A 115,343-nucleotide genomic window follows, 5' to 3' on the forward strand; every position below is an offset into this window, starting at 1 on the left:
TAATCCTAGTTCATCAGCATATTTAATTGGTAGGTCAGTGATGATTGTTTCCGGGGCATCGTGGGCAAGGTGGTAGGCAGTTGCAACATCATTGATGGCCGTAATGTTGTTTCCATAAAAGGTCGATTCAATCGTTGTCCGTAATTGTGAGAAGATTGGATTCGTTTTGCGAATAGTACTTTCATTGTACTGACCAACTGTACTCATAAGATCACTCCTGTTCTTGTATCCGTTTTCACAATTGTAGCACAATCTTCTTTTTATCGGTGTATTTTACATCGTGACTGGTTTAGCTTGGTTGGCTATGGCATAATGATGAATAAACTGGAGGCGGCTTAAAATGAATGAAACAATCACTTGGCGAATCATGTTTTATACGGCGACTTTTACGCGGAAGCAAGTCGAAACATTTGTGGCCGATTTGAAAAAGGAAACTAACTTTGGTGGCTACTCGATTGATCAAGTTACTTTTGATCGTGCGACCAGCGATTTACTTTATATAACTTTTCAATTTGAAGCCCAACAAAAATTGGATGATCCGTTAATTCATAAAATGGTAAAATATTTGTATGCGCGAGCGGTACACCCAGGGCATCTTGACACAAAACAATATTACCAAATTGTTAATCAGTCTAGCCAGAAATTAGGCATTGATTATTTCGCTTCTGGTGATAGACAGATGGATATTACGTTCTGGGGTACGGAGTAAATTAACTTATCCAGTTATCTTTTTATAAGATCATCCGCAAATGATTTAGTAATTTGGTGGCTGCTATTTTTAGGTGATAAAATGTTAGATGATTTTTTGGCAGGACGTTCAACCGTTGAAATTGCTCGTGATTTGTTGGGTAAAAAGATTTGTTATCAAACACCACAGGGAATAATTTCAGGTTATATTGTGGAAGATGAGGCTTACCTTGGTCAATGTGACCGTGCGGCTCACGCGTTTGGTGGGCACCGTTCGAAGAAGAACGAGGCCCTCTATTGGCCGGCGGGAACGATCTATATTTACACAATTTACGGACAGTTTTTATTGAATATCATTACGCAAAAGAAGGGAAACCCCCAAGGAATCTTAATTCGTGGGGTGGAACCGGATGCCGGTGTTGCGCAAATGCAACTGAACCGACATTGGCCGAAGCACTTGTACGATTTAACTAATGGACCGGGAAAATTAATGAGTGCGTTTGGCATTCAAAATTTGAACTTGAACTTAAATAATTATGTTAGTTCGCCGTTAACACTTGATGTAACGCACTATAAAAGGCCATTAGCGATTGCGGAAACGGGCCGCATTGGAATTAATGATAAGGGAGAGTGGCAAACGGCGCCATTGCGTTTTTATGTTGCGCACAATCCCTTTGTTTCGAGGATTACTAAGCGTGAAATGAATTTAGAAAATAATGGGTGGCAAAAATGAAAAAAGTAACCTTATTGGATGAATTGGCGGAGCAAGTGGCCGCTTTTGATGATGCAAACGCAACATTGGTTTTAAACTGGGATCAACAGCATCACGTTTTTGAAATTACGATTGATTTAATCGCACAGAACAAAGTGGCACAGACTATTTTAGATGCCACGGGAGTCAGTTCAACCGATAAAAAAATTGAGTTTGAAGATCAACTATTAATTTATGATACTAAGCGTTTAGATGGTGCGGCCTACCAAACTGATTATTTAGCAATGATTCCCTTTACTGGGAAGCAAGGGTTGGCCAAACAACAAGTTACGGCCATTTTTACTTACTTAGAAGAAGTCGTTGATAATGGGCTAAGTGATTTAATGACTTTCTTAAACGATGATGCGGTGCCGACATTTCAACTAAAGTGGGATAATGTGGCCTATCAGGCCCAAGTTGCGGCCAATGGTACAATTCAAGCTAGCGATTACTTACCATACCCGCGTTTTTAGATTAGATAGGGGAAAAGATAATGAAGTGGACAGAAGTAACAGTTAAGACCAGTAATGAAGCTGTTGAGGCCGTCGCCAATATTTTAATGGAGGCTGGCGCAACTGGCGTTCAAATAAATAATGCGGCCGATTTCAAACCAATCAGTGTTGGCAAGCACGGCGAGATTTTTGATCCAGCAAAATTACCACATATTCAGTCTGGTGCAGAGGTATCGGCCTATTATCCAGAGACCATTTTTTTGCCAGAATTATTACCCACTATCAAACAGCGTGTGCAGCAGTTACGCCAATATGGACTTGACGCCGGTGCGGGGACCTTAACCACTAGTGCCGTTGATGAGGGTGATTGGGCAACTGCTTGGAAAAAATATTATCATCCGGTTCGGGTGACGCGCTACTTAACGGTTGTACCGAGTTGGGAGAAATATCAGCCCCAACAGGCTCAGGAACAGGTTATTCGGCTAGATCCAGGGATGGCCTTTGGAACTGGAACCCACCCAACAACTAAGTTGACGCTGGAGGCACTTGAAGATAAGGTCCGCGGCGGTGAAACAATGCTTGATGTCGGTACTGGCTCAGGTGTTTTAAGTATTGCGGCCAAATTATTAGGGGTTAAGCAAGTCTTTGCCTACGATTTAGATGAGGTTGCCGTTACTTCCGCTAAAAGTAATTTGGCATTAAACCCAATTGCGGCGGATATTCAGGTAACTGCGAATGATTTATTACAGGGAATTAAACAAAAGGCAGATTTAATTGTGGCTAATATTTTGGCTGAAATCATTGTTCCACTGATTCCACAAGTTAAACCACTTTTAAGGGCCAACGGTTATTTTATTGTGTCCGGTATTATTGTGGACAAGGTAGCGATGATCCGGGAGGCAATGACTGCTAATGGTTTTATTGTTCGGCAACAGCGTAATGAAGGTGATTGGTTTGCTTTAATTGTTCAATTACAGGAGGATGACGCTTAATGCAACGGTATTTTATGACGGCTGACACGCCTCAATTAGGGCAAACGTTCACTTTGGATAGTGAGGCGGCTCATCACGTTATCCGTGTTATGCGAATGGTAGTTGGGGATAAAATTGAAGTTGTTTTTAATGAACAGGTTGCCTTTCAGGCCAAAATCAAGTTCGTTGATGGCAAACAAGTTACTGTGCAATTAGAGAAATCCTTGGTGAGTCAAAGTGAGCTACCTTGTACAGTAACAATTGTTTGCGGGGTTTCTAAAAAGGACAAGGCCGAATGGATTGTTCAAAAGGGAACCGAGATGGGCGCTAGTCAGTTTGTTTTTTTCATGAGCCAGTACGGGGTTGCAAAATGGGATGAAAAAAAACAACCTAAAAAGCAGGAACGGTTGGCCAAAATTGCTTTGGAAGCGGCACGACAATCACACCGCCTAAGTGTTCCCGAAGTGGTGATTTTACCTAATTTAAAGGCGGTTACGTTGTTAGCGAAAGATACAGGTATTGTTGCATACGAAGAGGCGGCCAAGCAAGGCGAAACGGCTCAATTGGTCAAGCAAGTTCAGCAAATGAAGACGGGACAACATTTAGTCGCCGTTTTTGGTCCTGAAGGTGGTTTGGCACCTGCAGAAGTCGCTTTGTTAGAAAATGCGGCGTTTGTTCCAGTTGGTTTGGGGCCTAGAATACTCCGTGCGGAAACAGCCCCGCTTTATTTATTGGCCGCTTTATCCGTTATTTGGGAATTACAGTAATAAATGGTAAAATCTACAGTATTATCTGAATATTAGAAAGTGGTTGAAGGCGGTTAGATTCTGCGCTGTAAATTAAGCGTTATTAGGGAGTGTTGGTCGGACCAAGGTAGATTTGGAGCCGAATCACGGTTAAGAGCACTAATAATCTCCCTGTTGCAGACGTTGGCCATTCGGGTCCTACTAATAAGTTGGTGCCTAGTAAGCGCAAGAATCCGCCTTTAAGACACATCTAAACTAATTTGGTTGCAGAATACTACAAAAAGATGGATTCAGATATTTTTACACTAAAGCGATCAGGTGAATACTAGTAAAAGTAACTTCTAATAAACATCCTAGTCAGAAAATCCAATGAATTGCGAGGCGCTATTTTGACAAAAATAAAACAAATTTTATTAATGCCAGTCACTAGTTACTTTTTAATTAGTTTATTGTTAACTTTTATTTTGCCACTAATTTCACGAGCACTACACATTAGTTCCGTGATTCGAATTGGGTGGGGATTTATAATTGTTAATGGGATTGCGGCCATTTTATTTGGTCTTCAAGTTGCTCGAAAAAAACGGCCAGCTTGGTTAATTTTGATTTTTCCATTTTTATTTACACTTGCAGTTTATTTTTTATACGGAAAATATGCTTATTGGTTCGCCCTAATTTATCTATGCCTTAGCTATTTGAGTTATGGGTTAAAAAAGCCAATCTCAGTTGCAAAATGACTGACCTTAGGTATAATTTAGGTGATTACTGAAAATATTGAGCACGTTGCGTTTTCACGTTATCGTGCTATTTTTGTATCAAAGTAAAAGGGGTGTGGCGGCTATGCCAAAAGATAAAGAATACTCTGCCGATGATATTATGGCGTTGGTTAAGACCTATATGAACTCAGAGCATGTCGCTTTCGTTAAACGGGCGCTTGATTTTGCTACCTACGTCCATCAAGAACAATTTCGGCAGTCCGGGGAGCCTTATATTATCCACCCAATTCAGGTTGCGGCCATTTTGGCTGAACTTGAGATGGATCCGGCAACCGTTGCCTCTGGGTTTTTACATGATGTTGTTGAGGACACAAACGTTACACTAGGCGATATTAAAGAGTTATTTGGTACTGATGTTGCTATTATTGTTGATGGTGTAACAAAATTAAGCAAAATCCAGTACGTTGCTCATAAAGATGCCTTAGCGGAAAATCACCGTAAAATGATTTTAGCGATGGCCAAAGATTTACGGGTAGTCATGGTTAAGTTAGCCGATCGGTTGCATAATATGCGAACATTACAGCATTTACGACCGGATAAACAGCGGCGCATTGCTAATGAGACGTTAGAGATATACGCACCTTTGGCCGATCGTTTAGGGATTAGTCAATTTAAGTGGGAATTAGAAGATATTTCATTGCGTTACCTTAATCCACAACAGTATTACCGAATTGTCCATTTGATGAATTCTAAGCGAACACAGCGGCAGGCCTACATCAACGAGGCTATCACGGAAATCAAGTCATCAATGACTGAGTTCAGTATCAAATACCAAATTTATGGACGGCCAAAACACATTTATTCGATCTATAAAAAAATGCGTGATAAGCACAAACAATTTGAAGAAATTTATGACTTACAGGCAATCCGGGTTATTGTTGATTCGATTAAAGATTGTTATGCCGTTTTAGGTGCCATTCACACTAAATGGAAGCCAATGCCTGGTCGCTTTAAGGACTATATTGCAATGCCTAAGGCCAATATGTACCAATCCATTCATACGACCGTTATTGGGCCTAAAGGTAAGCCGTTGGAAATTCAAATTCGAACAGAAGAAATGCACCAAGTTGCCGAATATGGTGTTGCAGCGCATTGGGCCTATAAAGAAGGCAAACAAGACGAAGTTAAATATGATTCAAATGGTAAGCGCATCGATATGTTCCGGGAGATTTTAGAGCTTGGGGATGAAACTTCTGATGCTGCCGATTTTATGGAGAGTGTTAAGGGTGACATTTTCTCTGACCGGGTTTATGTATTTACACCTAAGGGCGATGTTTACGAACTATCTAAGGGTTCTGGCCCGTTAGATTTTGCCTATACCATTCATACAGAAGTAGGTAATAAAACGATTGGCGCAAAGGTAAACGGCAAAATTGTGCCACTTAATTACCAACTTAAAAATGGGGATATTGTTGATATCTTAACTTCGCCTAATTCTACGCCCAGTCGTGATTGGATTAATTTAGTTAACACCAGTAAGGCCAGAAATAAGATTAAACGCTTTTTCAAACAAGCAGATAAGTCCGAAAATGTTGAAAAGGGCCGGGATATGCTGGAAAAGCAATTGGCCGAAATGGATTTTTTGCCAAAGGATTTCTTAAATCGCGAGACACTTGGTCAAATCCTAGATCGATTTAATTTTAGTACGGAAGAGGAGCTGCTGGCTGCTGTTGGTTATGGTGAACTTTCGCCGTTGGCGGTCAGTAACCGTTTAACTGAAAAGGCGCGTAAGGCACGGGAAAAAGTAGCTCAGGATCAGCAGGCCAAAGCTGTTTTGAATTCGGATGCCAAACCGACCAATCAACAGGCCAAGACTAAAACTAAAGAACAACCCCTAAAAATTAAGCATGAAGGTGGTGTTGTTATTCAAGGGGTCGATAATTTATTGGTTCACTTGAGTAAGTGCTGTAATCCCGTTCCTGGTGATCCAATTGTGGGGTACGTGACCAAGGGACGTGGCGTTTCGATTCACCGAACCGACTGTCCTAATGTGCAAAATGCCCAAGATGCTGAAAATCGTTTAATTGAGGTTGAGTGGGAAGATACGGGGGCCAAGGGTGTTAGTTATGATACTAATTTGGAAATTTATGGCTATAATCGTTCAGGCCTGCTCAACGATGTTTTACAGAATTTAAATTCACAAACTAAAAACCTAACCTCAGTTAGTGGCAAGGTTGACCATGATAACATGGCAACCATCCACGTGACCGTTGCGATTACAAATTTGGCACATCTAACCCGGCTGATTGATAGCATCAAAAATATTCCTGATGTTTATAGTGTTAGACGGGCCAGCGAATAAGAGTAGTGATGAAACAAATGGTGGTACTCTTAAAAAATCACGCTTAATTAATAAAGAACACCAAACAATTTAGTTTTGGGGTATCCGCAATAAAATAGGATTTAAACAGAGCTTTTTTAAAAGTGATCCGCAAACGTAACTGATTTCCTCGTCAGAATTTGGTACGATGAAGGAGTGCCTTTGAAATAGCTCTTTTTTTAGTGGCTCAAATTTAAGAAACTTACCAGGGGGAATTTTTAATGCGTGTCGTTTTACAGCGCGTTCGTTCGGCACAGGTGACAATTGAACGGCAAGTCGTTGGGGCCATCAAACGTGGTTATTTAGTGTTGGTTGCTTTTTCCGATGCAGATCAGCAGGCCGATTTAGATTATTTAGTTCATAAAATTATTAAATTACGTGTTTTTGAAGATGAGCAGGGTAAAATGAATTGCTCACTAGAACAAGTTGGCGGCGCGATCTTGTCGGTTTCGCAGTTTACGCTTTATGCGGATACCAAAAAGGGTAACCGGCCGAGCTTTCAAGGTGCTGGTGATCCAGCGCGTTCAAAGATGTTATACCGGAAATTTAATCAAGCCTTAGCCCAATCGGTTCCCGTTGAAACGGGAGAGTTTGGTGCTGATATGCAGGTCGAATTGGTTAATGATGGCCCGGTGACTATTTTATTTGATACTGAGAATAAATGAACTGGCAGTGGTTAAAGTGTGTTTTTAACTCATCCGGCGTAAAATGTTTCTGCAAGAACGTATTTCTAAAAACGATTTTCTAGTGTTCTTTTAAATATTTAAAAAAAGCGCTTAATTAGTTAATTTTACCGTTAGTCAATTAAAAAGATATTTACAGAAAATTTAAAAAACGTTATGCTAGTTCTAGACTTTTGAAGGAGTGGTTTAACTGATGTTAGATTCTGTCATTTGGGACTTTGATGGTACTTTATACGATACATACCCAATTATTTTAAAATCATTACAAAAAACACTTCAGGAATTTAATATTCAGGTTGAAGATGGCGAACTTTATCGTCTGATTAAAGTTCGTTCGGTTCACTATGCAATTCAACATTTTAGCGAATTAAAGGGTTTGTCTAATGAACAGGTCAAGGCGCGGTATCATGAAATTGAGGAAGACCGGCAGCTTGAGCCAAAGCCACTTAAGGGTGCACTGGAAACTTGTCAGGCAGTGATCGATAAAGGTGGCCGCAATTTTTTGTTAACACACCGTGATCGCGGAGCAATTCGTTTTCTTGAACATGACGGCTTGGCTGAATTATTCACTGATTTTGTTACCAGTGATCAACACTTTAAGCGTAAGCCGGACCCAGAGTCATTAATATATTTAATTAGTCGTTATCAATTAAAGGCGGCAAATACGATTATGGTTGGTGATCGGCCATTAGATGTTGAGGCCGGCTTAAATGCTGGCGTTAAAGCCTGCTTTTATGATATTGATGCTTTTCATGGCGTCAGTAACGCAACAATTACAATTGATCAATTGACTGATTTGATACCTTACATTGGTTAAACGGTTAATTAAGACTACAAATTGGCAAAAGGGATATGTTATAATCACCTAGGTTTATTGCATGAATCTGGAGGCAGACTTTTGAATGAAGTAGATGAAGAAAATCAAGGTTGGCTAGTAGTTTTTAAGATTGCGTTGCCACTTTGTTTAAGCTATATTCCGATCGGGTTAGCGTGTGGTATTTTACTACATTCTTCCGGTTTCAATATTCTTTTGACTGGGCTTGTTTCAATTCTTGTTTTTTCAGGAGGTGCCCAGTTTTTAATCGCCTCAATGTTGGCGATTCACGCACCTTTATTACAAGTACTTCTAATGTTACTTTTTCTGGAACTTCGCTATGCCTTACTTTCGGCTAGTTTATCGCCCTTTATGAAAAAAGAATCACTGGGATTTTTAGTGTACTTTGCAAGTTCAATGAATGATGAAAATTATGCGATTAATTACCTTAAGTTTGCAACTGATAAGAATTGGAATGGGCATAAGGCAGTAATGGTTAATCATTACTCAATGCTTTTTTGGACCGTTAGTAATATGATTGGCTCGACAATTGGTAATTTAATCCACTTTGACGTTAATATTGTTAATTTTACTTTAACTGCACTATTTGGTTACATGATGGTTATGCAAGTTAAAAACTGGCTATCGATTGGTGTCGCTGCTTTATCAGGGATGTTATCGGTTTGGTTGATGATTGTCCTTAAAAGTACAATGGGCTTGGTAATTGCCACCCTAATTGCTTCTTTTGTTGGTTTTCTGATTGAACATAGTTTAGAGGGGCATAAGCACGCCTTCTTATTGCGTGGACTGCATCTTCACCGAAGAAAGGGTCAATTTACGGATGTAAAGGAGACGAGCGACAACCATGAGGACTAACGGTGACTATTTATTACTGATTATTTTAGCGGCGATTGTTGCTTTTATTCCGCGAGTTGTACCATTACTTTACTTTACCAAGCGTAAAATTCCGGCCTGGTTTGATGAATGGATGAAGTACATTCCAGTCGCCTTGTTTACTGCTTTAATAGCAAAAGATGTGTTTGTTACTTCTACATACACGTTTAACGTTAATAGTGCCGCGGAGGTTATTTCAACCTTGTTGGTTTTTTTGATTGCGGCACGAACAAAATCAATGGGGATCACGGTAATTGCCGGACTGATCTCAATTCTAATTTTTTCGTACGTTTTGTAGTAGGACTGCAAAATTATGATATTTTGGTTGTGAAGCATTAATTCTAATACAATCTAGCAAAAGAGGCCCGGACAAAAGTCCTAGCCTCTTTTTGATTCTGAACATTACTTTAGAACGTGAACTAAGACTTGTGTCCCACTCCAATTCTTTGTAAGCAGTAAATAACTGACCGACTTCAAAAATAATTTAATTCAAGTTATGATTGCCTCATCAAATAATTGGTGAAGTGATTTTTATTGGATAAACCGGATATTGTTCAAATTAAAATGGATCATTCTGGTTCTCAATCGCGATCTACTATGGCAACAAAAGCCCTGCAAATTAGAGTTGATGCTAATAAATCGGTCGTAGTTTACAATCGAATTAACAACTATATTTTAGAGGCAGTTTTAAAGGCGGTGTTCGCTGGTGATAATTGATCAACGACAGATTCAACAGGTCTTTTTAGTTTGTGGAAAAACCGATTTACGTCGGGGAATCGATGGTTTAGCTGGTGTTATCCAAGATCAATTTGATTTAGATCCATACAATCGCGCCTTATATTTATTCTGTGGAACCAGAAAAGACCGTTTTAAGGCCTTATTTTGGGACGGTGATGGTTTTTTATTACTTTATAAGCGGATCGAAAACGGTCGACTTCAATGGCCGACTGATCAGAATGCACTCCGTAAATTAAATTCTAAACAGTTGACACGATTACTCAGTGGTTGGTCATTAGACGCGACAATTCATCAAACATGTCCGCCTGGACATGAAAGAAGAAAAAATAACTATCCAAATTAGTGTAAGACATGGTAAACTCAATTCAACAAATACGGATTGAGTGGATAAAGCTAATGACACCCGAAGAAGAAATTATAGCGCTACGTAAGCAAGTCGCGGAACTAACTGAAATGGTTGCCTACTTGACTAAAAAAATTTACGGTCAAAAATCAGAACAAATTGATCCTAACCAACTGTCACTACTAGAAGGTAATGACGGTGTTTTTATCACGCCAGAGCAACCTGGCCAACAAAGCGACGCAGATCAAGTACCGGCAAAGAAAAAGCGCAAAAAGACACGGCAAGAAACTCTAAGTCGTGATTTACCAGTAAGAGAAACTGTTATTGATCTACCAACGCAACAATGTGCCTATGGGCACGAGTTGACACCGGTTGGGAAAAAGTTTGTTCGTGAAGAGGTGCATTTCATTCCGGCCAAACTTTATCGAGAACATATTTATACGCAAACCTATAAGTGTTCTGAATGTGAGCTTGAAGCTGGCAGCGCTCATTTGGTGCAAGCCCAAACGCCAGTCGCTTTAATTCCGCATAGTCTCGCCTCGGCTTCGTTAGTCGCGGAGATCATTCATAAAAAGTTTCTATTGGCAACACCACTATACCGACAGTTAGCAGATTGGCAGCGCTTGGGTATTGCGTTATCAGAGGCAACAATCTCAAACTGGATTATCAAAACGAGTCAGTTGGTCGAACCAATTTATAATTTATTACAGCAGCGACTCAGCAACCAACGTTATTTACAGGGTGACGAAACACCGATGCAGGTGTTACGTGAGCCTGGTAAAACAGCAGCCGCTAAATCATATATGTGGGTGGCTAGAACAGTAAAACAAAGTCCGCAGCAAATCATTTTTTATGCTTATGGCAGTACGCGTTCAGGAACCTTTGCGCAAAAGTTATATCGGAACTTTACCGGCATCCTGCAGTGTGATGGCTATACCGGCTATAATCTGTTAGAAAATAGTGTTACGCGTATCGGTTGTTGGGCGCATGTGCGCCGTAAGTTTTACGATGCCACCCAAGCTAATGGTAAGCCAATTAGCAGTGTTCCCTTAGCGCTAATTGACGAGATGTTTGCCTTGGAGCGTCAATGGCAACATTTTTCGCCCCGGGTACGTCGTCGAAGACGCCGTAGTAAAGTGCGTAAATTATTGAAGCGATTCTGGCAGTGGATCGATTCGGCCGACGTATTACCTAAATCACGTTTGGGTAAAGCCGTCACTTACGCGATCGATCAACGATCTACACTAGAGCGGCTAGTCAACGTTGGTATCATGGACTGGAGTAATAATGCGGCGGAGCGCAATATGAAGAGCCTGGTGATTGGTCGAAAGAACTGGCTCTTCAGTACCAGCCAAGCAGGCGCAAGATCAACGGCTATTTGGTTAACTTTAGTGGAAAGTGCTAAAGCTAACGGGCTTGATCCGCGAGGCTATATCACCTATTTATTAAAAACAATGCCCCAACACCCTAGTTTCACCGATTTGGCCCAGCTAGAGGGTTATTTACCATGGAATTATTCTGGGGCAAGACATCAAGATAGAAATAAAGCGTCAAATGAATAGAAGCCAGAAATAGTGGCGTAATGTAAAAGACAAACCGATTTCTCAATTTCGAGAAGCCGGTTTGCCTTTTTTAAACGGTCGATTATTTACTGCTTACGATTCTTTGAACTCATTTATTGCTTGAAATAATGACTGAGGCCTTGATAAACATCTGTTGCTACTTGTTTTTGATAGGCCTTTTCTTGAATTTCACGATAATCATGTTTGTTATTAATGTAGCCTAGCTCTAACAAGACGGCAGGGCGGGTATTATCCCGTAAGACTAGAAAATTACCAAAATCGGTGCCACGGTTGTTAAGTGGTAGTTGTTTTAATTGTTGATCAAGTGCCTTAGCAAGGGCCAAATCCTTTTTCTTTTTGTAGTAGTAAGTTGTTGTACCGCTACCAGTATTTGCAGTCTCGCTAGAATCAAAGTGAATACTGATAAAAGCATCAGCGTGCACCCGTTTAGCAATTGCTGGTCGTGGGGATAGGCCGACGTACTTATCTTTGTTTCGGGTTAAGATAACGCGGGCCCCGGCCGATCTTAGCCGAGCCGCAATCGCCTTAGCGGTGGCCAACGTAAATGTTTTTTCATAAGTCTTTTTTAACGAGATAGCACCAGAGTCACGGCCACCATGCCCGGGATCGAGAACAATCGTTGCCTCGGATAGATTTGTTGCATTGTTAGGAGTTGTGCTATTAAGATTGACTAGCCAATTTGCGATGTAACCCGTTTGTCCTGCTGCTGTTTTGACCTTGTACCAATCGCCATCCGTGGCAATATAGGTTAAATTAGCCTGTTTTTTAAGGGTTGCTATGATCTGGTGGTTAATTGCCGGGCCAGTCCGTAACTTTGCTTGATCAGAGCGAACGGTCATCGTTTTGATTGTTGGATCGACAGTTTGGGTTTGCTGGTTGTTGTTTTGTTGGGTGATGGTGTGACTTGGTAACCAAGCAACCGTATTTTTAAAAATGATCTGGGACCAAGCACCTTGTTGGTAAATAATCGTGACGGGAGTATTGGCTGTCATCGTACCTAATATTTGACTAGAACTATCGGGGTGTTCACGGGCATAGATCGTTTCATTCATTGTGCCTTTTTGATTGGCAGCCGAACTCACTTCACTGTTATTAACCAACCAGCTTGCTACCCAACCAATTTTGTCACTTGCTAGGCGAACCTGGTACCAACCGTTTTTAGTTGTTATAATATGAATCTTGGCACCGTGTTTTAATTGAGTCATGGTGTCATAGGCCAAACCCGGTCCCATCCGGACGTTCACGCGGCTTGCCTGAACGGTTATCGTTTTACTTGCAGCGGTTACCGATTGATTAACCAGTAAAATTAAGGTGACACAGGCTAATAGTAGAATTATGCAGTGTACGAATCGTCTTAGCATTCTTGTGTCACCTTCCGAATTGATTTATAGCCATTATAACAAATAAACACGATAATGGGTTATGACTTAAATTTACTGGCAACAAATACTGAAAACAAACTTGACTTTCAAAACAATATTCGGTAACGTAAAAACTGAATTATAAAGGCCAATGAGGAAGATAAATTCGTTCAGAACTTTTTACAGAAAAGTGGGTTTGCTGAAAGCCACTAAAAGTTAGCACTAATTTGACACTTCTTAGGTTAGACGTCAGTCTCGCGACCCAGCGATATGGGGTAAGTTATATTTAAGGTGGTACCGTGCTAATTCAGCACCCTTGTCAAAGCGACAGGGGTGTTTTTTCGTTTCCACCAGGAAAAGATGCCTGAATGTCGTTAAGTGCGCACAGTGAGCATTATATCGAGTTTGAGTGTTACGTGGAGAATAGACTCAGGCGTGGTGGCTTAGCTGTAGTTAGGCACGTGAACCTAAACCTTTGGTGCACGTTATAGAGTAATGCTCGGAATAGTAGAGGGTTAGAACTTTTGTCCCAGCCGCAAAATTTCCGGGCTAAATAGTTTAACTAGTTCACGCCAAACGCTAGAAGAATAATGAGTTAGCGGATCCGTACGCAATAAAGTGAAAATAATAAGGAGGAATTCGAAAAAATGGCATACCAACGACCAAAGGGAACCGCCGATATTTTACCAGGCGAGTCTGAAAAATGGCAGTACGTTGAACAAACAGCGCGGGATGTTTTTAAGGCTTACCAATTTAAAGAAATTCGAACGCCAATGTTTGAAAATTTTGATGTTTTTTCCCGTTCCGTAGGCGATACTTCAGATATTGTCACAAAAGAAATGTATGATTTCTTCGATAAAGGTGATCGTCACATTGTTTTACGACCAGAGGGAACAGCAGGTGTTGTTCGGGCTTACGTTGAAAATAAGCTTTACGGACCTGAACATCAAAAGCCGGTTAAGGTTTACTATATGGGACCAATGTTCCGTTATGAACGGCCCCAATCTGGACGTATGCGTGAATTTCACCAACTTGGTGTAGAAGCTTTTGGGAGTGAAAGCCCGGCCATTGATGTTGAAACAATTGCCATGGCGCTACAATTATTGAAACAATTTGGTTTGAAGGATTTAAAGCTAGTGATCAATACGTTAGGGGATTTGGAAACTAGACAAGCATACCGCCAGGCATTAATTGACTTTTTAGAACCACATTTTGCCGAACTTAGTGCTGATTCCAAAGAACGTTTGCACAAAAACCCACTACGCGTTTTAGACAGCAAGGATAAGCATGATCAAGAAATTGTCAAGGACGCCCCATCTATTTTGGATTACCTTGATGAGACTTCAACTGCTCACTTTACTACTGTTAAGCAAATGCTGGAGTCACTTGGCATTGACTATGAAATTGATGCAAATATGGTGCGCGGGCTTGATTATTATAACCACACAATCTTTGAAATTATGTCGAATTCTAAGGCCTTTGGCGGTAATTACATGACAGTTTGTGCAGGCGGTCGCTACAATGGTCTAGTGAGTGAATTAGGTGGCCCTGATGCTCCAGGGTTTGGCTTTGGCCTGGGAGTTGAACGGCTGCTGCTAATTATGGCGGCTGATGAGGTACCGTTACCAGTTGATGACCAATTGGATGTTTACTTGGTTGGAATTGGTGCTGCTGCTGCTCCGGCGACCTTAAAATTAATTCAGGCAATTCGTGGAGCAGGTTTCTCTGCTGAACGTGATTATTTAGACCGTAAACCTAAGGCCCAGTTTAAAACGGCCAACCGCTTAAATGCCAAAGTCGTTATTACGGTTGGTGACAGCGAATTAGCGGCTAAGGCTGCCAACTTAAAAAATATGGCAACGGGGGAAGAAACCACCGTTCCATTTACAGAAATTGAATCAGATTTTAAAGCTATTTTTAAGACCGCAGTTAAATAAGAGGAGTGAATTGGTAGTGGATAAACGAACAACGTACGCTGGTTTAGTTGATGAGGCCTTTGTTGGCCAGGAAGTTACTTTGATGGGTTGGGTTCAAAAACGCCGTAATCTCGGTAATTTGATTTTTATTGATTTGCGTGATCGCGAAGGTATCGTGCAGTTAGTCTATAGTCAGGAATTCGATCATGATGCGTGGGCAGTAGCTGATAGTATGCGCTCTGAATACGTTATTGAGGCCAAGGGCAAGGTTGTTAAACGTGCTGACGACGCAATCAATCCTTCTATGAAGACGGGGAAGGTTGAAGTCGAAATTCATGACACAGAAATTCTGAATAAGGCTAAAACGCCACCATTTTATATTGAGGATAATATTAATGTTTCGGCCGATTTACGTTTGCAATACCGGTACCTTGATTTACGGCGACCAGAAATGCAGAAGGGTTTACGGATCCGGAATAGTATCACTAAGGCGGCTCATCGTTATTTAGATAATAATGGTTTCTTAGATATTGAAACACCTGATTTAACTAAATCAACACCTGAGGGGGCCCGGGATTATTTGGTACCTTCACGTGTTTATCCTGGTCATTTTTACGCTTTACCACAGTCGCCGCAATTATTTAAACAGTTATTAATGGGTGCCGGTTTTGATCGTTATTATCAATTGGCCCGTTGTTTCCGGGATGAGGATTTACGTGGTGATCGGCAACCAGAATTTACGCAAATTGATATGGAGACTAGCTTTTTAAGTGCGGAAGAGATTCAAAGTTTAACTGAGGGTTTGCTGAAGGAAGTTATGCAAGAAACCAAAGGTATTGAGATTAAAACACCAATTCCACGGATTACTTGGAACGAGGCCCAGGCTCGCTTTGGTTCAGACAAACCGGATATGCGTTTTGGAATGGAATTACAAGATTTATCGGATTTAATGAAGGATACTGATTTTAAGGTTTTCAGTAACGCAATCGCAGCTGGCGGTCAGGTTAAAGCAATTTGCGTCCCTGGTGCGGCTGAAAAATATTCACGTAAGGATATTGATAAGATTCAAGATTACGTTAAGCGTTTTGGTGCTCAGGGATTGGCTTGGTTGAAAGTAACCGAAGATAGCTACAGCGGCCCAATTGCAAAATTCTTTAAAGAACAAGCAACTGAAATTAATGAACGGCTGGGTGCTAAAACAGGGGACCTAATTCTATTTGCGGCCGATCGTAAAAAAGTTGTTGCCGATACATTGGGTTATTTGCGAACCTTCTTTGCCCATGAGCTTGATCTAATTGATGAATCGAAGTACGCCTTTATCTGGGTGGTTGATTGGCCACTGTTTGAATATGATGAAGGAATTCACCGTTGGACGGCCGCACATCATCCATTCACAATGCCTAACGAAGAAGATATTCATTATTTAAACGAGGGTGAGGATCCGCATCAGGCCCACGCCCAGAGCTATGATATTGTCTTAAATGGCTATGAACTTGGTGGTGGTTCAATTCGTATTCATAACCGCGATCTTCAAGAAAAGATGTTGCGTGCATTGAACTTTACTAAAGAACAAGCACAAGAACGCTTTGGTTTCTTGCTGAATGCCTTAGAATACGGTTTTCCACCACATGGCGGCCTAGCTATTGGCTTAGATCGTTTCGCAATGTTACTGTCAGGCCGTGATAATATTCGCGACGTCATTGCCTTTCCTAAGAATTCTAAGGCCGGGGATCCGTTGACCAACGCGCCGGGCAAGGTTTCGACGAAGCAATTATTAGATCTTGATCTTAGTGTTTACGATCAAAATAAAGAATAAAAAAGCTGATAGTTTAGTGCGTATTTAAAAAATAGAATCTATTCTCAAAATCTATGTTTACATTAAGTTAGTCAGGTAAATACTTTTGTTAGTATTCTCCCGACTAACCTGGTGTAAAAGTATTTGAAAAAGCAGGCCCTTGCGATTGCCATAGTTGAATGGTCATCGTATGAAGCATCAAGATTATTAGCGTATTTGGCCGCAATTCGGATTTCGGTTTATTTTAGTCCGATCGACAACGCTAGTAAGGTTTAGAATCTGGGCGCTTTTCCAAACACTTCTTAGATCGAGTTAAAAATAAGGACAGTCCACAATTAGCCTTAAAAAGGGTGTTGGGGGCTGTTTTTCTTGTCTATTACTATATGCTTATTTATGGCATTAGTTGTTGTTTCGTAAGCAGTAAATAATCGACCGTTTAAAAAAGGCAAACCGGCTTCTCGAAATTGAGAAATCGGTTTGTCTTTTACATTACGCCACTATTTCTGGCTTCTATTCATTTGACGCTTTATTTCTATCTTGATGTCTTGCCCCAGAATAATTCCATGGTAAATAACCCTCTAGCTGGGCCAAATCGGTGAAACTAGGGTGTTGGGGCATTGTTTTTAATAAATAGGTGATATAGCCTCGCGGATCAAGCCCGTTAGCTTTAGCACTTTCCACTAAAGTTAACCAAATAGCCGTTGATCTTGCGCCTGCTTGGCTGGTACTGAAGAGCCAGTTCTTTCGACCAATCACCAGGCTCTTCATATTGCGCTCCGCCGCATTATTACTCCAGTCCATGATACCAACGTTGACTAGCCGCTCTAGTGTAGATCGTTGATCGATCGCGTAAGTGACGGCTTTACCCAAACGTGATTTAGGTAATACGTCGGCCGAATCGATCCACTGCCAGAATCGCTTCAATAATTTACGCACTTTACTACGGCGTCTTCGACGACGTACCCGGGGCGAAAAATGTTGCCATTGACGCTCCAAGGCAAACATCTCGTCAATTAGCGCTAAGGGAACACTGCTAATTGGCTTACCATTAGCTTGGGTGGCATCGTAAAACTTACGGCGCACATGCGCCCAACAACCGATACGCGTAACACTATTTTCTAACAGATTATAGCCGGTATAGCCATCACACTGCAGGATGCCGGTAAAGTTCCGATATAACTTTTGCGCAAAGGTTCCTGAACGCGTACTGCCATAAGCATAAAAAATGATTTGCTGCGGACTTTGTTTTACTGTTCTAGCCACCCACATATATGATTTAGCGGCTGCTGTTTTACCAGGCTCACGTAACACCTGCATCGGTGTTTCGTCACCCTGTAAATAACGTTGGTTGCTGAGTCGCTGCTGTAATAAATTATAAATTGGTTCGACCAACTGACTCGTTTTGATAATCCAGTTTGAGATTGTTGCCTCTGATAACGCAATACCCAAGCGCTGCCAATCTGCTAACTGTCGGTATAGTGGTGTTGCCAATAGAAACTTTTTATGAATGATCTCCGCGACTAACGAAGCCGAGGCGAGACTATGCGGAATTAAAGCGACTGGCGTTTGGGCTTGCACCAAATGAGCGCTGCCAGCTTCAAGCTCACATTCAGAACACTTATAGGTTTGCGTATAAATATGTTCTCGATAAAGTTTGGCCGGAATGAAATGCACCTCTTCACGAACAAACTTTTTCCCAACCGGTGTCAACTCGTGCCCATAGGCACATTGTTGCGTTGGTAGATCAATAACAGTTTCTCTTACTGGTAAATCACGACTTAGAGTTTCTTGCCGTGTCTTTTTGCGCTTTTTCTTTGCCGGTACTTGATCTGCGTCGCTTTGTTGGCCAGGTTGCTCTGGCGTGATAAAAACACCGTCATTACCTTCTAGTAGTGACAGTTGGTTAGGATCAATTTGTTCTGATTTTTGACCGTAAATTTTTTTAGTCAAGTAGGCAACCATTTCAGTTAGTTCCGCGACTTGCTTACGTAGCGCTATAATTTCTTCTTCGGGTGTCATTAGCTTTATCCACTCAATCCGTATTTGTTGAATTGAGTTTACCATGTCTTACACTAATTTGGATAGTTATTTTTTCTTCTTTCATGTCCAGGCGGACATGTTTGATGAATTGTCGCGTCTAATGACCAACCACTGAGTAATCGTGTCAACTGTTTAGAATTTAATTTACGGAGTGCATTCTGATCAGTCGGCCATTGAAGTCGACCGTTTTCGATCCGCTTATAAAGTAATAAAAAACCATCACCGTCCCAAAATAAGGCCTTAAAACGGTCTTTTCTGGTTCCACAGAATAAATATAAGGCGCGATTGTATGGATCTAAATCAAATTGATCTTGGATAACACCAGCTAAACCATCGATTCCCCGACGTAAATCGGTTTTTCCACAAACTAAAAAGACCTGTTGAATCTGTCGTTGATCAATTATCACCAGCGAACACCGCCTTTAAAACTGCCTCTAAAATATAGTTGTTAATTCGATTGTAAACTACGACCGATTTATTAGCATCAACTCTAATTTGCAGGGCTTTTGTTGCCATAGTAGATCGCGATTGAGAACCAGAATGATCCATTTTAATTTGAACAATATCCGGTTTATCCAATAAAAATCACCTCACCAATTATTTGATGAGGCAATCATAACTTGAATTAAATTATTTTTGAAGTCGGTCAGTTATTTACTGCTTACGTTGTTTCCTTGTTAAAGTGAAATTAAAACTAAAGGAGGCACAACGTGATGAAAAAGACTGGCTGGATCATAATTATTATTTTACTTGTAGTCGTTATTGGTGGTGGTATTTATATGTATAATGGGGATCAGGCAAAACAAAATAAGATTGAGCAAATGCAAAAAGATAATAGTAGTCTCCAGAAAAGAATTGACCAGGATGAAGTTGAAAAACGTGAGCTGGAAAAGAATCAACCGGACGCGAGAAGAAACGCTTCTTCGGAAAAATCTGGTTCGGTTTCTGGTTCGGAGAATGCAGCAACACAATCTTCTGAATCAAGTAGTAGCGCATCATCCACTTCACAAACTACCGATAATTCAGTTAATAGTTCAACACCGGCCGAAAGTGAAAGCTCAAAATAATGGCAGAAAAAGTTGAAACTCACAACGGACGCGATGAAGTGGGTTAAATTATTTAATTATTAAAAGAGTAAGCTTCCGGCCAAACGGTTAGCTTACCCTTTTTGGATACCAGACCTTCAGGTAATCAAGTTGGCGTAGTTCATCTAATAAACAAATTGCGTGCAACTTAATTATAAATAAGTATAATTACGTAATGAAGGGAATGATCAGAATGGCTAAGAATAATGAAAATGATGATTTAAAAAAGCGTCTAACGCCACTACAGTATGATGTAACGCAACATGCTGCAACTGAGCGACCTTTTACTGGTAAGTACGATCAATTTGATGAAGTGGGGATCTACGTCGATGTTGTTAGCGGAGAACCTTTATTTAGTTCATTAGATAAATATGATGCTGGCTGTGGTTGGCCATCTTTTACAAAACCAATCAACGCCGCACAGCTCAACCAAAATATCGACTCTTCGCACGGGATGCTTCGTTCTGAAGTTCGGAGTAAAGAAGCCAAATCACATTTGGGCCATGTTTTTCCTGATGGACCACAGGCTGAAGGTGGGTTGCGTTATTGTATTAATTCGGCGGCACTACGTTTTATTCCGGTGGCGCACTTAGATCAGGCCGGTTATTCGAAATATAAGAATCTTTTCACGAAGGGGGACGCTTAAATGAGTGAAGAGACAGCAATTTTTGCTGGTGGGTGTTTCTGGTGTATGGTGAAGCCTTTTGATACGCAGCCTGGAATTAAAAAAGTCGTCTCTGGTTATACAGGTGGTGATGTTGCTAATCCAACTTACGAACAAGTTATTAGTCACACGACAGGCCACACTGAGGCCGTTAAAGTTACGTTTGACCCAGCCGTGATCTCTTACAAACAACTGGTACAGATATATTGGCAGGTAACTGATCCAACCGATGCAATGGGACAGTTCCAGGATCGTGGTGCTAGCTATCGGCCTGTAATCTTTGTAAAAAATGAACAGCAAAAAAAGATCGCCGAAGAATCGCGAAATAAATTAGAAAATAGTGGTAAATTTACCCAACCAATTGTCACTAAAATTGAGTCAGCCAAACCATTTTATCCGGCCGAAGAGGCACACCAAGATTTTTATAAAAAAGATCCATTGCGCTATCGAATTGAAGAAATGGGTGGCCGGGAAAAATTTATTAAAAAGCACTGGTAGGGAAGGTAAACAAATGAAGCGGGATTGTACCCACTGATACCGCTAAAATTAGGTTTATAAAATCTAAAAAGTTGGCGTTATAGATGTAGTTCACATCAATCCTTGGTTTGTAAAGTAAATCGGCCTAAGCGTGTAGTCGGTGATTAATCTACTTTTGAAAAAGGCCGCACTTTAAATGAGGATTCAGCGTATTTTGTTCAAGCTGGTAAGTGAGTATGTTATAATTCAGTCATTCTAAAACAAAGAGGCTAACTAACGATATAATGGATGATTTACAGCGTATTCTAAAAAAACATCAATATGCCGCACGGGCATCGACAGCTTTTATCTACTCAATTTGTGTTTCAGTAGCAATGAATTTCTTCTGGCAACCAGGTAAGATTTATGCTTCCGGAATTACGGGTTTTGCTCAATTACTGGCAACGCTCTCTAAACGTGTTTTACCATTTTCATTATCAGTACCACTCTTGCTGTTTTTGCTTAATTTACCACTATTTGTGTTAGCTTGGCGCCAAATTGGCCGACGTTTTACTATTTTTACCGTTATGGCGGTTGTTTTTTCAAGTATCATGATGAAGCTGGTTCCGATTACGGAATTAACTTTTGATCCAATTATTTGCGCCATTTTTGGTGGTGCAGTAAATGGTTTTGGTACTGGTCTGGCGTTGAAAAATGGAATTTCAACTGGTGGTTTAGATATCATTGGGTTGGTGTTACGTAAAAAAACTGGTCGGAGTATTGGGACCATTAATATTACTTTCAATGCGTTTATTATTTTAGCGGCCGGTTTTATTTTCGGTTGGCCGTACGCATTTTATAGTGCATTAAGTATTTTCGTTAACGGTAAGGTAATGGATATGGTTTATACACGGCAGCAAAAAATGCAAGTTATGATTGTGACCGATAAACCAAAGCGGGTGATTGATCACATTCAAAATCGCATGCGCCGTGGTATTACCATTGTGCATGATGCTGAAGGTGCTTACCAACATGACGAAAAAACCATTTTATTTACCGTTATTTCCCGTTATGAAATGCATGATCTGGAGGTTGCGATGCGTGAATCTGATCCTAGGGCCTTTGTCAGTATTTCAGATTCCGTTAAAATTTTAGGGCACTTTTACGAACCAACAGTTTAATCACTAGGTGTCAGAAAAGTGATCAGTTTCTGCGCTGAGCGTAAAAACCTGAATTATAGGCTAAGATCATTAAAAAATATGAATAAAATAAGGGCTGGGACGAAAACGTTCCAGTCCTTATTATTTTCGGATATTGCTCTAGAACGTGCGGCAAAAGTCTGGGTTTACGTGCCTAACTACAGCTAATTCAATAACCATAGTACGGTTATTGGATTAGCTTACGTTACGCAGTGAACCCAAAACCGACTTTTACCGCACTCCGTATTAGGTGTACCGCAAGGATAGTTTAAACAGGTAATTTAATTTGTTTAGGCCAAAAATGACTTAAGAGCAAACCGACCAGAAAACCAATTATTGCCGGTAGAAGCCAATCAAGACCAATACTGAAAAGTGGCAGGTAGTGCTGGGCTAAGTTTAAGCAGGCCTGGCTAACCGTTAATTGACGTAGGCTTGCCGGTGCAACGTTAAGTCCGTCAATAATAGCCACTAGGAAAGTGAAGCTTGTTGTTGTCAGGTAAACGATTTGGCGATGGTGAAATAGTGGCGACAGTATTCCCAGCAGCATTAAAGTCACAGCCAAGGGATAAATGAAATATAGAACCGGAGTTGAGTAAGCAATAATTTTGGTTAACCCCACGTTAGCAAATAGACAGGCTAGACTACTGGCCAAACTGATCCAAACAAGATAGCTTACTTCAGGAAACAAACGGTGAAATGATTCACCAAACGCTGATATTAAACCAATGGCTGTTTTTAAACAGGCAATGATTACAATTAAGGCCAAAAGTGTGCTGCCAAGGCCACCAAAATAATAATTGGCAATTTGTGCCAGCGCAATGCCCCCATTTGCAGATGGCTTAAAGTGGCCAGCACTCATTGTTCCCATTATTGCTAATAAAGCATAAATGATTGCCATTAGGCTCATGCTGATTAACCCAGCGCGAACCGTATCCCGGGCAATGGCGGTGGGCCTTGTAACCCCTAGCCCAATAATAGTATCCGTAACGACAACGCCAAAGGCCAGTGCCGCTAATGCATCCATTGTATTATAGCCGGCAGTGAAACCAGTAAAAAAGGCGTGATTTTGGTAGCCTGCCAACGCTGGTACTTGGGAGATACTGCTTAATGGTTTGATTAAAGCAATCAGCAAAAGGCTACCGAGTAAGATGAGGAAAATTGGATTTAGGTATTTACCAATAATCTCAATCAACTTAGATGGTTTTCGTGCAAACCACCAGGCCAACAAGAAAAAGCCAAGTGAGAAAATCACGAGTAACCATTGGTGCTGCCCCGTGAATGGGACCATGCCAATCTGAAAAGACGTTGTTGCGAGCCGTGGTAACGCAAAAAAGGGTCCGATTGTTAGGTAGAGCAAAATGGTAAACAAGTAGGCGTAGGGCCGACTGATTCGGTTAGCAAGTTCAAAGCTACCGCGACTACGGGTCAGGCCCAGAGCAACCACACCAAGCAGCGGTAAACCGACCCCAGTTAAAAGGAACCCAAGAATAGCCGGCCCAACATTCTGACCACTGTGTTGACCAAGAAAAACGGGAAAAATTAGGTTACCGGCACCAAAGAATAAACCAAAAAGTAATGAACCAACGTACAGGGATTGCTGGCGATTGAGACGTCTCATAATTAATGGTCCTCCCGATCGGTCTTAAAATCCAATAAGAAGCCTTGTGCCTGGATGATTGCTGCCAAATCCGCTCGGTTACCTAATTCTTGGCTGATACTCTGGGCAATGTGTTGTTGATAATTTGTGGTTCGCGGTGTTTGCCGGCGATTTTGGTAATAGGCTTGAACTTGTTGGTTGTAGTTAGTAAGTGCAACTGGTTTACGGGGGTAGTGGTTCGTAAAGTGAACCGCCCGTTCAGGTAAACGTGGTTTCTCACTAGGATCTTGTTCAGGATAACCGAGAGCCAAACCCAATAATGGAAAGGTTAATGGTGGCAGTTCTAGTAATTGAATCATTTGCTGCGCATCGTTTAAAACACTGCCTAAAATAACACTGCCGATGCCGATACTTTCTGCGGCAACAACCAAGGATTGTGTCACTAGAACAGTATCAAAGACCGCCGCCAAAAATTTATCGGTACTGTGTAATAACTTATCTGGTTCATGTTCGGCCAAAGCCAGTTGCTGATTTCGTTGTTGATCAGCAATCATGATTAGTAGGTGTCCATTGTTGGCAACGTAATCCTGACCAGAAATCGCTGCAATGGCCCGTTTCTTTGCTGAATCAGTAACGCTGATGATTGAATAGTTCTGACAAAAATTACTTGTTGCTGTGTGTTGGGCAGTGGCGATTAATTTTTCAATAATATCTGTGGCTATTGGTTGTGGTTTAAATTGACGAATTGTTTTATGATGAGTGAGTAATGCCAGTGTTGTGTTTAAGTCAGACATGTTGAACTTCCTTTCTAAAACTCGGACTAAAAACAGTACTAGGCTAACTTTACAGGAATTTATTTGAAATGAAAAGAAGCGGGGTAAAAAATGACATTAATTGGGTCCCACGTTAGTATGCACGGTAAAGATATGTTCCTTGGCTCGGCCAAAGAAGCGGCCAGTTATCATGCAACTACCTTTAGTATTTATACGGGTGCACCACAAAACACACGGCGCAAACCGATTGCTGAGTTGAACATTGTGGCCGGCAAGGCTTACATGCAAGAACATGGATTGCAAAGCATGGTAATTCACGCACCTTACATTATTAATTTGGCAAACACTAAAAAATTAGATCATTTTAGTTTTGCGGTGGATTTTTTGCAAAAAGAAGTTGTTCGGGCGGAAGCCATTGGTGCTAAGCAAATTGTGTTACACCCAGGTTCCCACGTTGGAGCAGGTTCTGCGGCAGGAATTGCCAATATTGTCAAAGGACTAAATGAGGTGTTACGGAGTGATCAAACAACTCAGATCGCTTTAGAAACGATGGCCGGTAAGGGCACTGAAGTTGGCCGAACGTTTGAAGAGCTTGCCGAAATTATTACGGGAGTTACCTTGAACGATAAATTAAGTGTTTGTTTTGATACTTGTCATACAAGTGATGCCGGTTACGCCATTAAAACTGATTTTGATGGTGTTATGACTAAATTTGATCACGTAATTGGTTTAGACCGCCTAAAGGTGATTCATTTAAATGATTCAAAAAATCCGCAAGGCAGTCATAAAGACCGGCATGCGGATATTGGTTTAGGCTACATTGGTTTCGAGCGGCTTAATCAAATTGTTCATGATGAGCGTTTTAACACTGTTCCCAAAATTATGGAGACACCGTGGGTTAAAGGGGAAGGTAAGGATAAATTTGCCCCATATGGTTACGAGATTGCAATGTTTGAACGGCAGCAATTTAACCCTAATTTAGAGGCCGATATTTTGGCGCAAAGGCCATTTTAATATTATGGTTTGGGGCTACCGTAATTATCTAAGTCTAAGTGTTCCAAAATGAGTGTTGCCGTTTCTTCAATTGACCGGTGGGCGGTGTTAACGACGTAGCAACCGATTTTTTGGTACAGCTGACTTGCATAATTGAGTTCTTCAGTAATCTGTTTTGTATCAGAGTACGCCGTATTGGGGTTAAGCCCGTAAGCAATCATTCGTTCACGGCGGAAATTATTGAGGACGGCAATATCCGTTGTTAGGCCAATGATCTTCTTAGGATCAACTTTCCAAAGTTGTCCGGGAATGTGTGCCGAGGGGACGAGTGGTAAATTAGCGACTTTTAAATTACGGTTAGCTAAAAATAAAGATAGTGGGGTTTTCGATGTTCGCGAAACACCTAGTAGAACGATGTCAGCTTCTAAGAAACCCTGTGGGTCCTTGCCATCATCGTACATAACGGCAAACTCCATAGCAGAAATTCGGTCAAAATAACGATCATTAAGCCGATGAATGGCCCCAGCTTCACCCCGCGGCTGTTCACCAGAACGTTTAACAATTTCGGACATAATTGGATTTAATAAATCATAGCAAACTAACTTATTTTCTTTGGCAAATTGATTAATTTTATGGGAGAGACCTGCAGTAACTAATGTGTGAATAATGATTGGTTGTTTTTCCCTTGCCTGTTTCAAAACAACATCAAGCCGTTCTTCAGTTTTAGTGAAGGGAAAACGAAAGTAAACGGGTGAAACGTCCGTAAACTGGGCCAATGCGGCCTTGGCAATATTAAGGGCGGTTTCACCAACGGAATCAGAAATAATAAAAAATTTGATTTCTTGTTTTGCGACCATTTAAAAGACTCCTTTAAAATTAAAAAATTTATTTGTGTATCGGTAAATAAGCCATTTCTTATTGTAATTGCTTTCATCATAGCATAATTATCCGGTCCAAGGCGACGAAAAAAGATAAATTTAATCACGACAATTGTGTCCAGTTATTGACGTGGTACGATTACATCTGTATAATAAAAGCCGAATCAGTTTTTGAAGGAGAAATCTTGCAAGACGATTCCATTCTTGAGCTCGGAGGGAGGGATATCATATGGCAAAGACAGTCGTTCGCAAAAACGAATCTCTTGATGATGCTCTTCGGCGTTTCCGACGCACTGTGTCCAAAAATGGTACATTGCAAGAATACCGTAAACGTGAATTTTACGAAAAGCCAAGTGTTAAACGGAAATTAAAATCAGAAGCAGCAAGAAAGCGTAAGAAATTCTAACACTTTTTTGGTGTGAATGAAGGAAATGATCATCAGATGGCTCTGATTGATACGTTAAATGCAGACTTAAAGACGGCAATGAAAGCGCGGGACAAAGAGACATTAGCCACTGTTCGGATGTTAAAAGCTGCCGTTGTTAATGAGCAAGTTAAGCTAGGGCACGATTTAAACGATCAAGAAGGATTGGCTATTTTAGCGACAGAACTTAAGCAACGAAAAGAATCGTTGACTGAGTTTAAAAAGGCTAATCGTGAAGATTTAGTCACGCCGTTATTACAAGAAATCAAGATTGTGGAACGTTACTTACCACAACCGTTATCCGAAGATGAAGTTAGTCAACTTGTCCAACAAGTAATTGAACAAGTTGGTGCAACTTCAACTAAGGATTTTGGTAAAGTGATGAAAGTTTTGATGCCACAAGTTAAAGGTCGCGCGGATGGCGCTGTTGTAAACAAGCTAGTTAAAGCTGCTTTAACAAAATAAGAAAAAAGGTTGTGCTTAGGCACAGCCTTTTTTCTTTGTTCATTTGCAGTTGTGGTGCTTTTCCGGCCGCTTTGTGCTATCATTTTTATTGTTAAAGAATACACTAAAGGGAGTCTCTTATTTGACTGAAGGACAAGTAACGAAAATATTTCGCGTCACCAACCCGGATGAGGCTGTCAGTTTAATGGGCACACAGGATAAATTTTTAAAGATCCTAGAAGAAGGGCTGCACGTCACGTTGGCTGCTTTTGGTAATGAAATTAAAATTACCGGCACTTCCAGTGATGCAAGTAAAACTTATGCAGTTTTGGCTAATCTTCTACAATTATATACACAAGGAATTAAAATCAGTAGCGCTGATGTAGTCAGTGCAATGAAGATGGCCCAGCGGGATACATTGGAGCACTTTCAAGAGCTGTATAAAACCGAATTAATTAAGGACCGGCGGGGTAAACCAATTCGCGTGAAGAACTTTGGTCAACGGCAATACGTTACGACAGTTCGCCAAAATGATATCACTTTTGGTGTTGGGCCGGCCGGGACGGGCAAAACTTTTTTGGCCGTTGTCATGGCGGTTGCGGCGTTAAAAAATGGAGAAGTAGAAAAAATTATTTTAACGCGCCCGGCCGTTGAAGCGGGAGAGAGCCTAGGCTTTTTACCTGGTGATTTAAAGGAAAAGGTCGATCCGTATTTGCGGCCAATTTATGATGCTTTGTATGAAGTTTTAGGTGCCGAACATACGACACGCTTAATGGATCGCGGGGTTATTGAAATTGCACCACTGGCCTATATGCGTGGTCGAACGTTGGACAATGCTTTTGTTATTTTAGATGAAGCACAAAATACAACAACAGCACAAATGAAAATGTTCTTAACTCGCCTTGGGTTTGGTTCTAAAATGATTGTTAATGGTGATATTACGCAAATTGATTTACCACGCAATGCTAACAGTGGTTTGGTGCAAGCGCAGCATGTTTTAAAGGGGATTAGTCATATTGCATTTGTTGAATTCTCGGCAAACGATGTGGTTCGGCACCCAGTTGTGGCTAGTATCATTGAGGCTTATGAACGCCAGGAAAAAGTGCCAAAAAATTAATACTAGGTCATTAATCTTTGATGGAGGAATTACTAAGTGGATTTAGAAATTTATGATAATACAAAGGCTGTAACGCAAGCACACTTGGAATTAATTAAAAAGATTACCGAGTTTGCCGGTAACTACATGAAGTTACCTGAAGATACAGAAATGTCAGTAACATTAATGCATAATGATGAGATTCATCAAATCAATAAAGAATACCGTGATACTGATCGCGCCACGGATGTCATTAGTTTTGCGATTGAAGAGGATCCTGATGATCAGGATGTTATTATTTTGGATCCGGAGATGCAAATTCCCCGTAATATTGGTGATTTGATGATTTCGGTAGATAAGGTTGCTGAACAGGCAAATGATTATGGGCATTCTTTTGAACGTGAATTAGGCTACACGGTCGTACATGGCTTTCTTCATTTGAACGGCTATGATCACATGCGCTCGGCCGAAGATGAAAAAGTAATGTTTGCCCTGCAGCGTAAAATTTTGGATGCTTATGGGCTTAAAAGATAAGCGGCAAGTTGAAAAAAACCATAACTTTTGGCAGAGTTTACACCATGCATTAACGGGTATTTATCAAGTATTTATTGAAGAGCGCAACATGCGTTTTCATTTTGGCACGAGTATTTTGGTGTTGGGACTTGGTTTTTTATTTAAGTTGCATCGTTTTGAGTGGCTATGGCTATTACTTGCAATTTTTTTAGTGATGCTAAGTGAGTTAGTCAATACAGTGGTTGAAAATTTGGTTGATTTATTAACGCAACATCACTATGAATTAGCGGCCAAAAATGCAAAGGATATGGCGGCAACGGCTGTTTTATTGGCGGCCTGTTTTGCAATTATTATTGGAATTATTATTTTTATGCCCCATTTATGGCCGCTAATTAACTAGCAGGTTTTTAGAACCAAATAAGGAGGATACATTGTGAGTGAACAGGCAGATTTTCATTCTGGCTTTGTCGCGATTGTTGGACGGCCTAATGTTGGTAAATCAACTTTTTTGAACCGGGTTGTCGGCGAAAAGGTTGCGATTATGTCAAATAAGGCACAAACAACTCGTAATAAAATTCAGGGAATATATACAACTAAAACGGCCCAGATTGTTTTTATTGATACACCAGGAATTCATAAACCAGATAATAAATTAGATGAGTTTATGCTTAGTTCGGCAACTTCTTCACTTAATGAAGTGGATGCCGTCCTATTTATGGTCAGTGCCAAAGATAAAAAGGGTCCTGGTGACACGTTTATCATCGATCAATTAAAACGGGTGAAGCAGCCTGTGTACTTAATTGTTAACAAAATCGATACAGTTCACCCGAATGATTTGGCACCGTTTGTTGAAAGCTACCAAAAAGACATGGCGTTCAAGCAAGTATTTCCAATTTCAGCACTGCAAGGCAACAATGTGACTGAATTATTGACGGAACTTGAACGTGAATTACCGGTGGGACCGCAATATTATCCAGATGATCAGATTACCGATCATCCAGAATATTTTGTTGTTTCTGAACTAATTCGTGAGAAAATTTTAGAATTAACCCGTGAAGAAGTCCCTCATTCAGTTGCAGTTCAAGTTGAGAAAATGCGGCATAATGATAACGAAAAGATGAAAATTGACGCAACCATTGTTGTTGAGCGCCCCGGTCAAAAGGGAATCATTATTGGTCAAGGCGGCAAAATGTTGAAGGAAATTGGTACGCGCGCAAGAAGAGATATTGAACGTTTACTAGGTGAAAAGGTCTATTTACAATTATGGGTTAAGGTTGACAAGGGTTGGCGCGATAATCAGCAGTATCTAGATGAATTAGGTTACCGTAAGAAAGACTATTAAGCAGTGAGATAATGAACTTAGGCCGTGTTTGAAGGTCAAGCTTTGAAGGAGGGGTGCGTGTGGCACAGCGACAAATAACTGACTTTAATGGTTTAGTGATGTTTCGCCGGGATTACCGGGAACGTGATATGTTGGTTAAGTTTTTTACTGATCAATTTGGTAAAAAAATGTTTTTTATTCGTGGCGCACGCAAACGCGGTTTTAAATTGGCGGCTGCATTACTACCCTTTACGCAAGGAACTTACGTTGGAAATATTCACGAAGAAGGGTTGTCATTTATTAACGCGGCTAAAGAGTACCATCAATTTCAAAGCATCTCGACTGATATTGGTTTAAATGCGTACGCAACCTACATCTTAAATTTGATTGATGTTGCTTTTACGGATAACCAACCGTTACCGCGCTGGTACCAACAGGCCGTTTTATCGGTGCAACTGATCGACGATGGATTTGATCCAGAGATTATCACGAACATTAATGAAATTCAGTTGTTGGCGGCGTTTGGAGTGGCACCTTACTTAGAAAGCTGTGTCATTTGTCACCGAAGTGATCTTCCCTTAGACTATTCTGAAAGTTATGGCGGCCTGTTGTGTCAGAAGCACTTCCATTTGGATCCTTATCGCTTTCATGCAAGTGCGCGGGCAATTTATTTGCTGCGCCAGTTTTCGGTGCTTAATTTAAGTAAGTTGACGTCAATTTCGGTGAAGCAAGCTACTAAGGATGAATTGCGGCGAATAATTGACCGCATTTATAGTGATACAGTAGGTCTATCATTAAAAAGTAAACATTTTATTGATGATATGAAAAATTGGGATCACCTGTTGAAACCATAATTGACAAGTTAAATGAAAATCGGTAGAATTTAGTTTAGATGAACGATGACGGAAAGAAACAGGTAATGATTTATCAGCGAATTCGGAAATAGTGCAAGCCGAACTAAATTATGACTGCGGGGCATTCCTGAGTGATTAGGTTAATATTAAAGTGTTAGTGAATAAATCACTAGAACTAGGGTGGAACCGCGAGTAATCGTCCCTATTCCCTATGTAGATTGTTAATCTGCATAGGGGCTTTTTTATTTAAATTCGTAGAGAAGCTTATCAGTATAACTTATTCAAAACAAGTCGCTTGGCTCAAGCGTTACTTTTATTAGTGGTGTTTTGGCTTTAAATGTGAAGGGAGTTTCACTTATGGATCAAAAATTAAATATTCAAGATATGATTTTGACTTTACAGCGTTATTGGAGTAAGCAAGGTTGCATGCTCATGGAGGCCTACGACACTGAAAAAGGTGCCGGGACGATGAGTCCGTATACTTTTTTACGGGCAATCGGACCTGAACCATGGAATGCAGCTTACGTTGAACCTTCAAGACGGCCGGCTGATGGACGGTATGGTGAAAATCCTAATCGGTTGTACCAGCATCACCAATTTCAAGTTGTCATGAAGCCCTCCCCAGCAAATATTCAAGAACTTTACCTGGATAGTTTGCGGGCGTTAGGCATTGATCCTTTGGCCCACGATATTCGGTTTGTTGAGGATAACTGGGAGAATCCATCAATGGGCTGTGCCGGTGTTGGTTGGGAAGTTTGGCTGGATGGGATGGAAGTCTCACAATTCACTTATTTCCAGGTTGTTGGCGGCCTAAACGTTAGGCCAGTTACCTCAGAGATTACATACGGAATTGAACGATTAGCTTCTTATATTCAGGACGTTAATTCTGTTTTTGATCTTGAATGGGGCGATGGTGTCAAATATGGTGATATCTTTAAGGAACCTGAGTTTGAACATTCAAAATATTCTTTTGAAGAAAGCAATCAAGATATGTTGCTGCAATTATTTGATATGTACGAAAATGAAGCAAAAAAACAGATTGATAACGGCTTAGTTCATCCTGCTTATGATTATATTTTAAAGTGTAGTCATACTTTTAACTTGTTGGATGCACGTGGCGCGGTCAGTGTTACGGAGCGTGCTGGCTATCTTTCACGGATTCGAAATATGGCCCGGGCAGTTGCACGAGCATTCGTGGCTGAACGTGAGAAGCTCGGTTTCCCATTGCTAAAACAAGATACTGAAAAAAAGGAGGAGAACTAAAATGACACATACATTTTTAATGGAAATTGGGTTGGAAGAAATGCCAGCACATGTTGTTACGCCTAGTCGGCAACAATTGGTTAAGCGAACGCAAGAATTTTTACAACAAAATCGTTTGAGTTACGGCAAGGTCTCTTCATTTTCTACTCCGCGACGTTTGACGGTAATGGTGGAAGAACTCGCCGCTAAGCAGACTGATGTTAAAAGGGAAGTCCGCGGACCGGCTAAGAAAATTGCTCAGGATGCGGATGGTAATTGGACTAAAGCAGCTCAAGGTTTCGTTCGGGGTCAAAAAATGACGACGGATGATATTATTTTTAAAGAACAAAAGGGCGAAGAGTACGTTTTTTTGGATAAATTTATTCCCGGAGAACCTGCTAAAGAAGTTCTAACGGGTATGAAAGACGTTATCACAGCCATGACTTTCTCAACCAATATGCATTGGGGCGATCATGATTTTGAATATATTCGGCCAATTCACTGGATTGTTGCACTATTAGATCAAGTTATTGTCCCATTCCAGGTTTTAGATATTAAATCTGGTCGGAAAACGCAGGGCCACCGTTTCTTAGGTAAGGCGATTGAATTGCACCAGGCAAGTGATTACTTGACGGTTTTAGAAGGCCAATTTGTTATTGCTGATCCAGCCAAACGACAAGCAATGATTGAGGCGCAAATTCAAAAATTAGTTAAGGCCAATAAATGGACGGTTGAACTTGATCCTGACTTACTAGAAGAAGTGGTTAATTTAGTTGAATATCCAACCGCGTTTAGTGGCACTTTTGCGGCTAAATATTTGAATATGCCAGATGAAGTTTTGATTACATCCATGAAAGATCACCAACGTTATTTCTACGTTCGTGATCAGGCGGGTAAGTTATTGCCAAACTTTATTTCTGTTCGGAATGGGAATGCCGAACACCTAGATAATGTGATTAGTGGGAATGAGAAAGTTTTAGCGGCTCGTTTGGAAGATGCTGAATTTTTCTACACTGAAGATCAAAAACAAACAATCGCGGATTATGTTGCGCGTTTGAAATCAGTTTCTTTCCACGACAAGATTGGAACGATGTACGAAAAAATGCAGCGCGTTCAATTAATTGCCCAGGCCTTAGGTGAGAAAGTTGGTTTAACTGCGGATGAGCTAACTGATTTGCAGCGTGCTAGTGAGATTTATAAATTTGATTTAGTTACCGGAATGGTTGGCGAATTTCCTGAGTTGCAAGGTGTGATGGGCGAGAAATACGCCTTATTGCAAGGTGAACGGCCTGCCGTTGCTCAAGCAATTCGTGAACATTATTTACCAATCTCTGCTGATGGAGTCTTACCCGAAAGCAAGGTAGGAGCCGTCTTAGCACTGGCCGATAAATTTGATAGTATTTCTAGCTTCTTCGCGGTTGGCATGATTCCAAATGGTTCCAATGATCCTTACGCTTTAAGACGACAAGCATTTGGTATTGTGCGGATTCTTCATGATCGACAGTGGCATTTGAGTGTGACTAATTTCGAACAACAAATGGCGCAGTTACTGGAGAAACATCAAGTGACCTTTAATCTAGATTACGGTAAAAATATTCAACCGATTAAGCAATTTATGGATGATCGGATGCGACAGTGGTTCGGTAATCATCAAGTTAATTATGACATTGTTGATGCAGTACTGGGTGGTCACAATAATGATTTGATGGCGATGTTTGATGCCGCGCAGGTACTTGGTGAACAACGCCAGGACACGAACTTTAAAGAATCGATTGAAGCGTTGACCCGTGTGTTACGCTTGGCAGATAAGGCCAATTTCGGTGATCAAGAGACCTTGAGCGTTGATCCAGCACTTTTTGAAAATGACGCTGAAAAGAATTTGTATGAAGCCGTTAAAAAGGTTCAAGAAGCGACACCAAAACATTCGGTTGCCGAGAATTTTGTTGCACTTCGTGATCTGCGCCCACTAATTGAGGCCTATTTTGAGGCAACAATGGTAATGGTCGATGACGAAAAAATTCGCAAAAATCGACTGACGCAATTAGCCATCTTAGCGCGTTTAATTTTTACAGTTGCTAATCTAAATGAATTAATTGTTAAATAGGTCGTTAAGTTGAATTTGTAAACGAGGCCCCTTAGCAAGTACCATTGGGTAGCTAGCAGCGTGGTCTTGATAATGTGTTAGTTATTAATCGAAATTTTATGGAGCAAATTAGTTGTTGCTAGTGACCGGTTGTGCTATCATAAATAATGTATTTTTGCGCTTGATAATCCAGTAGAAGTCGCACTTTTTCCAGAAGAGTGCGACTTTTAAAGCTTTTAAAGTGTTTGTGAGGTGAGGGTTTGGCCGGTAGAATTCCAGAAGAAGTGGTTGAAGAAGTTCGTACTTCCGTTAATATTACCGATATTGTCGGGCAGTATGTCCAATTAAAAAAGTCTGGGAAAAACTTATTTGGTCTTTGCCCATTTCACGAAGAGCGGACACCATCTTTTTCAGTAACGGAAGATAAGCAAATATTTCATTGCTTTAGTTGTGGTCGTGGTGGTAACGTTTTTAAGTTCATTATGGAGATTGAGAATTTAGATTTTCCCGCTGCAGTAACTAAGGTTGCTGAACTGGGGAACGTCTCAGTTGATTTAAGTACCTATCAAGCAAAGCCGCAGCGACCAGTTGATCCTAAACGGGAAAAGTTGTTTGCACTGTACAGTGACGCAACGGTGTTATACCACCACATTTTGGTGAATACAGACACTGGTGAGGCGGCATTAGCGTACGCAACACAGCGTAATTTAAATACAACGTTGTTAGATACTTTCCAAATTGGATTTGCTCCGCAGCAACGCGATTTACTAATAACCTTCTTTAAAGAAAAACAAACCGATTTTCAATTATTACGGCAATCAGGGCTTTTTATCGAAAATGATGATGGAACCCTACGTGATCGTTTTGTTGGTCGGTTGATGTTTCCAATTCGTGATGAGCAAGGGCGAGTCATTGCCTTCTCAGGTCGAATTTTACAAGTGGCTGAGAATCAGCCAAAGTATTTAAATAGTCCCGAAACTGATTTATTTAATAAGCGCGATGTTTTGTTCAATTTTGACTTGGCTAAAAGTGAGATTCGAAAGGCTAAGCGGGTTATTTTATTTGAAGGTTTTATGGACGTTATTGCCGCTTTTCAGGCTGGAGTTAAAAATGGTGTCGCTTCAATGGGAACAAGTTTAACCAATGAACAGCTTTATCACTTGCGCCGGGCAACCGATCAATTGGTTGTGTGCTACGATGGTGATGCACCAGGCATGAAGGCAACTAACCGAGTTATTGAGTTATTAAAAGACGATCAACGATTTAATTTGAGTATTGTGACGTTACCCGAGCAGCTTGATCCTGACGAGTACGTTAAAAAATATGGTAGTGAGCAGTTTCAAAATGAAGTCACTAATTCTTTAGAAACGGCGCCGGCTTTTCGATTGCATTTTTTAAAGCAAAATCGGAATTTAGATAATGAACAAGATAAGATTGCTTACATTAATGATGCATTACAAGAGTTGGTTTTGGTCCCTTCAGCAGTTGAACGGGATGTTTACTTGAATCAACTTAGTGAAGAGCTACACGTTTCTTACACGGCGTTAGTTCAGCAGCTACAGCAGTTATTAAAAAAAACCACGGCTGAGCATGATCGTGTACGGGCACAGCAACAACCAAAAAAAGAAGTGGTGCCCGTTTACCAGCAACAGGTGCATAAGTTAGATCGTGTTGAGTTGGCCGAACGTGAATTATTAAGGCTGTACTTCCATGATCCAACTGTGCGAATGCGACTGCGTAACCGAACAAATTTTAGTTTTATTCACGATAATTATCAGTTATTGTACACTTTTGGTGAAGGTTATTTTGAAAAACATGATTCATTTTTAATTGCAGAATTTATGGATTATTTGCCCAGCTCGGATGATCGTTTGCAACGATTAGTTAGCGCGGTTGAGCAAATGGCCGTACCACCAACTACTAGCGATGAGCAAGTAACGGACTATCTAATTGCGATGCGCCGTTCAGTTTTTGAAAAACAATTGCAAAAAGCGCAGAATGATTTGCGTGATGCGGCGCGAACTGGTGACGACAAACAGGCGGTACAATTATTACAACGGATTATTGATTTAAAGCGTCAGATACAAGAGGTAGCAACACAACAAATGATATAGGAGGCCGATCGAATGGCAAATAAAACTGTAAAAAGTGACGATAAAAAGTATACGGCCGCAGTTAAAGCAATAATTAAAGAATTTAAGCCTAAAAAACAGGTTACTGAGGATGCTTTAACCGACAAGATCGTAACACCTTTTCACCTTGATGCTGATGCGATTGATAAGCTTTTTCTGAAAATAGAAGACCAAGGTATTAGCGTTGTCGATGAAAAAGGTGAGCCTTCCGTACGAAGTTTGAAGAAAGAAAAAAACGTTAAGAAAAAAGACCTACAAAATATGTCTGCACCGGCCGGTGTTAAAATTAATGACCCAGTTCGGATGTATTTAAAGGAAATTGGTCGTGTATCATTGCTAACGGCCGATGAAGAAGTTGCCTTGGCACTTAAAATCGAACAAGGTGATGAAGAGGCCAAACAGCGGCTTGCCGAGGCCAATTTAAGGTTGGTTGTTTCAATTGCTAAACGTTATGTTGGGCGTGGTATGCAATTTCTTGATTTAATTCAAGAAGGTAATATGGGCCTAATGAAAGCAGTTGAAAAGTTTGATTACCGTAAGGGCTTTAAGTTTTCCACCTACGCCACCTGGTGGATTCGGCAGGCAATTACCCGTGCGATCGCTGATCAGGCACGGACAATCCGGATTCCAGTGCATATGGTTGAAACGATTAATAAGTTAATTCGAATTCAACGACAACTTTTGCAGGACTTAGGTCGCGAACCCACACCAGAAGAAATTGGTGCTGAGATGGATATGCCAACGGAGAAGGTTAGAGAAATCTTAAAGATCGCCCAAGAACCAGTTTCGTTGGAAACACCAATTGGTGAAGAGGATGATTCCCATTTAGGTGATTTCATTGAAGATCAAGACGCCACTAGTCCGGCCGATCACGCTGCTTATGAATTATTAAAAGAGCAATTAGAGAGCGTTTTGGACACCTTGACTGACCGTGAAGAGAATGTGTTGCGTTTACGGTTTGGACTTGATGATGGTCGAACCCGGACGCTTGAAGAGGTTGGTAAGGTCTTCGGCGTTACGCGGGAACGAATTCGGCAGATTGAAGCAAAGGCGTTACGAAAATTACGTCACCCAAGTCGTTCAAAACAGCTAAAAGATTTTTTGGAATAACTTTAATTTAAAGCGTGATTCAAAAAAGGCACGTTTGAAAAGACGTCAGGTGCGAACACGTTTAGACTAATTTTATAGCGGCTGTTGTAACAATAATTTCCGGATAGTCTTTAGTAATAAATAATAGGACCAAGACAAAATTCATTTTTGTCTTGGTCCTATTTGTGTCGCAAACATGTCACACTAAATTGGTCAAGTAAATGATAAGTACTAGTAAAAGTATTTTCCTGACTACTATAGTGTAAACGTGGTCGGAAAAGCAGATTCAATTAATTTTCGTTTACAAGTGCTTATTGCTTGGTACAATGAATTTAGAAACTTTTAAAGGTGAGGATGAAAAACGTGAATAAAGTACATTTAAGCAAGCGACTAACAGCAGTTGCCGATTTTGTACCAGAAAATGGGCGGGTAGCCGATATTGGTTCGGATCACGCTTTGGTGCCGCTTAGTTTAGTTGCTAGTGGGAAGATCACTTTTGCGATTGCCGGGGAGGTTATTGCGGGTCCATTTCATCGTGCCCAAAATGCGATTGCGGCGGCAGGTTTAACACTTAACATTCAGACACGCTTAGCAGATGGACTGGCCGCCATTCAAACGACGGATCAAATTGATACCGTTGTGATCGCTGGAATGGGCGGTCAACTGATTAGTGATATTTTAACTCGCGGTGAAAAAGCATTAAAAACGGTTAAAACGCTAATTTTAGAGGCCAACATTCAGGAAGCTTTGGTTCGCGAATGGTTAATGCAGCATAATTACCAAATTGTTGCGGAGACAATTTTGGCCGAAGACAATCATATTTATGAAGTTATTAAGGCAACTAAGGTTACCGTTGCACCAAACTATACGCAACAACAACTGATTTTTGGACCGTTATTAATGCAACAACAAGCGGCCGTTTTTAAACAAAAATGGCAACACCGTGCTTTAACGAATCAACGAATTATTGCCAATTTAAAAGCGAATGCACATTCTGACAAATCAGCGAAACTGCGATCATTAGAACTTGAGAACCAACAGATTAAGGAGGTTTTAGCATGAGTCTTTTAGTTCAAGATTTTATTAATCGATTTGAGCGTTTTGCACCGCAATACTTGGCGGAACCTGGTGATCCAACTGGTATGCAGCTTGGATCAACGAAGCAGCCGATTCATCGAGTAATGGTTACTTTAGATGTTCGACCAGAAGTGGTTCAAGAAGCAATTGAACGACGAGTTGATTTTATTTTTGCACATCATCCAGTTATCTTTCACCCGGTCCAAAATTTAATTACCGATAATCCCCAAAATGCGATGTACGCCGAATTATTGGCGCACCATATTGCGGTGTACGCGGCACATACCAACCTTGATTCTGCTAATGGTGGGATGAACGATTGGTTGGCCGAACGATTACAATTACAGCAAGTTAGCTTGTTACAGCCTAGTTATCAACGGAAAATGAAAAAACTAGCAGTTTTTGTCCCACAAAAACAAGCAACTATATTGCGCCAAGCCTTGGTTCAGGCCGGAGCCGGTCAAATTGGTAATTATCACGGGGCCAGTTATAGCTTGGCCGGTACAGGTCGGTTTACGCCTGAACAGGGCGCCCAACCGGCAATTGGTCATGTTGGTCAAGAAGAGACAGTTGCTGAGGAAAAAATCGAGGTTATTTTTCCAGAGACGTTAACCCAGCAGGTATTGGCAGCAATGTACCGGGTGCATCCCTATGAGGAACCGGCGTATGATTTATATACGTTGGATAATCCAGGTGAGCAGTTTGGTATTGGTCGAATTGGCGAATTGGCGCAACCAATGACGGTACAGGCCTATGCTCAACAGGTTCGGCAAGCATTTGACCTAACTGGCCTACGTTTAGTCACACCTGATCCTGCTAAACTAATTAAGCGGGTGGCAGTTATTGGTGGTGACGGTGGCAAATTTTATCCGGCCGTTTTAAAACAGCAGGCGGATGTCTTCGTCACAGGGGACGTTTATTACCACACGGCCCATGATATGTTGGCTGCCGGTTTATCCGTCATTGATCCAGGGCATCATATTGAAAGTATCGTGAAGGAAAAGGCAGTTCCACTATTCCAAGGTTGGGCCAAGGAAGAAAAGTGGGCCGACGTTAGTTTCTTTGCTTCTAAGTTGAATACTGATCCGTTTAGATTTATTTCTATGTAAATTTAGGGAACGGCGCCTAGGTTCTGCTCCGCAATTGAGGATTATTACTGGTTGCACTAACGATGTCGATTGGACTAGTAGGCTAAAGCCCGGTAAGTTCATGTCGCATGTGTTCCATACGCTACGCCAGCGCCGGAATGGAACCTAACTAAATTTATTCACGTGTCATTCAGTGGTCCAGCGGCATAAGTATTATTTTTAATAGCGATATAATTTAATTTAACTATGAGCGCTACACGCCACTAGACTAAATTTGAGTGGAAAAATGGTTTTAAATCGAAATAAAGGGGACCTTTAAAATGGCAATTTATGAAGACTTAGTACCACGTTTTTTACGTTACGTTAAAAGCAACACCCGTTCGGATCCGGATTCCAATACAATTCCGTCAACGCCTAGGCTGACGGCTTTTGCGAAAAAATTAGCCGAAGAAATGCGAGTAATTGGCTTAAAGAATGTTCATTATTTAGACAAGAATGGTTACGTTGTTGGGACCTTACCAAGTAATCAAGAAAAAAAGGTACCAGTGATTGGTTTTATGGGGCATATGGATACCGCGGAGTTTAATTCAGAAAATATTAATCCCCAGCTTGTGTCTAATTATGACGGTCAATCGACAATTAAACTTGATCAGGCTGGTAAGTTCACTTTGAATTTGACTGATTTTCCATTTTTGGCCAATTATAAAGGTCACGATTTGATTACAACCGATGGCTCAACTTTATTAGGTGGTGATGACAAGGCTGGGGTTGCTGAGATTATGACAGCAATGGCTTATTTAGTTAAGTACCCAGAAATTAAACACGGTGAAATTCGGGTTGGTTTTAGTCCCGACGAAGAAATTGGCACTGGGGCAGATCATTTTGACGTTGCTGATTTTAATGCCACCTTTGCCTACACTGTTGATGGCGGATCTGAAGGCCAGCTGGAATACGAAACGTTTAATGCCGCGGAGATGAAAGTTCATATTCAGGGTAAAAATGTTCATACAGCCACTGCCAATGGTGTTATGGTTAATGCTTTACAACTAGCCACTGATTTTCAAAATGGCCTTCCCCAAAAAGAAGTGCCTGAAAAAACCAGTGGGACGGCGGGCTTTTTTCATTTGTATCAATTAAAAGGAACTGTCGAAGAGGCCGACATGACTTACATTATTCGTGATTTTGAGCGTTCTGGTTTGCAGGCGCGTAAGGAAGTGGCACACAAAGTTGCTGCAACAATTAATGCACGTTTTCCTGAGGAGCGGATTAGCTTAACTATTTTTGATCAATACTATAATATGCGTGAAGTCCTAGAAAAAGATATGCGCAGTGTTGAGTTGGCCAAAAAGGCAATGGAAGAAGTTGGTGTGAAACCATTGATTGACCCTGTCCGTGGTGGTACCGATGGTTCGAAGATTTCCTTCATGGGTTTACCAACCCCTAATTTATTTGCCGGTCCAGAAAATATGCACGGTCGCTATGAGTTTGTTTCTGAACAGGTAATGGCAAGGGCCACGGATGTTATTTTGCAAATCATTAAATTAAATAGCCAGTAGCCGAATGGCACCAGGCAAATTAGTTGTCACGAATGTATGTTCGCGTTAAACTGTAGTTGTTGAGAAAAGTAGTTTTAATCGGCAGGAAATCTCTGCCGATTTTTTGACACTAAATTTTAAAATTTAACTTTGAAAATATTTAGTTTAGGAGTTGATCAAATGAATCCAGAAAAAATGACCCAAGCAGTTCAAGATGCAATTGCGGAAGCACAAAAAATTACGGTAACCCGGCACCAACAGGAAATTGATATTCCCCAGCTTTTTAAGTTTTTAATACAACCACAACAGTTAGGCCGAAAAATTTACGAAAAGGCTGGTCTTGAAATACCAACTTTAGAGGCTGAAATCGATCGTTTGTTAGACGCGATTCCAACTGTTGAAGGTAATGTGGCCTATGGGCAGAACATGAGCCAAAATCTCTATCGATTGCTACAGGCTGCGGATAAGATCAGCCAAGATTTTGGGGACGAATACGTGGCAACCGAAAGCATTCTTTTGGCGCTGATGACTTTGAAGGATCATTCACTGACTCAATATTTAATTAAATCAGGTTTAACGACTACTAAATTAAAGGCGGTAATTACTGAGATGCGCGGTGGTGATCGAGTGACTTCGAAAAATCAGGAAGAACAATATCAGGCTTTAGAAAAATACGGAACTGATTTAGTGAAGGCAGTTCGGACTGGTGATCAAGATCCGATTATTGGTCGTGATGAAGAAATTCGTGATGTTATTCGGATTTTGTCGCGGAAAACAAAAAACAATCCCGTTTTAATTGGTGAACCTGGTGTTGGGAAAACGGCAATTGTTGAAGGTTTGGCTCAACGGATTGTTAATAAAGACGTTCCAGATAATTTGAAGGATAAAACTATTTTTAGTCTGGATATGGGATCGTTGATTGCTGGTGCAAAGTACCGGGGGGAATTTGAAGAACGGTTGAAAGGTGTTTTGAAGGCCGTTCGTAAAAGTGAAGGTCAAATTATTTTATTCATTGACGAAATTCATAACATCGTGGGCGCTGGTAAGACTGAAGGCAGTATGGATGCTGGTAACTTGCTAAAGCCAATGTTGGCCCGGGGGGAATTACACTTGATCGGGGCAACGACGCTAGATGAATACCGGCAGTATATGGAAAAAGATAAAGCACTAGAACGGCGTTTCCAACGGATTGTCATACAGGAACCAACAGTTCAGGATACAATTAGTATTTTACGTGGTTTAAAGGAGCGGTTTGAGATTTATCATGGCGTTCGTATTCACGATAACGCTTTGGTTGCCGCAGCAACACTTTCTGATCGCTACATTACGGATCGATTTTTACCCGATAAAGCGATTGATTTGGTTGATGAAGCTAGCGCCAATATTAACGTGGAAATGAATTCAATGCCGACTGAGCTCGATCAGGTCACGCGGCGTTTAATGCAGATGGAGATTGAAGAGGCAGCTCTAAAAAAAGAAACGGATTCAGTTTCGAAAAAGCGGTTGGCCGAATTACAATCAGAGCTAAGTAATTTGCGTGAAGAAGCCAATAGCATGAAAATGCGGTGGGAATCAGAAAAAGAGGATATTTCTAAAGTTAACAAAAAGAAATCTGAAATTGATCAGGCTAAGCGCCAGTTAAAAGATGCGCAGTCTAGTTATGATTTAGAGACGGCGGCGCGCCTGCAACACGGCACAATTCCTGAGCTGGAAAAAGAGTTGGCCACAATGGAAAAGCAGGATCGGCCTGAAAATTGGATGGTTCAAGAATCCGTTACGGAAAACGAAATTGCGGACGTTGTCAGCCGGGAAACTGGCATTCCAGTGGCTAAATTAGTTCAGGGCGAACGAACTAAATTACTGAAGCTTGGTGAAAGCTTGCATAAGCGTGTGGTTGGCCAAAATGAGGCCGTTGACGCTGTCACTGATGCCGTATTGCGGTCTCGTGCTGGATTGCAGGATCCTAATCGGCCACTAGGTTCTTTCTTATTCCTAGGCCCAACTGGTGTTGGTAAAACAGAATTGGCCAAGGCCCTTGCCGAGAATTTATTTGACTCGGAGGATCATATGGTACGAATCGATATGAGCGAGTATATGGAAAAGGAATCGGTTTCACGGTTAGTTGGCGCCGCACCAGGCTATGTTGGGTATGAAGAAGGCGGTCAATTAACCGAGGCCGTTCGGCGGAATCCGTATTCAATTGTCCTATTAGACGAAGTCGAAAAAGCCCATCCAGATGTTTTTAATATTTTATTACAAGTATTGGATGATGGTCGCTTAACGGATGGCCAAGGCCGAACGGTTGATTTTAAAAATACAATTATTATTATGACGTCTAATCTAGGATCCGAAATTTTACTAAATGGTGTAAATGAGCAAGGTGAAATCACTAAATCCAGTCAAGAACAAGTTCGGCAACTTATTCAAACCCACTTTAAGCCTGAATTTTTAAACCGAATTGACGACATTATTATGTTCACACCGTTAAGCCTTAACGATATTCAGGCGATTGTGGTTAAATTACTGGCACAGCTTTCGCAACGTGTGGCTGATCAGGAAATTAACCTAATCATCACGGATAGTGCTAAAAAATGGCTTGCGCAACAGGGATATGACCCAGCTTTTGGTGCCCGACCACTGCGACGCTTTATTACGCGTGAGGTGGAAACACCGCTGGCTAAGGAAATTATTTCCGGTCGGGTAGCGCCGCACACAACTGTCAAAATTAATTTACTCGATAATCATTTAGTCTTTGAAAATCAAGTTGCGGATAAAACGGTGAGCACGAAATAAAGGTGACTAATCAGTTAATATTTAGCAAATTTTTAAAAAGGTCAACAAAAAAAGACTGGTTTTAACCAGTCTTTTTTTGTTGATTACTATGATTTGTTTGTTTATCAGACATTAATCCAGGTAAGAACATGAGGATAATTGCAAAGATAATCGAGACAACTGCCAATGAGCCAACGCTATAAGGCCGACTGGTGACCGCTGAGCCAATGTAACCAATTAATTGTCCTAAAATTAGCGCCCAAATCAGTACAATAATCTGTTTCATAGCGCACCTTCTTTCGATACAGATGTATTTTAGCATACTCTTTTTGAAAGCAAAAGAACTATTTGTGTCACTAGAGTTTGTTATAATCAATTATGAAGGGATGTGGCAAGTTGGCTTTTGTACAATTACAAGTGATGAGTTCGTATAGTTTACTGGAAAGTCCCACGACAATCAAAGGGCTCGTGGCGGCTGCGAAAGAACGTGGTTATTCAGCACTGGCGCTAACTGACCAGCAAGTACTTTATGCAAGTGTTGATTTCTATAAAGCTTGTATTGCGGCCAAGATCAAACCAATTCTAGGTTTGAAGTTGTTAGTTAGTGGGTTGTTAGATTCTGAAAATCAATACCCATTAGTGATCTTGGCCAAAGATAAAGTCGGCTACCAGCATTTGTTAAAACTATCAACGGCCGTTATGACGACCGAAAAGCCACTAACATTGGCGGATATTGGCCATTTGTTAAGCCATGTTTTTGTAATTACACCTGCCTATACCAGTGAATTGGCCACGTTGGCGGCACATGATTTAGAGCAGGCCCAAACGTATTTAACTAAACTTGCAAAAATAACGTCCGATCTGCGAATTGGCATTAGTTTACAAAAACAAGGAATTGCGCTAAAGGAGCCTTTAAAACAATTAAGTGATACCACACAGATTCCGTTAGTTGCCTTAGAGGATGTGCGCTATCTAGAACCGGATGATGCCTTTAGTACAACAATTTTGCGCTCAATTAAGGCGGGAACAACTCTGAATGCTGAGCAACAGGTGACTGCGGCCCAAGATGGTGAAAATTTTTTGGCACCAGCAACGCAAGTCTTTGAACGTTACCAGGCCAACAACTTGGCGCCAGCAGCTTTAGAAACGGAGAAGATTGCTCAGGCCTGTCAGGTCAAGCTCACTTTTCATGAGCCATTGTTGCCTAAATATCCAGTACCTACTCATGAAACAGCCGCCGACTACTTGCGGCAAATGGCAACGACTGGTTTAAAAGGACGTTTTGCTGATAAAGTTATTCCACCAGCTTACCAAACCAGGTTGGATCATGAGTTAAAAGTAATTAACGAAATGGGATTTAACGATTATTTCTTGATTATTTGGGATGTTATGCACTATGCCCACCAGGTAAATATTATGACTGGGCCTGGGCGAGGCTCGGCCGCTGGAGCATTAGTTTCCTACGCGCTGGCTATTACGGAAGTTGATCCATTAAAATATAATTTACTGTTTGAACGCTTCTTGAATCAAGAGCGGCATAACATGCCGGATATTGATTTGGATATTCCGGATAACCGCCGGGAGGATCTTTTGCAGTACGTCCATCAGAAATACGGTCACACCCACATGGCCCAGATCATCACTTTTGGCACACTTGCGGCCAAACAGGCATTGCGCGATGTTGGTCGTGTTCTTGGGTTAACGCAGTTTGAAATGGCCGATTGGTCAAAGGCCGTTCCAAACATTTTACACATTAATCTAACGGATGCCTACAAGCAATCGTTGCGGTTACGCAATTTAGTTAGCGATAGCAAACGAAATCAATTAGTATACAAAACGGCGCTCCGGTTAGAGGGATTGCCCCGGCATTATTCCACACATGCGGCAGGAATTGTGCTGGCTGACCAAGATTTAACCGATTATTTACCCTTACAAACGGGTAGTGAAGGTATTTTACTAACGCAATTGCCAATGGGGAACGTTGAAGAACTTGGTTTATTGAAAATGGATTTTCTAGGTCTGCGAAATCTCAGTATTTTGGCGAATACCTTGCAATTAGTGAAGCAGCAAACGGGTGAAAGTTTACCAATCAATCAAATCCCACTAAATGATCCGGAGACTTTAAACCTTTTTCAAGCGGGGGATACAAATGGTGTCTTTCAATTTGAATCAAGTGGCATCAAGAATGTCCTCCGGGAATTAAAACCAACTAGCTTTGAAGATATTGTTGCGGTTAACGCCTTGTATCGTCCCGGGCCAATGGAAAACATTGCAACTTTTATAAAGCGAAAGCACGCCAACACTAAGCCAGAGTTTCCAAATGAAACGATTGCCGGTATTTTAGGACCTACGTACGGCATTTTAGTTTATCAGGAACAAGTCATGCAGGTTGCGGCGGCGATGGGTGGTTTTAGTTTAGGCGAGGCTGATATTTTACGCCGGGCAATGAGCAAGAAGAAAAAGGCCGTTATTGACGAAAAGAAAGCCGAATTTATTAGTGGGGCCCTTAAAAAGGGTTACCAGAAACAAGCAGCGGCTCAAATGTATGAGTACATTGAACGTTTTGCTAATTATGGATTTAATCGTTCCCATGCGGTTGCTTACAGTATGATAGCTTTTCAACTGGCCTATTTAAAGACTCATTATCCAGCCGCCTTTTTCGCCGCTTTATTAAATTCAGCAATTAATAACCCAACTAAAACTAAAAGTTACTTGCAAGAGGCCAAACTGCGTAGAATTAAAATTTTGCCGCCCGACATTAACCAAAGTCAGCTCTATTATCGCCTCAAGCAGCAGGCAATCTTGTTCGGTTTACTTTGTATAAAGGGTTTAAGGCGGGAATTTGTATTGCAAATTTTAGCAAACCGAAAAAAACAAGGCCAGTTTAAATCGTTACAAGATTTCTTACAACGCATTGATGCCAAGTGGTTAAAAATGGATTATTTGGCACCGTTAGTCTATACCGAGGCCTTTACGCAATTTAATGCCAATCGGGCGGAATTAATGCAGGCGCTACCGGAATTAATTGAGGCGCTAAATTTAAGTGGTGCAAACGTTTCATTATTTGAAACGCTGGCGCCTAAGAAAAAAGCAGTACCAGATTTGAGCTTGGCCGAGAAACTTGAGGTTGAAGATCGTTATTTAGGGGCGTATTTATCTGGTCATCCAGTGGAGAAATACACTAACCTGTTAACCAAGCAGCCAATTGACCAAGTTAGCGCTTTAGTTGTCGGGAAGCGGAGTAGCGTGTTACTCTTTGTTAAGAAAATAAAGGTAATTCGGACCAAACGCGGAGAACAGATGGCTTTTCTCAGTACAAGTGATGCTACCGCTGATTTGGACGTCACTGTGTTTCCCCGAGTTTACCGGCAAATCAGTCAATGGTTGGCCAACGATCAAGTGTTATTGGTCCAGGGGAAGGTAGCAAATGATCGCGGTGAGCTTCAATTATTGGCTGAACAGATTCAATTGGCCGATAATTTGCTTCCAAAGAAAACGACGCAAACGCTTTTTTTGCGAGTAACTGAGCAAGCGGCGGCCAAATTGGAGTTACCACAAAGATTAAAAAAATCTAATGGACCAATTCCAGTTGTTCTGTTTGATCCCACCACTAAAAATAAAATATTATTGCACCGCGATTATTGGGTGACGCTTACAACTGCACTAACTCAAGATTTGCAAAAATTGCTTGGTAAAGCCAACGTTGCAGTGACAAATCAAGAGCTTTCTCATAATAAAAGTTAAATTGGATTTCTTGTGAAAAAAAGCGAGAATAAGCAGACATGTTTTCAGAAAAGTGTTAGAATATTGTTTGGGTTTGAGTGCAGAAGAGCTGCGCTTTAACAAATTATTAAAAATGCCTGAGGTGAAGAAATGAAACGCATTGGGATTTTGACAAGTGGTGGCGATGCGCCGGGTATGAACGCGGCAATTCGTGCAGTCACTCGAAAAGCTATCCATGAAGGACTAGAAGTATACGGAATTAACTACGGTTACGCTGGACTTGTTGCGGGTGATATCTTTAAGATGGACGAAGCAACTGTTGGTGATATCATTCAACGTGGTGGGACATTCTTGTATTCTGCTAGATACCCTGAATTTGCTCAAGAAGAAGGGCAATTGAAGGGGATTGAACAATTAAACAAGTTTGGAATTGAAGCATTAGTTGTTATTGGTGGTGATGGTTCTTATCATGGTGCTTTACGTTTGACTGAGCACGGTTATAATGCCATCGGTTTACCAGGAACAATTGATAATGATATTCCTTACACTGATTTCACAATTGGTTTTGACACGTCAGTTAATACCGTTTTGGAATCAATTGACCGCATTCGTGATACTGCAACCAGTCATGAACGAACTTTTGTTATTGAAGTTATGGGTCGTGGCGCTGGTGATATCGCACTTTGGTCTGGTGTTGCTGGTGGTGCTGAAGCAATTATCATTCCTGAAAAGGAATTCGATATGAAGCAAGTTGCCAACAAGATTCGTGCCGGCCGTAATCGTGGTAAGAAGCACACCTTGATTGTTTTAGCTGAAGGTGTAATGCACGCTGATGAATTTGCTGAAGAACTTGGTAAATTCGGTGACTTCCACACACGGGTTACGGTTTTAGGACACGTTCAACGTGGTGGTTCACCAACTGCCCGTGATCGTGTTATGGCTTCACAAATGGGCTCTTACGCTGTTGAATTATTAATGCAAGGTAAGGGCGGTTTGGCCATTGGTATTGAAAATAACAAGGTCGTTTCACACGATATCTTAGACTTATTTGATGCCAAACACCATTCAGAGATATCTTTGTATGATTTAAACAATGATATTTCTTATTAGTTTTTAAAGAGTATTTTGAAAATTATTTTCGGCGACTATTTTGTAGCAAAAGTGGGTTAAACGTCAGAATCTTGTGTTTGGCAATTTAGGCCAATGCTCAGAATTTAAGCGCCTTTTGAGATGCTCTTAGTTCTACTATTAATTCTGTTAAAACTGGCGTAAAGCCATTTTATAAAAAATGTAAAGGGAGAGATTCTACCTATGAAGAAAACCAAGATCGTAAGTACACTTGGTCCTGCTAGTAACGATGAAGCAACAATTCAAAAACTAATTGAATCTGGTGCTAATGTATTCCGTTTCAACTTCTCACATGGTGATCATGAAGAACATGCTGCACGTATGCAAATGGCCTTAGATGCCGAAAAGGCTACGGGCAAAATGGTTGCTTTCATGCTTGATACTAAGGGTGCGGAAATTCGTACCACAGTTGAAAAAGAAGGCAAAATCGAATTTAAGACTGGCGATGTAGCCCGTATCTCAATGGATGATTCACTTGAAGGCACCCACGAAAAGATTGCCGTTACTTACCCTGGCCTTTTTGATGACGTTCATATTGGCGGCCATGTACTGTTCGATGATGGCTTAATCGATATGAAGATTACCGAAAAAGATGACGCACATAAAGAACTGATTACAGAAGTTCAAAATGATGGTCTCTTAGGCTCCCGTAAAGGTGTTAACGCTCCTGGCGTTGCCATCCATTTACCAGGTATTACTGAAAAAGATGCTAGTGATATTCGTTTTGGTTTAGACCATGATATTGACTACATTGCTGCTAGTTTCGTTCGTAAGGCACAAGATGTTCTTGATATTCGCGAATTATTAGAAGAAAAGCACATGGAACACGTTCAAATCTTCCCTAAGATCGAATCTCAAGAAGGTATCGATAATATGGATGAAATTTTGAAGGTTTCTGATGGCTTGATGGTTGCTCGTGGTGATATGGGTGTTGAAATTCCTGTTGAAAACGTTCCGATTATTCAAAAACGTTTGATCAAGAAGTGCAATGCTATTGGTAAACCAGTTATCACTGCAACGCAGATGTTAGATTCAATGCAAGAAAACCCTCGTCCTACTCGTGCTGAAGCTACTGACGTTGCCAATGCCATCTTTGATGGTACTGACGCAACAATGCTTTCAGGCGAAAGCGCTAATGGTAAGTACCCAGTAGAATCTGTTGCTACAATGGCACGGATCGCTGAACGTGCTGAAAAAGCCATGGTCGATGCTGATTCATTTGCTTTGAAGGAATTCGGTAAGACTGATGTTACTGAAGCCATTGGTCAATCTGTTGCTCATACTGCACGGAACCTTGGTATCCGTACAATTGTTGCGGCTACAGAATCAGGCTTCACAGCTCGTATGATTTCTAAGTACCGGCCAAAATCTGATATCTTAGCAATCACATTTGACGAACGTACTCGTCGTGGCTTAGCAATCAACTGGGGCGTTTTTCCAATTGTTGCTGAAAAACCAGCATCAACTGATGATATGTTCACGTTAGCTTCTCAAAAAGCCCAAGACCTTGGTTTTGCTAAGGAAGGCGATTTGATCTTAATCACTGCTGGTGTACCAGTTGGTGAACGTGGCACAACAAATGTCATGAAGATTCAGTTAATTGGTTCTAAACTTGTTGAAGGCCAAGGTGTTGGCGACCAAACTGTTATTGGTAAGGCTGTTATCGCATCTAACGCTCAAGAAGCTAACCAAAAAGCTGTTGAAGGCGGCGTCCTCATCGTTAAGACAACAGATAAAGATTACTTACCAGCAATCGAAAAATCTAGTGCCTTAGTTGTTGAAGCAGGCGGCTTAACAAGTCATGCTGCAGTTGTTGGTATCGCAATGGGAATTCCTGTTGTTGTTGGTGCCAAGGACGCAACTAGTCTTGTATCTGATGATGAAGTTATTACGGTTGATTCTCGTCGTGGGATTGTTTATCGCGGTGCTTCAAACGCAATGTAATCAATTAGTTACTCTAAAATCCACCATGCGTTTGCATGATGGGTTTTTTTAGTGTTTACTATAAGAAGTGTTGCCAGTATTACAAAAAGGCAGTAACCCCTAGTTGCCAATAATGTTGCTGGGCTGAATGGCAATGGATTATTTGGTGAATAAAAAGTCTCTTTTTAGGCCCATTAATACTGGGTAAAGTAGGAAATACTGTTAAAAAAGGTTAGAATTATTCTGTAAGAAGTAGAATTCAACTAAATATAAAGGAGAATCCAATGGAAAGCTGGTTATTTTTAGGCGTTATTTTATTAATTGCCTATTTGGCAAAAAACCAATCATTATTAATTGCGTCGGCAATTGTCTTGGTAATTAAATTAATACCGCACACGCAAAAACTATTAACAACGATTCAAGCAAAAGGAATTAATTGGGGTGTTACAATTATTTCGGTGGCCATTTTAGTTCCCATTGCTACTGGTCAAATTGGTTATAAGGATCTAATTAATGCGTTTAAATCGCCAGTTGGATATGTTGCCGTGTTCTGTGGTGTTTTAGTGGCCATATTGTCAGGTAAGGGTGTCGGACTATTGGCCCAAAGTCCTGAAATTACGGTTGCCCTTGTTTTTGGTACAATTATGGGAGTTGTTTTTTTTCGAGGTATTGCTGCTGGACCAGTTATTGCCTCCGGAATGACGTACGTTATTCTGCAATTGTTACATGTTAGTCCAATTTTAAAGTGAGGTGTTTTTGAATGGAAACAACAGATTATATGGGCCAAATTATTTCGGTTACGGTAACCGATGAAAATGAACAGGATTATTTTGCACAAAAAGACGGTGTCACTTTTCGAATTGAAAAAAGTGAATTTGATAAACCCCACCAAGTTACGGATGCCATTACGGGGTTTGCCTACGAAAATGAAGAACATGAACTACAGTTAACCACTAAATTGCCAATGGTTAAAATCGGACACTACGCTTGGGCGACAGTTGTTGCCTCAAGACGTGATCTGGGTGTCTTTGTTGATATTGGTTTACCAAATAAGGATATTGTCGTTTCTAGCGATTTATTACCAACGATTCACCATTTATGGCCAGCAAAGGGTGATCAACTCTTGGTCAGTCTTATTGTGGATAAGAAGGGCCGGCTTTGGGGGCAATTAGCCGATGAAGATATTTTTCAAGAAATGGCTAAGAAAGCAACGCAGCAACAAAATAATTCTGATGTGCAAGGGATCATTTATCGTTTGAAAATTGTGGGTAGTTTCTTACTGACAGATGAGAAATACATTGGTTTTATTCACCCTAGTGAACGTGATGCTGAGCCACGGATTGGTCAAAAACTAAAGGCAAGAGTAATTGGTGTTCGACCAGATGGCGTTTTAAATCTTTCTTTGCGCCCGCGTGCTTACGAGGCTATTAGTGATGATTCGGCGATGATTTTGGCTGTACTCAAACATCAGCCAGGTAACGTTATGGCCTATACGGATAAGAGTGATCCGGAAGCAATTCGTGAATTCTTTGGTATTAGTAAGGGGCAGTTTAAGCGTGCACTGGGCCATTTAATGAAGCTACATTTAGTGGAACAGGCTGACGGTAAAACCCATCTTTTAGGCGATCCTGATCAACCGGATCATGCTTAAAGCTTTTACGTTCACGAAGTAATAGTTGGCTGGTTAGTGTCAGTGGCATTAAATTGGCTATGTTGTAAAATTTGATTTATTCCAATCTGTTCGGCATCGTTGTGTATTAGAATCTGGGCAACTTTTAGACTAATTGCAATTGGCCCTAAATTATTATAGAATTTAGTCATTGGTACGCAATCGGATGAGGGGCGTTTAGATGGTTGATGATAAATACGTCAAAAAAATCAAACAGCAGCTACATGCGGCGGGATTTAAATTAACCCCACAGCGTGAAGCAACAGTTGTCTCATTGCTTGCGAATGAGGCAGGTCATTTGAGTGCTGAAGAAATTTATTTACGAGTTAAGCAAACAACTCCTGATATTGGCCTAGCAACCGTTTATCGAACGTTGGATATTTTAAGTGAACTACGAATTGTTAATAAAGTAAGTTTTACGGATGGTTTAGTTCGTTATGATTTGCGGCGTGAAGGTGCCCAGCAGCATTTTCATCATCACTTATTATGTGTCCAGTGTGGCAAGATTGAAGAAATTCATGAGGACTTATTAGCCGATGTTGAGCAGGTTGTCGCTTCACGGTATCATTTTCAAGTTACGGACCATAAGCTTACTTTTCAGGGTCTGTGTGCGGACTGTCAACGTAAAAATAAGAACCAGATGGCGAAGGATTAAATTGGTTGAGTGGAATAAATTAGTTTAGTAGTGGGTATTATTACTAACTTTTTAATTTCGCTCTCTTTTTATAGGGGTCTAGGAGAAATTAATGGATGAATTAATAGCTGATTTTAAACATTACCTAATAGTAGAAAAAGGACTGGCACCTAACACTGTTTCTAGTTATTGTCGTGATTTAGAGCGCTTTATGGCTTATTTAAAGGCTCAGAAATTAACCAGTTTTGATCAAGACCATTTTGTCATCTTAAATTTTTTAAGTGAACTAAACAATGAAAATTTAGCAACAAATAGCATTATTCGGATGGTCTCAAGTCTACGTAAATTTTACCGTTTTTTACTTGAAACGGCGCAAATGACAACTGACCCAATGCTTCAAATTGATTCGCCTAAAAGACAACAACATTTGCCCCAGGTATTATCGCAAAATGAGGTTGTCAGTTTGTTGAAGGCACCGGATACAACCACGGCCATTGGTATTCGTGATCGTGCAATTTTGGAAGTGATGTACGCAACTGGATTGCGGGTTAGCGAACTAACCCACTTAAAGATGAGTGAACTACATTTAAGTTTGGGCTTAATTCAAACCATTGGTAAGGGTGATAAAGAACGAATTATTCCGATTGGTGATGTTGCCATTGATTGGATTCAACGATATCTGGAAACGGCTCGGCCGCAGTTTTTAAAGTCTGGTCAGCGTAGTGATACGCTATTTGTTAATCACTATGGTCGACCGTTCACCCGCCAAGGTATTTGGAAAAATTTGAAGGGCCTAGTTAAAAAAACGGGAATAAAAAAAGATGTTACGCCGCATACGTTAAGACACTCATTTGCAACGCACCTATTGGAAAATGGTGCTGACCTACGAGTTGTTCAGGAATTATTGGGCCACGCAGACATTTCAACGACGCAAATTTATACCCACGTTAGTCAAAAGCGGATCCGTGAGGTTTATAATAAGTATCATCCGCGGGCCTGAAGGCGAATTGTATTTCATTTTTTTGTGTGTTATGGTTATTAGTACTTATAGTTAAGCAGGTTTTAACCTTGGAGGTTTATAGTGCTGTTTAAATACAAAACAGATTACGAAAAAATTGCAATGGGCTTACTGTCTTTTATTCCTGATTTGGATGAAGTGAGTCATTTAAAGGAAGAACTAACTTGGTACCAAACTGAGGCCAGCCGGCAGTTATACCTGTGGAAGAATGCAAGTGGTGATTTTGCCGGGGTTATTGGTATCGAATTGAATAAAGATTACGTTATCATACGCCACCTTGCACTAAGTCCTTCTGACCGCAACGAAGGAAATAGTTTTGCGATGTTGACAGAGTTGGCTGAATTATACCCGGACAATAAATTAATGGGAACCATTAGTACATCGCCGTTAATTGCAAAGTGGGAACAGACACACTAAAGGATGATTGATTTGGCCTTAACCGTAAAATTACCGGAGTTTGAAGGTCCTTTAGATCTATTACTTCATTTAATTAAGAAATCAGAAATGAATATTTACGACATTCCAATCGTCGCCATTACTTCCCAATACTTGGAGTATTTGCACCATATGCAAGCCTCAAGGTTAGAAGTGGCCGGCGATTATTTTGTGATGGCGGCAACTTTAATGCGCATTAAAAGTCAAACCTTACTGCCACGGGAGCCAACTGTTGAATTAACTGAAGATGAGGATATCTCGATTGATCCACGGGATGAATTGGTTAATCAACTGCTTGTTTACCAAACCTACAAAAAAGCCGCAACTGATTTGCAACAAAAGGAACTGGTCCGTAAGACACATTTTAGTAAGGCACCTAGCTTAACTGCCAGTGCCGAACCTTTACCAATGCCGAAGAAACATTTGCGGATAGATGAGGTCACGGCGGCGCTAGTCAATTTACTGCAAGGTAAAGTTGTTAAGCCGGTTTCGGTACGCAATGTGGTTCGGGAAACGATTACAATTAAGGATAAAGTTCGAGCAATCATAAAACAATTACAGCAAAATAAACGCGGCATAGTGGATTTTGATGATTTGTTAAATAATTCAAGTGTCGAAGAGACAGTAACCACTTTTATGTCGGTTTTAGAACTAATGAAAAATGGTCAAGTGTCCTGTTATCAGGAAGCTGTTTTGACACCAATTACGGTTGCTTTAAAGGAGTCAAAAGCATGAATTTAACGGCAACTTTAGAAAGTTTACTCTTTGTTGCCGGTGACGAGGGTATTACGCTGGATCAGCTGGACGAATTACTAACTGAAGGGCGCACAACAATTATGCGCGCCCTTCAACAGTTTGAGAGTGATCTAAAAGCGGATCATCACCGGGGACTGACACTTTTTCAGTTTGGCGATCACTATAAATTAGTGACTAAAAAGGCTTACGCCGAAATTATTAAGCACTACTACGAAATACCACTAACGACTAATCTTAGTCAGGCCTCATTAGAAACCTTGGCAATTATTGCCTATAAACAACCGATTACACGGGTTGAAATTGATGAAATTCGTGGTGTTCAAAGTAGCGGTGCACTGCAACGCTTGTCCTTACGGCGACTAATCGAAGAAAAAGGCCGTAAAAATGCGCCTGGACGACCAATTTTATACGTAACTAGTCCTTTTTTTCTTGATTATTTTGGGCTAAAGCAATTGAATGAACTACCGCCTTTGACGCAAGAAAAAGCGACGACTACTGAATTAGAAACGGCAGATACAGCTGATCTATTTAAGGCCTTTGAGGCGCAATTAAAAGATAAGGAAGAAAAATAATGGAAAGATTACAAAAGGTTATTGCAGCAGCAGGAGTTGCTTCCCGGCGAAAGGCCGAGACCTTAATTAGTGACGGTCGAGTTACCGTTAATGGTGAAACGGTCACGGAAATGGGAGTTAAAGTTAGTGATCGGGATCAGATTGAGGTTAATGGTGTTCCGTTAGAACAAGAAAAAAAGCGTTATTTCTTATTTTATAAACCCCGGCAGGTTATCTCGGCGGCCAGTGATGATAAAAAGCGGAAAACGGTTGTTGATTTCTTTCCTGAAGTTAATGAACGAATTTACCCGATTGGTCGTTTGGACTACAACACATCAGGGTTGATTATTTTAACTAACGATGGTGAATTAGCTAATTTACTAACGCACCCGCGCTACCAAATTGAAAAATCCTACATCGCTAAAGTAACGGGGATTCCCACTAGTGAGGCCCAGAAAACGTTACGGACAGGCGTTCGTTTAGAAAAACGACGCACGGCTGCCGCTAAGATTAAGTTACTTTCCAGTGATAAGGTACACCGAACTGCCCAAATCAGTGTCACAATTCATGAAGGAATGAACCATGAAGTTCGTGACATGTTAACGGCAGTTGGTTATCCAGTTGAAAAGTTACGGCGGGAAAGGTACGCTTTTTTAACTGCTGATGGTTTAGTCTCTGGTGACTCACGACCACTTCAGGCTCAGGAAGTAGCGGCTCTTAAAAAGTTGGCCAGAACTGGTAAAATTCATTAGCCGGGACACATTTGCCGAAGTCAGACGACGATATGTTAAAATTAAGGGAGTAGGCCAAAAATCGGCTTTGGGTTTACTGTGTAACGTAAGTTAGTTCATAACCGTACTATGGTTATTAAAGTAGGCATGTGAACCCAGACTTTTGGCCCACGTTCTAGAATAATGTTCAGAAACAATAAGAGGCCAGGACTTTTGTCCCAGCCTCTCTTTTATTTTTTAGGCACGAGTGCGTATTGAGCGTAATTAAGGTCTTACGGCATATAAATACATATAATTAATAATTAGAATTACTTAAGGCACACTTCTTTTTATATTTTAAAGCTACTTTAGTAAATTTGTTTTATATTAAATGGAATATTTTGGCGGATAATTGCGTGTGTTGGGCAGTTTTGGTATGCCTTTTTGAAATTTGCTAACTGGTCAGCAGCAATTGGTGTTTTTCCTAAATTGTTGTCGGGCTTAAAGTAGGCAATACCGTTAGTTTGGTAGTCAAAAAGTTGGGGTGCATTGATCTGGCATAGGCCACAGGCAATACACTGTTCTTGCTGAACTTTACTGTACATAAATTTGGCCTCCAAGAAGGGATTCTCATGGAACAAGAAGATTATTTATTACTATTATTTGATCGGGTACAGTGGCGGCGATCGCGAGCAATTTTAAATTTACTCAAGGGAAAACGGACAGTGTCCAATTTATACGCCGGATTGACCTATCAGTTACTTCCATTATACCAGCTTATGCCTCACTTAAATGATGTGAATTTTAAGCGTGGCCTTGACCGATTAAAACAACGTGGCCAATTGGAGATGGAAGAAAAACGTTACCGGTTAACTGAAGCCGGTTTAAAATCACAGCAGACCTTTATGTTGGCGCATTTTGTTCCCCAGTGGTTCAATGGATTTAAGCAACCTAATTTGCAGCATTTTATGGCGCGATTATTTTTGGCCACGCAAGTAACGTCCGAGTATACCCGTCATAATGCACGTTACTATCCGCTTGAAGTATCCGAAGTTGATCAGCAGGCCGTAAAAGTGTGGTTTACCCAGCATAAATCACCGCAATTAGGTCATGCCTTATTAAGGGAATGGCAGCAATTTTTGCAACAGTTACCCCAGCATGATGCCGATATTTACAGTCAATTTTTAGTTGGCTACAAAATTACGCGGTTTGCGTTGCCCCAAGTTGCACAATTATTTAAACTAATGCCACTTGAGGTTGCACTGTATCAAATTGATATTACGGCCCATTTAATTAATTTACTGCAAAAGACACCGGTGGATTTTCCATTACTGGCCGCGCTTTGGCAACCGCTCGCACAAGGTGTGCTTAGTCAGAGTAGCGCATTGACTTATCGTCTGGCACTTCAGGGCACTGACCTAACTAAAATTGCGCAAATGCGGCGTTTAAGGCCGGGTACAATTACTGAACATTTATTAGAGGCCGCTATCTTAACACCAAATTTTCCTTATAAAACTTATCTAACAGCGACGCAACGGCAAAAATTAGCAACGGCCTTTTCTGGAACAGTTATTGATGACTGGCAATATGATCTAGTAGCGGCGCAAGATATTTCATTTTTTACATTTCGTTTATACCAAATTGAATGGAGGAGAAGCCATGAATACGGCGGAATTGACAAAAATATTAACTAAACGATTTGGTTATACAACTTTTAAACCAGGCCAATTAGACGTTATTCAGGCGGTTTTAGCAGGTCAGGATACGTTTGCGGTTTTGCCTACTGGGACTGGTAAATCGCTCTGTTATCAATTACCAGGTTATGCGACCAGCGGAAGTGTTGTTATCGTTTCACCATTATTATCCCTGATGCAAGATCAAGTAGCACGGCTACACTATTTAGGTGAAAAAAAAGTAGTGGCCTTGACTTCAGACCTAACGATAATGGATAAAAATGGCGTATTACAACAGCTACAGCAGTACCGGTTTATCTTTTTATCACCAGAAATGGCTAATCAACCGCGTGTTCGCACTGCGTTAGGCCGGCTAGAAATTTCACTGCTAGCTATTGATGAGGCACATTGTATTTCACAGTGGGGGACGGATTTTCGGCCGGATTATCTTGAATTGGCCTCTTTGCGTGAGCAGTTACAACCGCGTGCAACGTTGGCCATGACAGCCACGGCCACTAAACGTGTACAGGCCGATATTCTAGTCAAACTAGGTTTAACGGCGGCCACAACGAAAAAAGTTATTTATACTGTTGACCGACCTAATATTTATTTAGACGTTCAACAATACGCAAATGAATCCGAAAAAGAGCGGGCCTTGATTCAATTCTGTCGGCAACTAAAAAAACCAGGAATTGTTTATTTTTCTAGCAAACAAAAGTCTGAAGAAATGGCCGATAAAATTCAAAAAGAAACGGGTATAAGAACTAGCTTTTATCATGGAGACCTACCTAGTCAAGATCGCTACGCCATTCAGCAACAATTTATGCAAGGCGACCTAGCAATTATTTGTGCAACTACCGCCTTTGGAATGGGGATCAATAAGGCCAACATTCGATTTGTTTTGCATTATCATTTAGCCTCTAATCTAGAAAGCTATTTACAAGAAACAGGTCGAGCAGGTCGCGATGGGCAACAAAGTATTGCCATTTTACTGTTTCAACCTAGCGATATCCGAATTCAAGCCAATTTAATGGCGAGTGGTATTCCGGATAAGGGGCTCATTAATCAATATTTTAAGAATCCAAATAATTTTAAAGCAATGCACTTTCCTGAGATCGATTTGCTCCGCTTCTATCAACAGCATGGTTATTCTGCTTCGGCCATTCAGCAACTTTTACAAAAACGGCAAGAGGAAAAACGTTTGGCGTTAGGTGGTATGCTAAGTTACATCACAACGCCAAATTGTAAACGACAGTTTATTTTAACTTATTTTGCGGACCATAAATCAATCACTTGTGATAACGATTGTTGTTGCCATAATCAAATGACCGATTACCTTGAACAATTGAATTTGATCACAAAAAAGGAAGAACAAAAAGAGAGCGTTGCCTATGCCGATTGGCAAAGCCGCCTAAAGCAACTTTTCTTTACGGAATATTAAAGAATTTGAAAGTGGTTTATGTTACAATAATTCCTAGAAGTTCGACCTAAGAATATGATTGGTCCGCTAACGAAACCAGGTATTGTTAATGGTATTTCGTGAATGAGGGGGAGCGTCAATGAATAAGAATGAGGAACCAAATAAAAAAACTGCTGCTCATGAAGAACGTCCTTGGGCCAAGCAGTTTGACAATACCCGTGATGATCGGGGCAACGTCTCGCGTGCTGCAACTCGAAAAAAAGACCGGGGTAACGCAACTTTTGTGACAATCCTGACGATTGCTTTGTTAGCTTTAGCTGCACTACCTATTGGGGCTTGGATGATTTTTCAAAATCAGATGAATAAGCCAGCGACACCACATAACACGACTGCAATTGTGAGCTCTTCTAAGAAAAAGGTAGCTACTAGCAAAAAAACGCAGTCAAAAAAAAATGCACAGGCAAGCAGTCGTAAGAAAGTAACGACAAGTAATGCGCAAAAGACAAGTTCGGTTGCCACAACAGAAACAAGTACTGCACAGGCGGCCTCTTCTTCTGAACAAGTGGCCGCTGCGAGTTCTAGTAGTTCAAGCGAGGCGTCGTCCAGCAGTAGTGCCGCTTCTGCTAGTAGCAGCAGTGGCAGTTACGTGACCGTTGCGGCTGGCCAAGGTGTTTACCGGGTAGCGGCTAATAATGGTTTAAGTGTTCAAGAACTCTTGAAATTAAATGGGTTAACTAGTGCAGCCACAATTAAGCCAGGTCAGCAATTACGGGTTAAATAAAATATTAAAAGTTAACTACTGAGGTCTGTGGCTGACCTCAATTTTTTTGTGGAAAAAGGGGTTTTGATTAATGGCAGTGGGTTTACAGATCGCAATTGATGGTCCGGCATCGGCTGGGAAAAGCACAGTAGCAAAATTGGTTGCTAAACAATTACATTATACTTACTGTGATACAGGTGCGATGTATCGTTCAATTACTTGGGCGGCGATGCAACATGGTTTAAGGCTAACTGATGAAGTAGCGGTTGTTGCTTTATTGGATAAAAGTACGATTCGCTTTGAGCCGGGAGAGGTTGAGCAGCGGGTTTTCTTTAATGAAACCGAGGTTACAGCGGCCATTCGGCAACCTGATGTGACCAATAATGTTTCAACGATTGCCGCATTAGGTGGCGTCCGGCAGAAGTTAGTTCAGCTACAACATCAAATTGCGGCGGTGGGAAATATTGTGATGGATGGTCGCGATATTGGAACGGCCGTGTTACCTAACGCTGAAGTTAAGATTTTCTTAGTTGCCAGTGTTTCCGAACGGGCTACAAGACGGTATAAAGAAAATTTAACGAAGGGGATTAATACACCCCTTGCCGTTTTAAAGCAAGAAATTGAATTGCGGGATAAAAAGGATTCTACGCGTAAAATTTCCCCGTTAGTTCAAGCAAAAGATGCGGTGTTAGTTGATACAACGTCATTAAATATTGATCAAGTTGTTGCGCGGATTATTAGAATTGTCCAAGAAAAAGAGAAAGATCATAATAAATAATAGCTTTTCCTAGCATTTCGTCTGCTTTTACTATAAAATAGACACTGTAGTTTCAAGCTGTTTAAGGAGGATTTTTGGCATGAGTGAAAATAATAATACAAATGAAAATAAAAATGCCATGGCGGATGCTTTAAATAGCGTCCACGATGTGAAGATCGGTGACATTGTGAAAGGTGAAGTACTCGCAATTGACGATGATAAGCAATTAATCGTTGGTATTCAGGGTACTGGGGTTGAAGGCGTTGTTCCACTTAAGGAATTGGCCAGTCAACCAGTTGATGACATTAAGGATATTGCCAAAGTTGGTGATGTACTTGATTTAGTCGTTATTTCAACTATTGGTAAGGATAAAGAGAATGGTAGTTATCTCCTTTCTAAACGTCGGTTAGAAGCACGTAAGGTCTGGGCCGATATTCAGAAGGAATTTGAAGCTGGCAATACGCTTACCGCAACCGTTACCGAAGTTGTTAAGGGTGGCTTGGTAGTTGACGCTGGTGTTCGTGGTTTTATCCCAGCATCGATGATTTCTGACCATTTTGTTGATGACTTGTCACAATACAAAGGTCAAGAATTAGAACTTAAGATTATCGAAATCGAACCAAGCGAGAATCGTTTGATTTTATCGCACCGTGCGATTGTTGAAGCTCAAAAGGCTGAACAACGCGAAAAGATTTTAGCAACAATTAAGGCCGGCGATACTGTCGAAGGTACTGTTGCTCGTTTGACTAATTTTGGTGCCTTTGTAGATCTTGGTGGTATTGATGGATTAGTTCACGTTTCTGAAATTTCTTATGAACGTGTTGCTAAGCCTTCCGATGTTCTTAAAGTAGGTCAACAGCTTAAAGTTAAGGTATTAGCAGTTGACCCTGAAAAGAACCGGATTTCACTTTCACTGAAAGCTTTACTTCCTGAACCTTGGGATGGTATTGAGGATAAGGCACCAGCTGGTACCGTCCTTGAAGGTACGGTTAAACGATTAACAACTTTTGGTGCCTTTGTTGAAGTATTCCCTGGTGTTGAAGGTTTAGTTCATATTTCTCAGATTTCACATGAACATATTGCAACACCGAATGAAGTACTTTCTGAAGGCGAGACAATCAAGGTTAAAGTCTTAGAAGTTAAACCTGAGGCGCACCGTTTAGCACTTTCGATTAAGGCTTTAACACCAAAACCAAATACTGATGATAAAACAAATACGGCTTCACCTGCAGAAACCAGCAATTATCAAAGTAATGATGATGAAGGTGGCTTCACATTAGGCGATCTTATTGGCAATGAATTAAAAAAGAGTACGTCTAATAACGATGATGATAAGAACTAAATCAGTTTTATAACAATTTGGAGATTGGCCCAATACCAATCTCTTTTTTGTTTGAAGTTGTGAATTTTAAATGAAAGTGAGGGATTGTAATGACAAAACCTGTAGTAGCAATTGTAGGTCGGCCTAATGTCGGTAAATCAACTGTATTTAACCGAATTGCTGGCGAACGAATTTCCATTGTTGATGACGCGCCAGGTGTGACGCGTGATCGGATTTATGCGCCGGCAGAATGGCTGGGCCATGAGTTTAATTTAATTGATACCGGCGGAATCGACATTGGTGATGAACCATTTCTAGAACAAATTAAAGAACAAGCTGAAGTTGCAATTGATGAAGCTGATGTTATTGTTTTTTTGACCAGTGTTCGTGAAGGTTTAACTGATGCTGATGAGAAAGTTGCTAGATTACTTTATCGATCGGATAAGCCAGTTGTTTTGGCAGTTAATAAGGTCGATAACCAAGAACTAAGGCAAGATATTTATGATTATTATGCTTTAGGATTTGGTGATCCAGTTGGTGTTTCTGGCGTTCATGGCATTGGGATGGGCGATTTACTTGATGAGATTGTTAAGCATTTTCCCGAAGAAATTGATGAAGTTGATGATGATCGAATCCATTTTAGTTTGATTGGCCGACCGAATGTTGGTAAGTCATCACTAGTTAATGCTATTTTAGGCGAGAACCGGGTCATTGTTTCTAGTATTGCCGGGACAACACGGGATGCCGTTGACACGCAGTTTATTGCTGCTGATGATTCAGAGTTTACGATGATTGATACGGCTGGTTTACGTAAACGGGGTAAGGCCTACGAAAATGCCGAAAAATACAGTGTTTTACGGGCAATGGCCGCAATTGATCGTTCTGATGTTGTGTTAGTCACGTTAAACGCCGAAGAAGGTATTCGCGAGCAGGACAAGCGCATTGCGGGTTACGCGCATGAGGCCGGTCGGGGAATTATTATAACGGTTAATAAATGGGATACGCTTAAAAAGGATAACCATACGTTAAGTGATTTTGAAAATGCCATTCGGGCCAATTTTGCTTACTTAGATTACGCCCCAATTGTTTTTGTTTCGGCTAAAACTAAGCAACGCCTTGATCAACTACCGAAAATGATTCAAGAAGTAAGTAAAAATCAAAATCGTCGAATTAAATCTTCTGTTTTGAATGATGTGCTGATGGATGCAATTGCAACTAACCCAACGCCATCGACTAACGGTAAAAAGTTGCGGGTTTATTACGCAACACAAGTGGCCATTAAGCCACCAACGTTTGTTATTTTTGTGAATGATCCTGATTTGATGCATTTTTCTTATGAACGTTTTATTGAAAATCAGATTCGCGCGGCCTTCGAATTTTCAGGAACGCCAATTCATATTATTACCCGCCGGCGAAAGTAGTTAGAGCTTGCTGTAACGCAAATTTGGTCAGATTGATGCCAGATTTACTAATTTTGGCTATTTTATTAAAAAATACGTGATAAATCACGAAAAAACCTTGCTATCAAGGCATTCCTATGATATCTTTGATTCAGAAATGATGATTTTGTTTCATTATTTCGTCACTTTCTATTTTTAATAGAAATGGCAAATCTGATATTAGACGATGAGTCTATTATTTTGATGCGGAGGTGAATTCACTATGGCAAATAAAGCTGAATTAATCGAAAATGTTGCAAGTCAAACTGGTTTAACCAAAAAGGACGCAACTGCTGCTGTTGATGCTGTTTTTGGTTCAATCCAAGATACATTAGCAAAAGGCGAAAAAGTTCAATTGATTGGTTTTGGTAACTTCGAAGTTCGTGACCGTGCTGCTCGTAAGGGTCGTAACCCACAAACTGGCGCTGAAATTCAAATTCCAGCAAGCAAGGTACCAGCATTTAAACCTGGTAAGGCATTGAAAGATGCTGTTAAATAAGTAATGAAGGACTAGCAATTTAGATTGCTAGTTTTTTTGTCGTCAATTTTTGAGCAAATTAAGTACTTTTATGCTAAACTAATGTGTATTTGACAACAAAACGAAGAAGGGTGTTTTTAGATGAGTTATTCAGAACAAATGTTAACAAAACTCTCTAGCGGCCAACTTGATGCGGCCAACAAGGCATTTATTCAAGCGTTACGGCGTGATGATGACGAAACCCTATTTAGTTTAGCTGAGAATCTATATGCCTTAGGATTTTTAAAACAAGCCAAACGCACGTATTTAAAACTATTGAAAAAGTATCCCGATGAAGATGAGATTCGAACCACTTTGGCCGATATTGCGATTAGCGATGGTAATAATGATGAGGCGCTGACCTATTTGGACGCAATCAAACCGGATTCACCTGCTTATGCGGAAAGTTTACTGGTTGCGGCCGATATGTACCAGCAACAAGGGCTCTATGAGGTCAGTGAACAAAAGTTATTAACTGCTCGCCGTTTGTTCCCAGATGAATCAGTGATTACGTTTGCGTTGGCCGAATTCTATTTTGATAGTGGGGAATTCCATAAGGCGGTCATCTATTACGAAACATTAGTAGCGGCCGGGGTGACTGAACTTTCTAAGGTTAATATAATTCAACGTTTAGGTGTTGCTTACGCTAATACTGGTGAGTTTGAGCGGGCATTAGAATATTTGGAACAAATTCCGACTGAAGAATTGGATCCTGATGCCGCTTTTCAGTACGGTTTTGTTGAATTACAGTTAAAGGATTACAAAAAAGCAATTGAAGTTTTATCAGGTTTGCGTGATCAAGATCCGCAGTACACATCACTTTATCCCTATTTGGCGGAGGCTCTGGAGGCCAACCAACAATTAGAGGAAGCCATGCGGGTTTTGCAGGAAGGTATTGGTATGGATCAATACAATGAGGTTCTCTATAATAAGGCGGCCCACGTTGCGTTGCGGCTGGATGACAGTAAGGCTGGGGAAAAATATTTAATTCAGCTACTGCAAATTGACCCGGATAATATGGCCGCAAAAATCGAGCTCAGTAATTTGTACGTTAAGCAGCAACGAGATACTGATAACGTTAAATTGTTGGCTAAGGCGGTTGATCAGGGGGATGTAGATCCGCAGGCCTATTGGAATTTAGGCGTCTCCTACGAGCGCTTAGAGGCCTATAAAAAAGCACGGGAAAACTATTTACTAGCCTATTCAACCTTTAAAAATGAGCCTAATTTTTTGCGGCAAATCATTAATTTCTTTCGAGAAGAAGGGTTGCGCGATGAAACTCTGGCGGCCTTACAGCGTTACGTTAAATTAGTGCCCACCGACGATGATATGGCCTTACTTTTAGAAGAATACCGACAAGAATAAAGTAGATCAAATTATCGATAAAACGGACCAACAAAGTTGCGCTGACAACTTTGTTGGCCCGTTTTGTTATGGTAAATTCTTTTTATAGTACGCTAATGAGGCGGGATCAAGGCGTAGGGCCGTCATTAGTTCTTGGTCAGATAATTCTCGGTGATTAATAATGTAGTACATCAGGTAACCTTGGTGCAGCTTACTAGGTAACAAAGTTATTTTTAGAATATTACCATCCCGCTTCAGATATTTGTGTAAACCAGGTAAGGTTAACTGCGGCTGGTCGGTATCCCGCCGTGTTTTAAGAAATAAATCCTGACTAGCCTGTAATGTGGCAAATGGCTGGCGGTAAGTCTGAAATTCCGACCAAAATTGGCGTTCACTGGGTGTTAATTTTGATAGATCAAGTTGTTGGTAAAAACCGGGGCTAAGAAATTCCTTGACTGTGAATCCCTTGGCCAATAATAAAAGGGCCGCCCGTGTATAAAAAGTTAGTTGTTCATTTTGTAGTAGTTCAGGTAATTCCTGTAACCAATCAGTTTGAAAAGTTGTAGTCAAACGTTCTTTAGGTAAACCTTTTAGGCCAACTGTTGGATAATTGGTAATTAATTCGCGAGTAAAAAGAAATTTAAAGTAATTATTTAGGTGGGACATAATTTTGTTATAGGTATCGTTTTTTAAGGCACGCTGATTCAGTAGCATTGTGAGGTAATCGCGGATATCGTTTTCTAAAATATTATTTAAATCCGGATCACTTTGGTAGGCCCAATTAAATTGTTGAAGGTAGTCAAAAAAATCGGTCAAGGTGTGCTGATACTCCGAAATTGTGACGGGAGCCAATTCTTTATTCTGTAAATATTTATTGAAACTCTTTTGATAAGGGAAGGACATGGCAGCACTTACTTTCTTAATAATTAACTAAAGTATAACATAAAAAAGTTACTTTAACTTGATTAAACAAAAAATAGCGCTGCAAGCAGCGCAAAACCAATAGTAAACCAATAGTAACCAAATTCAAATTATGGATAGAACCCAGTGGGCGTAATTTCAATACATCTAGAAAATTTAGTATTATGAATAATTAATTAAAATATAGAGAATATTATTGTAAAATAATTTGTTTTTGATTAAAAATAAAGTTGACAAATAACATTATTTTCTTTAGCATAAATAGCATAACTTGAATTGCACAGCGGTTTATTTAAGAATCTAAAGAGTGTGGTGGCTAACGTGGTAAAAAGATATGATAGTGATAAAATGAAACAACTAGTTTTTAAGATTTATCAGGGTTATGGATTTTCCGTCAAACAAAGTGAGCAGTTGGCGGAGATGCTTATTTATACTGATTTACACGGCATTGAATCGCACGGGGTGCAGCGGTTGATCATGTATGATGACTTCATTCAAAATGGTAAGATTCGCGTACATAGTAAGCCAGAAATCGTTAAGGAAACGGATGTTTCTGCCGTGATTGACGCCCATTTTGGTCTTGGACAGTTGAATGGTATTTTTAGCATGGATTTAGCAATTAAGAAGGCCAAACAACATGGGATTGGTATTGTGACTACGCGGAATTCTGGTCATTACGGAATTGCCGGGTACTACGCCAATTTAGCGGCGGAACAGGGGTTGATCGGAATGTCCTCGTGTAATTCACGACCAGCGATGTTACCGACGCACGCCACTAAGGCCTTTGTTGGCACTAATCCGATTGCTTTTGCCATGCCGGCCAAGCCGCACACGTTTATCTTTGATTGTGCGACGACAACAGTCCCTCAGGGGAAAATCGAGGTTTATAATAAATTGGAAAAAGATTTGCCGGCATTATGGGTGGCAAAGAATGGTAACGAGCCAGTCTATGATCACCGTGATCAAGCCGATTTTGCGGCACTTCGGGATCCGGAAGCCAATGTTGGTTTGGCGCCCTTAGGTGGCGTTTCTGAGGATACCGGCAGTCACAAAGGTTTTGGTTTGGGTATTATTGTTGAAGTCTTCACGTCAATTTTATCGATGGGTAATATTTCGACTGAGATTACGCCGGATGATTTGAGTGTTGGCCCGTGCCAAAGTTTCACGGTGATTGATCCCGCTATTTTTGGTGATAAGGACAAAATTATTGATCGTTTTTCTCGTTACTTACAGGATATTCGCGAATTGCCGGCCATTCCAGGTAAAACAATTTACGTTCACGGTGATAAAGAGGCAATTGCTTACGAAGATCGGAAGAAAAATGGCATCATCATTGACGATCGAACGTTGGAGGAAATTGTTGGAATCGCTACACGATTAGGTGTAGACTACGCGGCTGCAATCAATTAGCAAGTGTTTGAAAGAATGTCGAATTAGGCAAAAATAAATTTATATCTAATTGGTAAACCACAAAGAAAGTGGAACGAAAGTCAGTTTTGGGCTCACGTTGTAGAGCAATGTTCAGAAACAGTAAGAGGCTAGGACAAACGTCCTAGCCTCTTTGTGGGCAGTAATACGTTAATATTTGTTTTGAAAGTCCCTTCGGTAGTACTTTTCTAACTAATTTACTTTTCCAAACACTTTCTATTTTTGGAGGTTAGGTTTAATTGATAGTGCTAACAGGGCAACGATCACAATTATGCCGAAGCTCAGCCATAAAGCAAGTTGACTCCCATTGACTGTTTGGACCACTGAAGTTGTTTTAGGCGTTAAGCGAACGCCAGTGGCCAGCATAACCGCCATGACTGTTGTTCCAAGGGAGCCTGCGTATTGTTGTAAGGTATTGAAAAGCGCATTACCATCACCGATTTGGGTGCGGGGGACCTGCTGTAATCCGAAAGTCAATGAATTATTGAACATGAAACTGAAACCAATCATGTAAAGTACATTAAAAATGATGATCGGCAAAATGGTTAAATGCTGGGCAAAGAGTGCAAATAACAGTGTGGAGGCCAGCAAGAAAACAGTTCCTAGTAAGATTGGTTGTTTGAAGCCACGACGATCCATCAAAGCACCAGCGAGTGGCGATAATATGGCAGAGGTCAAACTACCGGCTAATAGAAGTAAACCAGAAATTAAGGCATTTTGGCCTAAAGCTAGTTGGGCAAAGTTTGGTAGTAAAAAGGACATGCCAATTTGAACGAACTGAATTAAAAAGTAGAGCACTAACACTTTAACAAAGGTTTGATTTTTGAAAACTGCCAGTTGAATCAGTGGGTGTGTGCTATGATTGGCCAAGTGGATAAAAATGGCAAAGGCGAGTAAAGCGAGAAATATTGGCAGATAACAACTGGGAGCACCAGGGCCGGCAGTTCCAGCATTATTAAGTCCTAGTGTCAATAGAATTAGGCCGATTACTGCGAAAATAAACTGGGACAGCGGAAATTTTTGTTGTTGCGTGTTAGCCAATTGGGGCATGTTTTTACTAGCGATTAACCAACAGATTGCGCCGATAGGAATTGTGATCCAAAAAATCACGGGCCAGGTGGTAAACTGAGTGATCAAACCCCCATAGGTTGGGCCTAATGAAGGGGCCATGGCAATGATCATTCCGGCAGTTCCGGTGAATTTGCCCTGTTGATGAAACGGCACTTGCTGCATGATTAGTGCAAAAACTAAAGGCATGGCAAAGCCGGTTCCAAAGGCCTGAATGATGCGACCTAATAAGAGTACTGATAAAATCGGTGCTGTGGCGCATAGTAGGCCACCACAAACAAATGCGAGTCCACCAATGTTGACAATCGTTCGCGTTTTAAAATTGTTCTGAACAAAGGCCGCAACAATCATAGTGGCGGCCACTGCCAGTAAATAGGCGGTGGTTACCCACTGGACGGTACTTAATGATGTGTTAAATTGGTTCATTAAGGTGGGAAAGGTAACGTTCATCGATGTTTCAACTAATACACCACAAAAGGCTAGTCCTGAAGGTAGTATGAAATCATGGACACGATTTAGTATAATTCCATAATAGGAAGGATTGTGTTTTTATGACCAAGAAAAAGTACTCAGTAGATTTTAGAAAAATGATTGTCAAGCTGTACCAGGATGGCGCCCCGGTAGCTGATCTTACAGACGAATATGGTGTATCAAATGTAACTATTTACAAATGGATTAATCTATATAAAGAAGACAAAGGAAGTGGAATTTCCAAATCAGATGTTTTAGCGTTGCAAAAACGTTTGAAACAGCTAGAAAGTGAGAATGACATCTTAAAAAAAGCCTTAACCATATTCGCCAAAAAGTAAACCCAGATGACTGGCAGACAGCCGTTGATATTAATTTGAAGCACCATAGTATCAAAGAAACCTGTAAAGTACTCTCAGTTCCACGCTCAACTTACTATGAACATCAGCAGAATCATGTATCGCCACAAGCCAAGCGTCGTAAGACACTTAGCCAGTCGATTAAACGCATTTACTTTAATTCTAGACGTATCTACGGGGCACCTAAAATTCTAAAAGCGTTACAAAAAGAAGGTAAGACTGCCAGTATTAAGCTAGTTCAACGATTAATGCGCCAAATGGGGTTAAAATCAATCACGCGCAAGAAGTGGCATTATCAACAAACTAATGATATTGATGCGACTGATTATTCAAATATACTCGCGCAAGATTTTCGTACAACCAGTCCAAATCAAAAGTGGTGTGCAGACATAACTTATATTCACACCAAAGCCAATGGCTGGTGTTATTTATCAAGCATTCAGGATTTATATTCACGTAAAATCATTGCCCATAAAATCAGCCGTCATATGACTGCTGATCTTGTGATCAGCACTTTTCAACAAGCCTTTGAAACTAGAAAGACGACTAATAACTTAATTGTGCATACCGATCTGGGTAGCCAGTACCGCAGTGCTGGCTTTGAACAGATCTTAGCGCAACACCATATTCGCCATTCTTATAGCAAGCGTGGCTGTCCCTATGACAATTCATGTTTGGAATCATTTCACGCCAGTTTGAAAAAAGAAGAGGTTTACCAACACCATTATCAGGATTTTGAAGAAGCAAATGCTGCAATATTCAGCTACATTGAGAGCTTTTATAACAGTGCTCGAATTCACAGTAGCATTGATTATTTAACTCCAAATGAAAAGGAAAAATTAGTCGCTTAAATTATACATAAAATGTGTCCAGATTCTTGACCTAAATCCAAGTCCAGCGGTTCCGAAAATAGCCAGTTTGGTTTGCAATGGGACTTGTTTTTCTATTTGGTGCAAAAAATAACCTCCAGAACCAAGGAAAACGCACTTCAGTAGTATGCAAACTACAGAAGGTACTTTTCAATGGTAACCTAGAGGCCACAAAGATATACAAGCACCGCACAACGAATGAACGTGTCATTTCGCCTTGGTAAAATTTGTAAATAATGATTTAATTTCTATCATACGCTATCAGTCGGCGATAAAGCAAAGGAAAGTTATAAATGGCCTTTTCCGGATGAACTGTCGAAAATAAAATTAAACTCGATTTCCGAACACGTACCTAATTCATGTTGGTAAATAAGGCCGGGATAAAAGTCCTGGCCTCTTTACTATTCCTGATCATTACTTTAGAACGTGCGCCAAAAGTCTGGGTTTACGTGCCTAACTACAGCTAATCCAATAACCATAGTACGGTTATTGAATTAGTCTACGTTACGCAGTAAACCCAAAACCGACTTTTGTCCCATTCCCTTATTAGCATCTGGCCTGGCCAATTTAATTTGGTATAGATAAAGTGATTAACAGTTTACTAAAGCGACCAGTTATGCTTGGACAAAGTTAGTAACTAATTTGTTGAAGCGATCTGCCTCTTCATAAAATAGCATATGGCCAACGTTAGCAAAGCTTTCAAATTGACCTTTTGGTAATTCATCACTAACTTGCTTGACCAGTTTCCAATTAAAGAAACTTTTTTTACCTGAGATCACCAAACTAGGAATTGTGATTGTTTTGATAACATCTGACCAATTATTTACCATATGATTATAAAATAAAGGGGCAATGAAATCAGCTTTACCCTTATTTGATTCGGCCAATAAATCTGTTAGATTAAGTGTTTTATCAATTACGATGCCCTTAATAAAACTACCGAGTGCTTCTTCTTTATTGGTAAATAGGGACTTACAAAAATCGAGCGTGGCCTGATAATTTAGTAGGCCCGATGGATTTTCTTTGGTAGAAAGCGCCCATGCAGGTTCGTCAACGAAGATAAATTTACTTAATCGATCATTTTGGAAAAGATCCCAGTATGACCAGCCAACGGAGCAGCCCATTGACCAGCCGAGATAGGTAACATTTGTTAGGTTCAATTGCGTTAATAACTCATGAATATCAGTTGCCAATCGAGAAATCCTGGCACCGCTGTTAACGGTATTAGAATTACCATGACCGCGTAAATCAACTGTGATAACGTGAAAATGTTGGCCAAGCTCAGGAATATTTCTTTCAAAATATTTTCCAGAACAACCATAACCGTGCACCAATAATAAATTTTGGCCCTGACCTGATTCAGAATAATAAAGTTTTACATTGTCGTTAGTTTCAAAATACGACATCCAATCACCTCGCAAACTTAGCCTAGTTCAGATGATTAAATAATTCAATTTAGTGTTTTAGTGCACATTGTTTAGTGGTCACGTTAAATTAGATAGAATTAATTTTTTCTAGAATCTGATCAACATTGCCAATGAAGTTTGTAATAAGGCTCAGTTATGGTGTAATTTAAACATTCTCTAAATTAAGTGACCTGTAACCAGATTGTTCTGATTACAGGCCATTTTTATTTTGAAGTGGTGTAATTAAAAAAGCAACTCATTTTTTTATACATTTAGACTGAACTGACCTGGAAAATTATTTTCAAATATGACTGGTGTAACTTCACGATTAGCGTTTTATTTGCGTCGATACACCTTTGCCTAAATCACATTCAAAATGTAAAAGCGAGTCAGTGCTCTCCTTAATGCTGCCAGGCCTGAAACTTTTTCAGACGTTGCTGGTAAAGGCGTAACAGGTTTGGTGAATCTAATTGTTTAAATATTGAAAAGACTTCATTAATAGTTTGGTTTCCCAAGGCAGTTTTATTTTTTTGCAAGTAAATCAGGCCGTGAATAAAGTGTAGTTCAGTTTTTTCGTAAAGGTACTGCTCGTTATCAATAGTTTGGGCTACCTGATCAGAAAAATAAACGGCGTCTTCCAGATCGTGCTGATAGCTGGCTAGTAAGGCCGATTTTAATAAAATGTAGGTGAAATCTGCCTGGTGATTCCAATCGACATTTAAGGTGATTTCGCCGTTGTGAAGTAATTGTTTGGTCAAAGCGTAAACGGTTGGTGCAGGAAAAACATCCATGGTACTCATGTACAAACGAATTTCGTAGTGTGTCCAGGTTTCAATATTGAATAAAAAATTACTAACCTCGTGAATTTCGGTGGGCGTTAAATGCTCAGTGCGGGTTAAATGTTTTTGCTTCAAATAATTGAAATAATTATAAGTTGATTGATTTTCCTGCCACTTTTTAAAGTAGTCGTTAATCAATTGTTGGTGAGTAAGTTTTGTGATTTGATCGAGGTAATCCTTGGTGTCATCAAAATAAAAGGCCTGGTGCCGGTGGTGGTAGACGTTATCAATAAAAATAAATTCCGCAACGGAAACGTTGATATTTAAGAGCAATGCGTAAAGTTTTGCAAAGCTAATATTGGTTAAATTTCGCTCAAAGCGTGATAAAAATGATTTAGAAACAATTTGGTTTGCCGCCTTTTGCATGGTGATGTTTTTGGCCTCGCGCAAGCGTTTATAAGTGGTACCGAAAGTAGTAATCAAGCCAATTTCACACTCCTTGTGAACTATATGCAACAAGTATACGTCTCTAGCGGTTAGCATGCTAGACTAAAAAATAAATGAGGAGATGGCGACATGAAAATAGTTTTGATTACTGGTAGCTCACGCCAGGCAAGTAATTCAACCTACCTGGCGAAGACGATGTTAGCAGGATTACCATTTACGGAGCTTGAGCTTAAAACATTTACGCTCCAGCCAATTGTTGATCACCGACACGACCGGGAGTGGCCCCGCGTGGCCGATGATTATCCGCGCCTAATTAAGCAGGTTTTAACGGCGCAGGTTATTATATTTGCCACTCCAATTTATTGGTATGGCATGTCCGGTTTAATGAAGACCTTTATTGATCGCTGGTCAGAGTCACTTAAGCTGGTGCAAGGCTTTCGGGAAGGAATGAAAGGCAAGCAGGTTTATTTAGTTTTAGTTGGTGGTGACCGGCCCCGCAAAAAAGGTCAATTGATTGAGCAACAGTTTCGTTATATTTGTGAGTTTCTCCAAATGAACTTTAAAGCAGTGCTTATTGGTGAAGCAAATCGGCCCTTAGAAATTAAAAATGATCAGGCGGCCTTGCAACTTGCGGCCCAACTTGGTCACCAACTTAAAAGGGATGGTGATCAGCATGCTTAATTTATTAAAAAACCATGAATTTAGAAACTTCTTTTTTGCCGACATTATTTCTAGTTTTGGCGTTGGCATGACTACGGTAGGAGCCAACTGGTATTTGCTGGCACAAACACATTCAAATAAATACGTGGGAATTTATTTAACACTTAACGTGTTAGCGGGGTTTTTAATGGCGCCACTGGCTGGAAGCATTACCGATCGTTTTTCCCGAAAAACCGTTATTTTTATAACCTTTTTGGTTCGCAGCGGGCTCATTGCTTTAATTGCCCTTTATTTTGCCATTACTGGTTTTTCACTGTGGTTAATGTATTTACTAGCACTGATCACAGGTGCTGGCTGGATTACCTACATGGCGGCCTCACGTAGTTACGTGCAAACAGTGCTCCCAAAAGGAATGCTCGGTTCGGCCAATTCCTTTATTGAAATTTCTTTACAAGTTGGGATGTTTACGGCGGGCGCTGCCTCTGGTGTGATCTTACATTACACTGGTTTTACGGTTATTTTAGTGATCAACGCCTTAGTCTTTTTGGTAAGTAGTTTACTCATCGTTAAAATAAAAAAAGATCCACCTTCTATGACCCAGGGGACGAACAGTGGGTTTAAGGGTGGTTTGAAATATGTTTTGCATAATCGCCTAGTTTTAATTGTCGGGTTGCTCTCAATTTTGCCTTTGATTGTCACCCAACTTTTTAATGTATCATCACCAGATTACGTTGCAACAATATTAAGGTCAAATAGTGTTGCTTATGGTTTTGCAGATATGTCCTACGGGATTGGTGGTTTAGTTTCTGGTCTATTAATGGCCAATATTTTAAAAAAATTCAAAAAAAAGATGATTACGATTACTTTATTTGGCCTAGTTGTATTAGCCTTAATTGCGCTGTTTCTTGGTCACCAAATTAGTCTAATGTACGCTGCTAGTTTTTTAATCGGCCTGGCCAATTCATCTTTACGAATTGTTCTAAATACAATTTTAATGACGCACATTGATGGTCAGTTCATGGGGCGGGCCACCTCGTTGTGGAATGGATTAGCGCAATTCATCGAGATCTTTGCGTCAACCTACATTGGTATTCTAAATGATTCTTACGGCGCAAATTATGGTTTTTTATGCATGGCGTTCATCATGGCAATCGGTATGTTTTTGACGACTGCCATGTCTAAAAACAGTTGAGGTGTTTACGTATGAAAAAAAGAGTTTTATTAGTTGAACCAAGTTTTTACGGTGTTGAATTTGTGCGCTCGGCCAAAGAATTAGGTTGTGAAGTAATCTGTCTGGTTGAAGCTGCAACCGATCCTGAAAAATATGGTTATCAAGATTTATTTGATGATTTAATTATTACCGATGTGCGTTCTGTTACGGCAATTTTAACGTCAATTCAGGAAAGTCCTTATAGTCATTTTGCTGCTCTGATTCCTTGCACGGATTACGTTACCGCAGTAACTGCGGCAGTTGCTCAGTCTTTAGGTGTCTTTGGAACACCATTAGTAGCTGCTCAGGCCGCTCGTAACAAGGATCTTGCCCGACAGATCTACCAAGAAAAGGGCGTCAGTAGTGCGGCCTTTCAAAAAGTAACCACATTGAATAACGCCAAAGCCGCCGCAAACAGAATTGGTTACCCGTTGGTATTGAAACCAACTAATACGGCCAGTAGTATTGCAGTTTTTTATATCCGCACCGCAGCAGAATTAGCACGTCGTTTTCAGATAATAACGCGACTTAAAACGAGTTATTTAGGCTTTCAAGTACGGCATGAGTATTTGTTAGAAGAATTTCTCCAAGGACCTGAATTTAGTGTGGAACTTTTTTTGCAACAAGGTCAGATTGCTTTTGCCGAAGTAACCGAAAAAAAGACGACACAACCACCATTCTTTGTTGAGACAATGCATGTTGTTCCAACTACTATTTTAAAAGAACAGCGAAGCAAAATTATTCAAACAGCCTTTGCTGCAGTTTCGGCATTAGGTTTCCAAGCTGGTCCTACGCACGTAGAAGTGAAAGTAACGGCTACTGGACCACGAATTGTTGAAGTGAATGGACGGCCAGGCGGTGATTCGATTACCTCGGACCTAGTTTATGATGCTTACGGAATTAATATTTTTACGGAGACAATCAAGCTGTACTTGGGTTTAGCGTTAACGTTGAAACCAAGCAAACGGCAGGCCGCCGCAACGGGTTTTATATTTGCAACTAAGACCGGTATTTTTGAAAAAATTGAGAATCTGGCCTTACTTGAAAATAATGCACTTATTAAACGTTATGTTATTGAAACCAAAGTCGGTACAAAGGTTAAAATTCCGGAAAACTCTGATGATCGCTTGGGCTACTTTATTGTTAACGCAGACACAAGTATCGCGGCCAAACGATTGGCCAGTAACCTACAGGCGAAACTTAAAGTTGTGGTTCGATCGATCCGGTAATGTAAAGCGATTACGGACGAAGTTTATTTTTGGATTAATACTGTACCTAACGGCGTTGTTAGTTAAACCTCAACGTCTTTAGTCAGGTTATAGATTGCGGACTCTAAAAAAATAGTATAGACTCATGTCATGAGTTAGGTAAACGAAAGGCTTCAAAGAGGTGAACGTTTGAAACGCAATTCATTAACCCGACAAATTGTGCTTGATCAAGCTTTACAGATGGCAAGTAATCAGGGCTTTAGTCAGGTTACCTATAATGGTTTGGCCCGCGGATTAGATGTGCAACCCCAGTCGCTTTACCGGTATGTGGATAATATCGCGGACGTAAAGGCTGGTGTTGTGGCAGAATACGTTAAGCATTTAATTGCTAGTTTGCAAAAACAATTATTACCTTATTCGGGTAAAGAAGCCTTACGTCAATTTGCAATTTACTTTATTTCCTATAGCCAAATTAGTATTCCGTTTGCGGAAATGGTTAGCGGTCTAACTGAATACGGCCACACGCCACAAGTAGTGAAGCAACTTACAAACTTACGGAAATTATTGGTCACTATTATCAGTGATATTACCAACGATCCGGTCGATGTGAATAAAAACGAAGAATTATTTTTAAATTTTATAACCGGTAATTTGGCCTTAGTGACAATGGGATCGTTAGAAATTATTCATGATCAGAAAATATTTACGGAAAACGTCGATCGTATTTTAACTCTAATCAAATGATATGAGGAGGAATTAATATGAAAGCAGTCGTTTTAACAAAAACTGGGGACGCCAGTGTATTTGATTATAAAGAAGTTGCTACACCGGAGATCAAACCAGGCTGGTCGCTAATTAAAATTAAAGGATTCGGGATCAATCGTTCCGAAATCTTTACGCGTAATGGCTGGTCTCCGAGTGTTAAATTACCACGAATTTTAGGAATCGAAGGCGTTGGTGAGATTGCTGACACGTCTGACGAAAAACGTTTACCCAAAGGTCAAAAAGTAGTTACACTGATGGGTGGCATGGGCCGGGCGTTTGATGGCAGTTACGCAGAATACGCGTTAATTCCTAACGATAATATTTATCCTGTTACAACTGATTTGAGTTGGGCAGATTTAGCGGCCGTTCCTGAAACTTATTTTACGGCCTATGGTTCACTGTTAAATTTGAAATTACAAAAGAATGACACGTTGTTGGTTCGCGGTGCCACTAGTGGTGTCGGTGTGGCAGCGGTCAAATTGGCCAAAGCGATGGAGCCAAGCGTTAAAGTTTACGGGACAACACGTAATCTTGCCAAAAGTGATGAATTGAAGGCGGCCGGTTTTGACGGTGTCTTTGAAGACAAGGATAACCAATTACAAGTTGACAACGAACGCTTCGACAAGGTCTTAGAGTTAGTTGGCGCATTGACCTTGGCGAATTCTTTGACTGCATTGAAAACGGCCGGTATTATTTGTCTGACTGGTGAGCTGGGCGGTATTTGGACGGTAAAGGACTTCGACCCGATGGCAATTCCTACAGGTGCTTATCTGACAAACTTTGGTTCCGACAGTGTCACCGAAACCAAGTTTAATGAACTTTTGAAATTAATTGCGACACATCGGCTAGATGTTTCGCCAACAAAAACGTTTGATTTAGCCCACACTGGTGCCGCAACGGCCTTTTTAGACAGTCAAGATAGTTTTGGTAAGGTTGTTGTTTTACCGTAATTAATAAATGATCACTCTATGAAGTTGGAGCATATTTTGGAGTGATTCAAGTGTAAGCTAGCTTGGTCGGAAAAGTATTAGTGAAGTAATCTTTAAACTCGATTTAGATCGTTGTATTTATAAATAGTATTTCAAAAAGGCCAGACTACCTCTTTTTTGCGGTAGTCTGGCCTTTTAAGTTATCCATTATTATTCTGGATGGGCAAATAATGATGAAAGTTAATGCAAGTTAAGTTTCAATACGCGGGCATTACCGTTGGTGGTACCATTAACGCCGCCAGTTTTAACGCTAAGGTGGCCACGGGGAACTTTTGCAAAAGCCTGCTGAATGGAAACACCAGAAGCAAGGATAATACGAAAAGTTTTGCCGGTGACACTTTGTCCTGGTGCTAACTTTAAATTAGCGGTGGTATCGTTAATGCCAATTTTGGCAGATTTTCTAATATTTTTTGTTTTGTTTCCAGTTGTCACGCGGTAACGATCTTGCGGATTGCCAGCTAGGCCCGTAAATGTGATCGTGTGATTAGTGGTGTTTTTGATGTCAGTATTGACTAGCAAGGCGACAAAATAATGGTGGTTGACCATCTTTGTTTTAGGTCGATCAAAAACTGCATGATGCCCATCAGCAAAAACGGCGGGGTATTTCAATAAATTTCGTTGGGGTTCCGGACCGCTAGCATAAACAGTGGTGTAAAGGTTACTGAACTGCAAACCAGTGCGAGAATAATTAGCAATGGGTGTGGTATTTTTTAGAAAAGTTAAAATGACGCCATTGCTGCCATTTAAATAGTCACCCTTTTTCGTTGTGCTGGTCAGATTGCTAATTTTTTGTTTTTGGTAAGTTTGGTTAGTGGAATTAGTAGGTGCTGTGGCCGTAGACGGACTGACGATAAAGAAGATTAGACCGATGACCAACACGGTGGTGAGCATTAAAAATTTTTGACGCACGTTAATGGCTTCCTTTATTGATTATAATTGTTCTTATTATAAGCTAGGCTATATTTGGAAAACACCTTTATTAGTGTTTTCCTGATCAATTTAATGTAAACGTGCTTGAAAAGGGCCGATTCTTGTCATATTTCAACTTAGCGCTCTTTGTCTTGCTAGTTCTTGCACTTAGTTGAGGGAGCACAGTTATTGCGCTTTATGACTGTGCCCCATAACTTTTGCCACAAGAATAGACAACATTCGTAGCATCAGGATTAGTGGCGATCCAGGCCAATAATAATCTTAATTACAGAGTAGAATTTAACCACTTTTCTAAGTACACACTAGCTTGGTTGGTGCGCCATTATTTTTGTCACTAATTTGTGTTACGTCATTAGTTGGTTTGAATGCCGAAATTACTTAGCCAATCTTGAACTTGGCTCTGAATTTTGTTCAAAATATTAGAGCTATTCGTATCGTCATTAGTGGTACTTGATTCGGTGGGATTCGATTCAGCATCACTGCTGCTTGCCGAGTCCGTGGTAGCAGGCTCGCTAATACTGCTTGAATCTGCCGTCGAGGATGAACTACCCGCAACTTTATCTTTAATACTGGAGAAGGCACTGCTCAATTTACCAGAACTGGAATCAGTAGCCGAATTAGAATCATTCGTATTACTTGAACTAGTGCTGGTGGTGTTTAGGCTGTTTTCATTTTGCGCCGCAATTTTAGCTTTAATTTGCTTATATTCTGTTGAATTTTTTCGAACAAATGTAACCGTGGAAGCACCGCCTAATCCGGTAATCGAACCGTTGTTGGCAGTGAAGGTCACTTGATCATTGTCGGCAGTAAGGGTGTAGTTGGCCGTATCAGTATCAAATGTGGCCAGCTCATTAGAACTATTATCTTTAAATTCGCCGGTAGTTGCATTATTTTGCTCATTGTTTGGGGTATAGGTGTATTTACTACTTTTGATTGTTAAACTGCTGAGTTTGTCAATATTATCCGTTGTCGAATACGTCGTCCCACTAGCATTATTGATCTCAACCCAAGAACCAGATAAAGATGAGCGTGAGCCAATCCAAACAAAGACACCAACTAAGACCGCAATAATGAGGATTAAAGAAATCCATAATTTTCGGTGATGACGACGCTTTTTTCTCTTTTTATCCTTACTAAGCTTTCGTTCCGTTTGTTTATTTTGTTGTTCATTTTTCTGGTGACGTAATTCCGTCCGACTCATAGTAGAATCATTATTCGCCATTTTTACAACTCCAATCAGTCCGGCTTATTTATAACTTCAGAATACTTTTTCAAGTCTGTTGATGTCAGTTTACAACACTATCAAGAAGAAGGTGTGAAGACGAACTGAAGGATAACTAAAGTTTTGCTTAAGTTGATCTTTTGTGAATTGAAGTAGGTGTGAAATGGTCGGCTAAGACTGTCTGGCATGATAGTTATTACGAGGACGTAAACAGCGGCATCAGAGATTTTACTAGCGGCTGCACTTGTTATTATTTTAATAATGTAAGTTATTTACCAAACGTGACCTAGATATTATCGAATTAGTTAAAGTTAACTGAATCCGGGTAGGTTTTTGGTGGGTCTATAAGTGACTGATAAGTAAACAAACGAAGGGGGGCGCTTTTTGAGCAAATAAATTGTGCAAAATATAATTTTGCGATAGACTTATTCGTGTACTCAAGTGATTAGCATTAGGATAATGACTTGTTAGTAGTGACTAGAATTATTTACGTCAATTGATTTTACGCTAAACGGCTCCAATTAAATTATAGGATGGTGAATTAAAATGAAAATTAATATCAAACAAGCGGCTGCAACTTATTTGGCCACCAAGATTCCGGTTGGGAAAAACGTCTTTTTGGCCTTAGACGATGGTTCAAACAAGTTTTCCAAACTGGGCGGTTCTTGCTCGATTGGTAATAAATTTCAATTAGTTGTCGCTGACCAGGCCGATGCCGAATATAACATTGAGGTAGATAATAATCTGGGTCTGACGTTAACCACGGCGCAACCAGAAACCACTTTTTTGGGGAATGGTTTGGCCTTAGATTACAATAATGCAATGCTTAAACTAACTGATGACAGCGGAATTCTGGATGGTGCCGTCACGGTTGCACCAGCCACTGTACCAACGCAAGATCAGAAAGCTTTAAAGGCCGAAATGACTGAACTCGGTGGTAAGATCTGCTGATCAATAATTAAAAAAACGCTGCCGAAATTTCGGTAGCGTTTTTACGTGGCGGCATTTATCCGGTTATCAATTGAAGAAAATCTGGATTAAGAAATTATTTTGAAAAAATTAAGCCGTTAATTTAATGGACATTTTACTTAGTAAATTATCCTTAGTAGTGTTATAGTAACAGCCAGAACTTGATAAATTCGAATAAAACTTGGAGGTTGATGTTCATGCAAATTGGAATTATTGGCGCGACTGGTAATGCCGGCAGTGCAATTTTTAAAATGGCTGAAAAAAAAGGGCATACGGTGACCGCAATTGTGCGTAATAAAGCTAAGGCACAAAAAATGTTTGGGACCGACGCTAAAATTTTAGAAAAGGATGCGCTGGCGCTGACGTATAGCGACTTACATAATTTTGACTACGTCGTTGATGCGTTTGCGTCACCGAAATCCTACCAACACTTAGATTTAGCGACGCAGTTAATTACTGAATTTCGAGAAGATACGCATACAACATTACTTTTTATTCTTGGATCTAGCTCGTTGCGCGATGAAAACGGCAATTTATTACTAGATGCGGTTTTGAAACGTGCTGCGGGCCAACCTTGGATTGGAACCCCAATTCAGCAAACACATGAATATAATTATTTAAAATGGGTTGACAACGTTAAATGGACGGCCGTTTCACCGCAGATCGAATTTGTGGTGGGACCAGCAACCAGTTACCGTATCGGAACGGATAATGCAATGACTGATAGTAACGGTAAACAAACTGTGACAACGGGTAATTTTGCTTCGGCCGTAGTTGCTGAAATGGAGAAACCAACACACTTACGGCAACGATTCACGGTTGTAAATAATTAAAATTTTAAATGATCAAATAGTGTAATGGCGTTTTCAGAAACGCTGTTACACTATTTTTATAATTGATCTTATTTATGAGACATATTTAGTAATACGTATCATAATTCTCTTTAATTTTTACTTTAGTGTCTCTATAATAATAAATGATTATAGAATTGGTTTTACACAAAACAGTCCGCAAAAACTTGTGAGATTTTTTGTATAGGGCACAAAATAATATGCGTTTTAGAGGGTGACCTATTTCAGTGTGCGAGTTTCGTGCCAGAAGAGTGCCAGTAAACAGTTCAAACCTATTTTGGTAACTGTTATGGAGAGCGGATCAAATATGACGATAATTTTGCCATACTAGTTGCACGTAAATTATAAATTTTATGCAAAACATAAAACAACCATTAAAAATTTTGGGAGGTAGTATTTATGTCATTAAATCCACAACAAATTAAAAATACGATCAATGAATTACACGAAAACTTTGTCCGTAGTGGTTTAACCAAGGAGCAGGTGGCCAGTGACTTGAATATCAGTATGACTAAGCTCGATCATTTATTTAGTTTAACGCAGCAATCCATGGATGATCCATGGATTCTTCGCAATTATCTAAATGATAAAGTGGCGGATAATGGGCAGGAACCAGTGCCTTATTCGGCATTAGTTGGTGACTGGCACCAATATTGGTTCTTGAATACTCGGGCCATCGATAAGGGTGAAATTACGGCCGGCGACCTGTAAGCGAAAAATTACCTTTATCTTATAAAGGTAATTGATTGACCAATTGGAAGGCCGATTTATTTAATAATTTTGTCAAAAAATTAGCGTTAAATAATTGGGTTAAGTCAATAAGGACCAGTAAATTATGAGTTTTGGAGAAGTCTCCACATAGTTTACTGGTTTTTGAGTGGTTAAAAATCAAAAGATGATTAGGCCTGAATTATGGTTACTTTTAACAATAAATAGATTTTGAACGGACCTAAACAGGGATTTGGAATGCTGTTTTAATTAAGTTGATCGTTTTTTCCAATGCTCATAATCCGCAACTTACCGTAATTTATCCAAAAATGATAGACTTGACGTATAAGCTAAAAATTTGCGAATATATTAATTTAATACTAGTCATAAACGTAACTTCGTAAATACTGTCGTCAGACTAAACCGCTCAACTGGGGGGAATAAATAGTATGTTAAAAGAAGATCTATTAGATAAATCAGAACAGGTCCTGACGCGGCTGATTGAAAAACTTTATCTTGCGGAAAATGCGTTACCCAAACAGCAATTAGTGCAGGAATTACAGATTTCACTAAGCACATTAAATCGTTATGGTCGACACCTTCAGGAAGACTTACAGGCCTACGAACCAACACGTACCGCTAGTTTGATGGATACTGGAACAACGTTACAATTTAATACAAAAGGGCAATTATCGGTGGAACAATTTATTACGGAAACATACGTTCAAAAGTCAATAAATTACCGGTTATTGGTGCTAATTTACCAGCAGCCGGGTATTAGTATGTTTAATTTGGCTAATGGGCTTAATATCAGTGAGGCCTCCTTGTACCGCCGATTAAAACAAATAAGACCTATTCTTGCGGAGTTTAAGCTAACGGTTCAAAATGGCCAATTGATTGGTAGCGAGTTACAGGTAAGGTATTTCTACTATTGTCTGTTTGGGCTATCAAGTTATCCCGTGGCCTCTACGCCAGCCGTTCATGATTTTATTCACTGTTTGCAAGAGGAGTTAGGCTTTACTTTCTCCAAATCAGCTCGCCGGCACGTTAATCGCTGGTTACAAATATCTAATCGGCGTGCCCGGCAGTCAGTGGATATGGATTCAACAATTCCGACGCACATTCGCGAACTATACCAAAATAATGTTTTGTACGGGAAGGTACAGCATTGTTTTCAGCAATTTTTTAAAGTTACCCGGCCGTTTGAGGTTGAATCGTTATGTACGATGTTAATCAGTTTGGCGGTTTTTAACAGTAAAAATCAGGTTGTTTCCCGTTTTTCACTCATTAATCGGAAAAATCAAACGCGGCTAAACCAAATTGTGCGTCATATTGAGGCTGAATTTTTTGCCGCATTAAAAATTACGTCTGATGAATGGTCCTTTGAACTTTCAAAATTTTTATTTGATATCTGTGCCCGGCCCTATTGTTTTACCGGTACTATTTCTAATTTTGATCAACAATATGCGCAATATTATGAAACAACGATATTTTCGGCCAATGTGAGTCAATTAGTCAACGTAATTCATGACCGCCTACTGAAGAGTAGCCGACCGCAATTACGAAATTTAGTGCAAAATAATTGGTTGTATTTTGACCAGAGCTTTCACTTGGTTTTACGTGAGTTTCAGTATCAGCAACGGCGCGAAATTTTTGTTGGTTTAGATACCAACCTTAATGCGCACTTAGAACGGATCTTGCGTGAGGAGTTAGAGCAGCAATTTCGCACTGATTTAAATGTAATCGTCATGTTGTATCAACCGGGATACGCCTACGATTTAGTGGTGACTAATACAGCAACGAGTGCTTATGATGACGCGGATCGTACTTATTGGATTGCTAATTTGGGAAACCAAAGTGACATTAAGAATATTCACGATTTAATTCACCAAAACTACTATGATGGCTTGGCACTAGAACGGCATTCCTAAATTCAGAACTATTCATGAAAGTGGTCAGATTCTGGCCCTAGTTTGGGACAACTTAATCTGCATAAAATCCACTAATTCTGAGTGAGGACACAGTTGTACTTAATTAAAAGTGGCTACCAAAAATATGAGTTGATTGTTAGATTAGAAAGTGCTTAGATTTGGCTGCGCAAGTACGCTAAGTTATTACTGAAGGCTACAAATAGGCTTCAGTAACACTCTGAATTATTTTTTAGCATATTTACACTAAATAAATTATTAAAAGTAGCTAAATGAATTCAAAAATAATTCAAAATGGACCTTATAAACGGCTAATTATCATGATTGGTTATTTATAAGGCTCTTTTTGTGTTCATATTGATTAATTTATGCTTTCTAAATATGAATAAATTGTGAAGTAAGTATGATGATTGGGACTAGAAATGCCGTAATGATAAGCATAACCGACTTATAACTATCAAAAAAAAACAGATTTAGTCGATAAAATGAAAGCGCATAAGTTGCTTTTGCTGCTAGAATTTGAGTTGTAATAAGGAAGTTAATAAATCTATTTTTAAAAGTTGGGAGGTGATTGGCCTTTGAAGAAAATAGTTGAAGTCATGTTGCTGTTCTTTGGCGGTCTTCTTTTGATCGTTTGCCCAACTGATAGTTTAGCTAGCCAACCAGGGTTGATTCTGAAACAACCACAACAGGCTTTAGTTGCTGGTGAAACGGCAGATTTTAAGTTGGATGTAACCGGGGCAGCAGAGAAGGATCAGGTCAAAATTACATTACCAGAGGGGGTGCAATTCGATCTAGCCAGGGTGGTTGATGAAAAAACTGATTATGAAGTGGATCAAGCAAAACCGCAACAAATCACCTTAACACTAACTAAGATAGGTACCACACAGATCATTAATTTACCGGTAAAACTTCAGACGGCAGGCGATTACCAAATGACCGCACAATTTGCAAATGGTCAGGCGGCCAGCAATCCATTAGCGTTTACCGTTGCTGAACCTGCAAATACTGAAAGTAGCAGTTCACTTCCAAGTGTTAGCGAGGTAGCAAGTAGTAGTTCGATTACCAGTGATGCAGCCAGTAGCAGTTCTGATAGTTCCGAAGTGGCCGCCAACTCAGTAGCAAGTAGTGAGGAAAAAGGCAGCGAAAAAACAAGTAACGAGACCACAAGTAGTAGCACCAACGCGAATAGTAGTTCAAGCAGTAGTGCGGTAAAGACTGATAGTCCGGCCAAACAAACTGTAAAAGAAAATTCGGCAAAGGCGTTAACGTTCACAGTTAAGGTTGACCAGCAGTATAGGCCAGGTGGTTTAAGTTATATATACTATTATGAAAGTAGCGGAGCCGTGACATTAACTGGTTATATCACAGATTCCCAGGCAGAGACGCTCAGCATGTCCTATACTCCTAAACAAATTAGTGGATATCCTGCGCCTCCTGGAAAAGATACGTCTTATTCTTTAGGAACGATAAAAACCCCAGGAAATAATGAAAAAGTACCGTTTTCTATTACTATTCCAAAATCAGCGCTTACACCATTTTCTACCGGAGTTGGTAATATTTACGGTATACGATTTGATGTAAGCAATGGTAATGGAAATACGATAAGTGGTAATTTTCAACTTATTTATATGAAAGGTACGCTTAACTTAATTGCACCTGCTCAAATTGACTTCGGAACCATGGCGGCAGATTTTACAACTAAGCCAACTGTTATGGGAAAGATCACTGATTCAGCGCAGCAACTAGCAGTTACGGACACACGGACCATTCCTGGTACTATTACTGATTTAAATGGTTGGAAAGTTACCGCTTCGTTAGTGAAGCAAATGACTAGTACAACTTCCAACAGCACCTTAACGAATAGTCTGCACTATTTAGCCGGGGGCACCGATTATACCTTGAGTAGTGCCGCTTCACCTGTGTATAACTTAGCAGCTTCTACACCAGGAAAAACAACTTCCATTTCGGGCGGTTGGAATGGCACAACTGGACTGGCCTTTGAGCCGCAATCAGGGCAACCTAAGACTGGTGAAAAGTATAGTGGGACTGTCAATTGGAACTTACAGGAAACGCCGGCCAATAAATAGTTAGGAGGATAGGCCAATGCTTTCAAGAAAATTACTGTTAGGATTAGTTCTCAGCAGTGCCTTTTTAGTGGCAACGCCGATCCGGGCCGAAACTAACACTGACGCTTCGATTGGTTTTCAAACAGGACAGACCAACGTTAAACCAGGTGGTGAGTCGTCAACGAATCGGCCAAATAATGGCGGTCGGCCAAGCGTAACTGATACTGCAGCTAATAGTCGGACAAACCAGAACGCATTACCAACTAAAGGGGCTCATACTCAGGCAGCTTTGATGCTACCCCAAACTAGTGGTCAACCCACATGGTTTTTAAGCCTGATTGGTGTTACTTTAATCTCTTTAGTGGCAATAACCAGTCGTATTTATCGGTTAAAACAAACCAAACAATAAAGGAGCTCGAATATTATGAAAAAACTATCTTTACTCACTTTGGCCGCAGCTGGTGGCCTATTAATCAGTGGTGGTATCTCAGGAACAGCCTTGGCAGCAAGTACAAGTACGGCGAATACAGACGCAACTGCTAGTTTTACGGATAACACAGATCCAACTAATCCAGTTGACCCAGAAGATCCAGATATCGACAATCCTGGTGGCGGCGGTGAAACTGAAAACCCTGGGCCATTAAGTCTCGATTACGCGTCAAATCTAGATTTTGGTACTAACGCCGTACCAAAAACTAATACCACTTATATAGCTAAAGATGATCACAACAAGGATGGCAGCACAACTTTCGCTAACTACGCACAGGTAACTGATCAGCGTTCTGGCGCCGTTAAGGGCTGGTCGTTGACCGTTTCTGAGGATGCTCAGTTTAAGGCAGCAAAAAGTGGGACTGAATTAACTGGTGCTGAACTGAGCTTAGGCAAAGGAACTACAAAAACAACTTCAGATAATAGTGCCACTGGCGGGACAGTAACTTCTAGTGAAGCCAAATTAAGCACTGATGGCGCAACCACTCAGGTAATGAATGCGACTACTGGTAATGGTTTTGGTACTTGGGTTGATAGTTTTGGCCAAAAAGGTGGCTCAACGGTTAAACTTATGGTTCCGGCAGCGGCCCATCCAGAAGCAGACGCGTATAATACAACGTTAACTTGGAATTTAGAAGATACTCCTGCTAATGCGTAAAATAATGCGTAAAAAGTAATTGTTATTACTAGCAAGTGACTAAATGGCCATTCAGGTTTAGCTTAAATCCGCCAATAATTTGCAAAATGGATCGTTTGGGGGATCAGTAACTAAACAGGCCTTTTAGTCACGTCCACGCTAAATTCGTTGAAAAATAATTTCGAGACACGCTAATCAGTAAAAATTAAATTGTCATTGAGGAAGAAGTGATTGACTTTGTTACGGAAAAAAAATTGGCTAATTGGATTGTTCCTGTTAATTGGATTGTTCGTTGTAGTTCAACCAGCGGCAGCCAACGAGTTAACTTTTGGTGTTCAGGCCAATTTGCCTGATAATCAAGTTGATCGAACCGTTAATTACTTTGATCTTAAGCTCAATCCTGGGCAAAAACAACAAATAAGCGTAACTGTGAATAACAGCACGGCCAAAGAAGTAAAAATAAGACCAACTGTTAGTCAAGCGACAACGAACTTAAACGGGGTAGTTGAGTATAATAAGGGAATTGCTAAGTCTGATAAAACTTTGAAGTATAAAATTGCTGACTACGTTCAACCTACTGAGAAGACATTGACCTTAGCGCCACATGAAACTAAGCAGCTTAAATTGAATGTGACGATGCCTAATCGCGCCTTTAGGGGAGTTATCGCCGGTGGTCTGAGACTACAAGATCAAAATCAACTTGATGCTCAAAAAAAGCAGAAAAAAGGGACTACCGTACAAAATCAATACGCCTACCTCCTTGGCATTGTGCTGCAACAATTGACTAAGAAGATTACACCGCAACTCAAACTAGGTAAAGTTACCGCTACACAAACTAATTACCGTAACGTGATTACGTCGGAGTTACGCAACGTTTCGGCAATGTACATTAATAAGTTTTCCGTTAACGCAAAAGTTTTACAAAATGGCAAGAAAATCTATCAACAGAAGAGTACGAATTTACAATTAGCACCGAATTCTGTTTTTAGCTATCCATTACGGTTGAACGGTGAGCGTTTGAAGGCGGGAACTTATCAAATGGATATTATAGCTAAATCTAAGGGCCACACCTGGTACTTCAAGAAGCAGTTTACGATTAGTGGCAAAACGGCCGATAAATTGAATAAAAGAGACGTTTCAATTAAGCCTGACCACACATTGCTGTACACGCTAATTGGATTTGGTATCTTACTAATACTTGGTGGACTCATCTGGTTCATCATGCACCGTAAGAGCCGTAAGATGCGCGAAGAAAATCAACGCTTAAAAGATGAACTGGCACAGAAAAAGTAGTCAGTAAGCGTTGAAAAGAGTATTTACTCTGGACTGGTACATTTCCATTTCAGGTGTGGATTCTTTCAATAAACGGACACCTTGTTTCTTAATAGTAATTGGGCTACTATCTTATAGTAATAGAAAGTTATTTGTAAAACATACAAATAACTTTTTTTATGTTTTCTAATTTTTTACGTGGCCTAACTAACAGTAATAGCTAGAACAAGTAACCTATTTGGCAGTGCTGGTGAGCAGATCGATTACGGTTTTACCTGTTTGGTATAAGGAGTTGTTTGAAAAAGCGGATTCCTGGGGATTGCTATGGTTCAACTTCGAGCTCTTTGCCTTGCTAGTTCTTGCGGTGACCGAGGCGAACTTAGTTGCGAGCAGTTATGGACTTTATAACTGTGTTCCTTGTTTTTGCCACAAGAATAGGCAACATTCGAAGCATCATGAGTTATTTGCGTTCTTTGCAAATAACTAACTGTCATTGCGAAGTAGTAGTTGAATGGACATTAGATGGCATAGCAAAATTATTAGCGATTTGGGCCAATAATCCTCAATTGTGAAGTAGAATCTAACCATTTTTCCCAACACCGACCATTTACAAGAGTTAGAAAATATCTCTAGGTGGCTTTTAAGCCCGATTAATAATTAGGAGGTTTTTAGATGAATGATTATGCGGAAATTAGTCAGTTAGTTGCTCGAGAACGGCAGTATCGAGTGCGACACGTTAAGGAATTGGCTGATTGTTATTATCCTGACGCAACGATTCAGACAAGTTGGCAAAGTGGCAGTGTAGCTTCATTTATCAATGGCCAGCCAACTGAGGTTAGCGATCAAACCATGATTGTTGGTCGTATGAGTATACCGACGATTCACCAAAATGGTCAGCGCGCTTACGTAGAATTTCCTACGACTACGTACATGTGGTTAACGGTGAACGGTGCTGAAGCCGAACTAGAATCCTTTCGTCGGTTAATTTACCACGTTGAAAAGCGTAATGGTGTTTGGAAAATTGCCACAATGATTTCAATTAACGAAAGCGATAATTTACACCCGGCAATTCCAGGCACTGATTTAAAAGTTGATCCTAAGGACCTAGTGGGTCTTCGTCGTTCTTACCGTTATTTGGCTTACACGCGAAAAAACGCTGGTGGCGAAATTAGTCCTGATTTGTTAGGGATTGACCGCCCCGCTGATATTAAGAAACTTTACGCACAGGCAGAAAATTGGATTAACGAATAGTGTGTTTGGCTCAGATTTCGGGCTAATATTTAGAGTTTGGGTATTGTTTGAATGACAGTCAAATGTTTTCTAACTAATTTGGTCTGACTAATGCTGCAACCGCAATCTTAATAATGGTCTGTCAGGACAAAGTGAAATTGAGGCGTTTTGCCCAAGCTTCCTGATTTCACTAATTAAAATCTGCTTGATTGTTTAAAAGTTTGAATTAGCTAGTTGACATTTATAAGTAAAGCTCTTATACTCAATAAAAATTAGATTTTAATTAAAAAAGATGTTGATGGAAAGAGTAAGCTTTGTGAATTGATTATTAGCGACTGTCGTTGGTGAAAGGGCAGATCAAAAGCAAAACTGAACATGAGTCCAGAGTCTTGTCAGTGGTGTAAGCTACTAGCACGTTAGGGCACGTTATAACTCCAAGCATGTTTGTGCTTTTAAGGTGACCAGTTGTAAAGCTGGTTACAAATCTGGGTGGTACCACGAAATGATCGTCCCTGCATTAATTTGCAGGGGCGTTTTTTAGGCTCTTCGTCAACTGTTGTTGGTGAATCCATATTTCGAGTTCTAATCACTTCGTGATTAGGGCTCTTTTTGTTTTGATTTTGAAAACGTATAGTACTCGAGTTCTAAACCTCCAGAAGCTGCGATAGCCAAAACTGGCTCGTTTGATCGCCTTGATTTTATTATTAGAACCTTCCAAAGGACCATTTGAATAGTGTGTGGTAAAGGTGTTACGAATCTCATCATGATGGCTTTCAAGTGTTTTAATCGTGTTCTTCATTTCTTCAGAATACGTTTTGTTATTCCAAAATGCCGCATTGTAGTTATGCCAATCTTGATGTTGGACAGCTGACCGGACGCTGTTTAAGACTTGATAAGTTTGTTCTAGTTCTGAATCCAACGATAACAGCTGATGGACAACATCGGTGGCAGCCATCCAGTAAGGAAAATTAGTCCACTTTTTGAATTGTTCAAAGTTAAGCTGTTCAGTTGGTACTAACAACAGCTTCCAGTAGCGCTTAAGGGCGTGAAATTCGCGAGAAGACGGGGTAAACTTCTTCATCACCTTGATTCTGGTTTTGTTAAACGCCCGATTTAGGGCGTTGATAATATGAAACTTGTCCATGACCACCATGGCATTGGGGAACACGGTCTGCACAAGCTTGGGGTAGGTATAATTCATATCAGTCACAATAATTTTGACGTTTTCTCGGGCAGCTTGATCGAAGCGGTAAAAATACTTCTCTAGTTTATTGATGGTTCGATAAGGGAGTAAGTCGATTAATTCATGGGTTTCGCCATTCATGAACTCAAAGCTCATGGCACCAGTAGCGCTCTTGGTACTCTTCACCTCATCCATTAAGATGATCTCTGGTAAATAGTGCCAATTGGTTTGAAAGTCTCGTTCAGCGCGCATTAACTGGCGGCCCACAAATGAATCTGATGCCGATACTTCATTGGCAATGTGCTTCAAAGAGACCGGTTCACCGAGCTTCTCTAGGCATTCTTTGCGGCTGGTGTTTGAAATTGTACAGTGTTTCGGAACTGCCAATGTTTGTGCAAGAAAGTTGCCGTGACATTCTTTACAGTGGAAATAGCGGCGCTTTAAGGCTAAGATGACGGTGTTGCTCAGAACCTTCGAGAATCTGATAGTGGTATTGCGCCAGCCGTAGTTAATAATCTTTTGATCATTGATAATCCCGCACTTGGGACAAGCCTTCGGCGTGTAATCCAAGTGGCCAGTTAAGCGAATAACCCCGTCTTCTCCAGTTTCACCGTCAGTAATTTTTAGGTTCTCGTCAGCTATTCCTAATAATAATTTTGTAGTATCATGACACATAGGGCATTTCCTTCTTTCTGAAAAATCTTCGTGGTGGTTGACTTGGATGAACGGACAGGAAATGTCCGCTTTTTTATTCTAGCCATAAATAAAAAATCTGTCATCAGTAATAGATGAAAATCTATTACCAACAACAGATATTGTAGAACCGTTTTTTAGTTAGTTGTTAAATTTTCATGAGAGGGATTGGTTAATAATGAGTAAAAAGCATCTAGGTGTCGCAGCGGCACTTGATTTTGGAAAAACGACAGCGAAACATCAAGTCACCGCAATTTTAAATTTAGGTTGTCCAGATAGTCGACAATGGTACCTGGCCAATCAGCAAGTGCTGCTTCAAGCGGTTCAGGCTGGTCAGATTCAACTTGAAATTAAATTTTGGAATAAACCAGTAGCCGATTTGGCCAATGGTAATGAGGCCAATAAGTTTGTGGATTATACCGAACCTCAAGCGGCCTTGAAGTTCATTGCGGCAGTTTATGCGCAGCAGGCGGATTTAAACGCCGCAATTGATGTTAATAAATTTGTGACCACTAAATTCAAGGTCGACCGAGTTGTTACCCAAGAAGTACTGACCCAGATTGATCAGGCAATTACTGCTGAAGGCATTACCAGTCTACCAACGATTATTTTCGATGGTGCTCATTTTTCAGGGGATCGATTAGTACCAATCACGCAATTACTTGCATAAAAGGAGGGCCTCATATGAGCCGCTTACGAATCAATCCAGTTAATAAATGGTTAATTTTATGGCGGGGAAGTTCCCGTAGTGACACGGCCATGTGTTGTCTGTTGTAAATAATTTGAAACAACAGACAATACGAAAGTAGGTTTGAACGATGCAGACCATTAAAAAAATTACGTTACCGTATCAATTATTAATTGCTTTAGTTTTAGGTATTATTTTAGGGAAATTCATCCCCGCAGCCGATAATTTCTATAATTTATTGGGGACACTATTCATCAATGCGATTACCATGGTGATTTTACCGCTAATTTTTCCCACGGTGGTGGTAGCGGTAGTGCAGATTTTTACGCAAAAATCTTTTGGTAAACTTCTGTTGAAAACTTTTGTTTACTTTTTCGTTGTCACCACAGTGATTATTTTAGTGTATTTAGCAGCTGGTTATTATTTCAAATTTGGCACCAGTCTTCAAAGTGGTGCCGGTACACAGACGTTAAAAGGAATCGCCACGAAGGTCAATTTATGGACCTTTATCGCTAATATTGTTCCAGCAAATCTGTTTGCGGCCTTTTCAGATAATAATCTGTTATCCGTCATCTTTTTCGCCATTGTTTTAGGGCTTGGCTTAGGTGCTTATGGACCAAAAAATGCGGCGCCGTTACTGAAGTTATTCGATATTTGGATCAAGGCAATTTATAAAATTACTGATTTTGTCATCAAACTATCACCAATTGGAATTTTTGGAATCATTGCTCATGATATTAATACAGTTGGCGCTGGGAAACTGTATTCCCTGGTTAACTTTATTGGTGGCCTGTATATCGGTTATCTAGCCTTGGCCTTAATTGTTTTTCCACTGATCGCCTTATTTTTCAAAGTTCCTTATTTTCAAACTTTCCGTAGTATTCAGGATTTATTTTCCTTGGCCTTTTTCTCCGGTAGTTCCAGCGTCGTATTACCAAAATTATTGGAACGTTTAAAGCAAACCGGCACATCTGCCACCGTTACTGACTTTGTTGTACCACTAGGTTACACCTTCAATTTAGAGGGTGCGGCGGTCTATTTAGCCATTGCCGTGGCCTTTATTGCCAATAGTTATGGGGTGACCATGTCTTTGACCTCACTGTTGACGATTACGCTGTTGTTGACTTTTATCAGCAAAACCATTGCGACTGTTCCGTCTGGGGCCGTAGTCGTATTACTGGCCACGGCCTCACAGCTAGGGTTACCTAAGGAAGGCGTGGCGTTGATCTTTGCCGTTGATTTCTTTGCTAACGCGGGTCGGACAGCCTTAAACGTCTTAGGCAATGCCTTGGCGGCTAAAGCACTGGATGCGCAATCTAAAACAGTAAAAATTCCACAGTCAATTGTTAAAGTTGCGAAAAATTAGTATTTGGTAGCGGCCCTTAGTTAGGCCGACTTAATTTAATTATATTGGAGGAATTAATATGACTGCAAAACAACCAAAAGTTTACGTTTTACACGAAAATTTGGAATGGACCCAACATTTAGTTACCTGGTTAGAACGAAACGCTATTCCGTACGAATTATGGGATCTCGCTACTGGTGTTTTGGATTTAACCAGTACGCCACCGGAAGGAATTTTTTATAATCGAATTTCAGCGTCAGCTCATACCCGTAATCATCGCTTTACGCCGGAGTTTGGGCAACAAGTGATTAAGTGGCTGGAAGACAATCACCGCATTGTTCTTAACGGTTCCAATGCCATTGATTTGGAGATTAGCAAGGTCAGACAGTATTTGGCCCTGCAGCAAAGTAATATCAAAACACCAAAAACAATTGCCGTTCTCGGTAAAGAAAAACTAGTGGCGGCCGCCCAGCAATTGAATATTTTTCCGCTGATCACTAAACATAATCGGGCCGGTAAAGGTGCTGGTGTGCACCGTTTTGATTCAATCGCTGAATTAGAACGCTACGTTAACAGCACCGATTTTGAGGAACCAGTTGATGGAATCACGTTACTGCAACAATACATTAACCCGAATTATTCATACGAGGTTTAATATCGGCATACCGCACAATTTTGGACCAATTCTCGTGCTGCTATGGCGTAGTCAAACCAAGATGTACTGTTTTTGCTAAAGGCTACCAAATTATGGGGCTGGATAAATTTTTGATCCTCAATTTTGAGCATACTTGCCCCTTGGCCGAACCGACTTTTTTTGATTTTTTGCACCAGTTTAGCCCCACTGTAGCGCTTGGATTCGAGCTAACAGTTGATAAAACAAATCCTGATAGACGTGGTGGCGGCTTAATTTTAGATAAAGTTGCCGGCCGCTGGTCACCAGCTTACCCGCTACTTTAAACAGCCATAAGCGCAAGGTTGTAACCTGTAATCGCTGATGTTGTACAGGCAACAATTGGCGCATCAAGCTGACTAAATTATAAGCGAGGACACTGAGCATCATGCGGGCATAATTTGGTATAAATTGCGAGCTAGTCATTTTATCCAGGTAAAAGCCAGCCTTGGCTTCCTTGATATAGTTTTCCATTTGACCCCGTTGGTGATAGGCGTGAAATGCATCTTCGGCGACAAAACTCGTTAAATTGGACACGAGGTATTCATGTTGAAATAACAATTCACCAGCTGGTCGAGTTGATTTAATATAGATCTGGCGCGGCTTAGACCATGATCGGGCTTGATAAGACGCGCGATAATAATGGACCTCGGTCTCAGTCCAATTCTGCTCATCACTGATCTGAACAAAACGTTCAGCCAGTTGGTTCAGCCGCCGATTGGCTTTCAGGCGGATCAAGTAAAAAGTGTCGTTGGCTTCACAAGTTTCGTATAATTCTGGAGTCGCAAAGCCACTATCCCCGCGGACCAAGATATCAGCGTTCGGTTTGACTTGATGATAGTGCTGTAGTAGTGGTGTGATAAAGGGGGCAATATCCGTACTGGTATAAACATTACCTGGGCGCAATTGAGCCTTTAAACAGTGGCCCGTTTGCCCGTCAAAAGCGACCAGCGGATGGTAACCCGTGGTACCGTAATGCGCATTAAAGGCCGTTTTTTCCTGATGACCATGAGTATCGGCGTGAGTCGAGTCAATATCGAGGATCAGCTGTTGTTGCTTGGCGCCAGTCCACGCTTGGTCAAGCAATGCTTGATTCAACGTTTGTAATGAGGTGATGGTCTGCTCGTCACAGCGTTGCCAAAAACGGGATAATGACGGTTGTGAGGCCAATTGCGGTTGTGCCAATAGTAATTTAAATGTGGGGTCATTGCGCAAACTGGTGGCAGCTAGATCGGCCGGGTAACCGGCGATCAACTGCAGCACGACCTGTTCTAGTAGACTAACGTTGCTGTAACGAGCGTAATGGCGCTGGTCATCAAAATGGACTAATTGATACGCTAAGGTCGTGAAATTGAGTTGCGCCATTAATTCTTTGACCAACACTAGCCCAGCATCAGTGGAAAGTTCACCACCAGTGTGCGAAATATGTAATTTAGGATTGAAATTAACTCGTTTTCCCGGTAAAGTTGCCATGAGAAGGACCTCTTTCTTTGGGTGGATAGCTGACTTGTGGTGAATCAACTATACCAAATCGGAGGTTCTTTTTCTGCACTAAAAAGGTGAAAAATAAAAAACACAGTACCGCCCATGATACCGGGGTGACACTGTACTTGGAGAACTTATGGTGAATAATTCAGGATTAAACCAATTGATGGTCGCATTCGCCGCTCAGAATTCATTGGTCGTAAGTTTCTTTACACAGTAGCAATTGATTCTAGTCAAGGGTTTGAGCTTTGCCCAGCGGATGAGTGCCAACTTCCTAACGTTTCTGAATCCAAGTTTAAAATTATTGCACCACTAGCAGCGCAGCAGCAAAGTGCCTATGAACAATTCTTAACGGCCAACCGGCTAGATGTGGCTGCGGTGGAGTGGGTAGAAGACGCCAATCACCAAAAATATGTGTACGACGTAAACACTAATACAAATTATAATGATCAAGCCGAAAGCAAGGCCCAAATCTTTGCTCACGAGCATTTAGCGTTGTACTTACAACAAGTGTTGGAACAACAGTACGCGGTAGTAGCGAAGTAGCCGTAAACACACGAAAAGACACTTTTGCTCTCTATCTTTGGAAGGTAAGGTGTCTTTTTGTGGCTAATTTTTACTAAAATTAGACTTAGGACGTGAATTTTAGGCTCTCTGTCAAATCCTGTTGATAGCCAATTTTACAGTGTTAGAAGTTAGGCAACTTCTAATGCTGTTTTTTTATTTGGTTTGGTGCGCATTTGTTGTAGTTTGATCCGTGAAACTAAATGGTGATAGTTGCGAAAACCAAAGGCCGTTCGCTGGATCTGTTTGATCATGCGATTGATGCCTTCAATGGGACCGTTCGAATACTTTGATTCACTGGCATTGAGGATGATCTCTAGGTTTTTCTTGAAAGTGATTAGTGTGGCCTTCATTTTGGGACTGAGTTGCTCATTGTGATATAAATAGATCACGAGCCCATCTTTATCGTAATTTTTTAGACAAGTCATGATGCCTTGCATGATGGTGTAGGTGTTCGCTAACGTTTCATCAAGCTCAAGACCCAACTGAACGCGTTCTTGCTGGGTTACTTGTTGGCGCAGATGGCGATCATAAAATAATTGTTTAACCTCCAGGTCATCACAATGTTTTAAGTACAGTTTCCAAGCGAATTTTAGGATCCGATATTCTTTGGTCCGTTTAGAATATTGTTTCATAAGCTGCACGCGACTTTGGTTGAACGCTCTGGTCATCATGGCGATAATGTGAAACCGATCGACGATGATCTTAGCGTTGGGGAATACGACTTTAACAATGTCTTGGTAGTAACTATTAAGGTCTAAAGTCACGGTTTTAACGCGCTGACGCACGCTGAGCGGAAACTGCTTAAAGTAAGCTATAATGTTTTGTTTCAACCGATCCGGCAGGATCTGTTGAATTTCATGATCACCAGCACCGTTAATACAAATAAAGTGCAGGACACCGCCAACACCACGTACTTCATCCATCGCTAAATGTTCTGGCAGATAGTTGTAATTCCGGCGAAAGAGATCATCATATTTATCTAGGTAGCGACAAACAGTACTGGGTGAGACATTATTGTCACAAGCAATACTCTTTTGGGTCCGATCATCTTGTAAATGCATAAAGATCTTTTGGCGAGTTGCCCGGGAGATATTGCAATATTTATCAACTAGCTCGGTCGTTGCCATCACACTAGTCCCACAGTTTTTACAAAGCAGGCGCTCTTTATGCAGTTCTAGGTACACCGGCTCACTGGCGTTGGCGGCTAGGTAGGTCACCCGGGAAAGGTAGTGACCATTATGATTGAACTGATCAAAGCCACACTGGGGGCAACGTTCAAGGCCGGTCTTGACAGTTGCGCGATAGACTTTAATTCGTCTGTTTTGTTTGTATTCGTAACCATAATCGAAAAAAATGACATTTGGGTCTTTAATACTGAGCGCAAATTTTATATGATTGTCTATAGGGTTCACGGTTTTCTCATATCCTTTCAAATGATACTTGTGGTGGGTAGATTTTTGGATGAGAGCTGTGAGCTCTTTTTCTGCACAAAAATCCTGTTAATAGTTTACCATTTGTAAACTATCAACAGGAAAAAGTATAGAGCCGAATTTTATGGAAAAAAAGCAATTATTTTGGGATAACATTGACTTGATAGCTTTCGTCTCAGTTTGTAACTATGGTAACATGGTTGCTAATTTTACGTTAGCGCTATCATTTACCAAGTGATTTAGGTATACTAATAACAATAAAATAATTCACTAGGGGTGCTTAGTTGCTGAGATGACCGTGGTCAAACCCTTTAAACCTGCTCTAGTTAGGACTAGCGAAGGGAAGTGTACTGGTTATATTTTGTTGTGCCAATGGACAACGTTAACGAGACTCCTAGTGATTTTATGGATGGGAGTCTTTTTTATGCGGCAAACACGGAATCAAAAATTAGTTTTGACAGCGTTGCTAACGGCCATTGCGGTAGTTGGGGGTAATTTATTTGAATTTCCAATTGGACCAGCACGAGTTGCGCCAACACAGCATTTGATTAATTTAATTAGTGGTGTGCTCGTAGGTCCGTACTACGCGGTTGCCCAGGCCTTTTTAACGTCACTATTACGCAACATGCTAGGCACTGGAACCTTGCTGGCCTTCCCTGGTAGTATGATTGGCGCCCTCTGCGTTGGGTACTGTTATCGTTGGTTTAAGAATTTGTTGGCGGCGGCCTTAGGTGAATTAATTGGAACTGGTATTCTGGGTGCACTAGTCGCCTACCCGTTAGCAGCACTTTTTCTAGGCACGACTGGTGCTTTGTGGGTATTCATACCTAGCTTTTTCCTCAGTGCACTTGTTGGTGTAATAGTTGGCTACATTATACTGCGGGCACTTTGGCCAGTACTAAAGGCAAGATTTGCTCGTTAGATTATTTTTCAATTGCGCGTTTATTTAAGAAGTGTTCTGGGTCATTTTTAAACATAATACTGAGAATAATGTTTTCTACGATAATTAAGAGGCAACCTTAATTCTAGGTTTTCGGAAATTAAGGTTGCCTTTTTAGGTACTCTCACTGGAAATAGGAATTTACAAATGGATTCATTTTTTTCTAATGGAAAATAAAAGGACATAAAAAATTTAGCAAAATGACATTCAAATTTAGAATTTCAATTTAAAAATGGATCTGTATTTAATTGAAATTAATTCTTCTTTGTCTAATTGTAGAAATATCCAGAAAATGGTTTTTAGACCGGTTAGTATTTAATTCTGTTGGCCGTGGTTAACCGATTAAAGTTGACAATTAATTATTCAACCTATATAGTTAGTTACATAAGTAGTTAACCAGCTTACCAGTTAATTAAAAGCGAGGTGTGACCGTGGAATTTCATTTTACTAATGAAGAACCAATTTACCGACAAATTGCTGAACAACTTGAGGCTGCTATTTTTACCGGCGCCTTTGCCGAAGGAAGTCAAGTTCCTTCAACAACAGAAATTTCAAAGCAATTTAACGTCAATCCGGCAACTATTTTGAAGGGAATGAATCAATTGGTTGAGAAGGGACTGTTAGAAAAAAGACGGGGGCTGGGAATGTTTGTTACTGCTGGTGCGCATCAACAGCTGCAACAGCAGCGAAGAACCCATTTTTTGCAGCGCGATGTTCACCAGTTTATTACGGCCGCAAAGGCGCTGAATATTACGGCCGAGGAATTAGAGCAAATGATAATGGAGGGATATTCGGATGAGCACACTCAAAGTTGAGCAAATCAGTAAAAGCTTTCACCACCACCAGATTTTAAATCAAGTGTCCTTTGAATTAGGGGCATCTGGTATTTATGGTCTATTGGGACGCAACGGCATGGGTAAAAGTACACTTTTTAAGATTATGACTAATCAAATCTTCGCTGATGCAGGTCAAGTTAAATTTGCAAATATGGATATCCGAAAGCAGCCGGAATTAGCGGCTAGACTATTTTTAATGAGTGAGACTGATTTATACCCTAATTCAATGCGTGTGCAGCAAGCACTTGACTGGACCAACAAGTTTTATGATCATTTTGATCAAGTTTTTGCGACTAAGCTATTAGATCAATTTGGACTTGCACCACACCAGCGAATTGGTCATCTTTCAACTGGTTATCGAACGATTTTTAAATTAATTGTGGCGCTTTGCGTGCCGGCCGATTTTATTTTTTTAGATGAACCTGTTTTAGGTCTGGACGCTAATTACCGTGATTTATTCTATCAGGCACTGATCGAAAGCTATACGCAGCGCCCCCGTACCTTTGTGATTGCCACGCACTTAATTGGTGAGATTGAACATTTAATCGACCACGTTTTTATTTTGGCGCATGGCGAATTGCTCGTTAATCAATCAACTGAATCATTGTTAGAACAAAGTCACGCAGTTAGTGGACCGGCAAAAGTAGTTGATGATTACACAGAAAATGTGCGTGTAATTGGCAGCGATAGATTAGGTGGGCTTAAAGTTGTCTATGTTTTAGGTGACCTAGATGAAACCAAAATTTTGCCAGATGTCGTTAAATTAGAAAAAGTTGCCTTACAGGAATTATTTATTCATCTAACAACAACGGAGGTAGCGGTCAATGACAACTAGAACGCGCGCGGGAATACGGTATTATTTAAATTATTGTATGAAAGTAATCGCTGTGACTTGCTTGATTTTACTGGCTTTATTTAGTGGGATTGCTTATTTTACTCATGGTTGGAAAGCTAGTGGCATTTTTGGAACGTTGCAGATTGTTGTTCTAATTCTAGGCTGTCAAGCAGTTGGCGGTCCATATCGGTTCTTATTACAAAATGGTTATTCCCGTCAACAAATTGTTAGGCTGTTAATTTTAGGCTTTGTTATTGATGCCGCATTTGTTATGAGCTTAATGACTATTGAATTGATTTTCGATCATTTTATGGCCATTACACCGGCAACAAATTTAGCCCTATACAAAGGTTATTTTCAGCATTCATTAGTTTTTCAAATAACCATCGTTCTGGGTTACTTTGTTGAAACATTACTTTATAGTAGTATTGGTTTCCTTTTTGCCAGTCTATGGGTCCGTCTAAGTAGTTTGGGCAAGTGGCTGTTGGGAATTATTATTGTTGCATTGATAATTGTATTTAATACGTTGGGTGCGACGCTACAGCCTATATTTGCAAAGATTATGCAAATTTTATTAGGACTATCAACTACTGGCGCAAATCCATGGCCTTTATTTGCTACCTCGATATTGCTAACCTATCTCTGTTATCTAGGAGCACGTCAATTATTATTGGGACTTCAATTACGTCGCTAAAGTTTGAAAAGTATTAACTAAGTGAATAACCAGTGGAAAGCATGTGGACCTAATTTCTGATGAAGTTAGGTCTTCTTCAAATTTAAACGGTCGGGAGTGGAATAAAAGTCGGTTTTAACGCACGTTTTAGCGTAATGTCGGAAACAATAAGAGGCTAGAACTAGTAATACAACTTTCATAGTTCTTAAGTCTGTTGTATAAACTTTTTAGCCAGTGCAGAATTTACGGTGGGCCAAGGTGTTCAGGGTATTCTTATTAACGCACTTTTTATTTAAATAATTGTTCTCAATCGGCAAATTTTGCTATAGAATATTTACCAATAGCAGTTTCAGAATATGACCTAGCGTGATTGACCTATTTTAGGTGATCATTAAGAAGTGGCTAGGTAAATTAGAAAGAAAGTGGTACAAAAGTCGGTTTTGGATTAGGCACGTGAACCCAGATTTTTGGCGCACGTTCTAGAGTAAGTTCGGAAACAATAAGAGGCTAGGACGTCTGTTCCGGCTTCATTTAAGGAGGTGTTTTTATTGCACTGGCAATTACCGACCGGGTCGCAGCCAGCCTATCTTCGGCTGATTAATTTTATTCGTCATAGTTTAGAAATTGGTGCTTTATTACCGGGCCAACAGTTACCACCAGAACGTCAATTGGCCGCAACCTTGGCGGTAAGTCGCTCAACGGTGCGGCGTACTTTTGACGAACTCGTTAGTCAAGGAATTCTTGTTCGTAAAGTTGGCAGTGGTACTTGGGTCAATACTGAAAAGTGGGGTGTGTTACCTAACAGTATTAATTGGCAATCCTATTTAACGGCCGATCGGTTGGCTGATCCAACACAGTACATGGCACAATTACAGGTTTTACTCGATCAAAAAAAGGGACTTAATTTGGCACAAGCAACTTTGCCAGCGGCACTACTCGCTAAAAGCCCCTTACCAGCAATGACTTGGCAAACGGTATTGACCCAAGAAGCGCACTTAGCAATTAGTGGGGCGCCTAAGTTGAAAAAGCAATTGCAGTTGTTTTTAGGCCAACATTTGCGGCAAAACGTGGTTACTAGTCAAATTTTGATTACTTCAGGGGCTCAGCAGGCATTCTTTTTGATTACCCAAGGCTTACTGGCTGCTGGGGATGCCATCGCAGTTGAACAACCTTCTTATTTTTATCAATTAGGTTTATTTCAGGCCGCTGGAATTCGTATTTTTGGGGTACCACTGCGCTCTGACGGTAGTTTGGATTTAGCGGTACTCCGCCAATTATATTATCAACATCATGTTCGATTTATTTTTGTTAATCCAACCGGCCAAAATCCGACTGGTTGCACAATGCCGTTGAGTGCACGGCAGGCGTTAATTCAACTATGCGCCGAATTAAAATTACCGATCGTTGAAGATGATCCCTTGGCACTTTTACAACGGGCCGCGAATGTCTTAGTTCCACCATTAAAGGCACTTGATCCAGAAAACGTTCTTTACGTGGGAACTTTATCCACTTTAACCGGGCCAAACACGCGAATTGGTTGGCTGGTAGCACCTAGCCAAATCGTTCAGCGCTTGGCCGACATCCGCCAGCAATTAGATTCTGGGCTCAGTATTTTCCCGCAATTAGTGGCGACTGGCTTATTGGCTGATCCAGATTTGACCGTTTACCTGCAACAATTGCAACAGCAGTTAAAGCAAAAAAAAGAGCAATTACAACGATTGTTATTACCACTGCAACAACAGCATAAAATTAGTTTTCAATTGCCGCAAATTGGCTATAACTTGTGGCTTAAATTACACATAGGCCGTCAATTAACGCCATCCGATTACACCGTTTTTCTGAAAAATGGTTTGTTGGTTTTACCCGGTTTTTTATTTGGGTTACAAGAAAATACCATTCGGGTAAGTTTTGCGCAGTTAACCCCTGAGCAGGCAGTAGTACTAGTTCAGCGATTAACAAAGTGCTTGACACTCTTAGCAGATGATTAGGTTAGACCAAAAGAACACCGCAAATCATGACTGCTTGTTACAGTGAAGTTTATCTTCTAGTTAATAAATTGGAAATTACCGGTGACTAATCTTTTTTAAAGGTAACTTTATTTTTGTGATAGTAGTTAAACTGTAAGCCTTTTTCTTTTCTCTGTGTAATTTTTTACGTAGACTTAAGGGGAAAGGGGGAGAGTGCGATGGCACGTTACCTTTTAATCATTGATCAAGGCACAACTAGAACCCGGGCTTCTGTTATGGATCAGGCCGGGACACTTATTGGTGCGACTGAAGTAGCAGTAGCAACGGCGACACCACAAGTAGGTTGGTTTGAACAGGATGCGCTAGAAATTTGGCGCAGTGTTCAACGGGCCATGACGGATGTTTTACTGAATACTAGTGTGAGTCCTGCCGAATTAGCTAGTATTGGAATTACTAATCAACGGGAAACAACGATTGTTTGGGATCGAAAAACTGGCCAGCCAATTCACGCCGCAATTAGTTGGCGTTCCAATCAATCGGCGGCAATTGCGGCCCGAATAACAACAAAAACTGAGCAGACGTTAGTTCAACGTAAAACAGGGCTACCTGTGAACGCCTATTTTTCGGCAAGCAAAATTCGTTGGCTCTTGGAACAAGTCCCAGGAGCGCTAGCAAAGGCTCAGGCTGGTGAATTATTATTTGGGACAGTTGATACCTGGCTAATCTGGCAGCTAACTCAGGGGGCAGCGCACGTGACGGACGTGACCAACGCTAGTCGGACGTTATTATTTGATATTCACCAGCTAAAATGGGATGCAGAATTGTTACAGTTATTTGCGTTGCCATCAGCTATTCTACCAACCGTTTATCCGTCAACTAATACAACACTGCAAACCGCCGCGGCGGTCACATTTGGACGACAAATTCCGATTACGGCAATTATTGGTGACCAACAGGCATCTTTAGTTGGTCAAGATTGTTTGACTAAAGGAAAAGTAAAAACAACTTACGGAACAGGTACATTTTTAATGTTTAATACTGGAACAAAAGCGCTGGCAACGACGCAAACGGAGTTATTAACGACATTGGCGTACCAAACTGCCGGTCAAGTACCAACTTACGCTTTAGAAGGAACCATTTTAACGGCAGGGGCAACAATTAAATGGTTGCAGGAGACACTGGCCTTTTTCGCTACTGCCGCCGAGTCAGAATATTTAGCCACTAAAAGCTTAGCCGCAACTGACTTGTACATTGTACCTGCGATTGCCGATATGGGCACCGCCAATGTGGCCAAAGGTGCCGTATTTGGGTTAACGCAAACTACGAATCGTTCTCAGTTAACACGAGCAACCTGGGAAACGATGGCCTACCAAACCAGTGATTTGTTAGCGGCAATTCAAAAAATTACTGGCGTAAAGGCACTTGAATTGCACATGGATGGTCCGGCCGCGCGCAACCGTTACCTGCAACAATTCCAGGCCGATATTTTGGGCATTCCAGTTTTACCGGCCAATGATTATCAGGATAGTGCTGCGTTAGGGGCCGGCTTTCTGGCCGGGATGGCAACCGGGTACTTTAAGAATTTTGATCATTTAGAACAATTGGCCAAACAAATTAAACCGATCAAACCCCAGCTTTCCACAAAGATCCGCCAAGAAAAATTAATCGGTTGGCAGCAGGCCGTTGCGGCAGCACGTAAATTTAAACCAAAAAAACGTTGATTTTAGATACCAGTTGAAAAGGTTTCTCATTTAGCATTGTATCCGCTTTGTTTTTTAAGTATAATGTAGAAAAACAAAGGGGTGAATTTCTTGAGTGAGGAAAAGAAGGTAGCAGCAGAAGATATTGATGACGTTAAGGACCAAATCCTAACGGCGCTTGAATCTGTGATTGATCCAGAACTTGGGATTGATATTGTCAATTTAGGCCTAATTTATGGGGTAGATCTTAATGAAGAAGGTTTATGCCACATTAAGATGACCCTGACAATTATGGGTTGCCCACTGTCTGATTTGTTAAATGATGAAATTACCCAAGCTTTAAATGAGGTTCCCGAGGTCAAGGATGTTGATATTGAACTTGTTTGGTACCCAGCGTGGAGTGTTGATAAAATGAGTCGTTATGCCCGTATTGCGTTGGGGATTCGTTAATAGATAGTAAGTGTGGACCAAAAGGTAATTGTTTTTTGAGTAGCTAGTTGCGGTTGGTTGAAAATAAATCAATTGACAGTTAACTTTCTTAAAAACGGCCTTTTGGCTCACGCTTTTTATTTGGAGGTTATTTTTAATGGCACTGCCGACAACAGAGTACGTTGCGAGCTTACACAAATTTCGCCAACTATTTGCGGACTATCCCAGCGTCAGTCAGCAAATTGACGGTATGTTAAGAAACATTTGGTTATTAAGGCATGATCGTCTACCACATGAATTGACTTATTTAGGGATTCCGGAAGGTTTCTTTATCCAAGTCTATCCAGAGTTTATTCAAAAAAGACGGTGGACCTTGTCTGCGTTAAGCCAACAAATTACTGAACTTGATCAACTTTTTGGTGCTTACCGGGACTACCTTGAAGTTCATTTTGGCATGTGGTCCCATACAAGTCAGGAATTTGTTGCTGATTTAGCGCGCTTACCAGGTCGACGGTACTTAGAGGTCATGGCGGGTAACGGCTATATTAGTGCAGGTTTACGTCATTTAGGCCAGACAGTTTTTGCAACGGACACATTGGGTTGGGTTCATGAAAATGAAACGGGCCGCCATTTAGTGACAGAAGTTGAAGCATTGGATGCTTGTGCGGCCTATAAAAAATACGTTTCGCAAATTGATTACGTCATTATGAGCTGGAGTCCCGATGGTGTTCCAATTGATTGGCAATTATTACAATTAATGCGGCAAACTAAACCACAGTTACCGCTACTTTGTATTGGTGAAAAAAATGGCTGTACGAATAGTCCTATTTTTTGGCAAACGGCTAATTTCAAGACTGATGCTCTCGTAAGTAAATTGAACCGCCATTTACCGCAACTGGATCTTGTTAAAGAAGCGCTGTTTTGGGTCCAGTAAATGAAAAATTAAAGTAAAATATGTAAAAATTTCTTTTTAATTAATTTACCGCAAGATTTTTTGACAACCTAATGGGCACCGTTTATGCTTAATTAAGCGTAAATAAAGTAAGGATAGGTCTAACTAATATGTTTAAACGAAAATCAATGCTTGCCGTGTTGACGGCAATTCTGGCGTTTGCTGGTGTCTTTTTTTTCAGTCAAATGAATCGTGCCGATTATCAGGATATTTTGGACCGGGGCGGATTATCAACTAATGCTTATGTTTTTAAGTCACCGAGGCAATCTTCAATTGTGGCGTTAAACCAAACGTTTGCGGCCCAGCATGACCTAGAGAATTATCAGGTCCAGTACCAGCTGCCACATAGCAATACAGTTTACCTCTACGGTGCTGGTAATTTTAAAACCTTACCGCTAATTTCAGGTCGCTTTTTCAACGATAGTGATTTTAAATCGCAAATTCCAGTTGCCGTTGTTGGTAAAAAGGTGGCAAAAAAATTATATTCACCAACCGAACAAAGTTATTTAAAATACGGTAACCGGTACATTTCGGTGATCGGGGTTGTTGGTAATCGAAGCAGCAGCCACTTGGACAACCGAATTTTTATCTCAACTTCAACCAAGCAAAGTTTAACGGCGGCCAAAGTTAATAAATTTCGAATTGTTATTGATGGGAAGCCCTATCTAAAAAAGCGGACAACTTTTCAATCCATCTTAGCGGCCAAAACACCGATTCATTTAGTGCCACGTAGAACACCAATTGTTGGGACCTCTTGGCTTGCTCGTTACTGGGGTTATGGTTTAGCGATTGTCCTAGTCTTTATCTTATTGGTTGGTGTTGCGGAGCTTGGCGTCATTGTTTCCCGGCCTGCATTAGTGACTAATGTACTCCAGGCGACAACTCGTTGGCAGATTTTTGGCCGTGAATGGCGTCAGTTTGCGGTTAGTAGTTTAGGTGGGCTATTAGTCGGCGGTATTCTCGGGATGTGGCGCTTATACATTTCACAGTACACTGCCTTGTGGTGGCTATTATTGGCCTTCTATCTTGTAACACAAATTTATTATGGTGGCCGGCTATATTATTATTTACGGCAACAAATTAAAAGTGGAAAGGACTAGAACGAGTGCTTTTACCAGAAGGTTTTACGCAGAAATATCAACAATTATTAGGCGATGAAGCAGCCGCTTTTTTGGCCAGCTTTGATAAATCAGGCTACAAGGGTTTTCGTTTGAATCCTTTAAAACCCCGACCTAAGCAAGTTAATTTAGATCTAACGCAGCCGATTAATTACACGCAGTGGGGCTATTTTGGTAGTGTCAATGGGCGCACTGTTGATCACCAGGCCGGCTACGTCTACAGTCAAGAACCAAGTGCCATGTATGTGGGTGAGGTTGCTGCACCTAGGCCTGGTGAACGTGTATTAGACTTATGTGCGGCACCTGGTGGCAAGACAACTCACTTAGCTGGTTTTATGCAACAAACTGGATTATTAGTGAGTAACGAAATTATGCCCAAACGTGCGCGAATTCTTGCAGAAAATGTGGAACGTTTTGGCTGCCGTAACGTTGTAATTACAAACGAAACGCCTGATCACCTCGCTAAGCATTTTCCAGATTACTTTGATCGTATTTTAGTGGATGCACCTTGCTCAGGGGAAGGAATGTTTCGCAAGGATCACAGTGCTACCCAGTACTGGACCCCTGCGTATCCGACCGAGTGTGCTAAGCGGCAACGGGAAATTCTAACTGAGGCCGTTAAGATGTTGAAACCCGGTGGCCAATTAATTTATTCTACCTGTACCTTTAGTCCAGAAGAAGACGAGCAAATGATGGCGTGGTTAGTGGCGACTTATCCAGAATTTAGCCTAGTGCCAGTTGAGCGTGCTACCGGAATGGTGGCGGGGCGGCCTGATTGGGCGGATGGTAATCCGGCTTTAAAGAATACGGTTCGCCTATTTCCACACCTTTTAGCCGGTGAAGGTCATTTTATTGCTAAATTACAAAAGGCCGGGCAGCCAGAAGTAATTGACGTTAAACGACCGCGCAAAAAGAAACGGGCCAAATCAACCAATCAGTTGAGTAAAGAACAGCTAGCTGTTTGGCAAGCATTTGCCCAAGAAAATCTAAGTGGGATTACTTTTAAGCAGTTAATTGTTTTCGGTGAGCAACTCTATGCGCTACCGCAAGCTTTAAAGTTAGATCGCTTAAACGTTGTTCGCCCAGGGCTACATCTCGGAACCTTCAAAGCCCACCGTTTTGAGCCAGCCTACGCTTTAGCCTTAGCATTAGTCCCAGAGCAGTTTAAACAGCGGCTGACGTTAACTACGGCCGATTACCAGCGTTACGTTCACGGAGATACTTTTCCTAGTGAATTAGCTGGGAAGACGTGGCTACTTTTACTGTACGAGGGTAAAACAGTTGGTTTTGGCAAACTTGTCAATCAAACAGTGAAGAACTTTTTTCCTAAGGGATTACGCTTTGTTGCTGATTAATTTTGAAACGGTTAGTCACAGTAAATAAATAGGAACGTGGCCTAAAAGATAGATCCGCTAATTAATAACGGATCTATCTTTTAGGCCACGTTCCTATTTTTAATTACTTTACCTCAAGCTGGCGCTGTACGATGTAACTTTGTAATTTAGTTCCATAAATAATGGGTTTTTGGCGTAAGTCCGTTAGATCATGCGCGCCAAGCATAGCCATGATGGCGGTTAGTTGTTCTTTCCAATCTAATAATATTTCTGTAGTGGTCTTGGGACCGTTTTTTTGTAATAGGTGCAAAATGGTACCAGATAGGCCCACTGCCTGTGCACCTAGGCGCAAGGCCTTGATAATGTCTAATGGATTACGGACGCCACCAGAAGCCAGAATTGTTAACTTGCTTTGATAGAATTGACTTTCTAAAAGTGATTCAACGGTTGATTGGCCCCAGCCGCGTAAGTAAGCCATATTACGTGCTTTACGGCGTTCATTTTCAATGGCAATAAAATCAGTGCCACCGGCGCCAGCAACATCAATGTATTGAACGCCAACCTCTAATAATTGTTTGAAAGTTTTTTGGGCCATCCCAAAACCGACTTCCTTAATAATCACTGGAACATCCAACGCTGCGACAATTGCTTGAATTTGTTTTAACCAGTGAAAGTCGCGGTCACCTTCAGGCATAACAACTTCTTGAGGGGTATTCAGGTGAATTTGTAGGGCATCGGCTTGCAACATTGTCACGGCCTGCTTAGCAGCGTCTACACTAGCCGTAGCACCCAAATTGGCGAAGATTAGGCCAGTTGGGTTGGTTTCCCGTAAAATTTGAAAGGTGGCCATCAGTTCAGGATGGCGCAATGCGACACTTTGGGAGCCAGTTGCAATTGGGACACCAAGTGTGGCCGCAATTTGGGCTAATTGACGGTTTAGTTCACCGGTTCTAGGACTCCCACCAGTCATCGCGTTAATGTAAAAGGGAAGGGGTAAAGTGAAATTAGCTATTTTTGTGGTTAGTGAAACCTCGTCAAAAGCAATTTCGGGTAAACTTTGGTGAATGAAGCGCAGTTGGTCAAAATCATTTGCCCGTTCTGATTGATAAAATTTTTCTGCTAAAAAAACGTGCTCGTCTTTACGGTGTGATTGTGAATTCGTCAAGGTGTTTTTCCTCCAAACGCAGAACTTGAATAAGACCTAAAAAGTAGGGGCTGGGACAAAAGTGAATTTTGCCGCAGTCCCTATGTGTATTTCTAAGTATTAATGAGAACGGGTAACAAAAAATAAACCAAAGGATTCTTGTTACGTTCTTGTCTCATTATATTATAAAGTCACGTTATGCACAGCCAAATTTAATCGTTCAATCCCATTATCAACCCAATTTTGGGCCAACTCTTCTGTTGCCAGGCTTTTATTAAGGATGGCAATGCCACAGTCACCACCACCGGCACCGGAAGTTTTTGCTGCACCTCCGAGACCTTCAGCCAAATTACACATCTTTTGTAGAAGTGGCGTTTCAATCGAAACGTGGCTAAAGGAACTCAAGGTGTGTAATAATTCTCGATTTCTCCGAATTTGTTGCTGAATTAAAGTTAAGTCTTTAGTTTTAAAGCCAACAATCATTTGCTTGATGCACTGTTCACTATTTTGAAGAAAACGTTGGTAATCCTGCCGCTTTTTTGCCTTTGCAATCGTGATTTTATCAACCAATTGCGAAGTTGAAGCAGGCGAACCAGTCCACCCAATCATTAATTTCAGATTATCTGGGGGTGTTAACAGATCGATATTTAGTTGGGGCCACGCCATGGCCAATAAATCGTGTAAGCTGGTTTCCCGGCGCATTGCTTCTAGCCAACCACGATCAAAGGCCTGGTAGGCAATCCAGCCGCCGTAAACGCTGGCAGCAATATCGCCTAAAGAACCATTGCCCTGAACATCTAAGTGGGCAATGGCGGCCAATTTATAGAGCTTATCCTTAGTAATCGGTAACTCATAAAAATCCAGTAAGGCCTTAACCGTAGCGACCGTCACGGCAGCGGAACTACCCAAGCCGTATTTTTTACCATCTTCAGAATCCAGTTCACTGTTGATGTGCAAATGATAAAGGGTTAGGTGCTTACCCATTTCTAAAGCGTACCTTTCGGTTAAATGGATGGCGGATAAAATATAGTGAAAAGGATTATCCCGGTTATCAAATACCATTTTGTCGCCCTGTCGTAACCAATAAATGGAATTTTCTTGGTACTGTTTTGAAACAATACTCCCGTAGTCCTCACTTTTTTCAATTGTAACCGTTACAAATTGATTTAGTGCAACAATAATCGCGGGTAAACCAGTCTCAACAACTGCGTATTCGCCCGCAATATAAAGTTTGCCAGGGGCCTGAGCCGTTATCAAACAATCATTTCCTTTCGCACCACTTGGGAGCTTTTTAATTTATGGGTGTCTTAAAAAGGTAATTAGAATTTGCTTTTTAAAGCACTGCTTAATTTAAAGATACTGAACGCCTGGACCAGGTTTGGCAACTAATAATTGCTGTTGGTCAAAAAAGTGACCTAACCGTTCTAGAATTGCGGGCGTTTCTTTTGCCGAACAAATAACCTTGATGTTTGGCCCCGCATCCATAGTATAATAACAAGAATATCCATCCTGACGCAAGTTTTGAATAACCTGCATTGCCGTCAGACTTTTTGGCTCAAAGTAAGTGAAGGGTGGGTTGGCGCTAAGGGTTGTCGCGTGCATCTTCATTGCGTTACTCTCAGCAATTTGACCAATTAAATTTATATCTTTTTTAAGAATTGCTTGCTTCATTCCTATTAAGTCGGCGTTAGCTGCTTTTACCCAAGCCGGGTAGTAGGGGGAAGTTGCAACGACTTCCGCCATCCCAGAACGGCTGGATACGCGCTTTTGCTGATTATTTAAAACAATCGCAATCATCTGGATATCGAAATCGACTTCTTCGCTAAAAGGAATAGCCAATGAGGTCTGATCGTCATGACCTTGTTGCCATTCAACGAAACCACCATAAATAGAGCGTGTGGCCGAACCAGAACCACGCCGGGCCAAGCGAGAAAGTGCCGGGCGTTCAAGCCGCAAACCAGCAGCACGGCTGGCAGCAGCGGCCAAGGCGGCAAAGCCGGAAGCCGAGGAGGCTAGCCCAGCCGCAGTGGGAACGTGATTAGTTGAATCGACGTAAGCGAATTGCTGACAGTGAGCCTGTTGCCGAATAAGGTTGAGAAAATGGCTAATACGTTCAGCGGCAGGGCCAGTTAATTGCTGCTCGTCTAACTGAATTTGATCCTGCTGTAATTTAGGTGAAAACTGAACAGTAGTGTCAGTGTAAAACTGATCCAAAGTAAGCGATAAACTACTGTTTTGCGGAATAATTAATTTCTGGTCTAACTTGCCCCAGTATTTAATTAAAGCAATATTTGTGTGAGCTCGTGCAGTAACGGCCGTCATTAATTTTGCACCTCATTTGCAGCGTTGAGATGGGCCAGTGGTTGCAACCAAGTTTGGGTAGCACCAGCCGTTGTTAAAACGTCAATTAAATGGGTTGCTGTGGCCTTATCCGGGGCAAGGACAATAATACAGCCACCACGGCCACCACCGGTTAATTTGGTTCCAAGACTACCATTATGTTGAGCCAAAAAAACGAGATGATCGATTGTATCGTTACTGACACCTAGTGTTTGTAAAATTATTTGGGCGTGAGACAAGCATGTTCCCAAAGTAGTTAATTGATTATTAGCCAGGGCATCCCGCGCAGTCACTGCAAGAGCACCCAATTGCTTCATAAAGACATCGGTTTCTTGGGGAAAGTCAGCAAGCCGATCACGAACAGTTGCGACCGCGGGACCAGTTTGTCCCTTCATACCACTATCGGCGATGACCAAATAACCTGAGGCATTAATCGGTAAATTGTGACTCTGTTCACCACGGACAAACCAAATTGGGGCGTGGGCACTAGTTGTTGCGGCGTCCATCCCGCTAGGATTACCGTGGGTAACGGTCTCTGCCACGTTAGCTAGCCTTAACAAAGTAGCTCGGTTAAGTGGTTGCTCAAAATAAGCGTAAAGGCTACGAATGATAGCAATTGCTGCTGCGGCCGAAGAACCCATGCCCCGTTCAGAGGGAATAGCACTCTTAATTGTTAATTTAAAGTTGGCGTTTGTTTGGTTAAGCTGTTGAAGAACAGTCAAAATTAATTTTTTGACACCTGCCAAATTCTTGTAAGCACGTTGCAATGGTCCTGTATAATAATTACTGTCAATATACTGACCAGATTGAATTGGTGTTGTGCTAGCGGTTAATTGGATTGATGTTAACGGAATTACAATTGCCGGTTGGCCGTAAACGGCCGAATGCTCACCAATTAAGATGATTTTTGCATTGCTAACACCAATACCTTCTGCTAAAGTCATATTGCCACTCTTTTCCGTAAAATTAGTTGTTGTATAAGACAACTTAACATAAACAGTTTAAACATTGTCACAATGTTTGTAAATACTTAGTCGTAAATGTCTGAAGCGCTTTCGTTAATTTAATGGTTAATTGTGACGGTAATCTGCTAGTATGTGTTGTCCAACTAGTCCATAAAATGCTACTATTTGGTTAGAAAATTTAGAAAAGAGACTTTGGTGCAAATATGAATGAAGATACCATTTACGCCGTTGTAGATTTGGAAACAACGGGTACCAGCGTTAAATCTGGTGACCGAATTATCCAATTTGGCTGTGTTTTAGTTCAACACCATAAAATTATTAATCGCCTAGCAACAGACGTTAATCCTGAACAACCGCTACCTAAGGTAATTACTAGCTTAACCCACCTGACGGAAACACGACTGCACCAGGCCCCTTTATTTGAGGATGTGGCGCCGACAATCGTCAATTTATTGCGCGGTTGTGTTTTTGTTGCCCATAACATTAATTTTGACTATCCTTTTTTAAACGCTGAATTAGTACGGGTGGGTCAGGAACCACTAGAGCTGGAGGGCGTTGATACCGTTGATCTAGCGCAAATTCTATTACCAACGAGTACGAGCTTTAAGCTAACGGACTTGGCGCGCTATTTAAATTTAACCCATGATAATCCACACCAGGCCGATAGTGACGCACTGGTAACGGCCAAATTATTTATTACTTTAAGCAAACGACTACAGCAGTTACCCTTCGTAACCCAACAGCGTTTGGCCAAGTGCTCAACCAGCTTAACGCGAGAAACCGGCCGTTTTTTTGCATTGAGTGCTCAGCAAGCGGAACAGCACCCGCAGGCATTACCTGACTATCTCTTCATCAAGGCGGGGTTAGCCTTACGTAAAACAACCGTTCCACTAACGCACTTAACTAACCAGCTAGGTAGTTATCCAGAAACTGAACAACTGAAGAAGCAATTATTTAAACCACTATTGAAGTGGCGTAAAACGCAAAGCAATATGATGGATCTGATTTATACCAATTATACGCAGAAAGGGCAAGGTATGCTGTTGGAAGCCGCTACTGGTTTGGGTAAATCATTGGGTTATTTACTTCCTTTTGCCTACTTAATCAGTAGTCAGAAACAATTGGTGGTCTCTACGGCAACAACTATTCTACAGGATCAATTTGCGGATCAAACTGTTCCGTTACTTAATCAACTATTAAAAACTGA

108 protein-coding genes, 2 pseudogenes and 1 riboswitch (2 of these 111 only partly in view) are annotated in these 115,343 nt (G+C 40.7%); of the genes and pseudogenes, 87 read left to right on the forward strand and 23 right to left on the reverse strand.

The window, feature by feature from the left end:
• Positions 1 to 207, reverse strand: partial view of a phosphoenolpyruvate carboxykinase (ATP) gene (locus AYR53_RS08600; protein ID WP_068280791.1) — the beginning only. It extends 1,446 nt beyond the left edge of the window; the window shows 207 of its 1,653 coding nt (coding positions 1-207); its start codon is at positions 205 to 207; its stop codon lies off the left edge, out of view.
• Positions 208 to 340: 133 nt separating this feature from the next.
• Between AYR53_RS08600 and AYR53_RS08605 the strand changes: the two genes are divergently transcribed.
• The 14 genes from AYR53_RS08605 to tnpC (AYR53_RS08670) all read left to right on the forward strand — a co-directional run bounded on the left by AYR53_RS08605 (position 341) and on the right by tnpC (AYR53_RS08670) (position 11,734).
• The gene (locus AYR53_RS08605) at positions 341 to 709 is read left to right on the forward strand and encodes a hypothetical protein (protein WP_068224562.1); all 369 of its coding nucleotides are present in this window, start codon (positions 341 to 343) and stop codon (positions 707 to 709) included.
• Between the two features lie 81 nt (positions 710 to 790).
• Positions 791 to 1,420: a DNA-3-methyladenine glycosylase gene (locus AYR53_RS08610; protein ID WP_068280788.1), complete on the forward strand. Its 630-nt coding sequence runs from the start codon at positions 791 to 793 to the stop codon at positions 1,418 to 1,420.
• Complete coding sequence (locus AYR53_RS08615) at positions 1,417 to 1,911, forward strand: DUF3013 family protein (protein WP_068224557.1); 495 nt, start codon at positions 1,417 to 1,419, stop codon at positions 1,909 to 1,911. The genes AYR53_RS08610 and AYR53_RS08615 overlap by 4 nt, the downstream gene beginning before the upstream one ends.
• Before the next feature lie 20 nt (positions 1,912 to 1,931).
• Positions 1,932 to 2,882: a 50S ribosomal protein L11 methyltransferase gene (prmA, locus tag AYR53_RS08620; RefSeq protein ID WP_068224554.1), complete on the forward strand. Its 951-nt coding sequence runs from the start codon at positions 1,932 to 1,934 to the stop codon at positions 2,880 to 2,882.
• Positions 2,882 to 3,628 (forward strand): 16S rRNA (uracil(1498)-N(3))-methyltransferase, encoded by a 747-nt coding sequence (locus AYR53_RS08625; protein ID WP_068224552.1) that lies wholly within the window; start codon positions 2,882 to 2,884, stop codon positions 3,626 to 3,628. Before prmA ends, AYR53_RS08625 begins: the two co-directional genes overlap by 1 nt.
• Positions 3,629 to 3,996: 368 nt before the next feature.
• Entirely contained in the window at positions 3,997 to 4,341 is a 345-nt protein-coding gene (locus tag AYR53_RS08630) for a hypothetical protein (protein WP_068224549.1), read from the forward strand.
• Positions 4,342 to 4,444: 103 nt separating this feature from the next.
• Complete coding sequence (locus AYR53_RS08635; RefSeq protein ID WP_068280785.1) at positions 4,445 to 6,682, forward strand: RelA/SpoT family protein; 2,238 nt, start codon at positions 4,445 to 4,447, stop codon at positions 6,680 to 6,682.
• Between the two features lie 239 nt (positions 6,683 to 6,921).
• The gene (gene dtd, locus AYR53_RS08640) at positions 6,922 to 7,365 is read left to right on the forward strand and encodes a D-aminoacyl-tRNA deacylase (protein ID WP_068224542.1); all 444 of its coding nucleotides are present in this window, start codon (positions 6,922 to 6,924) and stop codon (positions 7,363 to 7,365) included.
• 211 nt (positions 7,366 to 7,576) lie between these two features.
• Positions 7,577 to 8,200, forward strand: coding sequence for an HAD-IA family hydrolase (locus AYR53_RS08645; RefSeq protein WP_068224539.1), 624 nt, complete (start codon positions 7,577 to 7,579; stop codon positions 8,198 to 8,200).
• Positions 8,201 to 8,281: 81 nt separating this feature from the next.
• Positions 8,282 to 9,073 (forward strand): AzlC family ABC transporter permease, encoded by a 792-nt coding sequence (locus tag AYR53_RS08650; protein ID WP_068280776.1) that lies wholly within the window; start codon positions 8,282 to 8,284, stop codon positions 9,071 to 9,073.
• Positions 9,063 to 9,389: an AzlD domain-containing protein gene (locus AYR53_RS08655; RefSeq protein WP_068224533.1), complete on the forward strand. Its 327-nt coding sequence runs from the start codon at positions 9,063 to 9,065 to the stop codon at positions 9,387 to 9,389. The genes AYR53_RS08650 and AYR53_RS08655 overlap by 11 nt, the downstream gene beginning before the upstream one ends.
• Before the next feature lie 236 nt (positions 9,390 to 9,625).
• The gene (locus AYR53_RS08660) at positions 9,626 to 9,808 is read left to right on the forward strand and encodes a hypothetical protein (RefSeq protein WP_068222411.1); all 183 of its coding nucleotides are present in this window, start codon (positions 9,626 to 9,628) and stop codon (positions 9,806 to 9,808) included.
• Positions 9,798 to 10,172, forward strand: coding sequence for an IS66 family insertion sequence element accessory protein TnpB (gene tnpB, locus AYR53_RS08665; protein ID WP_068222408.1), 375 nt, complete (start codon positions 9,798 to 9,800; stop codon positions 10,170 to 10,172). Before AYR53_RS08660 ends, tnpB (AYR53_RS08665) begins: the two co-directional genes overlap by 11 nt.
• Positions 10,173 to 10,225: 53 nt before the next feature.
• The gene (tnpC, locus tag AYR53_RS08670; protein ID WP_068222405.1) at positions 10,226 to 11,734 is read left to right on the forward strand and encodes an IS66 family transposase; all 1,509 of its coding nucleotides are present in this window, start codon (positions 10,226 to 10,228) and stop codon (positions 11,732 to 11,734) included.
• Between the two features lie 113 nt (positions 11,735 to 11,847).
• On the opposite strand, the gene AYR53_RS08675 is transcribed toward tnpC (AYR53_RS08670), so the two are convergent.
• Positions 11,848 to 13,116 (reverse strand): N-acetylmuramoyl-L-alanine amidase, encoded by a 1,269-nt coding sequence (locus AYR53_RS08675; RefSeq protein WP_068224529.1) that lies wholly within the window; start codon positions 13,114 to 13,116, stop codon positions 11,848 to 11,850.
• Between the two features lie 647 nt (positions 13,117 to 13,763).
• Here AYR53_RS08675 and hisS point away from each other — a divergent pair.
• Both hisS and aspS read left to right on the forward strand, forming a co-directional pair.
• Positions 13,764 to 15,053: a histidine--tRNA ligase gene (hisS, locus tag AYR53_RS08680; RefSeq protein WP_068224527.1), complete on the forward strand. Its 1,290-nt coding sequence runs from the start codon at positions 13,764 to 13,766 to the stop codon at positions 15,051 to 15,053.
• A gap of 16 nt (positions 15,054 to 15,069) precedes the next feature.
• Positions 15,070 to 16,848 carry an aspartate--tRNA ligase gene (gene aspS, locus AYR53_RS08685; protein WP_068224524.1) on the forward strand — a complete coding sequence of 593 codons (1,779 nt, stop codon included), beginning with the start codon at positions 15,070 to 15,072 and terminating at the stop codon, positions 16,846 to 16,848.
• Positions 16,849 to 17,337: 489 nt separating this feature from the next.
• On the opposite strand, the gene tnpC (AYR53_RS08690) is transcribed toward aspS, so the two are convergent.
• Genes tnpC (AYR53_RS08690) through AYR53_RS08700 form a run of 3 tightly spaced genes read right to left on the reverse strand, consistent with a single transcriptional unit; the run spans position 17,338 to position 19,446 of the window.
• Positions 17,338 to 18,846, reverse strand: a complete 1,509-nt coding sequence (gene tnpC, locus AYR53_RS08690) for an IS66 family transposase (RefSeq protein ID WP_068222405.1) — start codon at positions 18,844 to 18,846, stop codon at positions 17,338 to 17,340.
• A gap of 53 nt (positions 18,847 to 18,899) precedes the next feature.
• Positions 18,900 to 19,274 (reverse strand): IS66 family insertion sequence element accessory protein TnpB, encoded by a 375-nt coding sequence (gene tnpB / locus AYR53_RS08695; protein WP_068222408.1) that lies wholly within the window; start codon positions 19,272 to 19,274, stop codon positions 18,900 to 18,902.
• The gene (locus AYR53_RS08700) at positions 19,264 to 19,446 is read right to left on the reverse strand and encodes a hypothetical protein (RefSeq protein WP_068222411.1); all 183 of its coding nucleotides are present in this window, start codon (positions 19,444 to 19,446) and stop codon (positions 19,264 to 19,266) included. Before AYR53_RS08700 ends, tnpB (AYR53_RS08695) begins: the two co-directional genes overlap by 11 nt.
• Before the next feature lie 131 nt (positions 19,447 to 19,577).
• On the opposite strand from AYR53_RS08700, the gene AYR53_RS08705 reads away from it, so the two are divergent.
• From AYR53_RS08705 to AYR53_RS08720, 4 genes are all read left to right on the forward strand, one after another.
• Entirely contained in the window at positions 19,578 to 19,934 is a 357-nt protein-coding gene (locus AYR53_RS08705) for a hypothetical protein (RefSeq protein ID WP_125636215.1), read from the forward strand.
• A 211-nt stretch (positions 19,935 to 20,145) separates the two neighbouring features.
• Entirely contained in the window at positions 20,146 to 20,598 is a 453-nt protein-coding gene (gene msrB, locus AYR53_RS08710) for a peptide-methionine (R)-S-oxide reductase MsrB (RefSeq protein WP_068280774.1), read from the forward strand.
• On the forward strand, positions 20,599 to 21,114 hold the full coding sequence (msrA, locus tag AYR53_RS08715; RefSeq protein ID WP_068224515.1) for a peptide-methionine (S)-S-oxide reductase MsrA: 516 nt from the start codon (positions 20,599 to 20,601) through the stop codon (positions 21,112 to 21,114). It abuts the gene before it with no gap.
• A 263-nt stretch (positions 21,115 to 21,377) separates the two neighbouring features.
• Positions 21,378 to 22,253 (forward strand): YitT family protein, encoded by an 876-nt coding sequence (locus tag AYR53_RS08720; protein WP_068224510.1) that lies wholly within the window; start codon positions 21,378 to 21,380, stop codon positions 22,251 to 22,253.
• A gap of 286 nt (positions 22,254 to 22,539) precedes the next feature.
• Here the strand turns inward: AYR53_RS08720 and brnQ are convergent, their stop codons facing one another.
• Both brnQ and AYR53_RS08730 read right to left on the reverse strand, forming a co-directional pair.
• Positions 22,540 to 23,892, reverse strand: coding sequence for a branched-chain amino acid transport system II carrier protein (gene brnQ, locus AYR53_RS08725; RefSeq protein ID WP_068224508.1), 1,353 nt, complete (start codon positions 23,890 to 23,892; stop codon positions 22,540 to 22,542).
• Positions 23,892 to 24,662, reverse strand: coding sequence for a nitroreductase family protein (locus tag AYR53_RS08730; protein ID WP_068224503.1), 771 nt, complete (start codon positions 24,660 to 24,662; stop codon positions 23,892 to 23,894). The genes brnQ and AYR53_RS08730 overlap by 1 nt, the downstream gene beginning before the upstream one ends.
• 90 nt (positions 24,663 to 24,752) lie before the next feature.
• On the opposite strand from AYR53_RS08730, the gene AYR53_RS08735 reads away from it, so the two are divergent.
• Complete coding sequence (locus tag AYR53_RS08735; protein WP_068224501.1) at positions 24,753 to 25,655, forward strand: deoxyribonuclease IV; 903 nt, start codon at positions 24,753 to 24,755, stop codon at positions 25,653 to 25,655.
• Positions 25,656 to 25,657: 2 nt separating this feature from the next.
• On the opposite strand, the gene AYR53_RS08740 is transcribed toward AYR53_RS08735, so the two are convergent.
• Positions 25,658 to 26,491, reverse strand: coding sequence for a pyruvate, water dikinase regulatory protein (locus tag AYR53_RS08740; RefSeq protein WP_068224499.1), 834 nt, complete (start codon positions 26,489 to 26,491; stop codon positions 25,658 to 25,660).
• Between the two features lie 250 nt (positions 26,492 to 26,741).
• Between AYR53_RS08740 and rpsU the strand changes: the two genes are divergently transcribed.
• From rpsU to clpB, 15 genes are all read left to right on the forward strand, one after another.
• Positions 26,742 to 26,918: a 30S ribosomal protein S21 gene (gene rpsU, locus AYR53_RS08745; RefSeq protein WP_068224497.1), complete on the forward strand. Its 177-nt coding sequence runs from the start codon at positions 26,742 to 26,744 to the stop codon at positions 26,916 to 26,918.
• Between the two features lie 36 nt (positions 26,919 to 26,954).
• Positions 26,955 to 27,401, forward strand: a complete 447-nt coding sequence (locus AYR53_RS08750) for a GatB/YqeY domain-containing protein (protein ID WP_068224494.1) — start codon at positions 26,955 to 26,957, stop codon at positions 27,399 to 27,401.
• 121 nt (positions 27,402 to 27,522) lie between these two features.
• Positions 27,523 to 28,497, forward strand: a complete 975-nt coding sequence (locus AYR53_RS08755) for a PhoH family protein (protein ID WP_068224491.1) — start codon at positions 27,523 to 27,525, stop codon at positions 28,495 to 28,497.
• Between the two features lie 36 nt (positions 28,498 to 28,533).
• Positions 28,534 to 29,010: an rRNA maturation RNase YbeY gene (gene ybeY, locus AYR53_RS08760; RefSeq protein ID WP_068224488.1), complete on the forward strand. Its 477-nt coding sequence runs from the start codon at positions 28,534 to 28,536 to the stop codon at positions 29,008 to 29,010.
• Positions 28,988 to 29,389, forward strand: a complete 402-nt coding sequence (locus tag AYR53_RS08765; RefSeq protein WP_068224484.1) for a diacylglycerol kinase family protein — start codon at positions 28,988 to 28,990, stop codon at positions 29,387 to 29,389. The genes ybeY and AYR53_RS08765 overlap by 23 nt, the downstream gene beginning before the upstream one ends.
• A gap of 33 nt (positions 29,390 to 29,422) precedes the next feature.
• Positions 29,423 to 30,331 carry a GTPase Era gene (era, locus tag AYR53_RS08770; RefSeq protein ID WP_068224481.1) on the forward strand — a complete coding sequence of 303 codons (909 nt, stop codon included), beginning with the start codon at positions 29,423 to 29,425 and terminating at the stop codon, positions 30,329 to 30,331.
• A gap of 59 nt (positions 30,332 to 30,390) precedes the next feature.
• Positions 30,391 to 31,164: a DNA repair protein RecO gene (recO, locus tag AYR53_RS08775; protein ID WP_068224474.1), complete on the forward strand. Its 774-nt coding sequence runs from the start codon at positions 30,391 to 30,393 to the stop codon at positions 31,162 to 31,164.
• Between the two features lie 357 nt (positions 31,165 to 31,521).
• On the forward strand, positions 31,522 to 32,427 hold the full coding sequence (gene glyQ / locus AYR53_RS08780) for a glycine--tRNA ligase subunit alpha (protein WP_068280758.1): 906 nt from the start codon (positions 31,522 to 31,524) through the stop codon (positions 32,425 to 32,427).
• 1 nt (position 32,428) lies between these two features.
• Positions 32,429 to 34,510: a glycine--tRNA ligase subunit beta gene (gene glyS, locus AYR53_RS08785; protein WP_068280755.1), complete on the forward strand. Its 2,082-nt coding sequence runs from the start codon at positions 32,429 to 32,431 to the stop codon at positions 34,508 to 34,510.
• Positions 34,511 to 34,749: 239 nt separating this feature from the next.
• The gene (gene dnaG, locus AYR53_RS08790) at positions 34,750 to 36,603 is read left to right on the forward strand and encodes a DNA primase (RefSeq protein ID WP_068280751.1); all 1,854 of its coding nucleotides are present in this window, start codon (positions 34,750 to 34,752) and stop codon (positions 36,601 to 36,603) included.
• Between the two features lie 12 nt (positions 36,604 to 36,615).
• Positions 36,616 to 37,731, forward strand: coding sequence for an RNA polymerase sigma factor RpoD (gene rpoD / locus AYR53_RS08795; RefSeq protein WP_068280748.1), 1,116 nt, complete (start codon positions 36,616 to 36,618; stop codon positions 37,729 to 37,731).
• Between the two features lie 342 nt (positions 37,732 to 38,073).
• Entirely contained in the window at positions 38,074 to 38,772 is a 699-nt protein-coding gene (locus AYR53_RS08800) for a tRNA (adenine(22)-N(1))-methyltransferase (RefSeq protein ID WP_068280746.1), read from the forward strand.
• Complete coding sequence (locus AYR53_RS08805) at positions 38,769 to 39,896, forward strand: Nif3-like dinuclear metal center hexameric protein (protein WP_068280745.1); 1,128 nt, start codon at positions 38,769 to 38,771, stop codon at positions 39,894 to 39,896. The genes AYR53_RS08800 and AYR53_RS08805 overlap by 4 nt, the downstream gene beginning before the upstream one ends.
• A 299-nt stretch (positions 39,897 to 40,195) precedes the next feature.
• On the forward strand, positions 40,196 to 41,431 hold the full coding sequence (gene pepT, locus AYR53_RS08810; protein WP_068280739.1) for a peptidase T: 1,236 nt from the start codon (positions 40,196 to 40,198) through the stop codon (positions 41,429 to 41,431).
• 159 nt (positions 41,432 to 41,590) lie between these two features.
• Entirely contained in the window at positions 41,591 to 44,203 is a 2,613-nt protein-coding gene (gene clpB, locus AYR53_RS08815) for an ATP-dependent chaperone ClpB (RefSeq protein ID WP_068280738.1), read from the forward strand.
• 61 nt (positions 44,204 to 44,264) lie between these two features.
• Here the strand turns inward: clpB and AYR53_RS08820 are convergent, their stop codons facing one another.
• A complete protein-coding gene (locus AYR53_RS08820) occupies positions 44,265 to 44,468 on the reverse strand; it encodes a YjzD family protein (RefSeq protein ID WP_068280737.1) in 204 nt (67 codons plus the stop codon).
• A 110-nt stretch (positions 44,469 to 44,578) separates the two neighbouring features.
• Here AYR53_RS08820 and dnaE point away from each other — a divergent pair, with 110 nt between their 5' ends.
• The 11 genes from dnaE (at position 44,579) to AYR53_RS08875 (ending at position 56,771) form a co-directional block, all read left to right on the forward strand.
• Positions 44,579 to 47,926 carry a DNA polymerase III subunit alpha gene (dnaE, locus tag AYR53_RS08825; protein ID WP_068280736.1) on the forward strand — a complete coding sequence of 1,116 codons (3,348 nt, stop codon included), beginning with the start codon at positions 44,579 to 44,581 and terminating at the stop codon, positions 47,924 to 47,926.
• 129 nt (positions 47,927 to 48,055) lie between these two features.
• Positions 48,056 to 49,015: a 6-phosphofructokinase gene (pfkA, locus tag AYR53_RS08830; RefSeq protein WP_068280734.1), complete on the forward strand. Its 960-nt coding sequence runs from the start codon at positions 48,056 to 48,058 to the stop codon at positions 49,013 to 49,015.
• 201 nt (positions 49,016 to 49,216) lie between these two features.
• Positions 49,217 to 50,977 (forward strand): pyruvate kinase, encoded by a 1,761-nt coding sequence (gene pyk / locus AYR53_RS08835; protein WP_068280731.1) that lies wholly within the window; start codon positions 49,217 to 49,219, stop codon positions 50,975 to 50,977.
• 263 nt (positions 50,978 to 51,240) lie between these two features.
• On the forward strand, positions 51,241 to 51,705 hold the full coding sequence (locus tag AYR53_RS08840) for a DUF441 domain-containing protein (RefSeq protein ID WP_068224441.1): 465 nt from the start codon (positions 51,241 to 51,243) through the stop codon (positions 51,703 to 51,705).
• Between the two features lie 11 nt (positions 51,706 to 51,716).
• Positions 51,717 to 52,607, forward strand: a complete 891-nt coding sequence (locus AYR53_RS08845; RefSeq protein ID WP_068224437.1) for a CvfB family protein — start codon at positions 51,717 to 51,719, stop codon at positions 52,605 to 52,607.
• A gap of 199 nt (positions 52,608 to 52,806) precedes the next feature.
• A complete protein-coding gene (gene fur, locus AYR53_RS08850; RefSeq protein WP_068280727.1) occupies positions 52,807 to 53,280 on the forward strand; it encodes a ferric iron uptake transcriptional regulator in 474 nt (157 codons plus the stop codon).
• 91 nt (positions 53,281 to 53,371) lie between these two features.
• A complete protein-coding gene (gene xerD, locus AYR53_RS08855; RefSeq protein WP_068280726.1) occupies positions 53,372 to 54,259 on the forward strand; it encodes a site-specific tyrosine recombinase XerD in 888 nt (295 codons plus the stop codon).
• Positions 54,260 to 54,340: 81 nt separating this feature from the next.
• A complete protein-coding gene (locus AYR53_RS08860) occupies positions 54,341 to 54,694 on the forward strand; it encodes a RibT protein (protein ID WP_068224424.1) in 354 nt (117 codons plus the stop codon).
• A 3-nt stretch (positions 54,695 to 54,697) separates the two neighbouring features.
• Positions 54,698 to 55,447, forward strand: coding sequence for a segregation and condensation protein A (locus AYR53_RS08865; protein ID WP_239693281.1), 750 nt, complete (start codon positions 54,698 to 54,700; stop codon positions 55,445 to 55,447).
• Positions 55,444 to 56,040, forward strand: a complete 597-nt coding sequence (scpB, locus tag AYR53_RS08870) for an SMC-Scp complex subunit ScpB (protein WP_068224421.1) — start codon at positions 55,444 to 55,446, stop codon at positions 56,038 to 56,040. Before AYR53_RS08865 ends, scpB begins: the two co-directional genes overlap by 4 nt.
• Entirely contained in the window at positions 56,040 to 56,771 is a 732-nt protein-coding gene (locus AYR53_RS08875) for a pseudouridine synthase (protein ID WP_068224417.1), read from the forward strand. The genes scpB and AYR53_RS08875 overlap by 1 nt, the downstream gene beginning before the upstream one ends.
• A gap of 326 nt (positions 56,772 to 57,097) precedes the next feature.
• Here the strand turns inward: AYR53_RS08875 and AYR53_RS08880 are convergent, their stop codons facing one another.
• Positions 57,098 to 57,334, reverse strand: coding sequence for a ferredoxin (locus AYR53_RS08880; RefSeq protein WP_068224414.1), 237 nt, complete (start codon positions 57,332 to 57,334; stop codon positions 57,098 to 57,100).
• 27 nt (positions 57,335 to 57,361) lie between these two features.
• Between AYR53_RS08880 and AYR53_RS08885 the strand changes: the two genes are divergently transcribed.
• From AYR53_RS08885 to AYR53_RS08920, 8 genes are all read left to right on the forward strand, one after another.
• Entirely contained in the window at positions 57,362 to 58,423 is a 1,062-nt protein-coding gene (locus AYR53_RS08885) for a helix-turn-helix domain-containing protein (protein ID WP_068280717.1), read from the forward strand.
• Entirely contained in the window at positions 58,389 to 59,843 is a 1,455-nt protein-coding gene (locus AYR53_RS08890; protein WP_068280713.1) for a RecQ family ATP-dependent DNA helicase, read from the forward strand. Before AYR53_RS08885 ends, AYR53_RS08890 begins: the two co-directional genes overlap by 35 nt.
• A 118-nt stretch (positions 59,844 to 59,961) precedes the next feature.
• On the forward strand, positions 59,962 to 60,603 hold the full coding sequence (locus AYR53_RS08895) for a LysM peptidoglycan-binding domain-containing protein (protein WP_068280711.1): 642 nt from the start codon (positions 59,962 to 59,964) through the stop codon (positions 60,601 to 60,603).
• A gap of 70 nt (positions 60,604 to 60,673) precedes the next feature.
• Complete coding sequence (gene cmk, locus AYR53_RS08900) at positions 60,674 to 61,360, forward strand: (d)CMP kinase (protein ID WP_068224408.1); 687 nt, start codon at positions 60,674 to 60,676, stop codon at positions 61,358 to 61,360.
• Positions 61,361 to 61,439: 79 nt separating this feature from the next.
• On the forward strand, positions 61,440 to 62,681 hold the full coding sequence (gene rpsA / locus AYR53_RS08905; RefSeq protein WP_068224406.1) for a 30S ribosomal protein S1: 1,242 nt from the start codon (positions 61,440 to 61,442) through the stop codon (positions 62,679 to 62,681).
• A gap of 89 nt (positions 62,682 to 62,770) precedes the next feature.
• Positions 62,771 to 64,081: a ribosome biogenesis GTPase Der gene (der, locus tag AYR53_RS08910; protein ID WP_068280704.1), complete on the forward strand. Its 1,311-nt coding sequence runs from the start codon at positions 62,771 to 62,773 to the stop codon at positions 64,079 to 64,081.
• Positions 64,082 to 64,322: 241 nt separating this feature from the next.
• Entirely contained in the window at positions 64,323 to 64,598 is a 276-nt protein-coding gene (locus AYR53_RS08915) for an HU family DNA-binding protein (protein ID WP_068224403.1), read from the forward strand.
• Between the two features lie 120 nt (positions 64,599 to 64,718).
• Positions 64,719 to 65,981: a tetratricopeptide repeat protein gene (locus tag AYR53_RS08920; protein ID WP_068280701.1), complete on the forward strand. Its 1,263-nt coding sequence runs from the start codon at positions 64,719 to 64,721 to the stop codon at positions 65,979 to 65,981.
• A 66-nt stretch (positions 65,982 to 66,047) separates the two neighbouring features.
• Here AYR53_RS08920 and AYR53_RS08925 read toward each other — a convergent pair whose 3' ends face one another.
• Complete coding sequence (locus AYR53_RS08925) at positions 66,048 to 66,863, reverse strand: site-specific integrase (protein ID WP_068280698.1); 816 nt, start codon at positions 66,861 to 66,863, stop codon at positions 66,048 to 66,050.
• Positions 66,864 to 67,202: 339 nt separating this feature from the next.
• Here AYR53_RS08925 and AYR53_RS08930 point away from each other — a divergent pair, with 339 nt between their 5' ends.
• The gene (locus AYR53_RS08930) at positions 67,203 to 68,291 is read left to right on the forward strand and encodes an Ldh family oxidoreductase (RefSeq protein ID WP_068280696.1); all 1,089 of its coding nucleotides are present in this window, start codon (positions 67,203 to 67,205) and stop codon (positions 68,289 to 68,291) included.
• Positions 68,292 to 68,525: 234 nt separating this feature from the next.
• Here AYR53_RS08930 and AYR53_RS08935 read toward each other — a convergent pair whose 3' ends face one another.
• Positions 68,526 to 69,902 (reverse strand): DHA2 family efflux MFS transporter permease subunit, encoded by a 1,377-nt coding sequence (locus tag AYR53_RS08935; RefSeq protein WP_068280694.1) that lies wholly within the window; start codon positions 69,900 to 69,902, stop codon positions 68,526 to 68,528.
• Positions 69,903 to 69,928: 26 nt separating this feature from the next.
• Here AYR53_RS08935 and AYR53_RS08940 point away from each other — a divergent pair, with 26 nt between their 5' ends.
• Positions 69,929 to 70,186, forward strand: a complete 258-nt coding sequence (locus AYR53_RS08940; protein WP_017866964.1) for a transposase — start codon at positions 69,929 to 69,931, stop codon at positions 70,184 to 70,186.
• The gene (locus AYR53_RS08945) at positions 70,171 to 71,055 is read left to right on the forward strand and encodes an IS3 family transposase (protein ID WP_105782191.1); all 885 of its coding nucleotides are present in this window, start codon (positions 70,171 to 70,173) and stop codon (positions 71,053 to 71,055) included. Before AYR53_RS08940 ends, AYR53_RS08945 begins: the two co-directional genes overlap by 16 nt.
• A 632-nt stretch (positions 71,056 to 71,687) precedes the next feature.
• Here the strand turns inward: AYR53_RS08945 and AYR53_RS08950 are convergent.
• Together AYR53_RS08950 and AYR53_RS13330 are read right to left on the reverse strand one after the other, a co-directional pair.
• Positions 71,688 to 72,479 carry an alpha/beta fold hydrolase gene (locus AYR53_RS08950; protein WP_068280691.1) on the reverse strand — a complete coding sequence of 264 codons (792 nt, stop codon included), beginning with the start codon at positions 72,477 to 72,479 and terminating at the stop codon, positions 71,688 to 71,690.
• 401 nt (positions 72,480 to 72,880) lie between these two features.
• Complete coding sequence (locus AYR53_RS13330) at positions 72,881 to 73,741, reverse strand: helix-turn-helix domain-containing protein (protein ID WP_158234248.1); 861 nt, start codon at positions 73,739 to 73,741, stop codon at positions 72,881 to 72,883.
• Positions 73,742 to 73,834: 93 nt separating this feature from the next.
• On the opposite strand from AYR53_RS13330, the gene AYR53_RS08960 reads away from it, so the two are divergent.
• From AYR53_RS08960 to AYR53_RS08980, 5 genes are all read left to right on the forward strand, one after another.
• Entirely contained in the window at positions 73,835 to 74,386 is a 552-nt protein-coding gene (locus tag AYR53_RS08960) for a flavodoxin family protein (protein ID WP_068280690.1), read from the forward strand.
• The gene (locus AYR53_RS13335) at positions 74,379 to 75,557 is read left to right on the forward strand and encodes an MFS transporter (RefSeq protein ID WP_082920457.1); all 1,179 of its coding nucleotides are present in this window, start codon (positions 74,379 to 74,381) and stop codon (positions 75,555 to 75,557) included. Before AYR53_RS08960 ends, AYR53_RS13335 begins: the two co-directional genes overlap by 8 nt.
• Positions 75,558 to 75,568: 11 nt before the next feature.
• Positions 75,569 to 76,804 carry an ATP-grasp domain-containing protein gene (locus tag AYR53_RS08970; RefSeq protein ID WP_068280689.1) on the forward strand — a complete coding sequence of 412 codons (1,236 nt, stop codon included), beginning with the start codon at positions 75,569 to 75,571 and terminating at the stop codon, positions 76,802 to 76,804.
• Between the two features lie 168 nt (positions 76,805 to 76,972).
• Positions 76,973 to 77,527: a TetR/AcrR family transcriptional regulator gene (locus AYR53_RS08975; RefSeq protein ID WP_068280685.1), complete on the forward strand. Its 555-nt coding sequence runs from the start codon at positions 76,973 to 76,975 to the stop codon at positions 77,525 to 77,527.
• Between the two features lie 17 nt (positions 77,528 to 77,544).
• Positions 77,545 to 78,498 carry an alcohol dehydrogenase catalytic domain-containing protein gene (locus AYR53_RS08980; protein ID WP_068224372.1) on the forward strand — a complete coding sequence of 318 codons (954 nt, stop codon included), beginning with the start codon at positions 77,545 to 77,547 and terminating at the stop codon, positions 78,496 to 78,498.
• 219 nt (positions 78,499 to 78,717) lie between these two features.
• On the opposite strand, the gene AYR53_RS08985 is transcribed toward AYR53_RS08980, so the two are convergent.
• Together AYR53_RS08985 and AYR53_RS08990 are read right to left on the reverse strand one after the other, a co-directional pair.
• A complete protein-coding gene (locus tag AYR53_RS08985) occupies positions 78,718 to 79,446 on the reverse strand; it encodes a hypothetical protein (protein WP_068224366.1) in 729 nt (242 codons plus the stop codon).
• 373 nt (positions 79,447 to 79,819) lie between these two features.
• The gene (locus AYR53_RS08990; RefSeq protein ID WP_068280681.1) at positions 79,820 to 80,689 is read right to left on the reverse strand and encodes a hypothetical protein; all 870 of its coding nucleotides are present in this window, start codon (positions 80,687 to 80,689) and stop codon (positions 79,820 to 79,822) included.
• 546 nt (positions 80,690 to 81,235) lie between these two features.
• On the opposite strand from AYR53_RS08990, the gene AYR53_RS08995 reads away from it, so the two are divergent.
• The 9 genes from AYR53_RS08995 to AYR53_RS09035 all read left to right on the forward strand — a co-directional run bounded on the left by AYR53_RS08995 (position 81,236) and on the right by AYR53_RS09035 (position 90,863).
• A complete protein-coding gene (locus tag AYR53_RS08995; protein ID WP_068224360.1) occupies positions 81,236 to 81,640 on the forward strand; it encodes an iron-sulfur cluster biosynthesis family protein in 405 nt (134 codons plus the stop codon).
• Between the two features lie 215 nt (positions 81,641 to 81,855).
• Complete coding sequence (locus AYR53_RS09000; RefSeq protein WP_068280680.1) at positions 81,856 to 82,491, forward strand: NAD(P)-dependent oxidoreductase; 636 nt, start codon at positions 81,856 to 81,858, stop codon at positions 82,489 to 82,491.
• Positions 82,492 to 82,908: 417 nt separating this feature from the next.
• Positions 82,909 to 83,220 carry a DUF2316 family protein gene (locus tag AYR53_RS09005; protein WP_068224357.1) on the forward strand — a complete coding sequence of 104 codons (312 nt, stop codon included), beginning with the start codon at positions 82,909 to 82,911 and terminating at the stop codon, positions 83,218 to 83,220.
• Positions 83,221 to 83,666: 446 nt separating this feature from the next.
• Complete coding sequence (locus AYR53_RS09010) at positions 83,667 to 85,148, forward strand: helix-turn-helix domain-containing protein (protein ID WP_068280676.1); 1,482 nt, start codon at positions 83,667 to 83,669, stop codon at positions 85,146 to 85,148.
• A gap of 575 nt (positions 85,149 to 85,723) precedes the next feature.
• Complete coding sequence (locus tag AYR53_RS09015; protein WP_068280673.1) at positions 85,724 to 87,235, forward strand: hypothetical protein; 1,512 nt, start codon at positions 85,724 to 85,726, stop codon at positions 87,233 to 87,235.
• A gap of 16 nt (positions 87,236 to 87,251) precedes the next feature.
• Positions 87,252 to 87,623 (forward strand): LPXTG cell wall anchor domain-containing protein, encoded by a 372-nt coding sequence (locus AYR53_RS09020; protein WP_068280670.1) that lies wholly within the window; start codon positions 87,252 to 87,254, stop codon positions 87,621 to 87,623.
• Positions 87,624 to 87,638: 15 nt separating this feature from the next.
• Complete coding sequence (locus tag AYR53_RS09025) at positions 87,639 to 88,361, forward strand: WxL domain-containing protein (RefSeq protein WP_068280666.1); 723 nt, start codon at positions 87,639 to 87,641, stop codon at positions 88,359 to 88,361.
• Between the two features lie 216 nt (positions 88,362 to 88,577).
• A complete protein-coding gene (locus AYR53_RS09030) occupies positions 88,578 to 89,633 on the forward strand; it encodes a WxLIP family cell surface protein (RefSeq protein ID WP_068281277.1) in 1,056 nt (351 codons plus the stop codon).
• A 651-nt stretch (positions 89,634 to 90,284) separates the two neighbouring features.
• Positions 90,285 to 90,863: a nuclear transport factor 2 family protein gene (locus AYR53_RS09035; protein ID WP_068224347.1), complete on the forward strand. Its 579-nt coding sequence runs from the start codon at positions 90,285 to 90,287 to the stop codon at positions 90,861 to 90,863.
• A 565-nt stretch (positions 90,864 to 91,428) separates the two neighbouring features.
• Here the strand turns inward: AYR53_RS09035 and AYR53_RS09040 are convergent.
• Complete coding sequence (locus AYR53_RS09040; RefSeq protein WP_068279055.1) at positions 91,429 to 92,700, reverse strand: ISL3 family transposase; 1,272 nt, start codon at positions 92,698 to 92,700, stop codon at positions 91,429 to 91,431.
• A gap of 196 nt (positions 92,701 to 92,896) precedes the next feature.
• Between AYR53_RS09040 and AYR53_RS09045 the strand changes: the two genes are divergently transcribed.
• The 3 genes and pseudogenes from AYR53_RS09045 to AYR53_RS09055 form a co-directional block, all read left to right on the forward strand.
• Positions 92,897 to 93,388, forward strand: a complete 492-nt coding sequence (locus tag AYR53_RS09045) for a thioredoxin domain-containing protein (protein ID WP_068280663.1) — start codon at positions 92,897 to 92,899, stop codon at positions 93,386 to 93,388.
• Positions 93,389 to 93,536: 148 nt separating this feature from the next.
• A complete protein-coding gene (locus tag AYR53_RS09050) occupies positions 93,537 to 94,772 on the forward strand; it encodes a dicarboxylate/amino acid:cation symporter (RefSeq protein WP_068280662.1) in 1,236 nt (411 codons plus the stop codon).
• A gap of 58 nt (positions 94,773 to 94,830) precedes the next feature.
• Positions 94,831 to 95,385 (forward strand): annotated as a pseudogene (locus tag AYR53_RS09055) (ATP-grasp domain-containing protein); the annotation flags it as partial.
• 198 nt (positions 95,386 to 95,583) lie between these two features.
• Here AYR53_RS09055 and AYR53_RS09060 read toward each other — a convergent pair.
• The gene (locus AYR53_RS09060; RefSeq protein WP_068279064.1) at positions 95,584 to 96,894 is read right to left on the reverse strand and encodes an IS1380 family transposase; all 1,311 of its coding nucleotides are present in this window, start codon (positions 96,892 to 96,894) and stop codon (positions 95,584 to 95,586) included.
• A 165-nt stretch (positions 96,895 to 97,059) separates the two neighbouring features.
• On the opposite strand from AYR53_RS09060, the pseudogene AYR53_RS13790 reads away from it, so the two are divergent.
• A pseudogene (locus AYR53_RS13790) lies at positions 97,060 to 97,452 on the forward strand (ATP-grasp domain-containing protein); the annotation flags it as partial.
• 149 nt (positions 97,453 to 97,601) lie between these two features.
• Here AYR53_RS13790 and AYR53_RS09065 read toward each other — a convergent pair.
• Positions 97,602 to 98,885, reverse strand: a complete 1,284-nt coding sequence (locus tag AYR53_RS09065) for an ISL3 family transposase (RefSeq protein WP_068224565.1) — start codon at positions 98,883 to 98,885, stop codon at positions 97,602 to 97,604.
• Positions 98,886 to 99,165: 280 nt separating this feature from the next.
• Positions 99,166 to 99,264, forward strand: a riboswitch (TPP riboswitch).
• Between the two features lie 63 nt (positions 99,265 to 99,327).
• Here AYR53_RS09065 and thiW point away from each other — a divergent pair.
• From thiW to AYR53_RS09115, 10 genes are all read left to right on the forward strand, one after another.
• Positions 99,328 to 99,825, forward strand: coding sequence for an energy coupling factor transporter S component ThiW (gene thiW / locus AYR53_RS09070; protein ID WP_068224335.1), 498 nt, complete (start codon positions 99,328 to 99,330; stop codon positions 99,823 to 99,825).
• A gap of 449 nt (positions 99,826 to 100,274) precedes the next feature.
• Positions 100,275 to 100,658: a GntR family transcriptional regulator gene (locus AYR53_RS09075; protein WP_068224333.1), complete on the forward strand. Its 384-nt coding sequence runs from the start codon at positions 100,275 to 100,277 to the stop codon at positions 100,656 to 100,658.
• Positions 100,639 to 101,514 carry an ATP-binding cassette domain-containing protein gene (locus tag AYR53_RS09080; protein WP_068280657.1) on the forward strand — a complete coding sequence of 292 codons (876 nt, stop codon included), beginning with the start codon at positions 100,639 to 100,641 and terminating at the stop codon, positions 101,512 to 101,514. Before AYR53_RS09075 ends, AYR53_RS09080 begins: the two co-directional genes overlap by 20 nt.
• A complete protein-coding gene (locus tag AYR53_RS09085; protein WP_068224328.1) occupies positions 101,504 to 102,208 on the forward strand; it encodes a hypothetical protein in 705 nt (234 codons plus the stop codon). Before AYR53_RS09080 ends, AYR53_RS09085 begins: the two co-directional genes overlap by 11 nt.
• A 527-nt stretch (positions 102,209 to 102,735) precedes the next feature.
• Complete coding sequence (locus AYR53_RS09090) at positions 102,736 to 104,175, forward strand: aminotransferase-like domain-containing protein (RefSeq protein WP_068280655.1); 1,440 nt, start codon at positions 102,736 to 102,738, stop codon at positions 104,173 to 104,175.
• Between the two features lie 197 nt (positions 104,176 to 104,372).
• The gene (locus AYR53_RS09095; protein WP_068280654.1) at positions 104,373 to 105,875 is read left to right on the forward strand and encodes an FGGY family carbohydrate kinase; all 1,503 of its coding nucleotides are present in this window, start codon (positions 104,373 to 104,375) and stop codon (positions 105,873 to 105,875) included.
• A 90-nt stretch (positions 105,876 to 105,965) separates the two neighbouring features.
• On the forward strand, positions 105,966 to 106,304 hold the full coding sequence (locus AYR53_RS09100; RefSeq protein ID WP_068224319.1) for a metal-sulfur cluster assembly factor: 339 nt from the start codon (positions 105,966 to 105,968) through the stop codon (positions 106,302 to 106,304).
• Between the two features lie 136 nt (positions 106,305 to 106,440).
• A complete protein-coding gene (locus AYR53_RS09105) occupies positions 106,441 to 107,217 on the forward strand; it encodes a class I SAM-dependent methyltransferase (protein ID WP_068280652.1) in 777 nt (258 codons plus the stop codon).
• A 128-nt stretch (positions 107,218 to 107,345) separates the two neighbouring features.
• Positions 107,346 to 108,335, forward strand: coding sequence for an ABC transporter permease (locus AYR53_RS09110; RefSeq protein ID WP_068280650.1), 990 nt, complete (start codon positions 107,346 to 107,348; stop codon positions 108,333 to 108,335).
• A gap of 5 nt (positions 108,336 to 108,340) precedes the next feature.
• Positions 108,341 to 109,708, forward strand: coding sequence for an RsmF rRNA methyltransferase first C-terminal domain-containing protein (locus tag AYR53_RS09115; protein WP_068280646.1), 1,368 nt, complete (start codon positions 108,341 to 108,343; stop codon positions 109,706 to 109,708).
• 103 nt (positions 109,709 to 109,811) lie between these two features.
• Here AYR53_RS09115 and fni read toward each other — a convergent pair whose 3' ends face one another.
• The 4 genes from fni to mvk form a co-directional block, all read right to left on the reverse strand.
• Positions 109,812 to 110,852, reverse strand: a complete 1,041-nt coding sequence (gene fni, locus AYR53_RS09120) for a type 2 isopentenyl-diphosphate Delta-isomerase (protein ID WP_068280644.1) — start codon at positions 110,850 to 110,852, stop codon at positions 109,812 to 109,814.
• 162 nt (positions 110,853 to 111,014) lie between these two features.
• Entirely contained in the window at positions 111,015 to 112,088 is a 1,074-nt protein-coding gene (locus AYR53_RS09125) for a phosphomevalonate kinase (RefSeq protein WP_068280642.1), read from the reverse strand.
• Positions 112,089 to 112,181: 93 nt separating this feature from the next.
• Positions 112,182 to 113,153 (reverse strand): diphosphomevalonate decarboxylase, encoded by a 972-nt coding sequence (mvaD, locus tag AYR53_RS09130; protein WP_068280639.1) that lies wholly within the window; start codon positions 113,151 to 113,153, stop codon positions 112,182 to 112,184.
• A complete protein-coding gene (gene mvk / locus AYR53_RS09135; protein WP_068280636.1) occupies positions 113,153 to 114,115 on the reverse strand; it encodes a mevalonate kinase in 963 nt (320 codons plus the stop codon). Before mvk ends, mvaD begins: the two co-directional genes overlap by 1 nt.
• A gap of 224 nt (positions 114,116 to 114,339) precedes the next feature.
• Here mvk and AYR53_RS09140 point away from each other — a divergent pair, with 224 nt between their 5' ends.
• Positions 114,340 to 115,343: the beginning of a helicase C-terminal domain-containing protein gene (locus AYR53_RS09140; protein ID WP_068280633.1), read on the forward strand. The gene runs 1,801 nt beyond the window's last position; 1,004 of the gene's 2,805 nt are visible here — the first part of the coding sequence; the start codon lies at positions 114,340 to 114,342; its stop codon lies off the right edge, out of view.

Source organism: Loigolactobacillus backii, assembly GCF_001663675.1.
GTDB classification, from domain to species: Bacteria; Bacillota; Bacilli; order Lactobacillales; family Lactobacillaceae; genus Loigolactobacillus; species Loigolactobacillus backii.

What these genes read in the sequence shown, in the direction of transcription:
- rpoD (WP_068280748.1), top strand. Translation starts at nt 36,616, where the DNA reads ATGGCAAATAAAACTGTAAAAAGTGACGATAAAAAGTATACGGCCGCA.
- AYR53_RS08940 (WP_017866964.1), top strand. Translation starts at nt 69,929, where the DNA reads ATGACCAAGAAAAAGTACTCAGTAGATTTTAGAAAAATGATTGTCAAG.
- prmA (WP_068224554.1), top strand. Translation starts at nt 1,932, where the DNA reads ATGAAGTGGACAGAAGTAACAGTTAAGACCAGTAATGAAGCTGTTGAG.
- AYR53_RS08840 (WP_068224441.1), top strand. Translation starts at nt 51,241, where the DNA reads ATGGAAAGCTGGTTATTTTTAGGCGTTATTTTATTAATTGCCTATTTG.
- AYR53_RS09080 (WP_068280657.1), top strand. Translation starts at nt 100,639, where the DNA reads ATGAGCACACTCAAAGTTGAGCAAATCAGTAAAAGCTTTCACCACCAC.
- AYR53_RS09045 (WP_068280663.1), top strand. Translation starts at nt 92,897, where the DNA reads ATGAGTAAAAAGCATCTAGGTGTCGCAGCGGCACTTGATTTTGGAAAA.
- AYR53_RS08615 (WP_068224557.1), top strand. Translation starts at nt 1,417, where the DNA reads ATGAAAAAAGTAACCTTATTGGATGAATTGGCGGAGCAAGTGGCCGCT.
- AYR53_RS09010 (WP_068280676.1), top strand. Translation starts at nt 83,667, where the DNA reads ATGTTAAAAGAAGATCTATTAGATAAATCAGAACAGGTCCTGACGCGG.
- thiW (WP_068224335.1), top strand. Translation starts at nt 99,328, where the DNA reads ATGCGGCAAACACGGAATCAAAAATTAGTTTTGACAGCGTTGCTAACG.
- msrA (WP_068224515.1), top strand. Translation starts at nt 20,599, where the DNA reads ATGAGTGAAGAGACAGCAATTTTTGCTGGTGGGTGTTTCTGGTGTATG.
- AYR53_RS08730 (WP_068224503.1), bottom strand. Translation starts at nt 24,662, where the DNA reads ATGTCTGACTTAAACACAACACTGGCATTACTCACTCATCATAAAACA.
- AYR53_RS08890 (WP_068280713.1), top strand. Translation starts at nt 58,389, where the DNA reads ATGAATACGGCGGAATTGACAAAAATATTAACTAAACGATTTGGTTAT.
- AYR53_RS08655 (WP_068224533.1), top strand. Translation starts at nt 9,063, where the DNA reads ATGAGGACTAACGGTGACTATTTATTACTGATTATTTTAGCGGCGATT.
- AYR53_RS08605 (WP_068224562.1), top strand. Translation starts at nt 341, where the DNA reads ATGAATGAAACAATCACTTGGCGAATCATGTTTTATACGGCGACTTTT.
- AYR53_RS08610 (WP_068280788.1), top strand. Translation starts at nt 791, where the DNA reads ATGTTAGATGATTTTTTGGCAGGACGTTCAACCGTTGAAATTGCTCGT.
- AYR53_RS09035 (WP_068224347.1), top strand. Translation starts at nt 90,285, where the DNA reads ATGAATGATTATGCGGAAATTAGTCAGTTAGTTGCTCGAGAACGGCAG.
- rpsA (WP_068224406.1), top strand. Translation starts at nt 61,440, where the DNA reads ATGAGTGAAAATAATAATACAAATGAAAATAAAAATGCCATGGCGGAT.
- AYR53_RS09005 (WP_068224357.1), top strand. Translation starts at nt 82,909, where the DNA reads ATGTCATTAAATCCACAACAAATTAAAAATACGATCAATGAATTACAC.
- AYR53_RS09085 (WP_068224328.1), top strand. Translation starts at nt 101,504, where the DNA reads ATGACAACTAGAACGCGCGCGGGAATACGGTATTATTTAAATTATTGT.
- pepT (WP_068280739.1), top strand. Translation starts at nt 40,196, where the DNA reads ATGGCAATTTATGAAGACTTAGTACCACGTTTTTTACGTTACGTTAAA.
- AYR53_RS08865 (WP_239693281.1), top strand. Translation starts at nt 54,698, where the DNA reads ATGATTGATTTGGCCTTAACCGTAAAATTACCGGAGTTTGAAGGTCCT.
- AYR53_RS08625 (WP_068224552.1), top strand. Translation starts at nt 2,882, where the DNA reads ATGCAACGGTATTTTATGACGGCTGACACGCCTCAATTAGGGCAAACG.
- AYR53_RS08765 (WP_068224484.1), top strand. Translation starts at nt 28,988, where the DNA reads ATGCTTATGGGCTTAAAAGATAAGCGGCAAGTTGAAAAAAACCATAAC.
- dtd (WP_068224542.1), top strand. Translation starts at nt 6,922, where the DNA reads ATGCGTGTCGTTTTACAGCGCGTTCGTTCGGCACAGGTGACAATTGAA.
- AYR53_RS08925 (WP_068280698.1), bottom strand. Translation starts at nt 66,863, where the DNA reads ATGTCCTTCCCTTATCAAAAGAGTTTCAATAAATATTTACAGAATAAA.
- scpB (WP_068224421.1), top strand. Translation starts at nt 55,444, where the DNA reads ATGAATTTAACGGCAACTTTAGAAAGTTTACTCTTTGTTGCCGGTGAC.
- AYR53_RS08805 (WP_068280745.1), top strand. Translation starts at nt 38,769, where the DNA reads ATGAGTCTTTTAGTTCAAGATTTTATTAATCGATTTGAGCGTTTTGCA.
- AYR53_RS09000 (WP_068280680.1), top strand. Translation starts at nt 81,856, where the DNA reads ATGCAAATTGGAATTATTGGCGCGACTGGTAATGCCGGCAGTGCAATT.
- hisS (WP_068224527.1), top strand. Translation starts at nt 13,764, where the DNA reads ATGGCATACCAACGACCAAAGGGAACCGCCGATATTTTACCAGGCGAG.
- tnpC (WP_068222405.1), top strand. Translation starts at nt 10,226, where the DNA reads ATGACACCCGAAGAAGAAATTATAGCGCTACGTAAGCAAGTCGCGGAA.
- der (WP_068280704.1), top strand. Translation starts at nt 62,771, where the DNA reads ATGACAAAACCTGTAGTAGCAATTGTAGGTCGGCCTAATGTCGGTAAA.
- AYR53_RS09110 (WP_068280650.1), top strand. Translation starts at nt 107,346, where the DNA reads ATGTTTAAACGAAAATCAATGCTTGCCGTGTTGACGGCAATTCTGGCG.
- mvaD (WP_068280639.1), bottom strand. Translation starts at nt 113,153, where the DNA reads ATGACGGCCGTTACTGCACGAGCTCACACAAATATTGCTTTAATTAAA.
- AYR53_RS08645 (WP_068224539.1), top strand. Translation starts at nt 7,577, where the DNA reads ATGTTAGATTCTGTCATTTGGGACTTTGATGGTACTTTATACGATACA.
- glyS (WP_068280755.1), top strand. Translation starts at nt 32,429, where the DNA reads ATGACACATACATTTTTAATGGAAATTGGGTTGGAAGAAATGCCAGCA.
- AYR53_RS08635 (WP_068280785.1), top strand. Translation starts at nt 4,445, where the DNA reads ATGCCAAAAGATAAAGAATACTCTGCCGATGATATTATGGCGTTGGTT.
- AYR53_RS09040 (WP_068279055.1), bottom strand. Translation starts at nt 92,700, where the DNA reads ATGTGTCATGATACTACAAAATTATTATTAGGAATAGCTGACGAGAAC.
- AYR53_RS09095 (WP_068280654.1), top strand. Translation starts at nt 104,373, where the DNA reads ATGGCACGTTACCTTTTAATCATTGATCAAGGCACAACTAGAACCCGG.
- tnpC (WP_068222405.1), bottom strand. Translation starts at nt 18,846, where the DNA reads ATGACACCCGAAGAAGAAATTATAGCGCTACGTAAGCAAGTCGCGGAA.
- AYR53_RS08960 (WP_068280690.1), top strand. Translation starts at nt 73,835, where the DNA reads ATGAAAATAGTTTTGATTACTGGTAGCTCACGCCAGGCAAGTAATTCA.
- AYR53_RS08750 (WP_068224494.1), top strand. Translation starts at nt 26,955, where the DNA reads ATGGCTCTGATTGATACGTTAAATGCAGACTTAAAGACGGCAATGAAA.
- AYR53_RS09060 (WP_068279064.1), bottom strand. Translation starts at nt 96,894, where the DNA reads ATGGCAACTTTACCGGGAAAACGAGTTAATTTCAATCCTAAATTACAT.
- AYR53_RS13335 (WP_082920457.1), top strand. Translation starts at nt 74,379, where the DNA reads ATGCTTAATTTATTAAAAAACCATGAATTTAGAAACTTCTTTTTTGCC.
- AYR53_RS08920 (WP_068280701.1), top strand. Translation starts at nt 64,719, where the DNA reads ATGAGTTATTCAGAACAAATGTTAACAAAACTCTCTAGCGGCCAACTT.
- pfkA (WP_068280734.1), top strand. Translation starts at nt 48,056, where the DNA reads ATGAAACGCATTGGGATTTTGACAAGTGGTGGCGATGCGCCGGGTATG.
- AYR53_RS09020 (WP_068280670.1), top strand. Translation starts at nt 87,252, where the DNA reads ATGCTTTCAAGAAAATTACTGTTAGGATTAGTTCTCAGCAGTGCCTTT.
- AYR53_RS08950 (WP_068280691.1), bottom strand. Translation starts at nt 72,479, where the DNA reads ATGTCGTATTTTGAAACTAACGACAATGTAAAACTTTATTATTCTGAA.
- pyk (WP_068280731.1), top strand. Translation starts at nt 49,217, where the DNA reads ATGAAGAAAACCAAGATCGTAAGTACACTTGGTCCTGCTAGTAACGAT.
- msrB (WP_068280774.1), top strand. Translation starts at nt 20,146, where the DNA reads ATGGCTAAGAATAATGAAAATGATGATTTAAAAAAGCGTCTAACGCCA.
- AYR53_RS08980 (WP_068224372.1), top strand. Translation starts at nt 77,545, where the DNA reads ATGAAAGCAGTCGTTTTAACAAAAACTGGGGACGCCAGTGTATTTGAT.
- fur (WP_068280727.1), top strand. Translation starts at nt 52,807, where the DNA reads ATGGTTGATGATAAATACGTCAAAAAAATCAAACAGCAGCTACATGCG.
- AYR53_RS09105 (WP_068280652.1), top strand. Translation starts at nt 106,441, where the DNA reads ATGGCACTGCCGACAACAGAGTACGTTGCGAGCTTACACAAATTTCGC.
- AYR53_RS08995 (WP_068224360.1), top strand. Translation starts at nt 81,236, where the DNA reads ATGAAAATTAATATCAAACAAGCGGCTGCAACTTATTTGGCCACCAAG.
- AYR53_RS08675 (WP_068224529.1), bottom strand. Translation starts at nt 13,116, where the DNA reads ATGCTAAGACGATTCGTACACTGCATAATTCTACTATTAGCCTGTGTC.
- xerD (WP_068280726.1), top strand. Translation starts at nt 53,372, where the DNA reads ATGGATGAATTAATAGCTGATTTTAAACATTACCTAATAGTAGAAAAA.
- AYR53_RS08720 (WP_068224510.1), top strand. Translation starts at nt 21,378, where the DNA reads ATGGATGATTTACAGCGTATTCTAAAAAAACATCAATATGCCGCACGG.
- AYR53_RS08915 (WP_068224403.1), top strand. Translation starts at nt 64,323, where the DNA reads ATGGCAAATAAAGCTGAATTAATCGAAAATGTTGCAAGTCAAACTGGT.
- AYR53_RS09050 (WP_068280662.1), top strand. Translation starts at nt 93,537, where the DNA reads ATGCAGACCATTAAAAAAATTACGTTACCGTATCAATTATTAATTGCT.
- AYR53_RS08820 (WP_068280737.1), bottom strand. Translation starts at nt 44,468, where the DNA reads ATGAAACAGATTATTGTACTGATTTGGGCGCTAATTTTAGGACAATTA.
- AYR53_RS09025 (WP_068280666.1), top strand. Translation starts at nt 87,639, where the DNA reads ATGAAAAAACTATCTTTACTCACTTTGGCCGCAGCTGGTGGCCTATTA.
- AYR53_RS08895 (WP_068280711.1), top strand. Translation starts at nt 59,962, where the DNA reads ATGAATAAGAATGAGGAACCAAATAAAAAAACTGCTGCTCATGAAGAA.
- rpsU (WP_068224497.1), top strand. Translation starts at nt 26,742, where the DNA reads ATGGCAAAGACAGTCGTTCGCAAAAACGAATCTCTTGATGATGCTCTT.
- AYR53_RS08740 (WP_068224499.1), bottom strand. Translation starts at nt 26,491, where the DNA reads ATGGTCGCAAAACAAGAAATCAAATTTTTTATTATTTCTGATTCCGTT.
- AYR53_RS08735 (WP_068224501.1), top strand. Translation starts at nt 24,753, where the DNA reads ATGACATTAATTGGGTCCCACGTTAGTATGCACGGTAAAGATATGTTC.
- AYR53_RS08990 (WP_068280681.1), bottom strand. Translation starts at nt 80,689, where the DNA reads ATGGCGAATAATGATTCTACTATGAGTCGGACGGAATTACGTCACCAG.
- clpB (WP_068280738.1), top strand. Translation starts at nt 41,591, where the DNA reads ATGAATCCAGAAAAAATGACCCAAGCAGTTCAAGATGCAATTGCGGAA.
- glyQ (WP_068280758.1), top strand. Translation starts at nt 31,522, where the DNA reads ATGGATCAAAAATTAAATATTCAAGATATGATTTTGACTTTACAGCGT.
- cmk (WP_068224408.1), top strand. Translation starts at nt 60,674, where the DNA reads ATGGCAGTGGGTTTACAGATCGCAATTGATGGTCCGGCATCGGCTGGG.
- AYR53_RS08875 (WP_068224417.1), top strand. Translation starts at nt 56,040, where the DNA reads ATGGAAAGATTACAAAAGGTTATTGCAGCAGCAGGAGTTGCTTCCCGG.
- AYR53_RS08970 (WP_068280689.1), top strand. Translation starts at nt 75,569, where the DNA reads ATGAAAAAAAGAGTTTTATTAGTTGAACCAAGTTTTTACGGTGTTGAA.
- AYR53_RS08880 (WP_068224414.1), bottom strand. Translation starts at nt 57,334, where the DNA reads ATGTACAGTAAAGTTCAGCAAGAACAGTGTATTGCCTGTGGCCTATGC.
- AYR53_RS08845 (WP_068224437.1), top strand. Translation starts at nt 51,717, where the DNA reads ATGGAAACAACAGATTATATGGGCCAAATTATTTCGGTTACGGTAACC.
- mvk (WP_068280636.1), bottom strand. Translation starts at nt 114,115, where the DNA reads ATGACTTTAGCAGAAGGTATTGGTGTTAGCAATGCAAAAATCATCTTA.
- AYR53_RS08885 (WP_068280717.1), top strand. Translation starts at nt 57,362, where the DNA reads ATGGAACAAGAAGATTATTTATTACTATTATTTGATCGGGTACAGTGG.